Annotated in this window: 103 protein-coding genes and 3 tRNA genes (2 of these 106 only partly in view); 69 read left to right on the plus strand and 37 right to left on the minus strand. The window is 33.4% G+C overall.

Annotated elements, in window-relative coordinates; genetic code table 11:
- Nucleotides 1-294, minus strand: partial view of a heavy metal translocating P-type ATPase gene (locus J2W95_RS13690; protein WP_310007954.1) — the start only. The gene continues 2085 nt to the left of window position 1, outside the view; the window shows 294 of its 2379 coding nt (coding positions 1-294); it begins with the start codon at nucleotides 292-294; its stop codon lies off the left edge, out of view.
- Nucleotides 295-401: 107 nt separating this feature from the next.
- On the opposite strand from J2W95_RS13690, the gene J2W95_RS13695 reads away from it, so the two are divergent.
- On the plus strand, nucleotides 402-1082 hold the full coding sequence (locus J2W95_RS13695; protein ID WP_310007956.1) for a Crp/Fnr family transcriptional regulator: 681 nt from the start codon (nucleotides 402-404) through the stop codon (nucleotides 1080-1082).
- Nucleotides 1083-1163: 81 nt separating this feature from the next.
- On the opposite strand, the gene mazG is transcribed toward J2W95_RS13695, so the two are convergent.
- The 3 genes from mazG to def all read right to left on the minus strand — a co-directional run bounded on the left by mazG (nucleotide 1164) and on the right by def (nucleotide 3173).
- Complete coding sequence (gene mazG / locus J2W95_RS13700; RefSeq protein ID WP_310007958.1) at nucleotides 1164-1937, minus strand: nucleoside triphosphate pyrophosphohydrolase; 774 nt, start codon at nucleotides 1935-1937, stop codon at nucleotides 1164-1166.
- Nucleotides 1938-2022: 85 nt separating this feature from the next.
- A complete protein-coding gene (locus J2W95_RS13705; RefSeq protein ID WP_310007959.1) occupies nucleotides 2023-2517 on the minus strand; it encodes a DUF5606 family protein in 495 nt (164 codons plus the stop codon).
- 68 nt (nucleotides 2518-2585) lie between these two features.
- Nucleotides 2586-3173, minus strand: coding sequence for a peptide deformylase (gene def, locus J2W95_RS13710; protein ID WP_310007961.1), 588 nt, complete (start codon nucleotides 3171-3173; stop codon nucleotides 2586-2588).
- A gap of 193 nt (nucleotides 3174-3366) precedes the next feature.
- Here def and J2W95_RS13715 point away from each other — a divergent pair, with 193 nt between their 5' ends.
- Entirely contained in the window at nucleotides 3367-5580 is a 2214-nt protein-coding gene (locus tag J2W95_RS13715; RefSeq protein ID WP_310007963.1) for an FUSC family protein, read from the plus strand.
- Between the two features lie 74 nt (nucleotides 5581-5654).
- On the opposite strand, the gene J2W95_RS13720 is transcribed toward J2W95_RS13715, so the two are convergent.
- Together J2W95_RS13720 and ruvX are read right to left on the minus strand one after the other, a co-directional pair.
- Nucleotides 5655-7145 (minus strand): malate:quinone oxidoreductase, encoded by a 1491-nt coding sequence (locus J2W95_RS13720; RefSeq protein ID WP_310007965.1) that lies wholly within the window; start codon nucleotides 7143-7145, stop codon nucleotides 5655-5657.
- A gap of 107 nt (nucleotides 7146-7252) precedes the next feature.
- Nucleotides 7253-7663, minus strand: a complete 411-nt coding sequence (gene ruvX, locus J2W95_RS13725; protein ID WP_310007967.1) for a Holliday junction resolvase RuvX — start codon at nucleotides 7661-7663, stop codon at nucleotides 7253-7255.
- A 154-nt stretch (nucleotides 7664-7817) separates the two neighbouring features.
- On the opposite strand from ruvX, the gene J2W95_RS13730 reads away from it, so the two are divergent.
- The 3 genes from J2W95_RS13730 to J2W95_RS13740 all read left to right on the plus strand — a co-directional run bounded on the left by J2W95_RS13730 (nucleotide 7818) and on the right by J2W95_RS13740 (nucleotide 10931).
- Nucleotides 7818-8633, plus strand: coding sequence for a 2,3,4,5-tetrahydropyridine-2,6-dicarboxylate N-succinyltransferase (locus J2W95_RS13730; RefSeq protein ID WP_310007970.1), 816 nt, complete (start codon nucleotides 7818-7820; stop codon nucleotides 8631-8633).
- Nucleotides 8634-8791: 158 nt separating this feature from the next.
- Nucleotides 8792-9862 carry a glycosyltransferase family 9 protein gene (locus J2W95_RS13735; protein WP_310007972.1) on the plus strand — a complete coding sequence of 357 codons (1071 nt, stop codon included), beginning with the start codon at nucleotides 8792-8794 and terminating at the stop codon, nucleotides 9860-9862.
- 1 nt (nucleotide 9863) lies between these two features.
- Nucleotides 9864-10931 carry a UDP-N-acetylglucosamine 2-epimerase gene (locus J2W95_RS13740; protein WP_310007974.1) on the plus strand — a complete coding sequence of 356 codons (1068 nt, stop codon included), beginning with the start codon at nucleotides 9864-9866 and terminating at the stop codon, nucleotides 10929-10931.
- A gap of 62 nt (nucleotides 10932-10993) precedes the next feature.
- Here the strand turns inward: J2W95_RS13740 and J2W95_RS13745 are convergent, their stop codons facing one another.
- Nucleotides 10994-11755, minus strand: coding sequence for a Kdo domain containing protein (locus J2W95_RS13745; RefSeq protein WP_310007976.1), 762 nt, complete (start codon nucleotides 11753-11755; stop codon nucleotides 10994-10996).
- A 288-nt stretch (nucleotides 11756-12043) separates the two neighbouring features.
- On the opposite strand from J2W95_RS13745, the gene J2W95_RS13750 reads away from it, so the two are divergent.
- Entirely contained in the window at nucleotides 12044-12790 is a 747-nt protein-coding gene (locus J2W95_RS13750) for a glycosyltransferase family 2 protein (protein WP_310007978.1), read from the plus strand.
- A 341-nt stretch (nucleotides 12791-13131) separates the two neighbouring features.
- On the opposite strand, the gene J2W95_RS13755 is transcribed toward J2W95_RS13750, so the two are convergent.
- Nucleotides 13132-14238: a glycosyltransferase family 4 protein gene (locus J2W95_RS13755; RefSeq protein WP_310007980.1), complete on the minus strand. Its 1107-nt coding sequence runs from the start codon at nucleotides 14236-14238 to the stop codon at nucleotides 13132-13134.
- A gap of 249 nt (nucleotides 14239-14487) precedes the next feature.
- On the opposite strand from J2W95_RS13755, the gene J2W95_RS13760 reads away from it, so the two are divergent.
- The 8 genes from J2W95_RS13760 to J2W95_RS13795 all read left to right on the plus strand — a co-directional run bounded on the left by J2W95_RS13760 (nucleotide 14488) and on the right by J2W95_RS13795 (nucleotide 23465).
- A complete protein-coding gene (locus J2W95_RS13760; protein WP_310007982.1) occupies nucleotides 14488-15441 on the plus strand; it encodes a WaaS/CpsH family glycosyltransferase in 954 nt (317 codons plus the stop codon).
- Between the two features lie 101 nt (nucleotides 15442-15542).
- Nucleotides 15543-17132: a capsule assembly Wzi family protein gene (locus tag J2W95_RS13765; RefSeq protein WP_310007984.1), complete on the plus strand. Its 1590-nt coding sequence runs from the start codon at nucleotides 15543-15545 to the stop codon at nucleotides 17130-17132.
- A gap of 37 nt (nucleotides 17133-17169) precedes the next feature.
- Nucleotides 17170-18147 carry a glycosyltransferase family 2 protein gene (locus J2W95_RS13770; RefSeq protein WP_310007986.1) on the plus strand — a complete coding sequence of 326 codons (978 nt, stop codon included), beginning with the start codon at nucleotides 17170-17172 and terminating at the stop codon, nucleotides 18145-18147.
- A 44-nt stretch (nucleotides 18148-18191) separates the two neighbouring features.
- Nucleotides 18192-19178 (plus strand): glycosyltransferase family 92 protein, encoded by a 987-nt coding sequence (locus tag J2W95_RS13775; RefSeq protein ID WP_310007989.1) that lies wholly within the window; start codon nucleotides 18192-18194, stop codon nucleotides 19176-19178.
- 138 nt (nucleotides 19179-19316) lie between these two features.
- On the plus strand, nucleotides 19317-19883 hold the full coding sequence (locus J2W95_RS13780) for an L-threonylcarbamoyladenylate synthase (protein ID WP_310007991.1): 567 nt from the start codon (nucleotides 19317-19319) through the stop codon (nucleotides 19881-19883).
- A gap of 85 nt (nucleotides 19884-19968) precedes the next feature.
- Nucleotides 19969-21390 carry a CCA tRNA nucleotidyltransferase gene (locus J2W95_RS13785; protein WP_310007992.1) on the plus strand — a complete coding sequence of 474 codons (1422 nt, stop codon included), beginning with the start codon at nucleotides 19969-19971 and terminating at the stop codon, nucleotides 21388-21390.
- A 25-nt stretch (nucleotides 21391-21415) separates the two neighbouring features.
- Nucleotides 21416-22435, plus strand: a complete 1020-nt coding sequence (locus J2W95_RS13790) for a COX15/CtaA family protein (RefSeq protein WP_310007994.1) — start codon at nucleotides 21416-21418, stop codon at nucleotides 22433-22435.
- Between the two features lie 259 nt (nucleotides 22436-22694).
- A complete protein-coding gene (locus J2W95_RS13795; protein WP_310007996.1) occupies nucleotides 22695-23465 on the plus strand; it encodes a CDP-alcohol phosphatidyltransferase family protein in 771 nt (256 codons plus the stop codon).
- 57 nt (nucleotides 23466-23522) lie between these two features.
- Here J2W95_RS13795 and J2W95_RS13800 read toward each other — a convergent pair whose 3' ends face one another.
- From J2W95_RS13800 to J2W95_RS13845, 10 genes are all read right to left on the minus strand, one after another.
- Nucleotides 23523-24128, minus strand: a complete 606-nt coding sequence (locus tag J2W95_RS13800; protein WP_310007998.1) for a thioredoxin family protein — start codon at nucleotides 24126-24128, stop codon at nucleotides 23523-23525.
- 12 nt (nucleotides 24129-24140) lie between these two features.
- Nucleotides 24141-24617, minus strand: a complete 477-nt coding sequence (locus J2W95_RS13805; protein ID WP_310008000.1) for a TlpA family protein disulfide reductase — start codon at nucleotides 24615-24617, stop codon at nucleotides 24141-24143.
- Between the two features lie 390 nt (nucleotides 24618-25007).
- Nucleotides 25008-25778, minus strand: coding sequence for a LytR/AlgR family response regulator transcription factor (locus J2W95_RS13810; protein WP_310008002.1), 771 nt, complete (start codon nucleotides 25776-25778; stop codon nucleotides 25008-25010).
- 89 nt (nucleotides 25779-25867) lie between these two features.
- Nucleotides 25868-26215: a 2TM domain-containing protein gene (locus tag J2W95_RS13815; protein ID WP_310008003.1), complete on the minus strand. Its 348-nt coding sequence runs from the start codon at nucleotides 26213-26215 to the stop codon at nucleotides 25868-25870.
- 129 nt (nucleotides 26216-26344) lie between these two features.
- Nucleotides 26345-26650, minus strand: a complete 306-nt coding sequence (locus J2W95_RS13820; RefSeq protein ID WP_310008005.1) for a 2TM domain-containing protein — start codon at nucleotides 26648-26650, stop codon at nucleotides 26345-26347.
- A gap of 21 nt (nucleotides 26651-26671) precedes the next feature.
- A complete protein-coding gene (locus J2W95_RS13825; RefSeq protein ID WP_310008007.1) occupies nucleotides 26672-26977 on the minus strand; it encodes a 2TM domain-containing protein in 306 nt (101 codons plus the stop codon).
- A 19-nt stretch (nucleotides 26978-26996) separates the two neighbouring features.
- On the minus strand, nucleotides 26997-27302 hold the full coding sequence (locus J2W95_RS13830; RefSeq protein WP_310008010.1) for a 2TM domain-containing protein: 306 nt from the start codon (nucleotides 27300-27302) through the stop codon (nucleotides 26997-26999).
- Between the two features lie 36 nt (nucleotides 27303-27338).
- Nucleotides 27339-28694 (minus strand): histidine kinase, encoded by a 1356-nt coding sequence (locus J2W95_RS13835; RefSeq protein ID WP_310008012.1) that lies wholly within the window; start codon nucleotides 28692-28694, stop codon nucleotides 27339-27341.
- Nucleotides 28695-28718: 24 nt separating this feature from the next.
- Nucleotides 28719-29339: a tetratricopeptide repeat protein gene (locus tag J2W95_RS13840; protein WP_310008014.1), complete on the minus strand. Its 621-nt coding sequence runs from the start codon at nucleotides 29337-29339 to the stop codon at nucleotides 28719-28721.
- A gap of 333 nt (nucleotides 29340-29672) precedes the next feature.
- A complete protein-coding gene (locus J2W95_RS13845; protein WP_310008016.1) occupies nucleotides 29673-31832 on the minus strand; it encodes a TonB-dependent receptor in 2160 nt (719 codons plus the stop codon).
- 137 nt (nucleotides 31833-31969) lie between these two features.
- On the opposite strand from J2W95_RS13845, the gene J2W95_RS13850 reads away from it, so the two are divergent.
- The 15 genes from J2W95_RS13850 (at nucleotide 31970) to J2W95_RS13920 (ending at nucleotide 43189) form a co-directional block, all read left to right on the plus strand.
- Complete coding sequence (locus tag J2W95_RS13850; RefSeq protein ID WP_310008018.1) at nucleotides 31970-32437, plus strand: DinB family protein; 468 nt, start codon at nucleotides 31970-31972, stop codon at nucleotides 32435-32437.
- A gap of 12 nt (nucleotides 32438-32449) precedes the next feature.
- Nucleotides 32450-32908 carry a YciI family protein gene (locus tag J2W95_RS13855; RefSeq protein ID WP_310008020.1) on the plus strand — a complete coding sequence of 153 codons (459 nt, stop codon included), beginning with the start codon at nucleotides 32450-32452 and terminating at the stop codon, nucleotides 32906-32908.
- Nucleotides 32909-33368: 460 nt separating this feature from the next.
- Nucleotides 33369-34223, plus strand: a complete 855-nt coding sequence (locus tag J2W95_RS13860) for a helix-turn-helix domain-containing protein (RefSeq protein ID WP_310008021.1) — start codon at nucleotides 33369-33371, stop codon at nucleotides 34221-34223.
- Nucleotides 34224-34308: 85 nt separating this feature from the next.
- A complete protein-coding gene (locus J2W95_RS13865; protein WP_310008023.1) occupies nucleotides 34309-34632 on the plus strand; it encodes a putative quinol monooxygenase in 324 nt (107 codons plus the stop codon).
- Between the two features lie 209 nt (nucleotides 34633-34841).
- Nucleotides 34842-35438 carry a cyclic nucleotide-binding domain-containing protein gene (locus tag J2W95_RS13870; RefSeq protein WP_310008025.1) on the plus strand — a complete coding sequence of 199 codons (597 nt, stop codon included), beginning with the start codon at nucleotides 34842-34844 and terminating at the stop codon, nucleotides 35436-35438.
- Nucleotides 35439-35529: 91 nt separating this feature from the next.
- The gene (locus tag J2W95_RS13875; RefSeq protein ID WP_310008027.1) at nucleotides 35530-36696 is read left to right on the plus strand and encodes a serine hydrolase domain-containing protein; all 1167 of its coding nucleotides are present in this window, start codon (nucleotides 35530-35532) and stop codon (nucleotides 36694-36696) included.
- Nucleotides 36697-37008: 312 nt separating this feature from the next.
- A complete protein-coding gene (locus J2W95_RS13880; protein ID WP_310008029.1) occupies nucleotides 37009-37725 on the plus strand; it encodes a hypothetical protein in 717 nt (238 codons plus the stop codon).
- Nucleotides 37726-37784: 59 nt separating this feature from the next.
- On the plus strand, nucleotides 37785-37937 hold the full coding sequence (locus J2W95_RS13885; protein WP_310008031.1) for a hypothetical protein: 153 nt from the start codon (nucleotides 37785-37787) through the stop codon (nucleotides 37935-37937).
- A 102-nt stretch (nucleotides 37938-38039) separates the two neighbouring features.
- Complete coding sequence (gene gloA2 / locus J2W95_RS13890; protein ID WP_310008033.1) at nucleotides 38040-38429, plus strand: SMU1112c/YaeR family gloxylase I-like metalloprotein; 390 nt, start codon at nucleotides 38040-38042, stop codon at nucleotides 38427-38429.
- Between the two features lie 189 nt (nucleotides 38430-38618).
- Entirely contained in the window at nucleotides 38619-39890 is a 1272-nt protein-coding gene (locus J2W95_RS13895) for a chloride channel protein (protein ID WP_310008035.1), read from the plus strand.
- Nucleotides 39891-39900: 10 nt separating this feature from the next.
- A complete protein-coding gene (locus J2W95_RS13900) occupies nucleotides 39901-40503 on the plus strand; it encodes an HPP family protein (RefSeq protein WP_310008037.1) in 603 nt (200 codons plus the stop codon).
- Between the two features lie 116 nt (nucleotides 40504-40619).
- Nucleotides 40620-41162: an IS1096 element passenger TnpR family protein gene (locus J2W95_RS13905; RefSeq protein ID WP_310008039.1), complete on the plus strand. Its 543-nt coding sequence runs from the start codon at nucleotides 40620-40622 to the stop codon at nucleotides 41160-41162.
- A gap of 103 nt (nucleotides 41163-41265) precedes the next feature.
- A complete protein-coding gene (locus tag J2W95_RS13910) occupies nucleotides 41266-41640 on the plus strand; it encodes a four helix bundle protein (RefSeq protein ID WP_310008041.1) in 375 nt (124 codons plus the stop codon).
- 30 nt (nucleotides 41641-41670) lie between these two features.
- Nucleotides 41671-42729, plus strand: coding sequence for a nucleoid-associated protein (locus tag J2W95_RS13915; protein ID WP_310008043.1), 1059 nt, complete (start codon nucleotides 41671-41673; stop codon nucleotides 42727-42729).
- Nucleotides 42730-42946: 217 nt separating this feature from the next.
- Nucleotides 42947-43189, plus strand: a complete 243-nt coding sequence (locus tag J2W95_RS13920; protein WP_310008045.1) for a hypothetical protein — start codon at nucleotides 42947-42949, stop codon at nucleotides 43187-43189.
- 166 nt (nucleotides 43190-43355) lie between these two features.
- On the opposite strand, the gene J2W95_RS13925 is transcribed toward J2W95_RS13920, so the two are convergent.
- Complete coding sequence (locus J2W95_RS13925; protein ID WP_310008048.1) at nucleotides 43356-44420, minus strand: hypothetical protein; 1065 nt, start codon at nucleotides 44418-44420, stop codon at nucleotides 43356-43358.
- 331 nt (nucleotides 44421-44751) lie between these two features.
- Between J2W95_RS13925 and J2W95_RS13930 the strand changes: the two genes are divergently transcribed.
- The 10 genes from J2W95_RS13930 to J2W95_RS13975 all read left to right on the plus strand — a co-directional run bounded on the left by J2W95_RS13930 (nucleotide 44752) and on the right by J2W95_RS13975 (nucleotide 58940).
- Nucleotides 44752-45648 (plus strand): ABC transporter ATP-binding protein, encoded by an 897-nt coding sequence (locus tag J2W95_RS13930; RefSeq protein ID WP_310008050.1) that lies wholly within the window; start codon nucleotides 44752-44754, stop codon nucleotides 45646-45648.
- Between the two features lie 38 nt (nucleotides 45649-45686).
- Entirely contained in the window at nucleotides 45687-46523 is an 837-nt protein-coding gene (locus J2W95_RS13935; RefSeq protein WP_310008052.1) for an ABC transporter permease, read from the plus strand.
- A 13-nt stretch (nucleotides 46524-46536) separates the two neighbouring features.
- The gene (locus J2W95_RS13940; RefSeq protein ID WP_310008055.1) at nucleotides 46537-48870 is read left to right on the plus strand and encodes a choice-of-anchor L domain-containing protein; all 2334 of its coding nucleotides are present in this window, start codon (nucleotides 46537-46539) and stop codon (nucleotides 48868-48870) included.
- A 22-nt stretch (nucleotides 48871-48892) separates the two neighbouring features.
- Nucleotides 48893-53383 (plus strand): T9SS type B sorting domain-containing protein, encoded by a 4491-nt coding sequence (locus J2W95_RS13945; protein WP_310008057.1) that lies wholly within the window; start codon nucleotides 48893-48895, stop codon nucleotides 53381-53383.
- Nucleotides 53384-53811: 428 nt separating this feature from the next.
- A complete protein-coding gene (locus J2W95_RS13950; protein WP_310008058.1) occupies nucleotides 53812-54273 on the plus strand; it encodes an ASCH domain-containing protein in 462 nt (153 codons plus the stop codon).
- 17 nt (nucleotides 54274-54290) lie between these two features.
- Nucleotides 54291-55043, plus strand: a complete 753-nt coding sequence (locus tag J2W95_RS13955; RefSeq protein WP_310008060.1) for an SDR family NAD(P)-dependent oxidoreductase — start codon at nucleotides 54291-54293, stop codon at nucleotides 55041-55043.
- Between the two features lie 217 nt (nucleotides 55044-55260).
- Nucleotides 55261-55908 carry a hypothetical protein gene (locus J2W95_RS13960; RefSeq protein ID WP_310008062.1) on the plus strand — a complete coding sequence of 216 codons (648 nt, stop codon included), beginning with the start codon at nucleotides 55261-55263 and terminating at the stop codon, nucleotides 55906-55908.
- 273 nt (nucleotides 55909-56181) lie between these two features.
- Nucleotides 56182-57651 (plus strand): serine hydrolase, encoded by a 1470-nt coding sequence (locus J2W95_RS13965; protein WP_310008064.1) that lies wholly within the window; start codon nucleotides 56182-56184, stop codon nucleotides 57649-57651.
- 271 nt (nucleotides 57652-57922) lie between these two features.
- Complete coding sequence (locus J2W95_RS13970; RefSeq protein WP_310008066.1) at nucleotides 57923-58363, plus strand: DUF2975 domain-containing protein; 441 nt, start codon at nucleotides 57923-57925, stop codon at nucleotides 58361-58363.
- Nucleotides 58364-58520: 157 nt separating this feature from the next.
- Entirely contained in the window at nucleotides 58521-58940 is a 420-nt protein-coding gene (locus J2W95_RS13975) for a DUF2141 domain-containing protein (RefSeq protein ID WP_310008068.1), read from the plus strand.
- A 255-nt stretch (nucleotides 58941-59195) separates the two neighbouring features.
- Here J2W95_RS13975 and typA read toward each other — a convergent pair whose 3' ends face one another.
- Entirely contained in the window at nucleotides 59196-60992 is a 1797-nt protein-coding gene (typA, locus tag J2W95_RS13980) for a translational GTPase TypA (RefSeq protein ID WP_310008070.1), read from the minus strand.
- Nucleotides 60993-61164: 172 nt separating this feature from the next.
- On the opposite strand from typA, the gene J2W95_RS13985 reads away from it, so the two are divergent.
- Together J2W95_RS13985 and J2W95_RS13990 are read left to right on the plus strand one after the other, a co-directional pair.
- Nucleotides 61165-62880 (plus strand): PAS domain-containing sensor histidine kinase, encoded by a 1716-nt coding sequence (locus J2W95_RS13985; RefSeq protein ID WP_310008072.1) that lies wholly within the window; start codon nucleotides 61165-61167, stop codon nucleotides 62878-62880.
- A 3-nt stretch (nucleotides 62881-62883) separates the two neighbouring features.
- On the plus strand, nucleotides 62884-63282 hold the full coding sequence (locus tag J2W95_RS13990; protein ID WP_310008075.1) for a response regulator: 399 nt from the start codon (nucleotides 62884-62886) through the stop codon (nucleotides 63280-63282).
- Between the two features lie 95 nt (nucleotides 63283-63377).
- On the opposite strand, the gene rpsT is transcribed toward J2W95_RS13990, so the two are convergent.
- The 5 genes from rpsT to proS form a co-directional block, all read right to left on the minus strand.
- Nucleotides 63378-63629 carry a 30S ribosomal protein S20 gene (gene rpsT, locus J2W95_RS13995; protein WP_310008077.1) on the minus strand — a complete coding sequence of 84 codons (252 nt, stop codon included), beginning with the start codon at nucleotides 63627-63629 and terminating at the stop codon, nucleotides 63378-63380.
- A gap of 36 nt (nucleotides 63630-63665) precedes the next feature.
- Nucleotides 63666-63737 (minus strand) — tRNA-Glu (locus tag J2W95_RS14000).
- Between the two features lie 46 nt (nucleotides 63738-63783).
- Nucleotides 63784-63855: transfer RNA gene (locus tag J2W95_RS14005), tRNA-Glu, on the minus strand.
- A 42-nt stretch (nucleotides 63856-63897) separates the two neighbouring features.
- Nucleotides 63898-63969, minus strand: a tRNA-Glu gene (locus tag J2W95_RS14010).
- A 97-nt stretch (nucleotides 63970-64066) separates the two neighbouring features.
- The gene (gene proS, locus J2W95_RS14015; RefSeq protein WP_310008079.1) at nucleotides 64067-65545 is read right to left on the minus strand and encodes a proline--tRNA ligase; all 1479 of its coding nucleotides are present in this window, start codon (nucleotides 65543-65545) and stop codon (nucleotides 64067-64069) included.
- Between the two features lie 102 nt (nucleotides 65546-65647).
- Here proS and J2W95_RS14020 point away from each other — a divergent pair, with 102 nt between their 5' ends.
- The 19 genes from J2W95_RS14020 to J2W95_RS14110 all read left to right on the plus strand — a co-directional run bounded on the left by J2W95_RS14020 (nucleotide 65648) and on the right by J2W95_RS14110 (nucleotide 85895).
- Nucleotides 65648-66598, plus strand: a complete 951-nt coding sequence (locus J2W95_RS14020) for a hypothetical protein (protein WP_310008081.1) — start codon at nucleotides 65648-65650, stop codon at nucleotides 66596-66598.
- 46 nt (nucleotides 66599-66644) lie between these two features.
- Nucleotides 66645-68147 (plus strand): OmpP1/FadL family transporter, encoded by a 1503-nt coding sequence (locus tag J2W95_RS14025; RefSeq protein ID WP_310008083.1) that lies wholly within the window; start codon nucleotides 66645-66647, stop codon nucleotides 68145-68147.
- A gap of 504 nt (nucleotides 68148-68651) precedes the next feature.
- Nucleotides 68652-69965 (plus strand): 30S ribosomal protein S12 methylthiotransferase RimO, encoded by a 1314-nt coding sequence (gene rimO / locus J2W95_RS14030; RefSeq protein ID WP_310008085.1) that lies wholly within the window; start codon nucleotides 68652-68654, stop codon nucleotides 69963-69965.
- Between the two features lie 34 nt (nucleotides 69966-69999).
- Complete coding sequence (locus J2W95_RS14035) at nucleotides 70000-70488, plus strand: hypothetical protein (RefSeq protein WP_310008088.1); 489 nt, start codon at nucleotides 70000-70002, stop codon at nucleotides 70486-70488.
- A gap of 36 nt (nucleotides 70489-70524) precedes the next feature.
- Entirely contained in the window at nucleotides 70525-71430 is a 906-nt protein-coding gene (locus J2W95_RS14040) for an N-acetylmuramoyl-L-alanine amidase (protein WP_310008090.1), read from the plus strand.
- A 252-nt stretch (nucleotides 71431-71682) separates the two neighbouring features.
- On the plus strand, nucleotides 71683-73074 hold the full coding sequence (locus J2W95_RS14045) for a lipopolysaccharide biosynthesis protein (RefSeq protein WP_310008284.1): 1392 nt from the start codon (nucleotides 71683-71685) through the stop codon (nucleotides 73072-73074).
- A gap of 26 nt (nucleotides 73075-73100) precedes the next feature.
- Nucleotides 73101-74006 (plus strand): glycosyltransferase family A protein, encoded by a 906-nt coding sequence (locus J2W95_RS14050; RefSeq protein WP_310008092.1) that lies wholly within the window; start codon nucleotides 73101-73103, stop codon nucleotides 74004-74006.
- A 60-nt stretch (nucleotides 74007-74066) separates the two neighbouring features.
- Nucleotides 74067-74651 (plus strand): acyltransferase, encoded by a 585-nt coding sequence (locus J2W95_RS14055; RefSeq protein ID WP_310008094.1) that lies wholly within the window; start codon nucleotides 74067-74069, stop codon nucleotides 74649-74651.
- Between the two features lie 3 nt (nucleotides 74652-74654).
- Nucleotides 74655-75674 carry an ATP-grasp domain-containing protein gene (locus J2W95_RS14060; RefSeq protein WP_310008097.1) on the plus strand — a complete coding sequence of 340 codons (1020 nt, stop codon included), beginning with the start codon at nucleotides 74655-74657 and terminating at the stop codon, nucleotides 75672-75674.
- 450 nt (nucleotides 75675-76124) lie between these two features.
- Complete coding sequence (locus J2W95_RS14065) at nucleotides 76125-76847, plus strand: hypothetical protein (protein ID WP_310008099.1); 723 nt, start codon at nucleotides 76125-76127, stop codon at nucleotides 76845-76847.
- A complete protein-coding gene (locus J2W95_RS14070) occupies nucleotides 76848-77918 on the plus strand; it encodes a glycosyltransferase (RefSeq protein WP_310008101.1) in 1071 nt (356 codons plus the stop codon).
- A complete protein-coding gene (locus J2W95_RS14075) occupies nucleotides 77915-79069 on the plus strand; it encodes a glycosyltransferase family 4 protein (RefSeq protein WP_310008103.1) in 1155 nt (384 codons plus the stop codon). Before J2W95_RS14070 ends, J2W95_RS14075 begins: the two co-directional genes overlap by 4 nt.
- Nucleotides 79062-79658, plus strand: a complete 597-nt coding sequence (locus J2W95_RS14080) for a sugar transferase (RefSeq protein WP_310008105.1) — start codon at nucleotides 79062-79064, stop codon at nucleotides 79656-79658. The genes J2W95_RS14075 and J2W95_RS14080 overlap by 8 nt, the downstream gene beginning before the upstream one ends.
- Before the next feature lie 3 nt (nucleotides 79659-79661).
- A complete protein-coding gene (locus J2W95_RS14085; RefSeq protein WP_310008107.1) occupies nucleotides 79662-79868 on the plus strand; it encodes a hypothetical protein in 207 nt (68 codons plus the stop codon).
- A gap of 313 nt (nucleotides 79869-80181) precedes the next feature.
- Nucleotides 80182-80673, plus strand: coding sequence for an ATP-grasp domain-containing protein (locus tag J2W95_RS14090; RefSeq protein WP_310008109.1), 492 nt, complete (start codon nucleotides 80182-80184; stop codon nucleotides 80671-80673).
- 61 nt (nucleotides 80674-80734) lie between these two features.
- The gene (locus J2W95_RS14095; protein WP_310008111.1) at nucleotides 80735-81535 is read left to right on the plus strand and encodes an FkbM family methyltransferase; all 801 of its coding nucleotides are present in this window, start codon (nucleotides 80735-80737) and stop codon (nucleotides 81533-81535) included.
- Between the two features lies 1 nt (nucleotide 81536).
- Nucleotides 81537-82679, plus strand: a complete 1143-nt coding sequence (locus J2W95_RS14100) for a DegT/DnrJ/EryC1/StrS family aminotransferase (protein ID WP_310008113.1) — start codon at nucleotides 81537-81539, stop codon at nucleotides 82677-82679.
- A gap of 47 nt (nucleotides 82680-82726) precedes the next feature.
- Nucleotides 82727-83518, plus strand: a complete 792-nt coding sequence (locus tag J2W95_RS14105; protein ID WP_310008114.1) for a polysaccharide biosynthesis/export family protein — start codon at nucleotides 82727-82729, stop codon at nucleotides 83516-83518.
- A 7-nt stretch (nucleotides 83519-83525) separates the two neighbouring features.
- Complete coding sequence (locus tag J2W95_RS14110) at nucleotides 83526-85895, plus strand: GumC family protein (RefSeq protein ID WP_310008116.1); 2370 nt, start codon at nucleotides 83526-83528, stop codon at nucleotides 85893-85895.
- A 244-nt stretch (nucleotides 85896-86139) separates the two neighbouring features.
- On the opposite strand, the gene J2W95_RS14115 is transcribed toward J2W95_RS14110, so the two are convergent.
- The 3 genes from J2W95_RS14115 to J2W95_RS14125 all read right to left on the minus strand — a co-directional run bounded on the left by J2W95_RS14115 (nucleotide 86140) and on the right by J2W95_RS14125 (nucleotide 89982).
- Entirely contained in the window at nucleotides 86140-86880 is a 741-nt protein-coding gene (locus tag J2W95_RS14115; protein WP_310008118.1) for a tyrosine-protein phosphatase, read from the minus strand.
- A gap of 166 nt (nucleotides 86881-87046) precedes the next feature.
- Nucleotides 87047-88060 (minus strand): outer membrane beta-barrel protein, encoded by a 1014-nt coding sequence (locus J2W95_RS14120; RefSeq protein WP_310008120.1) that lies wholly within the window; start codon nucleotides 88058-88060, stop codon nucleotides 87047-87049.
- A 554-nt stretch (nucleotides 88061-88614) separates the two neighbouring features.
- Nucleotides 88615-89982, minus strand: coding sequence for an NAD-dependent succinate-semialdehyde dehydrogenase (locus J2W95_RS14125; protein WP_310008122.1), 1368 nt, complete (start codon nucleotides 89980-89982; stop codon nucleotides 88615-88617).
- Nucleotides 89983-90370: 388 nt separating this feature from the next.
- Here J2W95_RS14125 and J2W95_RS14130 point away from each other — a divergent pair, with 388 nt between their 5' ends.
- Nucleotides 90371-90820 (plus strand): GNAT family N-acetyltransferase, encoded by a 450-nt coding sequence (locus tag J2W95_RS14130; protein WP_310008124.1) that lies wholly within the window; start codon nucleotides 90371-90373, stop codon nucleotides 90818-90820.
- Between the two features lie 73 nt (nucleotides 90821-90893).
- On the opposite strand, the gene J2W95_RS14135 is transcribed toward J2W95_RS14130, so the two are convergent.
- The 5 genes from J2W95_RS14135 to J2W95_RS14155 all read right to left on the minus strand — a co-directional run bounded on the left by J2W95_RS14135 (nucleotide 90894) and on the right by J2W95_RS14155 (nucleotide 99443).
- Complete coding sequence (locus J2W95_RS14135; protein WP_310008126.1) at nucleotides 90894-93008, minus strand: ATP-binding protein; 2115 nt, start codon at nucleotides 93006-93008, stop codon at nucleotides 90894-90896.
- A 106-nt stretch (nucleotides 93009-93114) separates the two neighbouring features.
- Nucleotides 93115-94080 (minus strand): glycoside hydrolase family 5 protein, encoded by a 966-nt coding sequence (locus J2W95_RS14140; protein WP_310008128.1) that lies wholly within the window; start codon nucleotides 94078-94080, stop codon nucleotides 93115-93117.
- Nucleotides 94081-94090: 10 nt separating this feature from the next.
- Nucleotides 94091-95329: a glycoside hydrolase family 27 protein gene (locus J2W95_RS14145; RefSeq protein WP_310008130.1), complete on the minus strand. Its 1239-nt coding sequence runs from the start codon at nucleotides 95327-95329 to the stop codon at nucleotides 94091-94093.
- 171 nt (nucleotides 95330-95500) lie between these two features.
- Nucleotides 95501-98374 (minus strand): beta-galactosidase GalA, encoded by a 2874-nt coding sequence (galA, locus tag J2W95_RS14150; RefSeq protein ID WP_310008132.1) that lies wholly within the window; start codon nucleotides 98372-98374, stop codon nucleotides 95501-95503.
- Nucleotides 98375-98564: 190 nt separating this feature from the next.
- Nucleotides 98565-99443, minus strand: coding sequence for a helix-turn-helix domain-containing protein (locus J2W95_RS14155; RefSeq protein WP_310008134.1), 879 nt, complete (start codon nucleotides 99441-99443; stop codon nucleotides 98565-98567).
- A gap of 279 nt (nucleotides 99444-99722) precedes the next feature.
- Between J2W95_RS14155 and J2W95_RS14160 the strand changes: the two genes are divergently transcribed.
- The 8 genes from J2W95_RS14160 to J2W95_RS14195 all read left to right on the plus strand — a co-directional run bounded on the left by J2W95_RS14160 (nucleotide 99723) and on the right by J2W95_RS14195 (nucleotide 109427).
- Nucleotides 99723-100868 carry a glycoside hydrolase family 26 protein gene (locus J2W95_RS14160; RefSeq protein ID WP_310008136.1) on the plus strand — a complete coding sequence of 382 codons (1146 nt, stop codon included), beginning with the start codon at nucleotides 99723-99725 and terminating at the stop codon, nucleotides 100866-100868.
- A 3-nt stretch (nucleotides 100869-100871) separates the two neighbouring features.
- A complete protein-coding gene (locus tag J2W95_RS14165) occupies nucleotides 100872-102287 on the plus strand; it encodes an MFS transporter (RefSeq protein ID WP_310008138.1) in 1416 nt (471 codons plus the stop codon).
- Nucleotides 102288-102311: 24 nt separating this feature from the next.
- Nucleotides 102312-103505, plus strand: a complete 1194-nt coding sequence (locus tag J2W95_RS14170) for a glycoside hydrolase family 130 protein (protein WP_310008140.1) — start codon at nucleotides 102312-102314, stop codon at nucleotides 103503-103505.
- Nucleotides 103506-103507: 2 nt separating this feature from the next.
- Nucleotides 103508-104692, plus strand: a complete 1185-nt coding sequence (locus tag J2W95_RS14175) for an AGE family epimerase/isomerase (RefSeq protein WP_310008142.1) — start codon at nucleotides 103508-103510, stop codon at nucleotides 104690-104692.
- A 232-nt stretch (nucleotides 104693-104924) separates the two neighbouring features.
- Complete coding sequence (locus tag J2W95_RS14180) at nucleotides 104925-106220, plus strand: glycoside hydrolase 5 family protein (protein WP_310008144.1); 1296 nt, start codon at nucleotides 104925-104927, stop codon at nucleotides 106218-106220.
- 49 nt (nucleotides 106221-106269) lie between these two features.
- Complete coding sequence (locus tag J2W95_RS14185) at nucleotides 106270-107199, plus strand: ROK family protein (RefSeq protein ID WP_310008146.1); 930 nt, start codon at nucleotides 106270-106272, stop codon at nucleotides 107197-107199.
- A gap of 75 nt (nucleotides 107200-107274) precedes the next feature.
- Nucleotides 107275-107421, plus strand: coding sequence for a hypothetical protein (locus J2W95_RS14190; RefSeq protein ID WP_310008148.1), 147 nt, complete (start codon nucleotides 107275-107277; stop codon nucleotides 107419-107421).
- Between the two features lie 17 nt (nucleotides 107422-107438).
- Nucleotides 107439-109427, plus strand: coding sequence for a glycoside hydrolase family 97 protein (locus J2W95_RS14195; RefSeq protein WP_310008150.1), 1989 nt, complete (start codon nucleotides 107439-107441; stop codon nucleotides 109425-109427).
- 55 nt (nucleotides 109428-109482) lie between these two features.
- On the opposite strand, the gene J2W95_RS14200 is transcribed toward J2W95_RS14195, so the two are convergent.
- The 4 genes from J2W95_RS14200 to J2W95_RS14215 all read right to left on the minus strand — a co-directional run.
- Nucleotides 109483-110439 carry an aldo/keto reductase gene (locus J2W95_RS14200; protein ID WP_310008151.1) on the minus strand — a complete coding sequence of 319 codons (957 nt, stop codon included), beginning with the start codon at nucleotides 110437-110439 and terminating at the stop codon, nucleotides 109483-109485.
- Nucleotides 110440-110540: 101 nt separating this feature from the next.
- Nucleotides 110541-112829 carry a beta-glucosidase BglX gene (bglX, locus tag J2W95_RS14205; protein WP_310008153.1) on the minus strand — a complete coding sequence of 763 codons (2289 nt, stop codon included), beginning with the start codon at nucleotides 112827-112829 and terminating at the stop codon, nucleotides 110541-110543.
- Between the two features lie 176 nt (nucleotides 112830-113005).
- Nucleotides 113006-114385 carry a sialate O-acetylesterase gene (locus J2W95_RS14210; protein WP_310008155.1) on the minus strand — a complete coding sequence of 460 codons (1380 nt, stop codon included), beginning with the start codon at nucleotides 114383-114385 and terminating at the stop codon, nucleotides 113006-113008.
- Nucleotides 114375-115343, minus strand: the 3' portion of a protein-coding gene (locus J2W95_RS14215; protein WP_310008157.1) for an SGNH/GDSL hydrolase family protein. Its footprint extends 129 nt past the window's final position; only the last 969 of its 1098 coding nucleotides appear in the window; its start codon lies off the right edge, out of view; it ends in the stop codon at nucleotides 114375-114377. The genes J2W95_RS14210 and J2W95_RS14215 overlap by 11 nt, the downstream gene beginning before the upstream one ends.

Raw genomic sequence — 115343 nt, forward strand, 5'->3', positions numbered from 1 at the left:
CGAACTGCAATGAATATGTGGAATGCTCAACGAAATAATAGCTGTTGAATCTTCTTTAAATTCCAATAGTTTTGAAACAATGCTATCATTGTCCAAAAAATCATATTTACCATTAATATCTTGTGGAGTTGCCCCAGGTGATTTTTCAAAATCATAATAACAAGTCAAATCATTTAAGCTGAATATTTCGTAAACGGTTTTACATCCATTACAACAAAATTTTTTTTCGTCAAATACAATTTGCTCTTCTATTAGTATATCCAAACCACAATGAAAGCAATTATTTTTCTCCATAAATAAAGATTAATTAAATATATACAAATTTCACAAATTGAATATGCCTCAACAATGATAATTATCATATAAATATATAACTTTGCAAGTGAAAATACAATTTCGTTATGAGCAAATGTGAACAATGTATCGTGAGAGAATTTAGTTCTTTGAAAGCACTAAATAAAGACGAACTTATAAAAATTTCTGAATGCAAAACCTCCAAAACCATCAAAAAGGGTGAAACCATATTTGGTGAAGGAGAAAATGTAAACGGTATTTTTTGTGTTAAAGATGGAATATGTAAATTGACCAAATTAAGTCCAAACGGAAAAGATCAGATTGTTAAGTTAGTTGCTAAAGGAGAATTATTAGGACAACGTTCCATGATAAGTGACGAACCTGCTAATTTGAGCGCTATAGCATTAGAAGATATGCATGTTTGTTTTATACCAAAAAATGAAATATTAGGATTCTTCGATAAAAACAATCAGTTTTCGATGAGTGTAATGAAAACCATTTGTGGAGATTTGAAATTGGCTGATGACCATATGGTAAATATGGCTCAAAAATCTGTAAAGGAACGTTTAGCCGAGACTTTGATTTATCTGCATGAAACGTTTGGAACAAATACTGATAAAACATTAAAAGTACAACTTTCCAGAGACGAATTGGCAAGTATGATTGGAACCGCGACAGAAAGTTGTATCCGATTATTGTCTGATTTTAATAAATTAGATCTTATTGAATTGGTGGGTAAAAAAATAGTCTTAAAAGACATTAATAAACTGAAAAAGATAGCTGATTAAACCCTAGCCTCCTAACCCCCAAAGGAGGTACTAGTAAAACTATTTTAAGACAACTGTTTGCTAAATTCTGCTTTCTGAAAACTAAAGCTTCTTAGCTTCATTCCAAAAAACATCCATCTCCGCAAGAGTCATATCCATTAAGGGTTTACCTAATTGATCTGCTTTACTTTCAAGATATTGAAAACGCTTGATGAATTTTTTGTTGGTTCGTTCCAATGCATCTTCAGGATTGATGTTCAAAAATCGTGCATAATTGATCATCGAGAACAAAACATCACCAAACTCGGATTCCATTTTATCCTGATCTCCAACAGCAACCTCATCCTGTAATTCCTGCAATTCCTCTTGCACTTTGTCCCAAACTTGGTGTGGTTCTTCCCAATCAAATCCAACTCCTTTTACTTTATCCTGGATTCTGCTGGCTTTTACTAGAGCTGGTAAGCTTCGAGGAACTCCTTCCAAAACTGATTTTTTACCTTCTTTTAGTTTTAGTTTTTCCCAATTCTGTTTTACTTCTTCTTCATCTTTAACGACAACATCTCCGTAAATATGAGGATGCCTGTGAATGAGTTTTTCGCAAATATCATTACATACGTCAGCCATATCAAAATCATTCGTTTCACTGCCTATTTTTGCATAAAAAACAATATGCAATAACAAATCACCTAATTCATTTTTTACTTCATTTAAATCATTATCCAATATTGCATCTCCCAATTCATAGGTTTCTTCAATAGTAAGATGACGAAGCGTTTGTATCGTTTGCTTTTTATCCCAAGGACATTTTTCACGCAAATCGTCCATAATATTCAATAATCGTTCGAAAGCTTGAAGCTGATTTTGTTTAGTGCTCATCATGTTTTGGTTTTCTGTAAAAATAACAAATCCTGTCAGGAAAATATCTTGACAGGATTAAATATATTTTGAATAACTTTTAAAATTACTCTTTTTTAGCTGCTGCTTTCTTTGCAGGTGCTTTTTTAGCAGGTGCTTTCTTTTCAACAGCTGCTTCTTCAGCTACTGGAGCTGTTTCTTCAGTTGCAACTGGAGCTTCATCAACAAGCAATCCTTTTGCTTGAAGCGTATTGTACCAATTCACAATCTTTTTAACATCTGAAGCATATACTCTTTCTTCGTCATATTCTGGTAATACTTCTCTAAAGTAAGTCAACAAAGTTGCGTTATCTTCTTTGTGTGAAATCGTTTGCCCTTTGTTTTCTTTTTTTGCAATGTTTTGCATAATTTCAGCCAAAGGTTTTTCACCTTCATAAGTATAAATAGAAATTTCAGACAACAGACTTACATTGCTTTTCAAACTTACCGTAACTTTTTTTCCATCTAATAATGACTCAGCAACAAAACCTGTACGTGTTTGCACTTTTAAAACATATAAACCTGGTTTCCCTGAAATCGATAATATTTTCTCTAAACTCATTTTTATTTTTTTTATTTATTCTTTATTAAAAATCCAAATACTTAATACTGCTAACTAATTACTCAAAATTACCTTCCCTTTTTGGCAAAAAACTTCATTCTATAATCTTGAAATGTTTTTCCTTCGGTTATGTTTTTTAATTTTTTCTGAATCAAACGCTTTTTCAAAGACGATATTTTATCCGTAAATAAAATTCCTTCGATATGATCGTACTCGTGTTGAATAACTCTTGCAATCAAACCATCAAAAACTTCGGTTTTCATAACAAAGTCTTCTTCACAATATTCAATGGTAATTGTTGGTTTTCTGTACACGTCTTCACGCACATCAGGAATACTCAAACAACCTTCATTAAAAGCCCATTCTTCACCTTCTTCTTTTATAATCTTAGCATTAATAAAAGTTCTTTTGAAACCTTTCAATTTATTTTGCTCCTTATCTTCCAAATCTTCATCATCACTAAATGGAGTCGTATCAATAACAAACAAACGTAATGACAATCCCACTTGCTCTGCCGCTAAGCCAACACCACTTGCATTGTACATGGTTTCATACATGTTTGCAATAACTTCTTTTAAATTCGGATAATCCGGAGTAAGTTCCTCCCCTATTTTTCTTAAAACAGGATCACCATATCCTATAATTGGTAATATCATTTGATCTGTATTTATTATTAACTGGCTTAAACAAAGGAAAAATCCGCTTATTTAAGTTGGCAAAAGTAGTAAAAAAATAGATAATGATTAATCTCCATTTGATAATTAGCATATTTTTGTAGAATTGTTTTGATAGCTTATATAAAATCTTACGAAGCCATTTATAACTTATCTTTGTATCAAATGAAATTCCATGATTACCAAAATAGAAAGATTCACTGATAGCACTTATTTTACAAATGCATTAAAAGCAACTATATCAGCAGTTATTCCCGTTTTGATATTTACCTATTTGGGCCTTTTTGAAATTGGTTTCACTATTGCCCTTGGTGCTTTTTTGACTTATCCAAGTGATATTCCAAGTAGTTTAAAGCATAAGATAAATGGCATTATTGTTACTGCTTTTTTGATAGCTGGAGTCAATTTATTAATAAATATCACCTACCCAATTCCCTTTATTTTTTATCCTTTTTTCTCCATATTGGTATTCATTTTGGCAATGTTATCCGTGTATGGACAAAGAGCAACTTTCACATCCTTTTCTGCTTTATTATCGGTATCATTATCCTTTTCTGATTTGCATACTGGATTAGAAATGGTTCAACATTCGGCATTAATACTTGCCGGAGGTTTATTTTATTTAATCATCTCGCTACTATTTCATTACTTAAGACCATATCGTTACGCCGAATTACAAGTTGCCGAATGCATCAAATTAACATCCAAATACCTAAAATTAAGAGGCGATTTATGGAACAGCGTTGCCGATAGAAACGTAATTCTCGAAAAACAACTGCATTTACAAGTCGAACTCAATGACATACATCATAATATTCGAAGAGTACTTATCGGGAAGCAAATCAATGCTGTTTCTTCCAACCAAAATCGAAAAATGCTTATTGTATTTATTTCTTTGGTGGAAATATTAGAATTGGCACTATCTACTTCATTCGATCATAATCGATTACATCAAAAATTTGAAAAGCATCCTAAAACATTAGCTACCTATCAAAACTTGGCTTATAATTTGGCATCTACATTAAAACAATTATCCAAAAATATTGAAAAAAGAACCAATTATATCCCCAAGCATAAATTATCCAACCATTTAATGGCGCTAGAGACTGCTATAATTGAATACGAAAACGAGTTAGGAAAAACAGAAGCTTCCGAGGGGGTTTTGATGCTAAAAACCATGCTTGAATACGCGGAGAAACAAATCGAAAAAATCAAAGTAATTGAACGCGCTTTCACATCAGTATCGAACACCTATGATTTTAAGGGAAAAGATAAAGATTTAGAAAAATTTTTAACTCCCCAATATTATCCAATTAGCACATTTATAGAAAACATAAGTTTTTCATCGACAATATTCAGGCATTCCTTACGATTAACAGTTACACTTATTTTGGGAGGCATTTTAGGCAAATTACTTCCGTTTCAAAATGAATACTGGATTTTGCTTACTATTATCATCATCATGAGACCCGGTTATGGATTGACTAAACAGCGGTCGATACAACGTGCCATTGGGACTGTCATTGGCGGCATCATTGCATTCAGCATTTTATCCTTAATGCCTAGCCATTTTTTATTGAGCATTCTGGCAATACTTTGTATGTTACTTGGATTTTCTTTTACACAAACCAAATACACTGTAAGTGCAACATTTGTTACCATGTATATTGTATTCTTACATGGAATACTATCGTCTGATTTTGTAAATGTCATTCAATTTAGAATAGCAGATACTTTGACTGGAGCACTGTTGGCTTACTTTGCCAATCACTTTTTATGGCCATCATGGGAATACATTAAAGCCCCTGAATACTTAAAAAAATCTATTATAGCGAATCGAAATTATTTAAAAGAAATCTTTGTCTTTTATACGCAAAAAGGAGAAGTCACTACCGCCTATCGTTTGGCAAGAAAAAATGCATTTATTGAAATTGGAAACCTTATGGCTTCCTTTCAAAGAATGTCACAAGAACCCAAATCCAAACAAAAGAAAATGGTTCTTCTATATAAATTAACAGAACTCAATCATTCTTTACTTTCATCGACCGCTTCTTTAGGAACTTACATTCAATCCCACAAAACTACGCCTTCTTCCAAAGCATTAACTATTGTGGTTGAGAAAGTCCTAAAAAACCTAGAACAGGCGATTGCCTATTTAAAAGGAGAATCAATTAATGATTCAAATGAAATCACAAAAGAAGAATTGGCTAATCGTTTTATTGAATTAAAAAACATTCGACAAAATGAGCTAAAAGAGGGAAATCCAATTGATGAAGAAGCTTTTGCTTTAAAAATGCAGGAAGCACAATTGGTTATAGAGCAATTAATTTGGTTAACCAATTTATCCGAGGGGATTTCAAAAAACTCTAAAAAACTAATGGAAGATTAAAAAATATCAGTCACAGTTTTCAGATAATATCTAAAAACTGTGACTGATATTGAATACTGAGAATAAAACTATACTTATAGTTTTAAAACTGATGAAGTGTTTTTTCTTATTTCGGCTAAGAATTCCGGTCTGTCATTTAAACTCTGACCAAAAGAAGGAATCATAGCTTTCACTTTTTCCTGCCATTCTGGAGAATTAAATTGCTCTGGGAAACATTTGCTCACCAACTCAACCATAATGGAAACCGCAGTTGAGGCTCCAGGAGAAGCTCCTAATAAAACCGCCAAAGTTCCATCGTTTGTATTGATAATTTCTGTACCAAATTCCAATTTTCCAATTAGCTCTTCGTCTCTTTTAATAACTTGAACTCTTTGTCCTGCTCTTTCCAATTTCCAATCTTTGGTTCTGGCATTAGGAACATATTCGCGTAAAGCATTCATTCTGTCTTTTGGAGATTGACGCACTTGCTCAATTAAATATTTAGTAAGCGGGATGTTTTTGTATCCAGCAACAATCATAGGAATTACGTTGTCTGCTTTTATAGACAACGGTAAATCTGAATAAGAGCCATTTTTTAGGAATCGAGTAGAAAATCCTGCAAACGGCCCAAAAAGTAATGCTCTCTCTCCATCAATCATTCGGGTATCAACGTGAGGAACAGACATTGGTGGTGCACCTACACTCGCTTTTCCATATACTTTAGCTTGGTGTTTTGCTATTACTTCGGGATTTGTACATTTTAACCATTGACCGCTAACAGGAAAACCTCCATATCCTTTTCCTTCAGGTACATTTGCTTTTTCCAATAATGGCAATGAACCTCCACCGGCACCTATGAAAACAAATTTGGTATATACTTTTTTCTTTTGACCGGAAGCTAAATCAGTGATTTTTATCCTCCAAGATTTATCTTCTTTTTGTTTTAATTTTTTAACTTCATGGCTGTAATGTATAGTAACATTATCCAGTTTTGTCAAATAACCCAACATGTTTCTAGTTAATGTTCCAAAATTCACATCAGTACCAATTTCCATTGAAGTTGCGGCTACTTTTTCATCTGGATTTCTCCCTTCCATTACTAGAGGCATCCATTTTTGTAATTCGGCAACATCAGTACTAAAAGTCATTTCAGCAAAAAGAGGATTTGATTGCAAAGCTTCAAACCTATTTTTTAGAAAGTCAACATTTTTATCTCCCCAAACAAAACTTATGTGAGGAATGCTTTTTATAAAATCTTCTGGAGATGTAAGCTTTCCATCTTTGACCAAATAAGACCAAAACTGTCTGGAAACCTCAAATTGTTCAGCAATACTAATAGCTTTTTTAGGATCTATTGTACCATCTGCTTTTTCAGGAGTATAGTTGAGTTCACAAAAAGCCGAATGTCCAGTTCCTGCATTATTCCATGCATCTGAACTTTCCGCCGCAGCTATATCTAATCTTTCGTAAATTTCTATTTTAATATCGGGTTGTAATTCTTTAAGAATCATCCCCAAAGTGGCACTCATGATTCCAGCACCTATAAGTACGACTTCAGTATTTGAACGAATTGTTGAATCGGGCATTTTCTGTATGATTTAAAAAGTTGCAAAAATAACTCTAAAAATCACAATAAAAAATAAATTTTTAGTTACAAAATATTAAAACGATTCAATACTTTGTTAAAAAAATATTATTTACGATTTAAATAATCTTGAAGCATGATAGTGGCCGAAATTTCATCAATAAGCGCTTTATTTTGACGCTGTTTTTTATTGAGTCCGCTATCAATCATAGTTTGAAAAGCCATTTTTGAAGTAAAACGTTCATCAACGCGAATTACCTTCATCTCAGGAAAATGATTAGTAAAATGAGTTACAAATCCTTTAATTATGGATGCACTCTCAGAAGGTTCCCCATTCATTTGTTTAGGTTCGCCAATAAGTACTGCTTCTACTTTTTCTTTAGCAAAATAATCTTTCAAAAAAGCAATTGCAGTTGCTGAAGGTATTGTTGTCAAACCCGAAGCTATAATTTGCAATTCATCGGTAACAGCTATTCCTGTTCGTTTTTGTCCGTAATCTATGGAGAGTATTCTGGGCATTTAAAATGAGTTTCGCTTTTATGTCTGGTTGAAATTCGAATCGAATCGTTTCCATTAAATTTTTATTTAATACACAAATATATAACATTTTCGCCAAAAATTCTCTTTTTTGCTATTAGCTAAAAATGGTATCTTTGCGGAAAATTTATCAAAAATGAACGATTTACAATCTATAATAGAACAAGCTTGGGAAAACCGCGCTTTACTACAAGAAACAAAAACTACTGATGCCATCAGAGAAGTTATCGAATTATTAGACTCAGGAAAATTACGTGTTGCCGAACCAAAAGGTGACGGATGGCAAGTAAACGAATGGGTAAAGAAAGCCGTTGTGATGTACTTCCCTATTCAAAAAATGGAAACATTGGAGGCCGGAATCTTCGAATACAATGACAAAATGTTACTGAAAAAAGATTATGCTGCAAAAGGAGTTCGTGTAGTTCCTGGAGCATCGGCCCGTTATGGAGCTTATATTTCAAGTGGTGTTATCATGATGCCAAGTTATGTAAACATTGGTGCTTATGTTGATGCAGGTACAATGGTAGACACTTGGGCAACAGTAGGAAGCTGTGCACAAATTGGAAAAGACGTACATTTAAGTGGTGGTGTTGGAATTGGTGGTGTATTAGAACCATTGCAAGCTGCTCCAGTAATTATTGAAGATGGCGTATTTGTAGGTTCTCGTTGTATCGTAGTTGAAGGTGTTCATGTAGGTAAAGAAGCTGTTCTTGGTGCCAATGTATGTTTGACTGCTTCTACTAAAATCATCGATGTTACTGGGGAAACTCCTGTAGAAATGAAAGGTTTTGTTCCGGCTCGTTCGGTAGTAATCCCAGGAAGTTATACTAAGAAATTTGCTGCTGGTGAATTCCAAGTGCCTTGCGCTTTGATTATCGGAACTCGTAAACCATCTACTGATTTAAAAACGTCATTGAATAATGTTTTACGCGAATACGACGTAGCGGTTTAAAAATTCTAAACTTCAAATAAAAATTCCAAATTCCAATTGACTTTTCGATTGGGATTTGGAATTTATTTTTTTTAGGAAATCGCTTTTTAGCTTTTATCCATTGCGAATTGATTTTTTTTGCTTCAATTTGTAATCAATTAAAAGATATCATTTCTCATATGAAAATATTAGTTGTTCAGCAAAAAATGATTGGCGATGTGCTAATTAGCTCCATTATATGCAATAACTTAAAAGTTGCCTACCCAAATGCTCAAATCGATTATTTAGTCTATCAATCAACTACACCAGTTTTAGAAGGAAACACAAATATTGACAACATTATATTATTTCAAGAAAAACATCGCAATAGCAAAAATGAATTTTTAAAACTTGCACTTCAAGTTCGAGCTAATAAGTACGATATAATTATTGATGCTTATTCAAAAATAGAAAGCTGGCTTATAGTATTACTAAGTGGTGCAAAAAGAAAAATTTCATACAAAAAGAAAGGAAGAACCTTTCTATATACTGATAATGTCTCCCCAGAGCTTTTTCCAAAAACGAATTTTGGCTTAGCGATAGAAAGTCGGCTTTCCTTATTAAAACCTCTTGACTTAAAAATAGAAATTGATCCACTACCAAAACTTTTTGTAACCGAAAAAGAAAATCAAGAAGCTAAATCTCTTTTTGAAGAACATCAACTGAAAAAAGAAAGAAAAACAGTAATGATTAGCCTTTTAGGAAGTGAAAAAGCAAAGACTTACCCACTAGAATATATGGCCAAAGTGGTTGATACAATTGCTGATTCTTTTGATGTAAACATTCTATTTAATTATATGCCAAAACAAACCAGTGATGCCAAATTTGTTTTTGACTCCTGCAAAACTACTACTCAAGAAAAAATATATTTTGACTTGCTAGGAAATGATTTAAGGTCTTTTATTGCCATTATGAATCAATGTGATATGATTGTGGGCAATGACGGTGGTGCTATCAATATGGCAAAAGCATTAAATAAGCCTTCATTCGTCATTTTTTCCCCTTGGATACAAAAAGAAAGTTGGAGCATCTTTGAAGATGATTATATTAATAAAGCAGTTCATCTAAAAGACTTTTCCCCTGAACTGTTTACAACCGAAAATTCAAGAAAAAAACTGAAGAAAAACTATTTAAAATATTATAAACTTCTTAAACCCGATTTATTCAAAGAAAAATTAGCTCATTTTTTAACATCTCATATACCACTTTAAAATGTACAAATTTTTAATATATATTTCGCACCCATATAGCATTCCAATTGGCATGCCTTTACAAAAAGAAATAGAAAGTAGAGGTTATCAGGTTTTTTGGTTCTCTGACTTGGAATATACTAAAAAATATTTCGAATCCACGAACTTATTATTAAATACTGTAAAAGAGGTTATTGACTATCAACCCCATATTATTCTGACTGCCACTGATGTTGTTCCCGATTTTTTTCCTGGCGTCAAAGTAGAGATATTTCATGGATTTTTATCCAATAAAAGAGAGGAAATGCAAAGTCATTTCAAAATAAGAGGCTTTTTCGATTTATATACTACCCAAGGTCCATCAACAACTACTGTTTTTCAGTCTTTAGCCGATAAATATAAATATTTTGAAGTGGTTGAAACTGGATGGTCAAAAGTTGATCCATTATTCCCAATAGAACAAAAAGTCATTGGTGAACGACCTGTAATCTTAATTTCTTCGACATTTACGACGCGATTGAGCTTAGCAAAAAACGAGGCTGTTTTTACAGAAATAAAGCGTTTGATAGCTACTGGGAAATATGATTTTATGTGTGTATTACACCCAAAATTAGAAGACGAGGTTAAAGAAAAATTCAAAACATTGACAAGTGAACACTTCACCTATTTTGACACGACTGATCTAGTTCCTTTGTTTAAAAAAGCCGATATTATGTTTTCAGACACTACCTCGGCGATAATTGAATTTTTATTACAAAATAAACCCGTAGTCACTTTCAGACATAACAAACCAGAAGAACATCATATTAATATTACCGAAGTTGCTGAAATTGAAAAAGCAATCGAATTGGCTCTAACTAAGCCACAAAAAACTATGGATGCTATTGAAAAATACATACAAATCACCCATCCTTATTTTGACGGAAAATCGAGTGCCCGAACTATAGATGCATCAATTGATTTTCTTAACAAAGACAAATCACATCTGAAATCAAAACCCTTAAATTTGATTCGAAAATGGAAAATACGAAAATTGCTTAATCATTACACATTAAAATCCTATTCCAAACCTTTGACAATCAAATTTTAAACATAAACATCATTTTTTTAATTAAAAAAGGCATTTGTAAATTAATCTACAAATGCCTTTTTTTATTTCCAAAATTTAAACCTCTGTTTCAGTCTTTTTTTTCTGGAAAACTTATACTGAAAATCGGAAGTGAATTTCCAAAGCATATCAAAAACAACTTTTTCTGGTTTTCCATACAATTTTGCATATTCATTACTCATCACTCGTATCATTTCTTCACTAGGAGTTAATCTGCAAAGATTCTTCATTCGTAATTCAAAAGACATTGTTTTATGAAAATTCATTCTGTTTAAATCAACCAAATAGAAATCATATTTCCCATCTTCCTTTTTTTTAATCAACGTATTTCCTGGAGAATGATCTAGAAATTCAACACCATTTTCATGTAAATCAAAAGAGAATTGAACAAACTCTCGCAAAATAGCAATACGATCTGGATAATTTGGAGTATCAACCAATTCTCTAAAAATTAAATCACATTGAAGATGTTCGCTGACATAATAACTATCTGCTAATCCAATCCAATTGTAGTTTTCAAAAAAAGCTATTGGTTGTGGTGTACCAATCCCTTTTTTTAACAAAATAGATGCATACTCAAATGAACGTCTCGCTTTAGATTTCCTAAAATACTTATATATGATTTTATTGATTAAAGAAGGTGTTTTAAACGATTTAATATTCACAATCATTTCATCAAGCTCAAACAGTTTAATAACGTTTCGCTTACCTGCTCCAAGAATTTCACCAGAAGTATTGAAATTGGTAACAAAGTTTGTTACTGTTTTTTTTTGTGAATTATATTCGCTATTGATTTCTATTAACATAGTTTAATGAAAGTTTTGAGCAACAAAAATAATTAAATGAAATGGTAGGCAAGCATAAATCAATCAATTTTATCAAAATAGTTAAAAGTCTAATTTTAGGTAAAATTAAATTTTCCTGTTTCACATTATGTTATCATTTTTAATTAAGTCCTATTCTTTTTAAACAAACCTATAGTCAATGACTATTTCAGGTAGAAAAGAAGGTAATCATATCATTTCAGTTGTATAAGCTTAAAATCTAATTTTATAATTAATACATTTGTAACCAAAACAAGGAATACTACTAATTTGACACCAAAAATAACTGCCTTAGCCATTACTTTAAACGAAGAGGAAAATGTAAAACGTTATGTTCAAAGTCTGTCTTTTGCTGATGAAATTATTTTTATAGACTCCAATAGTACTGATGAAACAGTAGCCATTGCAAAAAAAATGGGTGTTCAAGTTATTTCAAGAGATTTTGATGATTTCTCAACACAACGAAATTTCGCAATCAATCAGTCCAAAAATGATTGGATTGTTTTTTTTGACTTAGATGAATATCTTACTCCAAAACTTCAAGAGGAAATACTTACAGCTGTCTCATCACCTAATGACTGCGTTGCGTTTTATATCAAAAGGAATTTCTTCTTTCTTGGTAAACAAATCAAATTTGGGGGTTGGCAATCCGATAAAGCTGTTAGACTTTTCAACAAAAAGCATTGTTCTTTCAATGGAAATTTAGTGCATGAAAGCATCATTACCAGCGGGAAAAAACGATTAATGAAAGAGTCTGTAAATCATTACAGCTACAAAACATACAAAAGCAAGCTTAAGTTATATAGCAAACTTCAAGCTGAAAGTCTTTTTATAAAAAAGAAACGACCTAATATCTATCATTTCATCATTCGCCCAAGCTACCGTTTTTTATGGCAATATATATTTAGACTGGGTTTTTTAGATGGAAAAGAAGGGATTGTTTTAGCATACTTACATGCTTATTCTGTTTACAACAGATATTTACAACTTTGGAAAATGTACAGAAGGATTGAATAATTACAAATATTGATCTATTCTATTGACCTCATGCTATCCTCTTCTGCATTTTTTTTGTCTGAATTTTATCACTTTCACCCTCTTTACTTCTTCAATTGACCTATGAAGCATATATATAAAATTCCCAAGCCTTATTTATTTAACTAAATCATTATCGGAAACTAAATCTTCCCCACCTTCAAAATCATTATAGCCATTAATCTCAATCAAATCTTTCGAAAAAAACATAGTAGACAATAATTAAAAATAGTACTTCTTTGCTGGAACTGCTCTATACCTGCTTTGTTACTTCTAATCAAGTGCTTTTAAAAAATTATATGTAGATATTAATGATTCTGTTTTCAGCCTTTAATTATTTTTTGATATGCAAGATAGGTTTCGTTTGCAATAACTGTTGAATTAAACTCATTCGCGATTTTTAATTTATTTATCTCAATAAATTTATTTTGCAATGACTGTTTCGAAATTAACAGTGTCAGCTTTACAGCTAAATCTTTATAATCCTTAACTGATGACATGAAGCCATTTTCTCCGTCCACAATTATTTCAGGCAAAACACCAACATTAGTAGTAACTACAGGCACTCCTATTAACATCGCTTCGAGTATAGAGGTTGGACCTCCTTCTCTTTCTGAAGTCATCAAAAAAACATCAAATTGATTGTTTAATACATTAGCATTTTTAATTTTGTCTGTAAAAAAAAGATATTCCTCTAGCTTTTTTTCTTTAACTTTTAACATTAATTCAACGGTTAAATCCGAAAACTGTCCTATTTGTATAAATCGTATATTCTTTTGTTTTAAACTATTTATAATATAATCAACAGTATTTATAAATGTTTCTAAATCTTTAGCTTTTGTATGGTTCGCAATATTTCCAACAATCACATCATTTTCATCTATCGAAAATTTTTCTCTTAAATTCAAATTACTCTTTGAATTTAAAATTTCTAAAGAAACACAGTCATGAATAACTATTATTTTAGATTTGTTTTTAAGGGTTAAAATTTTAGAAAACTCATTTTCAACATTTTTTGAAACGCAAATAATGGAATTCAAACCAGAATAATTATATTTAAATTTACTAAAAAAACTACTTTTGCTTCCCATACCTTTTTTAGAAAAGACAGATTTAGTATTTAATTTAAACAACATATTAGAAATTATAAATACAGTAAGCGAATTACTTGTATGTAAATGGATTAAATCCGGTTTTATTTCTTGGACTAGAGTTTTCAAGTATCTATAATTGGCAAATATGTTCAGTCGATCCTTTTTTGCTCTAACAAAATTAATCCTATTGTTTTTGCATTCCTCTTCAAGGAAAGAATTTTCAACACCGAAAACAATGTTTTCAGCACCAAGTCTAGATAACTGAGGAATCAAATCAATCATTTGTTGCTCATTTCCCCCCCAAGCTCTCGCTCCAGATATATGTAATACTTTCATATTTTAATCATTCTTATGATTTTCTGATCTATAAAATCGGATACAAATCTAATCATTTATAATAAGTATTTTTTAATAAATAATGATGCCTATTTTAATAAAAATAAATAACAAAAAATGCTTTCAAACATTAATTCAAGATATAATTTACAAAAACAAGTTTTATAGCAAAATTAAATCGAAAAATTTTTGGATTATAAACTACATTTGCAATTAATTTAAGTTTTTAATAAATTAATATACTTTTTGATGAAAATAACGATAATAAGCTATGATAATTGGGGACTAAATGAGCATCTTAAAAATGCTTTGGAACAAAAAGGTCATACGGTGCGTCATATCAATTTTTTTGATTTTAAATACAAGTATCCCAATTTTAAAACTAAAATTTACAATTTCATTTTAAAAACAGTATCTAATAAAAACATTAAAAACATTTATTACGGCAACGAAATAATAAAAAAACTAGAAGAAAATAACCAAATACAAGATGCAATACTTACAATAAAAGGTGATTTCATTGATTCAAAAGCTATTTTAAATTTCAAGAAATACACCAAAAAATCAATTGCTTTTTTTAATGACAGTATTTCTAGATGTCCAAATACAAAAAAAGTAATCTCTTGTTTTGACGAAGTCTATTCTTTTGAAAAAGAAGATTGTAAAAAACACAATCTAAAATTTATATCCAACTGGATTTATCCAATAGAAAGAAAAACAAATCAGCCTACTCGTTACAAGATATTCAACATCAGCTCCGAAGATAGACGAACTCCAATTTTATCTAAAATAGCTTCAGTTCTAAAAGAAAAAAATATAATCTATAAAATCATTATTTTTGAAGAAAAAATAAAAAAAAATAAAAAAAGAGATTCCAATTTAGAATATATTACAAAGCAAATGCCATTAGCAGAAGTCAATGATTATTTGCATAATACCAGCGTTTTATTAGATATCAATCGAATAGGGCAAAATGGACTTACTTTTAGAGTGTTTGAAAGTATTGGTTTAGAAAAAAAACTAATCACTACTAATTCCGACATCAGAAATTATGACTTCTACAATCCAAATAATATCTTGATCATAGATGAAAAAGATCCAAACATCCCATTGGATTTTTTCAATAGTGAATATGAAAAAATTCCTGAAGAAATATTAAAAAAATACACCATTCAAGAATGGTTTAATCAAATTTTAAATTAACACATTCTAATAAACACTTTAAAAAGCTACATTTAATAAAGTATATTTGCTTTTTTAATTTAAAAAACAAATATTTTTTTAAGCCATTTCACAAAAAAATCATGAAAATACATTTAAAATTAATAATCTGCCTTTTTGTTATAAGTATATCCTTAAATGCCCAAAACATCTCAGTAGGATCAATTGATATGTTAGAACAAAGAAGCAGAAATGAACAATTATTAGGCAATTCAAATCCGCTTATATCATATACTTTACGTCCTTTGGCTTCAAATCAAATTGACAGCACACTAACAAAATCTCATGAAGGTGTTAGCATAAAAATACTACCAATAACCTTAACTCAACAATACAATACGTTCGCTCCATATGGTTGGAATGATGGCTCAATGATTCCTGCCAAAGGTTATCAATCACTATTAAGTGCTGGTTTATTTGCCGAATATGGAATATTGAGCGTACAGCTGAAACCCGAAAATGTTTATGCAGCCAATCCTAATTTTGACATTTTTCCTTTAACTGAAACCAATCCTGTAAGACTAATAAACGCCTATTATTTAAATTATTCTGATTTACCCGCACCTTATGGAGACAAACCCTACAGTAAATTAAACTGGGGACAAAGCAATATTAAGTTAAATATTAATAAATTTTCTGTAGGTGTATCTACAGAAAATTTATGGTGGGGTCCCGGAACCAGGAATTCATTAGTTATGAGCAATAACGCAACAGGATTTTTACATTTCACCTTAAACACTAGACAACCTGTAGAAACTTTTTTAGGAAGTTTTGAAGGACAAATCATTAGCGGAAAACTCGAAGGTTCTAGTTTGACAAGTCCAAAATCGCAATTTATAATTGATGGTGTAGATTATGAGATTCCTAAAAGCAACGATTGGCGCTATATCAACGGACTTTCCATAAACTATCACCCAAAGTGGATTCCTGGTTTATTTTTAGGATTGAACCGTACAATACAAGTTTATCATAATGATATGGGAAACAGTTTTTCCGACTATATGCCAATTTTTGCACCTTTTCAGAAAAAAAAATTAAATGGAGAAGATGCTAAAAACAGAGACCAATTGGCTTCTATATTTTTTAGATGGGCTATGAAGGAATCTAAATTTGAATTTTATGGAGAAAGTGGCTGGAATGATCATTCACAAGATGTAACAGATTTATTCCATTCCCCTGAACATTCCAGAGCATATCTATTTGGTTTTAATAAACTTTTTATGTTAAACAAAACCAAAAATAAATATCTAAAAGTAAGTTTTGAAACTACTCATCTGGAACAAAGTGCCGACCGCATTGTAAGACCTGCAGGTGCTTGGTATCAACATGGTCTTATTTTACATGGATACACCAATAAAGGAGAAGTTCTTGGAGCAGGTATTGGCCCAGGAAGTAACTTACAAACTTTAGATTTTAGTCTATGGCAAAAAGATAAAGTATGGGGATTCCAAGTAGAACGATATGCCCGCAATATGGACTTCTTTTATGATGCCTATAAAAGCTATAATAACAAATGGGTTGATTTAATATTTAATACATACGCATATCAAAAATTTGGCAAGCTAGACATTAAAGCCAAGTTAAATACAGCAGTAAGCAATAACTATCAATACCAATATGAGAATCGAGAAATAAATATGCAATTTCAGCTTAGTTTGCAATATCAATTATAAAAATTAAGCTAAATACCATTCATTAACACTAGATAATATGAAAACATCTGCTGCAATGTGTACCTACAATGGTGAAAAGTTCATTAAAACACAGATTGAAAGCATCTTAAATCAATCATTGCCAATTGATGAAATTGTTATATGCGATGATGGATCAAATGATAAAACAATTGAAATTATAATGCAATTTCAACTAGAATATCCAAATAAAATCTCTTTACATAAAAACCCAATTAATTTAAGAAGTAATAAAAATTTTGAAAAAGCCATTTCTCTCTGTAATGGTGATTATATATTTTTGAGTGATCAAGATGATCTTTGGAAAAAGAATAAAGTTGAAAAAACAATTGAGTATTTTACAAAAAACGAATCTGCAGAAGCTGTTTTTTCAAATGCAGAATTAATTAATGACAATAATAAAAAAATCACAAAAAATAGTCTCTGGGATTCTATAGGTTTTATGGAAAACCAATTAAGCAAACCGATAGATTTATACCATCATATTAAATTTAAATCTAACGTTTTAACAGGAGCAACTCTTTGTATAAAACGAGAAATAAAAAGTTTAATTTTACCAATTCCAGATATTCCAAAATTTTATCATGATGAATGGATAGCTATCATTATTGCCTCAAGAAAAAAATTAGAATATATAACTGATGAATTAATATCCTATAGATTACATACAGGACAACAGATTGGCGCTAGAGGAAATTTAACTAAAAACAGATTAAAGAATCATCTAACAATGGGTAATCACATTTTAGGGCATACTACCCCAAAAAAGTATGGAGATTATGCACGATTAGCTAGAATATATTATCGTAATTATTTGAAATTTAAAAAGGTTGCCGATAAGATAAAAGATGACTCTTCGGTAAATTTTAAAGAAATAGCAGAAACAAATTTAGACTTATTCAAAAAATATAATAAATCTCTAAAAAAAACAAATCCGGTTTTCTATTTTTTCAGAACTTTAACCGACAAAATAAGAGGTAAAAGACAATTAAATTAAGATGTTCCCTAACCAATAAATCCTTTACAGTCAAACAAATAATTATGCAGGATAATCAAAGTTATTATATAAAAGGGGATTTTATAAAACGAGGACACTCTAAACAAACGTTATTAAACAACGATATAATTAATCACATTTCTTATTTTTTTATATCACTTATCATTCCTCTTATAATTTTTGTAAATAGATTATTCAACAAAAACACTAAAAGTTATAAATATAAAGTATGCCTATGTGGCATATTTAAAAATGAGGCAAAGTTTCTTGACGAATGGATTCAGTTTCATTTGGTAATTGGTATTGATCATTTTTATTTATACAATAACAATTCGAATGATAACTATTTGGAAATTATGAAGCCTTACATAGAAAAAGGGATTGTTGATTTGATCGACTGGCCTTTCAATCATTCGCAAATGGATGCATATGAAGATTGCTATAAAAAACACAGGGATGATACAAATTGGCTAACATTTATTGATGTTGACGAATTTATTTGTCCTATATCCACAAATAACATTAAATCATGGTTAGCATCTTATAAAAATTATCCTGGTGTAGCTGTTTATTGGAAACAATTTGGATCAAACGGAAAGCTACACCATAACAATAATGAATTAGTAATTGAGCAATATACTCAATGTTGGCCAAAACCTAGTGTGTACACAAAAATGTTTTGCAATATGGATTTTCCAATTGCAAAATTTAAGAATATGCACATTCTTAACTCAAAAATATGTGGAATAAAGATACCTCCTATTAACCAGTTTAAAAAAATCATAGCTTTAGGAATACATCGCAGTTCTAGGTTTCGTAGTTCATCTATCCAAATAAATCATTATTGGGGAAAAGCATACGACTGTTTTGTTGAAAATAAGATAAACAGAACTGATGCTTATCATAAAAACAGTATTGAAATGGGACAACTACGCAAAAGTCTATTAAAATCACATGAAGCAATGTGTACTGATCGAGACTATACAATTCAACGTTTTCTATTATTCACAAAATTAAGAAACAAACCGTAATTGATATCCATTTGCTAAAAATCAGGAATTAATGTTTAAATAATTCGACCAAATTAAAATCCTAAAATCCCTATTTTTACCAGAAAACCCCCGTTTTAATAACATCAAATAAATATCTTTGCAACTTATTAAAATAAAATGGATATCAATCAAGAAATACTCAACGCATTCGAAGTCATAAAAGAAGGAGGAATCATACTCTACCCTACTGACACCGTTTGGGGAATAGGATGCGACGCAACCAATCCTGAAGCCGTTGCCAAAATATACAAACTTAAACAACGAGCTGAGACCCAAAGCATGATTTGCCTGATGAATGGCGAAAAAATGATCTATAATGTTTTTAAAGAAATCCCCGAAGTAGCTTGGCAAATTATGGATTTTTCCGAAAACCCAACTACTTTAGTTTTAGACAAACCTCATAATGTGGCTCCAAATTTAATTGCACCCGACAATACATTGGGCATTCGTCTTGTCAAAGAACCTTTTTGTTTCAAACTGATGGAGCGCATGAAAAAACCGTTAGTATCTACTTCGGCTAATATTTCTGGTCAGCCCACTCCAAAAAGTTTCAAAGAAATTAGTCCCGAAATTATAAAAGGCGTTGACTATGTTGTAAATTTGCACCACGATAAAATTGCAGGAAAACCTTCTACAATCATTAAATTAACTAATGATTCGCAAGTAAAAGTGATTCGCAAATAATTTTCTGTTTCAATTTTAAAATTTCAAATTTAAAGAATCCTTCTAATAACTTGAAACCTTAAACTTGGAACTTTAAACTTTTAAAATGAACTACAAAGAAGCCTTAAATAATAAAATATTCGAAGTCATTTCGGAAGCATCCCAAGAACTTAATATAGAAAGTTATGTGATTGGCGGTTTTGTACGTGACTTACTTTTAAACAGAAACTCAAAAAAAGATATTGATGTTGTAGCCGTAGGAAGCGGAATCGAATTGGCCCTAAAAGTTTCTGATTTACTTCCCAAAAAACCAAAAGTTCAAGTTTTCAAGACATACGGAACTGCCATGTTGCGTTTTGAAGATACCGAAATCGAATTTGTGGGGGCTCGAAAAGAATCCTATAATCTTGACAGCAGAAATCCAATTGTAGAAGACGGAACATTGGAAGATGACCAAAACAGACGAGACTTTACGATAAATGCCTTGGCATTATCATTAAACTCCAACAATTTTGGTAATCTTTCAGATCCATTCAACGGTATTTCCGACTTGGAAAACAAAATTATAAAAACCCCACTCGACCCGGACATCACTTTTTCAGATGATCCGTTGCGTATGCTTAGGGGAATTCGATTTGCCACTCAACTGGGATTTGAAATAGATCAAACTTCTTTGGATTCCATTACCAAAAACGCCGAACGCATCAAAATCATATCCGGAGAACGCATTGTGGAAGAATTGAATAAAATCCTTTCTACAGACAAACCTTCCATTGGATTTTTATTGTTGTTCAAAACAGGACTTTTGGACATTATTCTTCCAGAACTTACCGCTTTAAACCAAGTGGAAGAAATAGAAGGACATACACATAAAAACAACTTTTACCACACTCTTGAAGTCGTGGATAATATTTGTCCAAATACCGACGATGTTTGGCTACGTTGGTCGGCTTTGCTTCACGATATAGGGAAAGCACCAACGAAACGCTTCAACAAAAAACAAGGTTGGACTTTTCACGGACACGAATTTCTTGGCGGAAAAATGGCCAAAAAGATATTTGAACGCCTTCACATGCCATTGAACCACAAAATGAAATTTGTTCAAAAAATGGTTATTATGAGTTCTCGACCAATCGTTTTGGCACAAGATATCGTCACCGACTCGGCAGTGAGACGTTTGGTTTTTGATGCCGGTGAAGATGTAGAAAATTTAATGACGCTCTGTGAAGCCGATATCACGACCAAAAACCCTAATAAATTCAGGAAATACCATAGTAATTTTGAAATTGTTCGCAAAAAAATTGTGGAAGTTGAAGAACGTGATCATGTGCGCAATTTCCAACCGCCCATTTCCGGTGAGGAAATCATGGAAATTTTCGACCTAAAGCCTTCCCGCGAAATCGGAATGTTAAAAGAAGCCATTAAAGAAGCCATCCTTGAAGGGGAAATTGCCAACGATTATGATGCCGCTTATGGATTTATGATGAAAAGGGCTGAAAAATTGGGGTTGAAAAAAGCGGAAAAATAATTGGAAAAGATTAACATAATTTAAAATGAAAAATAATAAATCCGTAATCATTTGGCTCCTATCGGGTTGCTTTTTAGTATTTGTAATGGTTGTTGTGGGTGGTATCACCCGATTGACAAATTCCGGTTTATCAATGACCGATTGGCATTTGGTTACCGACACTCTTCCTCCTCTTACCGAAGCCAAATGGCAAGAAGCTTTCGACCGATACAAACAATTTCCAGAATACCAAAAAATCAATATCCATAACGATTTCAACTTATCCGATTATAAGTTTATCTATTTCTGGGAATGGTTTCACCGTTTCATCGGAAGAATAATTGGATTGGTTTTCATCGTTCCTTTCATCTATTTCTTAATCAAGAAAAAAATTGACAGAGCCACTTTAAACAAATGCTTCGTTTTGCTGGGAATGGGAGCTTTACAAGGATTTTTTGGTTGGTTTATGGTAAAAAGCGGTTTGGTTGACAATCCGGACGTAAGTCATTTTCGCCTTTCCTTACACCTAACCTTTGCCTTTATCACTTTTGCCTACACTCTTTGGGTGGCGTTGGACCTAATTTATCCCGACAAAAAAGCAGCAATTGTTCCTTTGAAAAAAATAGCAAGAATCACTTTGATTCTTTTGCTTTTGCAAATCATATACGGTGGCTTTGTAGCTGGATTAAATGCTGGATTAATTCACAACCATTGGCCAATGATGAGCGATGGACAATTCATTCACGACAGTGTATTCATTGAGCAAAAAACACTATTCCTAAACCTTGTCGAAGGAAAAAGCGGCGTGCAATTCGTTCACAGAACATTAGCGTACTTTGTGGTGGGATTCATTTTATTCCTTTATTTCAAAGGCAAAAAATACAACCTCAACACTCAACAACAAAAAGGATTAAATGCTTTGGTAATAATTGTGTTTCTTCAATTTATTCTAGGTGTTTACACATTATTGTGCAACGTACCACTTTGGTTGGGTCTATCCCACCAAGTCAATGCATTCTTTTTGTTGACCGCAATGACCTATACCCTGCATCGACTAAGCAAGTAAATCAATTAAAAATTCAGGAGCGAAATAATAGGCTTTATCAGTAAATATGGGTTCCTGCTGTCCGCTATATTTCATCCCTTAGAAAAAAAGGGATGAGATACCGCTTCCATCAGGGCTAAAGAGCTGGCAATAGTCCATTTTTGGAGATATAACCTAACTGCTCATTATCTAATGTTTTTTCTGGTTTTGACGAACTCCGTTAAAATAAGGTTATTTTTGTATTAAGCTTTATTATCCAACCTTCCTGTTTTTCGTCAAAATGTCTAAACTTGCTCCTCAATATCAATTTCTCGATTTATCCGATTATGGAAGACCTTTGGCGCGAATATTCGCAAATCAATTAAGAAACACTCGCTTTACTCCCATTCATATCACTTTACTTTTTGGTATTTCTGGATTGGTTGCCATCTACTGCATTTTACGAAATCATTATTTTGCTGCCTCTTTTTTCATCATCCTAAAATCAATTATTGATGCCGTTGACGGTGAACTCGCACGCGTCAAAAAAACACCCTCTTACACCGGAAGATACTTAGACAGCATATTTGACATTATCCTGAATTTTTTGTTTTTGTTGACCATTTGCTATGTCTCAGAAACTAGTTTTTGGTTAACGGTTTTGGCATTCATCGGAATACAGTTGCAAGGAACTTTATACAATTACTATTATGTCATTTTGAGAAATAAATCGGTGGGCGGAGATGCAACTAGTCAAATTTTCGAAAACGAATCTCCCCGCGCTTTACCCGGTGAAAATCAAAAGTCTGTCGATATTTTGTTTAAAATTTACACTCTCGTTTACGGTGCTTTTGACAAGATTATTCACACTTTGGATAAAGAGGCCTGCAAGGTAAAATCATTTCCAAATTGGTTTATGACACTTGTCTCTTTATATGGATTGGGCTTTCAGTTGTTATTGATTGCCGTGCTTTTGCCTTTGGGTTGGATAGAAATGATTGTTCCTTTTTTCATTATCTACTCAGTATTGATTTTTGTTTTGATAGGAATCCGGAAGATTTACATCAAATAAAAAAGAGTAAAAACAAATTTGCCTTTACTCTTTTTCTACACTTTTTTATGCATTAAATTATTTCTTTGCCTTAATCGAACATCCTATCGCTCTTGTAGTTTCTGGCGAAGGAGTTTTTCCACTTTCTAAGGCCGCAATGGCATTTTCAAGATATTTTTCTTTCACATCTTTAGTACTGTCCACGTTATCATCGATAGCTCCAATATATCTCACGACAAGGTTTTTATCTAATAAAAAAGTGTGTGGCGTTTTGGTGGCACCATATTGAGGATATATTTTTTGCCCTTCATCAAATAAATATGGAAAGGCAAATCCTTTTTCTTTGGCTCTGACTTTCATTAATTCAAAACTATCATCTGGCTGAACAGCTGGATCGTTTGGATTAATAGCCAATAAAATATACCCTTGTGGTTTGTATTTTTTAGCCAAAGCATTAATCCTGTCTTCGTATTTTACGGCAAAAGGACAATGATTGCACGTAAAAACGACAATGAAGCCTTTTGCCTCTTTAAAATCAGACATACTATACATTTTCCCATCAACCGATTTTAATTTGAAATCAATGGCTATATCGCCAATTTTATATGGAGTTGGCGTATCTGGAGTAAATCCCGCAATAAAAAAAACGGAAACAAACAATAAAAGACCTGACAAAATTTTCATAATCTAAATGGTTTAATTAATACTCGTGTTTACATATTCTTTGAGTTCTTCGTAACTCGAAAAGATTCTTTCAGCAAAAACTTTCTTTCCATTTTTAATAATCAGTGTCGCCGGAATTGATCCAGACCACTCTTTATCGACAGTCGGAAGCCAAGTATTATAGTCTTTATCTGTGAGCAAAACTACCTCAGAAATGATCCTTCTATTTCTCAAAAACGGAAGCAATTTCGTCTCATATTGATTCTTGAAATCCAAACTAACAAGCACCACTTTTATGCTTTTATTTTCCGAATTTAATTTTTCAAAATGGGGTAATTCCTTCACACAAGGTGCACACCAAGTGGCCCAAAAATTGACCACATAAATGGTGTTTTTATCACTCAAAACTTCCTTTTCTAAAGAGGCATAATTATCATAAACGGCTACTTTTTGAGCAACAATTACATTCGAAAACAAAAGAGGAAAAACTAAATAAAGTAGATATTTCATCTGGAAAAACTATTCATGATTGACTAAACGAAATTACAATCTTTAAATAATTCTACAGGAGTGGTTAACAAAAAATTATCAATGGAAATATAAAAACCGAAATCCTAAAAACCTTCTCAAAGAAAAAAAATACCACATCAATTTTTGGAATAGAGGAGATAAGAATTCTTTAAATTTTTGAACAACAGTTTGGCACATTCATTTGTTTACAGCAAAAGAAAAGCAAGAATTCAATTCTTGCTTCTTCATTTTTAAATCAAAAAAATTTAGACCTTTTTAGTCTTTATTTTGACCAAAAAATAGTCATAAACAAAATCTATACAATATAACTAAATATCACAAATTCAGTATATTAAAACAAATTATGTAAATTATAATTTGAAGTTAATTTTAACTGATCCAATTTTTAAAATCTGACACCTTTTCACGGCTTACAATCACCTCGTCTTCTTTGTAAGTAGGTAAAATAATCTTTAATCTGGAGTTGCTGTATACTACAATTTCCTTTATTGCCTTGAGCGAAATAATAAATTTTCTACTTATTCTATAAAAATTTGCAGTGTCTAATTCTTGCTCTAAAACTTCCAAAGTAGAATCCATTAAATAATTTCTGTTGTCGAAAGTATGAATATAAGTCCCTTTATTTTCGCTAAAAAAACATTCAATTTCATCAGTGGAAATCACCTTGAGGTGCTGTCCTATTTTTACGGTAAATCTTTTTTTGAATGTTTTTTCAAATGGGTTGGAAAGCATTTTTCTGATCTGTTCAAAATCCAATTGCATCGATTCATTTCCACTTGTTTTTGAAAACTGAAAACGGTCTTTAAATTTCGTTACAGCTACTTCCAAATCATCTTCATCGATGGGTTTCAAAAGGTAATCAATGCTGTTCAATTTGAATGCGCGCAATGCATATTCATCGTAAGCAGTTGTAAAAATAACAGCACTTTTTATGTCTATTTTTTCGAAGATTTCAAATGACAAACCATCAGATAATTGGATGTCCAAAAAAATCAAATCGGGATGTTCATTTTCAGAAAACCAACTCAAAGCTTCTTCAACAGAATGAAGCATCACCTCTACCTGAATATTTATTTTTTCGAGTTTGCGTTGCAACAATCTAGCCGCTGGTTTTTCGTCTTCTATTATTATTGTGGTCATTTTTAAATTTTAGATTGTAGAATTTAGATTTTAAATTGAAGGTTACAGATTACAGATTTTCAAATTACACTGAATACTCAACCTCAATCCTACTTTTGATTTCTGTCTTTATCCATCAACTCTTTTATTTTTCTTTCTTCCCAATTGGAACTAAAAAAAAGATCTCTACCAAAAACAGACAATCCGTGTGCAATCAATCCAACACCCCAAAAAATAGGTGTTGAAAAAAATTCCCATCTGGAAAGGTCTTCGGGTACAAAATTTCCTTTGTAAATTGAAGACGCAATTATGTATATATTCACAAGCACATAAACCAAAACATGGACATAAAATCCCTTAATCCTTTTTACTCGCTTATAAGCCAATTCATATCTCGTCTCCGCATTAAAATTTTCGTCCTGAAAATTTTCATATAAATGTTTTCTAAGTCTTCTCATTGATTGTGTTTTTTTTTGTTTCTAAGTTGCAAAGACGCTAAGTTTCTAATATTTCACCTCGAAATCGAGTAGTTTTTTTTAAAACTTAGAATCCTAGTCCCTAACTATCGTGATTGTAACACTAAATAATTATTCCCAAGTTTTTTTAATTCCCTCTTCATTTTCCATAAATTCTTTAACCTTTCGTTCTTCCCATTCTTTATTAAAAAACGGTGGATAATTAAAAGCTTTCAATCCATGCAAAACTATTACCATCCCCCAACCCAACAAGCAAAATATAAAATACAAAAAACCTGGGGAAGTCATAAGATTTACAACCATGACAATTGGATTACAAAGAGCATAAACAGTCAAATGCGCATAAAACATTCTAATTTCTTTTACTCGTTTTTGAGCTTGATAGTAACGCTCTTCTTCAGCATAATTTGTTTCCATTACTTTTGTTTTATACAATTCTTATTCCCAAATTTTTTTAGTTTGCTCTTCTTTTTCCATGAACTCTTTAATTTTTCTTTCTTCCCAGTCTTTTCCGAAAAAAGGCATATAGTTAAACACTTTTAATCCATGGAAAACCACTCCTGCTCCCCACCACAATAACGGCCAATAAAACCACAAATGATTTGGAGATGTAATTAAATTTATTGCTATTAAAAGGAAATTTACCATAATATAAGATCTCAAGTTCTCATAAAAGCCTTTAATTTCCACCATTCTTTTTCTCGCCCTATCGTAACGTTCTTCTTCAATATGATTTGATTCCATTTTCAACGATTTATAAAGATTACTCCCAGGTCTTTTTTGTTTGTTCTTCTTTTTCCATGAACTCTTTTATTTTTCGCTCTTCCCATTCTCTATTAAAAAATGGCGAATAGTTAAAAACTTTCATCCCATGAAAAAACACTCCTAATCCCCATCCAAATAAAGGCCAAAAGAACCATAGATACTGTGGTGATGTTACTAAATTCAATGCAATTAAAAAACAATTTACCACTATAAACGAAATCAAGTTTCCATAAAAACCTTTAATTTCCTCTACTCTTTTTTTTGCTTTATAATAACGCTCCTCTTCTGTATATTGATTTTCCATGACTTTAAAATTTTAGATTTTAACCCTAATTAAACACTACTTCCAACTCTGTTTCTCACTTTCTTTTCTCAAAATCTCCTGAATTTTCCTTTCTTCCCAATTAGCACCATAACCAAAGGTTTGAAACCCATGCATCAGTAAACCAAATCCCCAACCTGCAGCTGAAAACCAAAACCAATGGAATGCAGGCGTAAACGTAAGGTTAATAAAAATCAAGAGCGGGATTATTACACTATAGCATATTAAATTCGCGTAAAATCCTCTGAGCTGTTCCACTCTCTTTTTTGCTCTGAAGTAAGCACTATTTTCACTATATTTTGATGTTGTTTCCATAACACTGATTTGTTTGGTTAAAATTGGAATCTTAACTGTGAATGTTTTTTCATTTTCTTCTATCAATACATTTCTGTTGGTAATAATTCCGTAGCGATCCACAATGTTTTGCAATCCTACTCCTTGGCGACTCTGTATTACTTCCTTCTTTTGAAAATCATTTTGAATAGCCAAATAATCACCCTCAATAAATATCCTGATGTGCAACGGCCTTTGTTCGCTAACCACATTGTGTTTTACTGTATTTTCCAACAACAACTGCAACGAAAGCGGTACCACTTTGGCTTCTGGATTTATAACTGTTTCTGGCAATTCATAAAACAAACTGTTCTCGAAACGCATTTTCAACAGATTCATATACGTTTTGGCAAAAGACAACTCTTCGGCAACCGAAACTAGTTCTTTGTCTTTTTGTTCCAAAACATAGCGGTAAATTTTGGACAAAGAAGTAGTAAACCGTTGTGCATTTTCTGGATTTTCTTCAATCAATGAACTTAAAACATTCAAACTATTAAAAAGAAAATGCGGATCGATTTGGTTTTTTAAAGTTTCAAACTTGGCGTTGGCGGTTCCGGCAATGATTCGTTGTTGTGTCACTTCGGTTTTGGAAGCTTGTTTCCATTTTACCATAAAACTTCTAGCTTGCATAAAAACAGAAACTCCTAATGATAAAATGATATAAAAAAGATGGATCCAAATCATCCTTTCATTAAAAAACTGATCCAATGGCAATTTTTGCAAAATCACAAAAATGACATAATTGATACTCAAAACAACCGGAACTGTGTACAAAACAGTAACCAAAATCCCGTAATAAACCCTCAAATTAGTTTGCTCTAGCCAATCCCATTTTCTGTCAAGCAAATGATTTAAAAAACCATTCCCAAAACCCAAACCAAAAGAATACAAAGAACTCAAAGAGAACGTTATTAAGACATTTTTTATACTAAAATCACTTCCTAATAAAGCTGAAAAAACAACAGTAAAAACCATAGAAATCTTGAAACAAACGATTGTTCCACTTTTTAAATCAGAAAATGTATCTCTATTGTCCTTCATTATATTCAGCTTAATTTAATTTAACTACTTACAGCTTTTTTGGGTCTCTAAAGCCCTATCCAATCCCCATTTTGGAGAGAAAGGTGTTTCTGGTTTAAAAGTAGCAAAAAGTTCTATAGATTTATCTATTTCCTTACACAAAGGCTTTGTATCAACACCTGTCCATTTGGCTCCTTGAAATTGAAAATCGGCTTTACCAAACACGGCTCTTGGATTGGTTGGAGACAATGCCACGGCTTTATCGTACATCTCCATCGCTTTACCAGAATAAACCATTCCGTTTGTCATAGGATCTGCAACAACCCAAGCAGTATAAATCATAGCTTGCATCACATACAACTCAGCATTGTTTTGATTTTTTATCAATTCAACATCCAAGGCGTTCTGTGCTTTGTTAAGCAAAGCATTGACGATGTTTTTGTCCTGTGTCCCAAAAGAAGTAGTGGTGTTCACCAATGCTACATAATAATTGGGTAGCCAACTGGTTTTCTCTGCAGCCGCTATACGTTCAAATAAATCGGAGGCTTCGGTAGTTTTCCCTTCTCCCCAAAGCTGAAACGCTTTTCCCATTCCTTGTTCAAATTGCCCTTGAGCCGAACTTATTACAACTACTAACAATGCGATTGTGGTGATAATCTTTTTCATTTTGATTAGTTTTAAATTGAATTCTATTATTAATTTGAAGCAGAAAGATTTATATTTTATCCAAAAATTAGACTACTAATATAAAAAGCGATTGTGGTGATGATGATTAACATGGCGTTTGATTTTTAGTTGTGATTGATTTATGATTGAAACTCCTATTGCTATTACTTTAATTCATGAACAAATTTATATTGACAATACCTTTTTTGAAATTTAATGATACCGAACTGTCATTTTTGATGGATGAAGTGTTTTTTTTGAAGTTTCTAAGTTTTTGAGACGCTAAGATTCTAAGTTTTTTTCTTAGTAACTCAGAAACTTAGCATCTCTTTTTTACAAATTCTTCAACTGATTGTCGTTTTTATTTTTGCTGATGGTCCAAAAGAAACCTATAAAGAAAAATCGATCCGCAGCTGGTTTGATGGCGCTTCGTCTGTATTCACCGTTGGCATCAGGCTTAATAGCGTAATTATACCCATACACATTGTTTGCCCCTAAAATATTGGAAACCGAGAAATACAAAATCTTTTGGGTAGTCAGTAAATAGGCCCAGCTAAAACTCAAATCGTTGTATGATTTTGTTTTTCCATTCATAAATTGTGTTTCGTTCGGATTATTATAAGGTCTTCCCGTACTAAAAGAATTCGTAAAACCCATTTGGGATTTCCAGTCCGTAATCCAATATTTGGTCACTATCGACAAATTATGATTTGGGACAAAATTAGGAGTCACCTGAGTTGGATAATTTTTATACAAACGTTCAGTATCGATATACGAATACGAAACCCAATACTCAAGATCCTTGATGGTTTTCCCATCTCTCCAAAACAAATCCAAACCTTTGGCATATCCCTTTCCATCATTAGTAAATATCGAATTATATACAACTTCGGGACTGTCAAATCGAATCAAATTACTGTAATCTTTGTAGTAAGCTTCGGCTCTGAGCGTGCGTCCTTCTTTGCTGTATTGGTAATTCAAGATATAATGCGAAGCTTTTTCACTCTCAAACTGACTGAATTTGGAAAACTTGATATAATCGACACTTGGAGTTTGAGAAAAATCGCCATAAGCAAATGACAACTGGCTGAATTTTGCCATTTTGTAGGCAAACGAAATTCTTGGAGAGATCGAATTATCGTTTGTTAACTCATTTGCGGAAGCGCGAACTCCAACCTTTGCTGCCAACTTTTTCGAAAAATAGATATCAGCTTCTGTGTAGAAAGCTCCAATGGTGTTATCATAGCCATAATCAAACTTATTCCCTGCATTTCGGGTAAAGTCTTCATCATATTTGGTGATAAAATAATCGGCTCCAAAAGACAGTTTAAAACGATTGGAAATATTCTTTTTCAGTTTCAATTTCATATTCATGGCGTTTTCTACATTGCCAAAATCATCCAAATCAATATCTGATTTCAATTGATTATAGCCATAACTCAAACCGGCTGTAATATTCCAATTGGTTCCAAAAAAACCGCTGTACGTAGAATTAAGATAGAAATTATCATTCTTTGAATCGACTGTGATTTTGTCAATCGAATTGATATTCTCTTGCTTAATGACATATTGTGAAGAATCAAAAGCAGCGTACATCTTAAAAATTCCTCTTTCTAAATTATATCTGTACACCATCTCTCCAGATAACGCCTGCGGTGCGCTTTTCCATTCTACATCCTGAGGAATAAGTGCCTGATAAGGAGTTAAATTCATATAGGACGTATTGATACTAAAAGAACTCTTCTTCCATTTTTGAGTATTTCCGAGACTAACGCCAACACTCATCACTCCAATTTCCGTTTTGCTTTGATCTGGTTCATCAATTGTATTTAAAAGCAACACACTCGACAAAGCATCGCCATACTCCGCAGAATATCCTCCTGTAGAAAAGGAAATTCCGCTGAAAAGAAAAGGAGAAAAACGGCTGCGGGTTGGCAAATTATTAGGCGTTGCCCCATAAGGCTGTGGCACTCTCATTCCGTCAACATAAGTTTGGGATTCATTAGCTTCGCCTCCGCGAACGAATAATCTTCCATCCTCGCCTACCGTTTGCGTCCCAGGCAAAGACTGCAGAGCAGCCACAATATTCCCAAGAGAACCCGCCGTAGTCACGACATCCAAAGGTTTCAACACAGACATTCGAGCTTTACTTCCAGATTCCAAAGATCCAGCCGTTATTATAACAGCATCCAGAGTGTTGACATTCTCTCTAAGTTTGATGGTTTGGTTTTGAAAATGGGCCACATCGATCACTATATTCGAAGTTTCGTAAACCAATGAGCTTGCAACCAAATTTTGATTTCCAGTTGCAGTAGTGGCAAATGCAAAATCACCATTTTCTGAAGTAGAAGCACCGTCATAACTGCCTTCGATAAAAACATTGGCACCTGCGATTGGATCTCCTTTTTCATTAACAATTTTACCTGAAATAGTGGTTTGCGAAAAAAGTGTGAAACTAAATAATGATGCGAATAGTATGACTAGAGTTTTCATGACATTGATTTTGATGAGACAAATGTCATTCAGAAAAAAAGGGAATTGAAATTCTTATGACCCAATTGCGGAAAATTAGGGATGAGTTGTAAATTACTTATTTGTATCTTAGCTATGAATTGCAAAAAATCATTGATATGTCAGAAAGTAAAAGAATTTCAAATCTGTATCAGTCCATTTATAATGGCAATCCGTGGCTTGAGGTCACTTTGGCAAACACCTTAAAAGATGTAACTGCAGAACAGGCTTACAAGAAAATCAATCCTGATTTAAATACAATCTGGGAAATTGTCAATCATCTCATTCAATGGAGAAGGAATATTTTGAGGCGTGTGCAAGGAGAAACAATCACAACTCCTGACCATAATTATTTTGTGCCCGTTATAGACCCATCAGAAGTGGCTTGGGAGCAATCACTCCAAAATCTGGCAAAATCTCAGGAATCGTGGAATGCTTTTTTTGAGAATTTCGACGAGAAGGATTTAGAAAAAATATACCCTAATAACAATCATACCTATTACGAACATCTTCACGGGATAATCCAGCATGATGTTTATCATTTAGGACAAATCGTTATTCTCAAAAAGTTAGTTAAACATTCCTAAAAAGACATTTAGATGAAAAATAGCATTCTTTCAATCGCATTTTTGTGCCTTTCAACAATTGGTTTTGCACAAGAAGCTAATCCCACTTATGACGAAAAACTCGCCAAATCCCTGAATGCAGATGAATATGGAATGAAAAAATATGTCTTTTGTCTCTTAAAGTCTGGCAGCAACACCACCGCCACAAAGGAAGAGAGCAAAAAACTATTTGAGGGTCACATGGCAAACATCAATAAACTAGCAAAAGAAGGAAAACTAACTGTTGCCGGGCCTTTTATGAAAAATGACAGGAATTATAGAGGCATTTATATTTTTAACGTAGAAACTGTTGAAGAAGCAAAAGCACTTGTTGCCACAGACCCTGCTATACAAGCAAACTTACTTGAAACCGAATTAACACCTTGGTACGGAACTGCGGCATTGCAGGAAACAGTGAAGATTCACGAAAAAATTGCAAAAACCAAATTCTAGCTTTTTTTCTCAAAATATAGAACAAACCTTCCAAATACCATAAAAACCCTTCCGAAGAGTGTAATTGGGAGTCCGAAGATCGTTTGATGCAGTCCGAAGACCGTTTGAAGCAGTCCGAAGACCGTTTGACGTTGTCCGAAGATCATTTGAAGTAGTCCGAAGCTCGTTTGAAGATATATTTTATTCTTCGAAAGCCTTATTTTACTGGGCGGAGGATAAAAACGAATGAAATAGATAAAATTTACGCTTTGAGAGTTTGTAATTTTTATATTTGAAAAAAGCAAAATGTGATTATTATCATACAAAGCGACCCTGATTTGGGTGGATATGTGTGATTTTGTCACACATATAAACAAGTTGGTGGCAACTTAACTAATCAATTGCAATTCTATCTATTTGTCAAATTTAGTTATCAAACGATAAACTATAATTAAGTTTGTATAGAACTTAAATTACTAATGTGAAAAAGAAAAAAACCATTCCCGTAAACAGTTTCAATGATAAGTATAGAGAAGGAATTATCATTGCGAGAGCCTCGTTGAATGGTTTACCTAATTCAAAGGAAATAGAACAATCTCATAGAGATGAGGGACATTTATTTATCTTACAGGAAAAAGGGACTACCTATATTGAAATTGACTTTCAAAAACATAAAATTAAAGCACCCGCTCTTATCTATATACATCCTAATCAAGTACATCGTCTGATAAATTTTGAAAATGCAACGGTCGGAACCTGGATGATCACTAGCGAAAATCTTCACCAAGAATACATAACACTATTAGAAGATCTTACACCTGTAAAATTTCTGTCTTTAAAAAAAGAGCCACTATCCATTATTTCAGAAATGCTCTCTCTCTGCATAACCCTTTCTGAGAGAAAAGACGAAAAACTCTATTATTCCATCCTTAAAGAAAGCTGTAACACACTCGTGACTTTAGTTATATCACAATATTTATCATTATCCAAATCAACCGATCAAATATCGCGTTTTACAGTTATCACTAAAGCCTTCAAATTATCACTGGAACAAAATTATATAGAAATTAAAAGTCCTGCTGAATATGCGAAAAATTTAAACATATCAACTGCTTATCTAAACGAATGTGTCAAAACCACTACTGGCCATCCTGTTTCATATCATATACAACAGCGCGTTATATTAGAATCACAACGCCTACTCTATCATTCCGATAAATCTATAAAAGAAATTGCTAGTGAACTAGGTTATGATGACTATTCCTATTTTACACGACTATTTACCAAAGTTACAGGAATGACTCCATTGGCATTTAGGAACAAAAACCTTGATTAGTCCTATACTCACCCTGTATTGACCTTGTAAAGCCTTAGCGTACCGTGTACTTTTGCAGTATCAAAAATTATAAAAGTATAAAATTATGGAAACATCAAAAGTAAATCAGCCTGGATACGTATTGCGTTTTAAGGCGAAACCCGGTAAGGGAGACGAATTATTCCAGTTATGTAATGACTTACACTTCACTGGCGATCCGGATGGGCCAGTGAATTGGGTGCTAGCTCGTTCAGTTGAAGACCCTGACCTTTTATGGGCATTTGAGTTCTACCGCGACGATGCTTCATTTGATCGTCACTATTCAAACCCGGATCTTGATGAGGGGCATAAACGGGTTATGGATTTGCTTGCTGAAGACACCGAGGAATTGGCTATTCGCGAACACATTCGTATTGCCTATTCTAGCTAAATTAAAGGATTAATTCTACATTATAACTAAAGAAAAGCTGCCACCAACAGCAACTACAACGGATTTGGGCAATTGGCTTAATTGAAAAGTTGGTTTTGTATTTGAAAGTTTTGGCAAATCCGAAGAATGGTCTTAATTTAGTCCCAAACCCACTGTAGTACCAGAACGTTAGCGGTAATGGTCAACACACTATAAACAAACTTATAATAATGCTAAATGAAGAGCAATTTTATCGACTAAAAAAACACCTTCCGAATGACCTCAGTGAAATGATGAAAGAGGTTTATATGAACAATGCTTATTTCATATCTCTCAACAAAGGGGATATTCTTTTGGACGAGCTAGAAAATAATTCCAAATCGCACATTATTTTAAAGGGAAGTTGTGTAAGGTATATTATAAATCCACAAGGAGAAGAACGTGCAGTTACATTTCACACAGAGGATTTTATGCCAATACTTGGCAACACCTACATAAAAAGCGACCATTCTCTTGTGAATTATAAGATTAAAGTGAATGAAGAAACTGACCTTATCGGAATTGATATTTCTGTAATTACACAAAATGCTTTGTTAGACAAATCCTATTTTTTATTTGCTACACAAAATATGTTTAAATTAATTGCTATTCAAAATCAAATTCAAAACCATCAAATTGGGCTTTCAAAAAGAGAATTTTTAAAATGGCTCATGCTGAATTATCCAGATATTTTTCACAGATTCAAATCGCAAGACATCGCAAGTTTCATAGGTTCAACACCCGTTTGGTATAGTAACTTAAAAGCTACGTTTTTAAGGGATAAATAAACGGTGTTACAATTTCTGTTTCTTAAATTAATTTAAGAAGAATTATTTTCTATGTTTCTATCTTTCTACAAGTAAATTAAAAATATAAAAAATGGATTTAGAAATCAAAAACCCAACAGAGATTGGATTGAATGAACAAGCTCTAAAGAATTTAGACAATGCTATTCAGAAACGCATTGATAACGGCCAAATTTTCGGAGCTACAGTTATTGTTGCTCGTGGTGGCAAAATTGGACACAGAAAAGCTTTTGGTACGGCCAGTGGCTTGCGTGAAAGCAGTTTTGAAGATCTTTACTTGACGATGTCTTGTGCCAAATCTTTTACATCAGCATTGGCACTACACTTTGTAGATAGAGGTCTATTGTCATTAAATACTTTTGTTGGCGATATAATTCCAAATTTCAGCATATTTGGTAAAGACAAAATTACGCTTCGCCACTTGCTAAACCACACAGCGGGAGTGCATGCATCTATTGCTCCTCCTTTCCCTTACTCTATTGCTGATTTGATTGATTTTGACAAAATGGTTACTGCTTATTCTACACAACCGCTAGTTTATGAAACAGGTTCTCGCGCAGCCTATACTCAAGTTGCAAGTCACGCTTTGGTTGGGAAAATGATAGAATTAACCGATCCTAAACAGCGTAAATTTAAAGACATTGCTCGAGAAGATCTCTTTGAACCATTAGAAATGTATGATACTTCATTCGGTCTGTCAGACCCAAACAACTCTCGCCGTGTTCCAGTTGCCTATACTGAAAAAATGACTACACCTTCATCTGCTGTCACAGCAACAATGCTTGATTCCTTTGCAAATGGCATTGTGCCTGGTGGTGGAGGCTTTACAACCATTGACGATTTATTTAAATTTGCTGATGCTATGCGTCAACAAGGAAATACCGGGAAATACCGCTTGATATCTAAATCATTGTTTGAGTATGCTAGTCAAAACAGCACTGGAGATATGGTTAACCACGCTTGGGATTTTGCCGAAAATGAAAAAAGAGGTGTGCCTTTTCCTGCTAATTTTCATCTGATTGGGGGTTATGCTCGTGGCAAAGGACATTTCCTAACGCCTTGTGGTAGTACTGCGTCAGAAAAAGCAATAGCTGGGATGGGCGGAGGTTCAACAGCTTGGATGGTTGACCCAGAACGAGATCTAACAGTTGCATTTCTAAGTTCAGGATTTATAGAGGGACTTGATCATTTGCACCGTGTAGCTGAAATTAACGATTTGGCTTTGAGTGCTTGTGAGTAGTATTAGCTTAATAACTGTCAAATTCTAGTGTGAAATTATTTTACCTATTGATAGACGATAAAATATGAAATATGTAAAACTTGCACAATGAAAAGGCATGTGATCAAAAATAAATACTTCTGCAAATTGCTAAAAAATCATTCCTAAAACCACTACTGCTAACACACGCTACAAGCAATTTGGGTTTTAGGCTTGATTTGAAGTTGGTTTTGTATTTGGATGATTTGGCAAATCCGAAGAATTGGCTTAATTTAATCCCAAACCACTTGTGGCAAAGAAACGTTAAATCATTCTTAAACAAAATCTGTAAAAATGAAAATTATTAAACGACAAAAGCCATCATTCTTTTTCTGTATGGCACTTGTAAGTTTGTTTGTAACCTTAATAGGGTTTGCAAAAACGTTTATTATACCTGTAACCAATGGCGAATTTAAAGCTCCACTCATAATTCATATTCATGGTGCTTTTGCATTCGCATGGATAATTTTGTTTTTAACCCAAACCTCATTAATTTATTTTAAAAATTATAAGACACATCAGTTATTGGGATTTATAGGATTCTTTATATCTGCTGGTGTTATGATAACTATGATTCCGACCGGATTGCATGTGGTAAAAAGGGATTTAAGTCAAGGAATTGGTGAAGGTTCATATTCTTCATTACTTGGTGTAATTACATCAGGAATTTTATTTTTTTCTCTTGTCCTAATTGGAATATTAAATAGAAAGCATTCAGAAACTCACAAAAGATTTATGCTATTATCAATCATTGTTGTCTTATGGCCTGCATGGTTTAGATTTCGTCATTATTTTCCATCAGTCCCAAGGCCAGATATATGGTTTGCACTTATTCTTGCTGACAGTCTTATTGTAGTAGCATGGATATGGGATAAACTCAAAAATGGAAATATCCATCCAGTTCTTAAATATGGTGGACTCTTTATAATTATAGAACAAAGCTTTGAAGTATGGTTTTTCGACTGTCCGATATGGCGTAGCATCGCAAAGTGGTTATATGGGATTTTATAATGCCTTTCAGAAAAGAACGAAAACACAACAATAATCTAGAGTAACCCTAAACTAAAAAAATGCAACACCTTCTAGCAACACTCAGAAATGTTCCTTTTGAAACCATTAAAGAAGTTTTGGAAAATGACAGAGCCTTTCAAGCTTCCGAAGAAATGTATTTGGACATATTTGGCAAAATGTCGATGATGAAAATGAAGTGCTATTCCTTTTAGAATAAATTCTATAGCCAACACAAAAAAAATAATTGATAAATTGCAGACCAAAGCATTGGAACAAAATCCAGATGCCCATTTACCTAACATCACTTATCAACAATGATTACATTAAACAAAGTACACCATATCGCCATAATTGCCTCGGATTACATACAATCAAAACACTTTTACATTGATGTTTTAGGATTGACCGTCATTCAAGAAATCTATCGAGAAAACAGGGATTCCTATAAATTGGACTTGGCTCTCAACGGTACTTTTATCATTGAGTTGTTTTCATTCCCAAATCCTCCAAAACGAGTTTCCTGTCCAGAAGCAGCTGGATTGCGACACTTAGCTTTTGAAGTAAATGATGTTCAAGAAACCAGAAAATACATTGTAGAACAAGGATTCACAGCCGAAGAAATACGAATTGATGAATTTACCGATAAAAAGTTTTTCTTCATGGCTGACCCAGATAATACACCAATTGAGTTTTACGAGAAATAAAAATTTTTACGCTGAATACTTAAAAAAGCCACAAACATTGCTGTTAAAATTACCCTAATAACAGAATTCCAATTTTCTTTCTTTAATTTTGTAATCCAAAAAAACAAAACGGACCTTTTTATCTAATTTAAAGATTAAAGGTTCGTTTCTATCAAAATTAATTCAGCCAGTTCGGTTAAAAAAAAGAAAATGATCCAAAGAATACGAAATTTTCAATTCCTAAAACTTCAAAAATTAGTTATAGTTTCTATCTTGATTGGTTTTCTTTCGGCATTCCTTGGAATTGCTTTAAAAAACCTAACCGAATATTACGAAGAAATATTTGCCCATCAAGCCACGGTAAATCCTTTCTATTATATCCTTTTTCCAATCTTTGGATTATCTGTTATTTATTTTCTTCGAGAGTATCTTTTTAAGAAAAAAGAAAATAAAGGTATCAAGGAAATTTTTGAAAGCACCAATTCCAAATCACAGAACTTACCCAATTACAAAATTTCGTCCCATTTCATCAACGGATTACTGACGGTTATCTTTGGAGGTTCCACAGGAATAGAAGTTTCAACAGTTGTAGCATCAGCCACTATTGGTTCTGTAGCGCAAAGAAAACAAAACGTCTTCAAGGAATACAAAACGGAATTAATTTGTGCCGGAGTTGCTGCAGGAATTACGGCTTTGTTCAGCAGTCCAATTGCTGGAATATTGTTTGCATTAGAAGTTATTTCTAGAAAAGTTACCCGTGCATTCCTTATCACTAATTTGATTGCAGTTTTGACTGCGTTTGGACTTATCTTTATATTAAATGAAAAACCATTGTTCACAGTAGTCATTACAACTTGGCACTTAAAAGCAATTCCTTATTTTATCCTTTTAGGAATTTTGGCGGGCTTCACCTCTGTTTATTTAACTCGATGTGTATTGTTTTTCAAAGTTCAGTTTGCGAAAATAAAAACACACTATTATAAAATTATTATAGGTTCGAGTATTTTGAGCATCTCATTACTTTTATTTCCGCAACTTTATGGCGAAGGTTATCATGCCATAAAAGAACTGATCGCAAATCCAAACGAAACACAATTAACACTTTCGATAGTATTGACATTCATTGGAATCTTAATCCTAAAACCTATTGTTACTTCAGCAACGCTTGTTTCAGGTGGCGATGGAGGCGTCTTTGCTCCGAGTCTTTTTATTGGTGCCTTTTTAGGATTATTGGTTGCATTGGTTTTAAACACTTATTTTTCGGCCAATGTTATTCCTTTAAATTTCATCATCATCGGAATGGCTGCAGTTCTAAGTGCCAGTATTCATGCGCCTTTCACGTCTATCTTTCTGGTTTGCGGATTAACGAATGATTACACCTTATTCTTCCCGATTTTGGTAGTTTGCCTGATTTCGAAATACACAGCCAAAACGATTTATCCTTTTACCGTTTATACCTACTCACCTACTATAGCAAAATAATTCCCCCCGTATGCCTATCCAAAAAATAAAACGAACGTACCACAAAACGAAATACATACTTTACAAAGAAACTCTAGTTGATTTTAAAGAACATTTTTGGTCATTTCTAGGCTCGTTTGTTGGCATCGGAATCTTGGCTTACATACAATCTATCCATTTCAAAGGAAACGACGCTGTTTACTTAATTGGCTCATTTGGTGCTTCGAGCGTATTGGTTTATGGTATTATCCAAAGTCCATTTTCACAGCCTAGAAACCTAGTAGGAGGACACGTAATTTCAGCCTTAATTGGCGTTACCGTTCATAAATTTGCGCCCGATATTATTTGGATAGCCGCTCCCCTAGCCGTTTCGTTTTCCATAATTCTGATGCAAATCACTAAAACCTTGCATCCACCCGGAGGAGCAACTGCGCTAATCGCTATCATTGGTTCTGACAAAATAAAAGCCTTAGGATATATGTATGTACTTTCACCTGTTTTAATCGGCACATTGGTCTTACTCATTACTGCTTTGATTTTTAACAATATGACATCGAGCCGCACTTATCCAAGCCATTCGACTTATCACAAACACTATCATAAAATCAGAAAACGCTTGATTGGAAAGAAGTAATCTTGATTTTTTACTCAACTTAAATTGAAAACAAAATCTTTTCAACAAAACCCAATTCAGAAATCTGAAATCTAAAATTAAACTTTACATTTGCTCTTTCAATAAAAACAAAGATTATGGTTTATAAATTCAGAGTCATTCTAGATGCCGAAGAAGACATTTTTAGAGACATAGCAATACTTGCAGAAGACACTTTAGAGGATTTACACAACGCTATTTTCAATTCATTTGGATTCGACGGAATGGAAGTAGCCTCTTTTTATACTTGTGACGAAACTTGGAATCAAGAAGATGAAATTTCGATGTTTGACACAGGAGATGTTCCAGGTGAGCAAAAAATCATGAGCGACTATCAACTATCTGACATATTAGACGAGGAAAACACCAAAATCATATATGTTTACGACTTCATCAATATGTGGACTTTCCTAGTGGAATTAGCCGCCATTGAAGAGCAAGTTGTAGGTAACACGTACCCAGAAACTATATTTTCTCACGGAGAAATGCCAGACGAAGCTTTAGAAAAAAACTTTGAAGCTGATGATATGCATAACGACATCTACGGTGAATTTGAAGACGATTTGGACCAAGACGATCTAGATATGTTCGAAGGAGACGATAGTTTTGAAGACTACGGCTTTGAGGAGAATTGGAATTAGTTTTTTTTGAGAGGCTAAGATTCTGAGTTACTAAGATTCTAAGATTTATGTCGTAATTATTTAAAGATTTTTCTTATTTTTAAAAAATATTAAAACCTTTAAATTGAGCAACTTTAGAAAATTATTAGTTTGGCAGAAAGCCATGTCATTGACTACCAAAATTTACGATAACACAAAACCATTCCCAAAGGAAGAGATTTTCGGTTTAACATCACAATTAAGACGATGTGCTATTTCAATTCCAAGTAATATTGCCGAAGGATTTGGAAGAGACAGTAAAAATGAATTCCTAAGATTCCTTAATATTTCTGTAGGTTCTTTGTTTGAGTTGCAGACTCAATTAGAAATTGCAAAAAACATACATTTTTTAAAAGAAGAAGAATTTAATAACCTATATGAGGATAGTAGAGAGGTAGAGAGAATGTTGGTTGCTTTCATAAAAAGAATAAAAGAGAGCAACAAAATCTCAGAAACTTAGCAACTTAGTCCCTCAGAAACTCAAAAATAAATGATTAACCTGTACAACACGCACATTGAAACGTTATCCATACACCGTGTGGGAAACATGAGTCGTAACGAACCTCTTTTTTTATCGGAAGAACCATTTAAATTAAATGATGAAATCGTGCCTTTGATGAAAGAATTTTTCTTTAAACCGTTTAAAGAAAAAGAAGAAAACTATTTTCAGTTTGCTCATGAAGTGGATTTGGATTACAATGACATGTTTAAATATGCCACTGAAATTTTCAACAATCCGAATAGTTTGCATGATGTTTCTAAAAAGATGACTCAACATCTTTTTGAGCAGTCCAACCACCCGCACATCAAAAATGGTGAAGTCTATGTAACTTATTTGACCAATTTAAGTATTGACAATAATATAGTCGATGCTATCGGTATTTTCAAAAGTGAAATCCAATCCGACTTTTTACAGTTTGAGGAAAAAGGAACACAATTGGAAATGATCCTGCAGCATGGTGTAAGCTTAAACAAACTAGACAAAGGTTGTTTGATTTTTAATTACAAAAAAGAAGAAGGATACAAAATACTATCAGTTGACAGCAATCGTTATGATGCAAGATACTGGTTAGAATATTTCCTATCTGTAGATGCGTTTGAGGATGAAAATTTTATCACCAAAAAGTACTTAAAATTCTGTCAAGGTTTTGCAAAAGATGTTGTTTTCCCAGCCGAAGACAAAAAAGAAGAAGTAATGTTCATGAACCGATCTGTGAATTATTTTGCAAAGAACGATCAATTTGAAGAAACTAATTTCTTGAATGAAGTATTGGACAACCCTGATTTGATTCCAGAATTCAAGAATTACAAAGTTGATAAAGGAGAAAAATACAGCATTGAAGATGTAACCTCTTTCCCAATTGCAAATGCTGCCGTTAGCGACGCCAGAAAATCTATTAAAAACGTAATCAATCTAGACACACATATCCAAATCAAAATGGATTTTATCAATCCAGAAAGTGCTGAAAAATTTGTGGAAAAAGGATGGGACGAAGAAAAGCAAATGTATTACTATTTGGTTTATTTCAATAAAGAAGAGAAATCTTAATAAGTATCTTTTAATTAATATTTCAATAAAATCACAATCCTCAACTATTTAGGTAGTTGGGGATTTTTTTTCAATTAAGAATTACAAAAACATTCATAATAAATACATTATTGTAAGATTTAAACTTCTTTAAAATAAAAAACACGCATTTCATCGGATTTATTTGAATAATATACACTTTTATTATACGTTTGCTCCAAATTATAACCCCCACACTATGAGCTTCTTAGATTTTATGTCAAAATTTGTAGATAAAAAAACTGCATGTTCAATTTTTGGTCACAAAATTGTGACAGTCAGAAACGTAACTGGTCATTTTAAAGAATATAAATGTACTGTTTGCAAAGTAGAATTAACTAATGATTTACAGGATAGAAAAACATTCCTAACTCCCGAGTTAAAAGAAATAAACGAAACTTTATTGAATCACTACAAAAGAAAACAACTTTCTTCGATATAATCAGCACTTAGTAATTAGTAAAGAGTAATTAGCCTTCGAGTTGACTATTAGAAACAAAATCTATGTAACAAACTTATTTGTTTTTTTATATAAAGGAAGTATATATTTATGTTCCAATCCAGTATTTTAGCTAATTACCTAAAACTATTCTCTAATTATCTTTTTATTAAAACCCTGGTCTGAATAAATTGGAGTTATTGAAATTTCTGGTAACAAATTCAAATGCGGCACTCAATACATTCCCCATTGATTTTGCGTTTTTAAAATTGATATCGTTTGTATAACGATACAATTCCAATTTCAGCTGACTAAGATTTTCTTCGTTGGAAATAAAATCATTACCCATAATTTTCATCAGAATCTTAATTCTGTTTTCGGCAGTATTGATTCTTTTGGCCAGAGCAGAACGCTCTTCATTTTTATATTGCTCTATAGATCTGTCTTGGAGTTTTTCCTTTACATTTTTAATCATAGGATAATTTTCCTTGAAAAACTGCGGTCGATATACTTTAAAATTACCTTCGTAACATTGCTGATCAAAATCAATTGGACGAATTTTAAAAACAATCTGATCAAAATCATGAATCGGAATAACAACATAATTATACGATCTCATATCCCCCAATAAACGAATCATACAGCGTTCGTTAAACTTTACAAACTCTTTAGCTATTTGAGCCTTTTCGGTTTCAGTACATCTTGGCAAGAACGTCTGCATAAAAACGTCCCCTGGAATTCCTGTAATATGCTCTTCTATCAAAGTATCTTTGAAAACCAGAAAATTAATTTTGTAAGGCGATAGCAAATGCTCCAATTCCAATCCATATACTCGGGAAGCATCTGCTTTTTTGATATAAAAATAAGTATAATTATCATTCAGTATATTTCGCACTTTGATTCGGAAAGGCTTAGAATTTCCAAAAGTGCAATAGTCAATCGCATCAACATTTAAGTATTGCAGTATATCGGTATTTCCATCTGAATAGAGCAATGAATATACTTTCTTTAAGTTTAGATCAATTTCATCCCGTTCAAATTCGTTGTAATACACCCTAATCCATAAAGTGTCTTGGTCTTTTTTATCAAAAACATTGACTGCTCCTGAAAACCGCAAAAGATCTTCATAAATTATGGGTTCTTTTGACACAAGATCAAACCGTTCCAAGTAATTTAAAAGTGAATTATTGATAGGATAACAGGGTTTTTTAAAAAACATTAAAGGCTCGCTCATTTTCGATACATTTATTACAAATTTACATTAAAACCCTTATTTATTCAAGGTGCTGACTTTATTAAAAATCACAAAACTTTGAATGCAAAAAGCATGCCTTTAAAACAAATGCATTATCTTAATTTATCTCTAGTTTTTTTTTGCGTGAGGGATGGCAGTGGAGCTCTTTTTTTTATCCCTTTTTTCAAGGGATAAAAAAAAGCGGGAACGTACAGCCCGACCCGTAGTTTTTACGGAGGGTCACGCCCATATAAACTTAAATAACAAAATATCAAAGGCATGAGTAACAAAAACCTAACTAACTCGTCCTATACAAAAAACACTTACTAATTTGGAAACAATTCTTTCAATACATAACCTCAACAAGCGTTATGGCAGTCTTCAGGCCTTAAAAAATGTTTCATTAGAAATAAAAAAAGGCAATGTCTATGGTATTTTAGGTCCTAATGGAAGTGGAAAATCAACTACTTTGGGTATTGTTCTAAATGTAGTTAACAAAACTTCTGGCGAATACAGTTGGTTTGAAGGAAATCTTCAAACACATGAAGCTTTGAAAAAAGTGGGAGCCATTATTGAAAGACCTAATTTTTACCCTTATATGACCGCTCAGGAAAACCTTAAATTGGTTTGTAAAATAAAAAATATCAATTACTCCAAAATTCAGGAGAAACTAGAATTAGTTGGCCTCAACGATAGAAAAGACAGCAAATTCAGCACTTTTTCTTTAGGAATGAAACAGCGCTTAGCCATCGCTTCTGCACTATTAAACGACCCTGAAATTTTGATATTGGACGAACCAACAAATGGTTTAGATCCTCAAGGGATTCATCAAATAAGGGATATTATCAAACAAATTGCTTCAAAAGGAACTACCATTTTATTGGCATCCCATTTATTGGACGAAGTCGAGAAAGTATGTTCCCATGTTATGGTTTTAAGAAAAGGAGAAATACTTTATACAGGACCTGTTGATGGCATCTCTGCCAATGAAGGGTTCTTCGAATTGCAGGCGGATGATACCGATAATTTAATTCAAGTATTAAAAACCCATCCTGCAATTGAAAAAGTTACCACAGCAGAAGGCAAAATTTTGGTTTACTTAAAGGCAAAATTAGAATCAAAAGATTTGAATCAGTTTCTATTTTCAAATAACATTTGTTTAAGCCATCTAGTAAAACGCAAAAACAGCTTGGAAGAGCAATTTTTAGAATTAACTAAGAATAAATAACAAAACACAACTCCAACGTTAAATCTAAAATTAAAAACATGAAACGATTACTCTCTATAGAATTACAAAAAATATGGCTAAACAAAGCCAGTCGTGTGCTAACTTTGACCTACTTTATATTGCTTTCTTTTATTGCTTTGATTGCCTCTATTAAGTTTAACATTGGCAACATTCATCTTCAGGTTGCCGAAATGGGTATTTTTAATTTTCCATATATCTGGCATTTTAACACTTATATCGCGGCTACTTTAAAACTCTTTTTAGCAATCGTAATTGTTTCCATGATGGCGAATGAATACAGTTATGGCACTTTAAAACAGAACCTAATTGATGGATTGAGCAAGAAAGAATTTATACTTTCTAAATTCGTAACCATAGTATTGTTTTCATTATGCTCTACTGCTTTTGTTTTTGTAATGAGCTTAATTTTGGGCTATAGTTTTTCATCGTATACTGAAATTGGCATTGTCTTTTCTGATTTAGAATATGTTTTAGCCTTTTTTGTAAAGTTGGTTGGATTTTTCTCTTTCTGTTTATTCTTGGGAATATTGGTAAAACGATCCGCTTTTGCATTGGGTTTTTTATTGGTTTGGAATATTATCGAAACTATTGCAAAAGGTATATTGAATTTTCGTCTTTTTCCAGAAGGCAAAACAGCAAGCTACATAACTCAATTTTTTCCATTGGAAGCAATGTCCAATTTAATATTGGAACCTTTTTCAAGATTATCACTTATTAAATCAATTGGTGACCAAATGGGAGTTGAAAACCTCAAAGATTACAGTGTTCCTTTTTCGGCAATTGTAATCGTTTTGTGTTGGACCATTATCTTCCTATTCCTATCCTATAGAATACTAAAAAACAGAGATTTGTAGTATATTTGTTTCTATGAACAGTATAAAAAATCTTTTATTTTTAGTACTCTACTCTTTCACTACTGCTGCAAGTGCTCAGTATATTATTGTTGATGATACCAAAACTGCGCAAGAACTGGTAGAAAATGTTTTGGTAAAAAGTGACTGTGCCAGAGTTTCTAGTCCCTATGCAACGGGAGACAACTTTACTACAGGTCAAAAAAGTTATGGTTATTTCAATGCCGGCACCAGTAATTTCCCAATTAGAGAAGGTGTTATATTATCTACCTCTACCAGTAAAGAAGCAATAGGTCCTTATACAAACGGTGGAGGTACTGGGAATAGCTCATGGCTTGGAGATTCAGATCTTGATCAAACATTAGGAATCACCAGCATTAACGCCACAGTGCTGGAATTTGATTTTATTCCTTTAACCACTTCCATCAGTTTCAACTATATTTTTGCATCCAATGAATACCAACTGCATTTTCCCTGTGAATTCTCAGATGCATTTGCTTTTCTAATTAAGGAAAAAGGAAGCGCAGATAACTATAAAAATATTGCCGTACTACCTGGAACCACAACTCCTGTATCTTCCAAGAATGTCCATCCAACTATAAATGATGTAGTAGATCCACTAGGAACACCTCATTCAGGTTGTCCTGCTGTAAATGAATCCTATTTTGGCGGTTATAATGATGCTACAAGTCCAATTAACTATAGTAGCCAAATTGTAAAAATGAATGCTCATACTGATGTAATTATCGGTAAAACATATCATATCAAATTAGTAATTGCAGATGATAAATACAAATACTATGATTCAGCCATATTCCTAGAAGCTGGAAGTTTTTCTGCAGATATAGACTTAGGCCCTGACCGTACATCGGCAACTAACAATCCTTTATGTTATGGTGAAAGCTTTACTATTGACACCAAACTCCCTGTATCTTATGCTTACGAATGGTATAAAGACGGTTCTACAACACCAATTCAAAACGAATTAAACCCAACTATTACTATTACTGACCCTGGAACTTATAAAGTTAAAGTCATTTTATCTCCAACCGCCTGTACTGCTGAAGCTGAAATAAAAATAGAATATACTCCGCAAATCATTTTAAGCAATACAACCCTTTACCAATGTGATGATAATAGTGATGGTATTTCAGTATTTGATTTAACTAAAGTAGATAATATCATTAAAAACAACGACCCCAAACTGACAAAATTGGTATATTATAAATCGTTGACTGATGCCCAAAATGAAACGAATCCGATACAAAATCCATCAGCCTATACTAATTCGGTACCAAATGAAACGCTTACAGCCCGAGTGAGCAATGACTTTGGCTGTGCCAATTATGCCCAACTTACATTAATTATTCCTAACAACAATATTCCACCACAAAGTCCAATACAAAAAGTTTGTTTAGATAGGCTTGCCGGACCTAATTATGAAAATCTAAATTCTCAAGTAACCCCACAAATCTTAAACGGATTACCCCCTGGATTGATTGTTGAATATTATGGAAATATGAATGATGCTATTTCTCAAAAAAATCTCTTACAAAATAACTATGGTTACTTTGAAGACAATCTAAATCCTACTCTATTTGCTCGAATAGTAAATGGTACAGACTGCTATGGAATTATAAAAGTACCTTTTAATATTGTTTCGTTTGACCCACCCAATTTTCAGGACGAAACAATTGGACTATGCGATGGAGCCAATAAAGATTTAACTATTGACAGCGGATTTTCCAGTTATTTATGGAGTAACGGCGACACAACTAATACCACAAACGTTACAGCTCCAGGTGAATACTCCGTAATTGTGACAAACTCGGAAGGTTGCCAAAAAACAAAAAAATTCATTGTTAAATCTTCTGGAATTGCAACAATTACCAGTGTGACCGTTTCTGATTTTTCCGGAACAGAAAATTCTGTTACAATTTCGTATTCAGGAAATGGCGATTACGAATTTTCATTAGACGGCAATTATTACCAAGACAGTCCGGTTTTTAATCGGCTAACCGCAGGAATTTATTGGGCGACAGCGAGAGACAAAAACGGTTGTGGCACTTCAGTTCCTTACAAAGTCTATATCCTTGATTACCCTCGTTTTTTTACACCAAATAATGATGGATATAATGATACTTGGATAATTAAAAATCTGGACGCGCTACCAAAATCAACTATAGCTATTTTTAACCGCTATGGAAAATTATTAAAACAGCTTAACGCTACAAACAGTGGTTGGAATGGTACTTATACCGGAAAAAGTCTTCCTTCAGATGATTATTGGTTTACCTTAACCTTTGAAGATGGAAAAATAATAAAAGGGCATTTTTCTTTAAAAAGATAGCTTTTTTCAATATTTTTAACAAATGAAAAATACCTTATTCCTCCTCATAGTCTTTTTCAACTTAAGTTGTTTTGCTCAGTTCAGCAAAACACATTATATCCCTCCATTAATTTCAGCAAATGGATTTGTTGAAGATCACTATTTATACATCTCAACACCCAGTCTTACCAATGTGAATTTTAAAATAATTCCCAACGGTGGAAGTGTTATATATGGAACCGTAAACAGTAATAATCCTTATCGTTATGACATTGGAACAGGAGACAACACACAACTATTCACTCCAACAACCATTACCGGAGTCGTAACCAACAAAGGATACGTAATAGAAGCTGAAGACTTAATCTATGTAAGCGTCAGAGTCAATGCCGGAATCGACACTAACGGGGGGTATAATCACGCTGGAGGATTAGTTTCGAAAGGAAATAGTGCACTCGGAACCATTTTTAGATTAGGAGCAATGCTGAATCCTCTTTTTGATATAACACTATTGAATTTTGCTTCTATACTTGCTACTGAAAACGGAACTAAAATCACCATTTCAAGTCTTCAATACGGAACTATGCTTTTAAATCAACCTAATTTTTCAGGACCAATTAGCGTTACTTTGAACAAAAATGAAAGTTACGTACTTGCATTACAAAACTATGATGGGGGCAATAAAATTTCAAATAGCTCAAAAATAATTGGTGCATTAGTAACCTCAAATAAACCCGTTGTAGTAAATTCGGGTTCGTTTGGAGGAAGCAACAGTACAGAAACCCGATTAAATCAAAATGACGGTGAATTCGTTCCTACAGGAAGAGATGTAGGTTTTGACCAAATTGTTTCATTGGAAAAAACTGGAAAAGAATATGTATTTGTAAAAGGAATTGGAACAGACGAATTGGAACGTGTATTACTTGTTGCTCATTCCGATAATACACAAATTTTCCTCAATGGAAATGTGTCACCATTCAAAACACTTAGCAAAGGAGAATACCTGGTACTTGATGGGAGTCAATTTATCAATGGGAATTTATACGTTACCGCAACCGAAAATCTGTTTGCTTATCAAAGTATTGGAGGATCGGACTCTCCTGCCAATCAAAACTTATTTTTTGTTCCTCCCATAAATTGTTCAACTCCCAATACGGTTGATAATATTCCGAAAATCCAATCTATAGGCGGTACATCATTTAGTGGTGTCTTAAATATTGTAACCGAATCTGGAGCCACTGTTTTATTAAACAATAATCCGATTGCTACTTCTCCGATTGCTATTACAGGAAATTCAAAATTTGTACGTTACACCGTATATGGCTTATCTGGAAATATAGCAGTGAAGTCCACTAAACAAGTTTATGTTTCTTATTTTGGAACAAATGGCGCGGCAACTTATGGAGGCTATTATTCCGGTTTTGACTTGAAACCAGAAATTGTAACTGGAAAAATATCGTTAGCCAATTCCTCTTGCATACCAAACGTATCGTTAAAAATCAACACATTATCCTCCTACGATTCTTTTCAGTGGTATAAAAACGATATTACGATTCCATTCGCTACAGATAATAACTACACTCCAACCGAGCCTGGTTTTTATCAGGTAAAAGGTAGTATCTCAGGCTGTATCAGCGATGTATTCTCGGATAAAATTCCGGTGAGTGAATGTCCAACAAACTACGACAATGATTTAGCCAATGATAATATCGATATTGATTACGAAAATGACGGAATATTAAATTGTACTGAATCCTTTGGTAGTCAAAACATAAATAGTTCCAATCCAAATTCGGGAGTTGTGACTGCAGGGACCTATTTCAATTCTTTTTCTGGTTCGGTTATCAGTAGTACACCTGCTGCTGCAACGCCTTTTACAGGTAAAACTGATGGCAGTTTTGTCACCGAAGTCATGGCAGGAAAAGGTTTTTCGGTAACTTATAACTTGAGTTTTGCCAAACCCATAAATCTTAGTTTAGAGTACGTCTCGACTGCAAATACTATCGATTTATTAAATACAGATTCCGAATATATAATCAATTCAGACATTGATAAAACCGTTACCGTTTTGAACCCAACCAATCAGTTATTGATTGACACTAATTATGACGGCATTTATGAAAGTGGAGTTACCCAGTTTTCATCATTTGAAATTCGTTTTAGGCTAAATGGCACTGTTCCTCTCTCAGCTGGAAGTGGCACCTTCAAATTCCAATCCTATCAGACCAAATCATTTAAAATCACCCATAAAAATCTATTGGATTCTACAGGAAACAAATCGACGTTCAAACTTATTGCTACTTGCATCCCTAAAGACACCGAAGGTGATGGAATTCAGGACCAATTGGATTTAGATTCAGACAACGACGGTATACCAGATGCTATTGAAGCCGTAAAAATCCCTAAAGCATTATCCAATACAGACACGAATCTTGATGGACTTGATGATGTCTTTGAACCCATAACAACCTCAATCGACACCGACAATGACAATGTTCCAGATTATCTAGATTTGGACAGTGACAACGACGGTATATACGATTTAGTTGAATCAGGGAGTAATACACAAGACAGTGACAAGAACGGAATTATAGATACCTCTACTTTTGGAACCAATGGATTATCCAACTCGCTAGAAACAAGTCCAGACACTGGTATTTTAAATTACACCGTTTCTGACACAGATGGAGATGGCATAAAAAATCACAGCGAAACAGACAGCGACAATGATGGATGCAATGATGTAATAGAAGCTGGATTTACCGATCCCAATTTTGACGGTCTATTAGGAAATATACCTGTTACAGTAAACGCCAACGGAATCGTAACCAGCAAAACTGATGGTTACACCATACCAAATGGTAATTATATTATTGCAGTACCAATTATAATAACCAAACAGCCAGAAACTCAAAGCATCTGCGAATTGCAAAATGCCACTTTTACTATTGAATCCAATGCTGATAGTTTCCAATGGCAACTTTCAACGAATGGAGGCAATACTTGGAATTCATTAGTAAACAATGCCATTTACTCTGGAGTTAATACTACAACATTGCTTACTAAAAATGTTAGTGCAATGATGAATAACTACCAATACAGAGTTCTTTTAAACAGAAACAATAATGCTTGCGGATTAACTTCTGCAGATGCCATAAAATTGGTGATTTTTGCTTTACCAGTAGTAAACTCACCTATCACAATCGTACAATGCGATGATGATACCGATGGAATTTCCAACTTTAATTTAACCGAGAAAAACAACTTTGTTTCTGCCAATTCTACCAACGAGACATTTACCTATTACACCTCTTCTACAGGGGCAAACACAAAAGACATCGCAACGCTTATTTCAAATGCATTGGCCTACACAAGTTCCAATAAAAGTGTTTGGACAAGAGTCGAAAATTCGAATGGATGTTTTAGTGTTGCACAATTGGATTTAATTGTTTCAACAACCCAAATCAATCCCAACTTCAAAAGAATCCTTGAAACTTGTGATGATTTTATAGATCTAACAAATGATGACAAAGATGGTTTTTCATCCTTTGATTTTAGTAGTGTAATAACAGATATTCAAGCCCTGCTCCCATCGTCCAGTTCAAACTATACCATAAATTTCTACTCCAATGAAGCAGATGCCTTGGCAGAAACCAATGCGATTTCAAATCCTTCCAATTACAGAAACACAACGCCAAATCAGCAAGAAATTTGGGTACGAGTAGACAGTAATCTGGACAATTCCTGCTTTGGATTGGGAGCTTATGTCTCACTTCAAGTAAATCCAAAACCCAATATTGACACCAACGAAAATCAAAATGCTGATCAATTAATTTGTTCCAATTTACCAAGTTTTTTTGTCAAATTAGATGCTGGAATTATTGACAACACACCAAGCAGCGATTACAAATATGTTTGGTCAAAAGATGGCAGTATCATTCCTAACGAAAATAATTACGAACTAGATGTCAATGAAGAAGGAACTTATACAGTATTGGTATCTACTCCAAAAGACTGCAGCAAGACACGAACCATAAGAGTAACTGCTTCGGATATTGCACATCTAGACTCAGTATCCATCTCCGACTTATCTAGTTACAACACCGTAACCGCAAACATTTCCGGACAAGGAAATTATGAATACAGCATTAATTTGCCAAATGGTCCTTTTCAAGAATCCAATTTATTAGAAAATGTTTCTCCAGGCATACATGATCTTTATGTCAATGACAAAAATGGTTGTGGAACAGTACGAAAAACTATTGCAGTACTTGGAATTCCAAAATTTTTCACTCCAAACAATGATGGTTATAATGATTATTGGAACATCAAAGGAGCCAATGAAACACTCAACAGCGGAGCAAAAATTTTTATATTTGACCGCTATGGAAAACTCATCAAACAAGTCATAGCTTCAGCCAACGGCTGGGACGGAACTTACATTGGCAACCAAATGCCAGCCGATGATTATTGGTATTCCATAAAACTAGAAGATGGTCGAGAAGCCAAAGGACACTTTTCGCTAAAAAGGTAAAATAATCATTGGGGCGTGCTATCTGAACTACTTCGGTAGCTAGCTTCAAATGAAATTCATTAAAATTTAAGAATTTTGAGACAGAAGTAAGAAAGTCATTATTAGAAGTAGTAATATCATTATTAAAAACAGTAAAGTCAATAACATTGACATAACGTACGCTGACTTTCTCTCTTCTGACAACCAATTACACTCTTTCAACTTAAAATTTGGATCTCCTAACGATCTGATATGATCTGCGAACAGTGAAAAGTACTCATCTGAACAAAAATTACGCTTTGCAAGATTGTAATTAGAATTGGCTATATTTGGAAAAGGTTATATCTGACGATTGTCAGACAAAGCTACCCAAATTAGGGTGGATACCTCTGAATTTATCAAACCTATTAATAAGTTAGCTGTAACCATAATTGTGACGCTGGTAAAAGATGATCAAAAATGCCGAATATTGGAAAGATTTTCAGGAGCATAATCCTGATTATTTGACATTAAGCGAACCTCAATCATTTTATTTTTGTGATAACAAAAAAGATGCTGACGAATGTGCTGAATTAGTTATTCAAAAAATTAAGCAAGCGACGTCACCATCACTTTGGTCTTTTAGCAAAAAAAATGAATCTCTTCCAAGTATTGGTGATTTAGCGATTGTGACCGATTGGGATAATAATCCGAAAGCTATTATTAAGACAACTAAGATTGAAATTGTACAGTTTAAAAATATAACTGACAATTACGCATTAATAGAAGGTGAAGGCGACAAAAGTTTGGAGTATTGGAAAAAAACTCACTGGGATTATTACACGAATGAAATGAAAGAATTTGAAGAATATCCAAATGAAGAAATGGATATCGTTTGCGAATATTTTGAAACAATTTGGACAACGCGATAATTAGAAAATAAAACATAATGAAAAAGTTTGAAAATAAAATAGCCTTAATAACTGGTTCAAGTAGAGGCATCGGTAAATCAATTGCACTTGAATTAGCTAAAGAAGGTGCATTTGTGATAATTCATTATACAAATAATAAACTTTCAGCCGAACAAACATTGAATGAAGTGAATGCTATTGGAGGCAAAGGTGAACTAGTTAGAGCTGACTTCATGGATACGAATTCAATAGATGATTTATTCTCAGAGGTGGACAAAATTTTATCTAATAAAAAAATAGATTTTTTAATTAACAATGCAGGTTTACTTGAGAAAAGCAGTATTGAAAACGTTTCCGAAGAGCAGTTCGATAATATGTTCAATGTGAATGTTAAGTCTGTTTTTTTTATCACTAAGCATTTTATTTCAATCATGAATAATGGAGGAAGAATTATTAATATTTCTTCAAATCTTTCAAAACGACCACGCCAAGAGCTGATTGCATATGCAATGACAAAAGCAGCCATAGATAATTTTACAACAACTTTGGCTTCAACATTAGGTTCGAGACAAATCACTGTTAATTCAGTTGCGCCTGGGGCTACTGATACTGATATGAACAAAGAGCGATTTAAAGACCCAATAGTTAAGGAGAGTATTGGAAATATGAACGCATTAAAAAGGGTCGGCACTCCAAATGATATAGCAAAGGTGGTAACTTTTTTATGCAGTGAAGACGGGGGTTGGATAACTGGTCAATACATTGAAGCAAGTGGTGGAGCAGGATTATAAAAGATGTTAATAAAAAAACATTCCCAAAAACTGAATTAATTACAACAACAAAACGGACCACTTCAAAAAATATAGCAGAACTAAATGAACTCGGGCTTGAATTCAGAATTGATTTTTTGGCGACAAGTTTTCCCAAAACCAAATGAGCCAACACTTAATAGATAGCTAAAAACAACGAACTGCTAATAGCTACTACAACGCATCACTTAATCGACAAATGAAAAGTTTAACAATTAAGCAATTGGTTAAGAAATATTCGGTTTTGATATGTTTGGTCATTTCCGTGATTTTGATAGTAATAGCAACCTTAGTTTATCCAGGCGGCTCATTGCTTGACAAAAATTCTATTGGGTTTGACTGGTCAAAAAATTTCCTAAGCAATTTATTTGCAGCAAAAGCGATAAATGGTTCAGAAAACCCTGGTAGAATTTGGGCAATTATTGGAATGGCATTTCACTCGGTTGCTTATGGAATATTTTTTATCAATATGTCAAAAAAAATATCCTCAAAACATTGGACTAATATTTTAAAATTTATCGGCTCTACCAACATATTATTTATTTTCTTAATTGCAACGCCCCTGCATGACCTGGGAACAATATCGATCATTTTAACATTGTTTGGTTTATTTACTATTACTGTTTTTATCCTAAAGTCAAAACTTCATTTACTTAAATTCTGCTGTTTTATTTGCTTATTGACTTTTTACTGTTTCTTTTTCCTATTTGGGTTTGGTTATTTGGGTTTGGCAGTCATAATGCAGAAAGTATATAATGTAAGCTCGATACTATTGGTTTTAGGACTAGAGTATTTTACCAAATATGAAGACTTTATACAAATTAAATCGGGAGAACAAAAAACATAAGCAATGAACCACTAACGGATTTGGGTAATAGACTTAATAGAAAGTTGTTTTGTATTTGGGAATTTTGTGTTTAACCAAAAAATATCGCATCTTTATTCCACAAAACCACTAAGCAACAGGACGTTATATGCGATTTAATATGAAATCACAAATTTAATAATAACATTTAAAGTAATATTTGTTTACAATCAGACTGAAGTTTTATCGCTGACTAACGTTGCACATTATTTTAGAAAGCAAACCAAAAATTTAATAACTTAATCAACAATTACCATGAAAAAAAAACCGAATCATCCTTTTTTAAAAGTAATAGCCGTTATTTTTATCCAACTGATAACAATGAACGCTTCTGTTGGACAAGATAAAGCCGAGCAGATTGATAAATTAATGAGTCAATATTCGGAGTATAGCCAATTTAATGGTAGTGTACTTGTAGCAGATCAAGGAAAAATTATTTATAAAAAAGGATTTGGAATGGCAAACATGGAATGGTCTATTCCTAACCAGCCTGATACCAAACATAGATTAGGTTCAATTACAAAACAATTTACGGCTTTGCTTATTCTTCAGTTAGTCGAGAAAGGAAAGTTAAAACTAGATGTGCCGATCTCAACCTATCTTCCTGATTATCCTAAAGCAACAGGAGATAAAATCACCATTCATCAACTACTCACCCACACATCAGGTATTCCAAATTATACTTCGTTTCCTAATTTCTTTAAAACAGTAAGTCTTAATCCTTATACACCAGAAGCATTTGTAAAAGTATTTTGCGATCTTCCTCTTGAATTCACTCCAGGGCAAAAATTTGCTTATAGTAATTCGGGGTATTTTTTGCTGGGTTATATTATCGAAAAGACCACAGGAAAAACCTATGAGCAGTGTTTACAGGAGAATATTTTTACTCCACTCTTAATGAATAATTCAGGATATGATCACTATGCAGCAATTATTAAAAATAGAGCATCAGGATATGAAAAAAATGGAAAAAGCTATGTAAATGCAAATTACCTCGATATGTCTATACCTTATGCTGCCGGTTCATTGTATTCTACAGTTGAAGATTTATACCTCTGGGATCAGGCACTTTATACAGACCGCTTGCTTTCTGCAAAATCTAAGGATTTATTGTTTGGTTCATACATATCTGCAAGAGGTGGATTTTATGGTTACGGTTGGAGTATTAATGAAGTTACAGTTGGTGATTCAAAAGATAAGTTAAAGGTTATTAGTCATGGTGGTGGGATAAATGGGTTTAATACACTGATTTCTAGAATTCCATCAGACAAAAAGCTGGTTTTGCTGTTAAGTAATGGAGGGAGTGCTAAGTTAGATGAGATGAATACAGCTATAAGAGCTATTCTTTATAATAAACCATTCAATATGCCAAAGATGTCATTAGCGGATGCTTTATATGAGACTATTATGAATGAAGGTTTGAAAGCGGGATTAGAAAAACAAAAGGAACTTAAAAAATTGGATACCTATGCGCTCGTTGAAGACGAAATGAATAGCGTTGGTTACCAACTATTACAGTCTGGAAAAAATGAGGAAGCAGTTGAAGTTTTTAAGATAAATGTTGAAGCTTTTCCTAAATCTGGTAATGTCTACGATAGTTTAGGAGAGGCTTATTTAAAAATCGGCAATAAAAAACTTGCAATAATAAATTATAAAAAATCTGTTGAACTTGATCCTGCTAATGAAAACGGAAAAAAAGTATTGGAAGAAATTTCAAAATCATAACTTGTAACTACAACTAACACTTGAAACTAGTGATTTAGATAATTGGCTTAATCAAACGTTAGGTTAGTATTTGGAATGATTGCTTCACCTGTTCACTATCGATCGGGTGGGGCAAATCCGCATAATGAGCTTAATTTAATCCCAAACATCGCCAAGCCGCAGGATGTTAGCAACCACATGGTGACAGTAATAGAATCAAATAACAATTAACTCATTCATGAAACAAATTTCAACAATATTTCTTCAAGGAGTCATTGTGCTTATTGGTATTATGGCACTAGCTATCATGATTCGGATCCCCTTGACTGAAGGGAGAGCCACGAATTTAGATCTGTTCAGCATTTACTCTGATCCTTTCATTTTGTATGGCTATGCTTCGTCTATCCCATTTTTTATTGCGCTGTATAAAACGATCAAATTACTCGGATATATTGGAAAAAACAAAGCATTCTCACTAAACTCGGTGAAGACTTTAAGGGATATAAAATATTGCGTAATCGTACTGAGCGTCTTAATTGTGATGGCAGGACTATACATAATGAAATTTCATAATAAAGATGACGACCCTGCGGGTTTTCTTGCCATATGTATTGTAACCACTTTTGTTTGTCTCGTAGTTGCCACTGCCTCGACAGTATTTGAAAAAATATTGCAAAGTGGTTTGGACATAAAATCAGAGAACGAACAACTTTATGAGCAGTCAAAGAAATAATTTGACTTAATAACATGGACTTCTGTCCCTCACACAATCACTGCAAATCAAGAACATTTTTCTTTTCAACAGATGTTATGCAGTAGCCATAGATGGCACGAATTTTGCTTCAATTATCCTAATTTCGTACATTAACGACTTATTAAAAACATCACTTATGTTAAAACATTTCATCCCAATTCTAGTATTCATTTCCAGCATAGGATTTGCACAAAATACAGACCTTACTGTTTCGGTTTCGGATTTAAAAAGCAACACTGGATCACTAACCGCTGAATTATACAATACCAAAGAAAAATTTCTTAAAACATCCTATAAGACTGTTTCCTCTCCAATTAAATCAAATATGGCTACGGTAACTTTTACAGGAATCCCAAAAGGAGAATATACAGTTCTAGTCTATCACGACGAAAACAAAAATGGAAAACTAGACAAATACATCATCGGAATGCCAAAAGAATCTGTTGCTTGTTCCAATAATGCAAAAGGTTTTATGGGACCTCCCAAATACGAAGATGCAAAATTCATGGTTACCACCGATACAAAAATCAATATCAAAATGACTAAAGCGCATTAGTAAGCTGTTTTTGAATATTGTTTTTTTTTAGATGATGACAAAAAGGCAAAATACTAACTCTTAGCCCTGATGGAAGTGGAAATCCTTATAAGCCGGGGTTTGGCTTATAAGATTGTAACGGACAGCAGGAACGATGCCTGCTGATAAAACCAAATCTCTCCGCTCCATAATAATCAAACTCAGATTAACTATAAAACAAAAATCCCAAACTCCTTAACGGAATTTGGGATTTTTAATATTGAAAATTTAAATCTTTTAGATTTTAAATCTTTTTCTGTCTGTTTCTGTCAAATAGATTTTTCTCAAACGAATAGATTTTGGAGTTACCTCAACATATTCATCTTTCTGAATGTACTCTAAAGCTTCTTCAAGAGAGAAAATGATTGGAGGAATAATTCTCGCTTTTTCATCATTTCCAGAAGAACGAACGTTAGATTGTTTTTTCTCTTTAGTTACGTTTACACACATATCATCACCACGAGAGTTCTCTCCAATTACCTGACCTTCGTAAATTTCGGCATTTGGTTCAACAAAAAACTTACCACGATCTTGTAATTTATCGATAGAATAAGGAATAGCTTTTCCTTTTTCCATAGAAATCAATGAACCTTTGTTACGTCCAGCAATTTCTCCTTTGTAAGGTTCGTATCCTATGAAACGGTGTGCCATAATAGCCTCACCAGCAGTAGCAGTAAGCAATTGATTACGCAATCCAATAATTCCACGTGATGGAATATTAAATTTCACAATCATACGTTCACCTTTAGTTTCCATACTCAACATTTCACCTTTACGAAGAGTAACGAACTCAACCGCTCTACCTGAAAGAGTTTCTGGTAAATCAATTGTCAATTCCTCAATTGGCTCACATTTTTTACCATCAATTTCTTTGATGATAACTTGTGGTTGACCGATTTGCAACTCATACCCTTCTCTTCTCATTGTTTCAATAAGAACAGATAAGTGAAGTACTCCACGACCAAAAACCATAAACTTATCAGCTGAATCAGTTTCACCCAATTTCATTGCTAAGTTTTTCTCTAACTCTTTTGTCAAACGCTCTCTAATATGACGAGAAGTTACAAATTTACCCTCTTTACCAAAGAAAGGAGAGTCATTAATTGTAAACAACATACTCATAGTAGGCTCGTCAATATCAATTGTTTTCAAACCTTCTGGGTTTTCAAAATCAGCGATAGTATCTCCAATTTCAAATCCTTCAACTCCAATTATGGCACAAATATCACCAGCAATTACTTGTTGTACTTTTTTACGACCAAGTCCTTCAAAAGTATGAAGTTCTTTAATACGAGATTTTAATATAGTTCCGTCTCTTTTTACTAATGAGATTGGCATACCTTCATTCAAAACACCTCTTTCAAGACGACCAATAGCAATACGACCTGTAAATGCAGAGAAATCTAAAGAAGTAATCAACATTTGTGGAGTTCCTTCAGAAACTTTAGGAGCTGGTACATTTTCGATAACCATATCCAACAATGCTTCAACATTATCAGTTACGTTTTCCCAATGGTCAGACATCCAGTTATTTTTAGCAGAACCATAAACCGTTGGAAAATCCAACTGCCATTCTTGAGCTCCTAATTCAAACATTAAGTCAAAAACTTTTTCGTGAACTTCTTCAGGAGTACAGTTTTCTTTATCTACTTTGTTGATTACAACGCATGGTTTTAATCCTAAATCAATAGCTTTTTGCAATACAAAACGAGTTTGTGGCATTGGCCCTTCAAAAGCATCCACCAAAAGGCAAACACCATCAGCCATGTTCAATACACGCTCTACCTCACCACCAAAATCGGCGTGACCAGGAGTATCGATAATATTGATTTTTGTTCCTTTGTATACTACAGAAACATTTTTAGAAGTAATAGTAATACCTCTTTCACGCTCTAAGTCGTTGTTATCAAGGATTAGGTCACCTGTATTCTCGTTGTCACGAAATAACTGACAGTGATACATAATTTTATCAACCAAAGTTGTTTTACCGTGATCGACGTGGGCAATAATTGCAATGTTTCTAATAGCTTCCATCTGTGATTTTTAATGGGTGCAAAGGTACACTTTATTTTCATATAAAAAACCTTTATACAATACTTTGCTGTTTTAATAACACTTAACCCCCTATTACTAACCATAAATTAATGTATTCGAATTAATTCCAATCGAAGTTTTAAATTTTAACATTTTTAATTATATTTGATTAATGAAAAACAAAGCCAACCAAATAACCTTAATCTACACCCTTTTCGCATTATTTTTGGCTATCATTAGCTTTAAATTATCCAAACATTATTCCCACTATTTGGATTGTTATAATTTCAGCTTCATCAAAGACATCTTTTTCATCAGTATCACAGGAATACTCTTCAGATACATCTTGTTCAAAAACGACAAAAGAAACACTGAAATAAATAAAAACCTAAGGCAAACCAATGAAAAACTAAAAGAATCCAACGACAAATACGACATTGTTGCTAAAGCCACTAGTGATACTATCTGGGACTGGAAAATTACCGAAGATAATATTACTTGGAACAAGGGAATCAAAGGAATATTCGGCTACCGCCAAGATCAAGTAGGAAATAATTCTAAATGGTGGTTTGACAATATCCACCCAGAAGACAGCGTAAAAATGTCTATTAAACTCTATTCTTTTTTAGAACAAAAAACAGAAAAATGGCAGGATCAATATCGATTTAAATGTGGAGACGGAACTTATAAATATGTATTAGACAGAGGTTTTATATTAAAAGACGAAAATGGAAAAGCTATTCGCATGATTGGCGCCATACAAGACATAACTAAACAAAAGGAAGAAGAAAATCGCTTAAAACTACTCGAAACCGTTTTTACCGAAACCAAAGATTCCATCATTATTACACAAGCAGCCTCAGAAGACAATCAAATTCCAAAAATAGTTTTTGCCAACCCAGCTTTCAGCAAAATGTCGGGTTACGAGCATTCAGAAATCATAGGTAAATCTCCCAATTTTTTTATGGGCAAAAATTCCGATTTACTAGAAATTGAAAAATTAACCGACTCAATAAAAAACAAAAAAGAATGTTTTCTAGAAATCATTCTTTACAAAAAAGACCAATCCGAATACTGGGTCAGACTATCATTTATTCCAGTTTATAATTTTGAACACGATCTTTCCCACTGGATTTCTATTCAAAGAGACATCACGGAAGAAAAAAAATTAGAAAAAGAAAAAGAAATACTCATCCGAGAATTAACCCAAAACAACAAAGACCTAAAACAGTTCTCCTATATTACATCTCACAATTTAAGAGCTCCCCTATCTAACTTAACCGGGCTATTAAATCTAATTGACGACTTTGCAATTGAAGATGAAGAATTAAAAGAAATCCTGACAGGCTTTAAAATATCAACACATTTACTCAACGAAACCATTAATGATCTAGCCAAAGTAATCACTATAAAAGACAGCCCATCTATACAAAATGAAGAATTAAAAATACAAGATATTTTCAAAAACATCCTTAGCCAAATCCACATTCAACTCGAAAACATAAAGCCACAATTAAATATCTCTTACGGGAATATTTCCAAAATACACACTAACAAAGCCTATTTTGAAAGCATCTTTATCAATTTACTCACCAATTCTTTAAAATACAGATCAAAAGACAGAGACTTAATAATTGACATTACAATAACCAAAGAAGAAAATAACACTATAATAATCCGCTACAAAGACAATGGCATAGGTATCGATTTAGAACGAAATAAAAATAAAATTTTCGGTCTTTACCAACGATTTCACGATTATCCAGACAGCAAAGGACTTGGATTATTCTTGGTAAAATCACAGATAGAAACCATGGGAGGCACAATTAGCATACAAAGCGAAATTGAAAAAGGAACTGAATTCACACTAACTTTTAAATCCTTATAAAAAATGTTAGAACTTATCATGTATATTGATGACGACCCTATTACATTGATGCTATTCAAAAAAGTAGTCAAAAAATCCTCTTTCGCAAAAGAAATAATAAACGCTATTAATGGTCAAGAAGCAATTACTTTAATTAACACAATTAACGACAACTCAAATCAAGAAAAAAAACCTCAATTAATCTTTTTAGATTTAAATATGCCCATAATGGACGGATGGGAGTTTCTTGATTTATTTAATGCTTCTAACTATTTCGATCTAAACAATACAAAAATTATCATCCTAACATCCACCATTGATCCTGAAGATATCAAAAAATCGAAATCATACTCCAATGTTATCGAGTTCCTAGCCAAACCCATCACCGTCGAAATGCTGAGTTATCTAAATACAAAACTATAATATCAAATCCCAAAACCTTGGATTATAATCCCTAAAAAATTAACCATAAAAAAAGCCCCTTAAAAAGGAGCTTTAATTTATATAAATTATATTACTTACAATTTAGCAACATGCTTAGTTAACTTAGACTTCAAGTTTGAAGCTTTGTTATCATGAATGATGTTTTTCTTTGCTAACTTATCAATCATAGAGATTACACTTGACAATTTAGAAGTTGCATCAGATTTATCAGTTGCGATTCTTAATGCTTTAATAGCATTACGAGTCGTTTTGTGTTGGTATCTATTTAATACTCTTCTCTTTTCGTTACTTCTAATTCTTTTTAGAGCTGACTTATGATTTGCCATTTTGTTATTTTTTTATCTTAATTATTTCATTTTTTGTAGTCCGTAAGGGAATCGAACCCCTGTTACCAGAATGAAATTCTGGCGTCCTAACCCCTAGACGAACGGACCAATATCCCTCTAAGTTCTGGAAAACATTCTAGATCAAAAAAAATTGTAGCCCGTAGCGGAATCGAACCGCTCTTACATGGATGAAAACCATGCGTCCTAACCGATAGACGAACGGGCCATTGTTTTTTATTCTCAGAATTTCAATCTAAAACATTTCTTGTAGTCCGTGGGGGAATCGAACCCCCCTTACCAGGATGAAAACCTGGCGTCCTAACCGATAGACGAACGGACCGTTGTTGTTTGCAACAGCACTACTTCTGTAATGCGGATGCAAAAATACAACTATTTTTGAGAAGCGCAATAGTAGAGGCAAAAAAAATTATTTTTTTTTAATATGCCTTAGCAAACAACACCCTCCCAACAGAACTTTCCCCAGTAAACACACAGCTTCCCGCCTGTTCTATCCTATCCAAAGGAATGCATCTTATCGTTGCTTTTGTCAATTCTTTAATTTTCTCTTCAGTGGCTGAAGTACCATCCCAATGTGCTGAAACAAAGCCTCCTTCGCTATCTAAAACCGCTTTAAATTCATCAAAACTATTTACTTCGGTAATATGAGAATTTCTATAATTTAATGCTTTTTCGAACAAATCTTTTTGAATTTGCTCTAATAAATCGCTAATATAAGTTGTGATTCCATCTTTCGAAACCGTTTCTTTTGTCAAAATATCTCTTCTCGCCACTTCAAAAGTTCCATTTTCCAAATCTTTTGGCCCAACAGCAATTCGAACTGGCACTCCTTTTAATTCCCATTCAGCAAATTTGAATCCTGGTTTCTGAGTTGTTCTATTGTCAAATTTTACAGAGATATTTAGTTTTCTCAATGCTTTCACCAAAACATCCACTTCACTAGAAATAGCTTCCAATTGTTCATCACTCTTATATATAGGAACAATAACAACTTGTATAGGCGCCAAATTAGGAGGCAATACCAACCCTTGATCATCAGAATGCGTCATTACTAACGCTCCCATCAATCTAGTTGAAACTCCCCATGAGGTTCCCCAAACATGCTCTTGCTTACCCTCAGCATTAGCAAACTTAACATCAAAAGCTTTTGCGAAATTTTGTCCCAAAAAGTGTGAAGTTCCTGCTTGCAAGGCTTTCCCATCCTGCATTAAGGCTTCAATACAATACGTTTCTTCGGCACCTGCAAAACGCTCTGTTTCGGTTTTTAATCCTTTTATAACTGGAATAGCCATAAAATTCTCAACGAAATCAGCATATACATTCATCATTCTCTCTGATTCTTCCACAGCCTCCACTTTTGTTGCATGTGCTGTATGCCCTTCCTGCCATAAAAACTCAGCAGTTCTCAAGAATAATCTGGTTCTCATTTCCCAACGCACCACATTGGCCCATTGATTAATTAATAATGGTAAATCTCTATAAGATTGCACCCATCCTTTGTATGTTGACCAAATAATAGCTTCACTTGTAGGGCGAACAATTAATTCCTCCTCCAATTTTGCATTGGGATCAACCATTAATTTTCCAGGCTTATCTGGGTCATTTTTCAATCTATAATGAGTTACAATAGCACATTCTTTAGCAAATCCTTCAGCATTTTTCTCTTCGGCTTCAAACATACTTTTAGGAACAAATAAAGGAAAATAAGCATTTTGATGCCCTGTTTCTTTAAACATCCTATCCAATTCTGCTTGCATTTTTTCCCATATAGCATACCCATATGGTTTAATCACCATACAGCCTCTAACTCCTGAATTTTCAGCTAAATCGGCCTTAACAACCAACTCATTGTACCACTTTGAATAATCTTCTTCTCTTGTTGTAAGGTTCTTGCTCATTTTGAATAATTTGGCATAATATTTGTTTATATATAATTTAACTAAATAATTACGCAAAACTAACTAAATTTGTATTGTCCAACAATAAAATAATCTACCGAAATGAAAACAACTGAATTAATTACTCGAAAAACACCCCTTTATTTCTTAATAGGACTTTTGAGTTTAGCGGTAACCTCTTGTGGTTCTTACCAAAATAGTTCCTACAATGACAATGACGGTATTTATAGCACAAATGAGGGGAAAGTTGTGAAAAAGGACAACCAACAAAACTCGGCTTCAATTCAATACAAACAATACTTTAGCTCATTACAAAGCACTGGAGGTTCTGGTGAAATATTTACCGATGTAAATAGTTATGGTAGTGACTATAATACCGAAAACGATTCTATACAAACACCATCTACAGGTTATGCATCCTGGGGTAGTTCCCCACAGGAAACAACTGTCGTTATTTATCCTGACACCTATTGGTCTGTCGGATTTGGCTGGGGTTATCCTTATTATGGTTACGGTTATGGCTACCCATATTATGGATGGGGATATCCTTATTACGGATGGGGATACCCAGGTTATGGTTGGGGATATCCAGGATATGGTTATCCAGGTTATGGCTATGGATACCCTCATGCAACGCCTTATGCTTATAACTATAGTAGAAGGGGTTCATCTTATGGAGGAAACTACAACGGTATATACAATAACAATAGAATCAATCACTATTCTAGAAATGGTTCTACTAGCAGAAACACTGCCTACAACAGAAGTAACGTCTACAACAGAAACAGTAGCAACAGTATCGTAAACCGTACAGCTCCTACTTTCACGAACCGAAATAGTGCTACTACATCTAGAAACTACACTCAAAATCAATCTAGAAGTTCTTACTCACAAAATCGAACTAGCACTAATAGCTCAAGCAATTACCAACGATCAAGCTACACACCAAGCAACAACAGCACATATAGAAGCAGCGGAAGCAGTATGTCATCAGGCGGAGGAGCTAGAATGTCCAGCGGAGGCGGAAGAATGGGCGGAGGCGGAAGAAGATAAAAAACTACTGAAATCCTAGAAATCAACCAACCCTAAGACCAACCAAATGAAAAAGAACCTATTATATTTAGTAGCAGGGCTTACTTTCTCTACAATACATTCACAGGAAATTAAGGATGCCATGCGTTATACGCAAAGTGAGTTGCATGGAACAGCTCGTTTTACAGCCATGAGCGGTGCTTTTGGAGCGCTGGGAGGAGATTTATCATCCATTAATGTAAATCCTGCGGGTTCGGCTGTGTTCAACAACAATCAATTCGCCACTACTATGGGGAATTATGATACTAAAAATGAATCTAATTATTTCGGAACAACCACATCGGCTAGCGAAAGCACTTTTGACCTCAATCAAGCAGGTGGAGTTTTCGTTTTTAAAACCAGAAATCCTAATAATGATTGGAGGAAATTCTCTATGTCTATCAATTATGAGGGCACCAATAATTACGACAATTCAATGTTTTCGGCTGGAGTAAGCCCAGTTAATTCTGTAGCCAATTATTTTTTAAGCCATGCTAATGGTGTTCCTTTAGATTTACTCCAAAATGGTAGTTATGCGAGTTTAGACAATGGAGCTCAGCAAGCTTTTCTAGGCTACCAAGGCTACATTATCAACCCGATAACCGAAAGTCCTAATAATACACTATACACTTCTAATGTTCGTTCTGGTGGAAATTATTATCAAGAAAACGGCACTTATTCGAACGGATATAATGGTAAACTGATTTTCAACAGTGGCTTGCAATACAAAGATTTTCTGTATTTTGGTTTCAACTTGAACTCACACTTTACAGATTATGTACAAAACACTAACTTCTATGAATTCAATAATAACCCTTTGGATTTAAATTACGAAGTTAAGAGCCTGAATTTTTCAAATAGCTTACATACTTATGGAGCAGGTTTTTCATTCCAAGTGGGAGCCATCGCAAAATTAACTGATCAAATTCGAATGGGCTTTGCCTATGAATCACCAACATGGTATAATTTGCAAGAAGAACTCTCGCAAAGAGTAACTACTATAAGAAGCAACGTTGCAGAAACACTTCCTCCAGATGTGGTTGATCCATTTGTCATTAATTATTATGCTCCTTATGATTTACGCACCCCAGGAAGCATAACCGGAAGTTTTGCTTATGTTTTCGGAAAAGCGGGTTTAATAAGTGTGGATTATAAATACAAAGACTATAGCTGTACTGAATTTAGTCCAGAAAACGATCCTTATTACAGAGGTTTAAACAGCGCTATGAGTAATGCTCTTGGAAGCAGCAACGAAGTAAGAGTCGGTGCCGAATACAAAATCAACAATTTCAGACTAAGAGGCGGATATCGTTTTGAAGGAAGTCCTTATAATGATTCGGCTACAATAGGGGATTTAAACAGTTTTTCTGGCGGTTTAGGATATAGTTTTGGCTCCATAAAACTTGACTTTTCGTATGTAAACGTTCACTCCACATCATATAATCAGTTCTTTGCACAAGGATTCACCGAAAGAGCCAGAATAGACACTCACAAAAACAATTTTACTATGACTTTCATATTTGAAATGTAAAAATAAATACTCCATACAACAAAAACCACTTTTGAGAATATACAAAAGTGGTTTTGTTTTTTATATAAAGAAAAGATTTGGGCAAGACCCAATTTATAATTACACAAAGCATAAATACAATTTTATGGGTCAATAGTTTTGACAGACTTGCCTATCTATTTAGCAGTTTCCATGATTTTAATGCATCAACTTTTGATAAGCCATTTCTAAAACTCATACATGTTGTTATAAAAAACAAATAACTGGCCTAGCCCCGATAGAAGTAAAAATCCTTATGTGCCGGTGTTCGGCACATGAGATTACTTCACTATACATTAATTTTCATTGGAGTTCAGTGAACTTCGTTTGCAACGAATAGCGGGACAAATGGTTTTAAACACATCAAATGTTCTGCTCCAAATCATTTTATACAAACAAAACAGGGCATTTTAAAAGGAAACAGGCAGGGTTTACGCAAAAAATTGTAATTTTGCAAAATTCCTAAAATATCAAGGATATAATACTATGAGAACGAAGTCTTTAAAAAAGAACAAAATAAATGTGATCACGTTAGGGTGTTCCAAGAATGTGTATGACAGTGAAGTGCTAATGGGACAACTCCGTGCGAGCGGAAAGGATGTTACCCACGAGGCCAAAGCAGAGGATGAAGGGAATATTATCGTGATTAACACTTGCGGTTTTATTGATAATGCAAAGGCAGAATCAGTAAACATGATTTTGGAATATGCCGATAAGAAAGACAAAGGACTTGTTGATAAAGTTTTTGTGACGGGTTGTTTGTCTGAAAGATACAGACCAGATTTAGAAAAAGAGATTCCAAATGTGGATCAATATTTTGGAACTACAGAATTACCCGCTTTATTGAAGGCTTTGGGAGCCGATTACAAACATGAATTGCTGGGAGAACGCTTGACTACAACTCCAAAAAACTACGCTTACCTAAAAATTTCCGAAGGTTGTGACAGACCCTGCAGTTTTTGTGCTATTCCATTAATGAGAGGAAAAAATGTTTCGCAAACTATCGAAAAGCTAGTTAAAGAGGCTGAAGGATTAGCAAGAGACGGTGTCAAAGAATTGATCTTGATTGCTCAAGACTTAACTTATTATGGTCTTGATTTGTATAAAAAAAGAGCATTGGGCGAATTGCTTGAAGCATTGGTAAAAGTTGAAGGTATCGAATGGATTCGTTTGCATTACGCCTTCCCTACCGGTTTCCCGATGGATGTTCTTGAAATCATGAAACGCGAACCTAAGATTTGTAATTATATAGATATTCCATTACAACACATATCGGATTCCATTTTGAAATCGATGCGTCGCGGAACTACTCAAGAAAAAACCACACAATTATTAAAAGACTTTAGAGCAGCAGTTCCCGGAATGGCTATTCGTACGACTTTAATCGTTGGTTACCCTGGAGAAACACAGGAAGATTTCAATATCCTTAAAGATTTTGTCCAAGAAATGAAATTTGACAGAATGGGTTGTTTTGCTTATTCACATGAAGAGAACACCCACGCTTATTTACTTGAAGACGATGTTCCAGACAATGTAAAACAAGATCGTGCCAATGAAATAATGGAATTACAGTCACAGATTTCATGGGATATGAATCAGGAAAAAGTAGGCAAAACTTTTAGATGTATTATTGACAGAAAAGAAGGCGGTCATTTTGTTGGAAGAACAGAATTTGACAGTCCGGATGTTGATAATGAAGTTTTAATTGATGCTACAAAACACTATGTAAAAACAGGTGAATTTGCAATGATTAAAATTATTGAAGCAACAGAATTTGATTTGTACGGAGAACCAGTTTAGATTTTTGAATTTTTAATTTTTCAAATTTACATTTATGAAGATATTTAAAACAGTACTTTTTGTAGTTTTTTTATTCTTATCAGCAAACACCGTTTCTGCACAATATGGAAATGGTTATGGTGGAAATGGATACGGCGGTGGAGGGTATAGCGGCGGATACGGTGGAAATGGTTATGGGAGATCTAGCCAAATGGGGCAAATGTCCCAAAGCAATCAACAAAGTGCTCCTAAACCGATTCCTGCTGAAGTAACAGCAGCCAAAATTGTTGAATATTACAAAAAAGAACTTAGTTTAGATGCTCTTCAGGAAGTAGTACTCACTAATATTTTTACCAAATCACTTAAAAAACAAGAGGCTTTAATCAAAAAAGAGAGTAGTGACGAGGATAAAGAAAAAGAATTTAAGGTTCTTGGCGAAATGACTGATTTGGAAGTAATGCAAATATTAAACAAAGACCAAAAAACAAAATATCAAATCTTGAGTGAAGATCGAAAAAACAAAATAGAATCTAGAAAGCACTAAGAATTTGCTATAAAACCATTTTGAAATGCCTACCACATGAAAAAGCAATTTTACAATATTATTCTTCTCCTTTTTATTGCTTCTTGTGCAACAAAAAACCCTCATAAAGCGACTGAAAAGGAATACAATGAGCAAATAAAAAACTTAAAAGAAACTATTTCCGCAAAAGAAGCAGTTCCTTTAAAAAGTGAACCTTATGTAGTAATTGATAGTGTTGCCTATCGATACAAAAACCAATTACTTAACTATAAAGATACGCTCTCCAAAACAGACAACAATATTTTACTTAATGGTATTGCATCTGAATGGGTTGGTACAGTCAATTTTAATTTAAGAAAACCCAATTTCATTATTATTCATCACACAGCTCAGGATTCGGTACAACAAACTATAAAAACTTTCACTTTAAAAGAAACTAAAGTGAGCGCTCATTATGTGATTGCCAGAGATGGAAAAGTAATTCATATGCTCAATGATTACCTGAGAGCCTGGCATGCAGGAAATGGGTCTTGGGGAAAAAACACCGATATCAACTCTACTTCTATAGGAATTGAATTGGACAATAATGGCACAGAACCATTTTCGGACACACAAATTAATACTTTATTGGCACTATTGACCAAATTGAAAAAGGACTACAATATACCTACACAAAACATAATAGGACATGCCGATATTGCTCCATCAAGAAAAGTTGACCCAAGTGCTTTATTTCCTTGGAAGCTTTTAGCCCTAAATGGTTTTGGAGTTTGGCCAGACGATCCGCTTCCATGTCCTCCCGTTGATTTTAATGCCGAGCAAGGTTTACAAGTCATCGGATATAATACCAAAAATCTTTCGGCAGCCATCAAGGCTTTCAAACTTCATTACATCCAAACTGAAACCAATGATATTTTGGACGAAAAAACGATTAGCACTATCTACTCGATTTATAAAAAATAAAATTTTCATTTTATCTATAAAAAACGCTTTTTGGTCGATTCAAAAGGCGTTTTTTTATTTTTACACATCAACTTCCAACATTTTTTTATACATTTAATCAATAAGTATCAGATATTTAGCCCAAATCCTACCTTTTCAGCTTCACTATTTTTAATCTAAAATGGGAGTTGGAAACGCGGAGCTGTGAAATGAAACACGTAAAAGTTAATCTAGCAAACAAATCAGTTGAAGACGAATAAGATTTTTAATGGATTGTTTTGGAGTTTTACTGATAATTTTTCACAACAAATAGTCAATTTTATTGTTGGGATTGCATTGGCAAGAATATTGCTCCCTGACGAATTTGGTATATTAGGAATAATTTCAGTTTTTATTGCTGTATCAAATACTTTTATCAACAGCGGATTGAGCGATGCATTAATAAACAAAAAAGACACATCAGATAAGGATTACAGCACTGTTTTTTGGGCTAATGTATTATTAGGAATCTTTATTTATCTACTATTATTTGTTTCTGCGCCCTATATCTCTATATTTTTTAAGCAAGATACTTTAACCCTTTTAATTAGAATTACAGCAATTTCTATAATAATTGTATCTTTTTCATCCATTCAAAGAACACTACTAACAAAAGAGATCAATTTCAAAACCATTACAGTTGTATCTACTATATCTGTTATCATAAGTGGAATTGTTGCTTTATACATGGCTTTTAAGGGTTATGGGATTTTGAGTCTTGTGGTAAGAATGGTTTTGGGTCAATTCATTACTCTGCTCTTATTTTGGATACTTAATAACTGGAGACCTAAATTCATATTTGATTTTAAATCGTTTAAAGAGTTATATAAATATGGTGCTAATTTATTTATGTCTAGACTTATGAATTCCTTATATGACAATCTTTATTATTTTGTCATAGGAAAATATTTTAGTCCAGCTAATTTAGGCTATTATTCAAGAGCTGATACCTTCAAAAATTTAGCATCAAGTAATATAATTAATACCGTACAAAGGGTTAGTTTTTCGACACTTTCGGCAAAAACTGATGATATAGAACAAATGAAATTGTTTAAAAAATTCCTTTCTGGAACATTTTTTATCACCTCTTTTTTCATGACACTTTTATTTGTTTGTTCCAATGAAATAATATTAATTTTAATTGGTGTTAAATGGGCAGATTCAATCCCTTATTTGAAAATCTTATCTATATCAGGTCTATTTATTCCATTGTATGCAGTAAACATCAACTTTTTAGCAGTCAAAAATAGGACCAAATTATATTTCAAAATTGAACTTATTACAAAATTATTTGCAATACCAATTATTTTTATTGGGATTAGTTTCGGCATTAATACAATGCTTATTGGAATAATCATTGTTTCATTTTTATCCTATTTAACAAGCGTTTATTTTGTGCAAAAATTATTTAATTATAGCTACAAAAGCCAATTTTCTCTTATTTTAAAGGGATCTATATTAATCCTGTTTTCTCTAATACTTACCTATTGTTCTACTTTTTTTGAAATAAAGATTTTATATAGTTTATTTATCATGAATACAACTCTTATCCTCATTGTCTATCTAATTGGTTTGTTGCTCCTATTTCCAGACTTAGTTATCGAACTTAAAAAGCTGAAAAAGTAATTCATAACTTATATTTTTTTTTGCAAATGGAGAAACTGCTTTTCACAATTTCGATACCAACATATAATAGAAAAGAGCTTTTAGAAAGAAATCTCAACCATTTAGAAAAAATAAATTTCGACATTAATAAATTTGAAGTTATAGTAGTAGATGATGGTTCTAATGACGGAACAGACAATTTCATATCTGATTTTATAAAAAAGAGTTTATTGAATATAAAATATATCAAAAAGGAAAATGGAGGCAAATTTACAGCACTGAATATAGCCATAAATGAAGCTAAAGGATATTTTTTCATTAATTGTGATTCGGACGATTACTTAGACAACGATTGTTTAACTAACATTTGTGAAATTTGGGAAACAATTGATCTTAAAAACATAGCTGGAATTATTGGCCAAAACTTAAACTTAAACTCAAAGACTAACGAAATAATTGGAGATTTATTCCCTTCAGATATTCAATACTCAGATCCGATAGAAATGAGATTTATTCATAAAATAAAAGGAGATAAATTCCCTTGTATTCTGTCTACTGTTTTAAAGGAATTTAAATTCCCTGACAACGATAACACTCATTTTATACCAGAGAGTTATATTTTTTACGGAATTAGCACTAAATATCAATTCAAATATTCGAATACGATCTTCAAGCATTCTGAATATCTAGCAGATGGAATAACTAATTCAATTCAAAAATACAGATTGGAAAATGCTTATGGCTGTTATTTGGTTTATGAAAAATATATCATGCATTATTCCCCTAGAAAAACATTAATGGGTTATACCAGAAACTATATAAACTATGTACGATTTTCATTCCACTCAGGTCAAAAAAAACACCAAATGCAAAGAGCCTTTGATTATTTTTTATTTCCAGCTGGTTATCTTGCTTTTTTAATAGATAATTTTAAAATTAAAATCAATAAATAATTGCGTACTCGATTTTTAGTAATAATCAAATAATTTCAAAGCTAATTTTTTATTTAAACAATGTCAAGATTTAAACATTTAATTTATTTAATAAAAAACAAAATCATAACAAGGTACATTATTACTTTTTATTCGATTTCAACAGATAAAGGCGTATTATTCAAAGGGATTCCTCATTTAATCAAAAACAAAAAAGCACATATAAGAATAGGCAAAAACACTATCATTAATTCTTCCAATTTTGGTTATCATATCAATATGCATTCGAGTTGCAAACTCTATGCAGACTTACCATTATCAACAATTACCATTGGCTCAAATTGTAGAATTCATGGAACCTGTATTCATGCTTCAAACCAAATACATATAGGAAACAATTGTTTAATAGCTGCAAACACACAGATTTTTGATTCCAATGGACATCTTTTGAGTTTTGATAATCCTACTTATCGAATTCACACAAAGGATCAAGGAAATACAATTCATATTGAAGATAATGTGTGGATTGGTGCAAACTGCATTATACTCGGCGGAACTAGAATAGGAAACGGGGCAATTATTACTGCAGGAAGTGTTGTAAAAGGAAACATTCCTAGTAAATCAATTTATGGAGGCAATCCAGCACAATTGATAAAACAATATTAGCAAATGATTAAAATTGCAATACATCATAGACAAGGCAGCTTTTCGGATCGATGGATCATATACTGTAAAGAAAACAATATATTTTATGTTTTGGTAAATTGTTTAGATACTGACATAATATCACAACTAGAAAGTAATAAAATAACTCATTTACTTTGGCATGTTAATCATTCAAGTGTAAACGAATTAATGATTTTCTCTTCAATTTTGAATGCTGCAGACAATATGAATATAAAAACATTCCCAAATTTTAATACTCGTTGGCATTTTGATGATAAAATTGCTCAAAAATATTTATTAGAAAGTATTGGAGCTCCTTTTGTAGAAAGTGTTGTCTTTTATGATATCAAAACAGCTAAAAATCATATTAAAAAGATAAACTTTCCGATTGTTGCAAAACTTAAAAGAGGTGCTGGGGCTTCAAATGTTGAGTTACTAAAAGATAGAAAAGAAGCAAGAAAATATATTATTCAGATGTTTAATACTGGAAAAAAATCAATTCCAAACACATTTGAAAATTATGAGCAAAAATTAAGAGTTGCAAAAAAAATAAAAAATCCATTACAATTATTTAAAAAAACAATCAATTACATATTTAAAAACAAAAGAGAACAACTTATTTCAAATCAAGAAAAAGGTTATGTTTATTTTCAAAAATTCCTGACTGAAAACGCATTTGACACCAGGATAATCGTAATTGGAGAAATTGCTTTTGGTATAATTCGTCATAATAGGAAAAATGATTTTAGAGCTTCAGGTAGTGGAATAATTGATTATTATAGCTCAAACATCGACATTAAATTGATAGAAATTGCATTTGAAACTAGTCAAAAATTAAAAACACAAACAATAGCATTCGATTTTATATATGACAACAAAACACCTAAAATAATAGAGATTTCATTTGGATATACTGTAACTATCTATGATGCATGCGAGGGATATTGGAAAAAAGATCTTTCATTTATAAAAGGTTCTTTCAATCCACAGAATTTTATGATTGAAAATCTGCTAAATAATTAGATCATGGATTCTAAATCAATTGTCTTGTTTTTTTGTGTTTTATTTTCAACATTTCAAGCTATTTATTTTAGACAAATAAATCTTGCTCCTTTTCCTCTCTTAGCTTTTTTATTGATTTTTACAATCATAGAAAAATCAAAACTAACCCAACTAGAGGCAAACTTTATTTTTCTATTTCTATTTCTAATAACCATTTCTATAATAATAAGTTTTATAAATGAAGAATACTTGCCTCCTCATTTATATTATTTTCCAAGAACCTTAGGGTGGCTTATATTTCCATTTAGTGTCATTTATTTCCGAAAAGCGTTTCTTCAATTTGACAAAGAAAGCCTCGATGAAATATTAAAAATTATATTAATAATACATCTTGCTTTCTTCTTCATCCAATATTTTTCGTTTTCACTATTTACTACTAAAATTGATTTTTTATATAATATTACTGGTGAAATGCAACGAACAGGTGCTACAAAATTGAAAGATTACAGTAACTCAATAAGAGCTTCTGGACTTTTTTCAGAACCTGGTTCCTATTCGGTCTATATATACATATTGATTTCCATGAAACTATTACTTACTAAGGAAATTGATTGGTCAATGCTATTAGGAATTATATCAATGCTCTTATCATTTTCAATGACTGGAATTCTAATGGTAGGTTACTTTGTAGCCTTCTATTTTTTCATAACATCTTATGATTTAAAGAAAATAAAAAATCTATTTTTTCTGTTTTTCGGATTATTGGTGCTACTATACTTTAAATCCGCAGTTTTTTTAGGACCTATACAAGACCGCTTATTTAATTTAAAAGATGATTCCTCTGCAGAAGCTCGATTTGAAGGCGGCTACTATTATTTTATTCAAAATGATTTTTTTTATACTGGTTTGGGTATAGGAACAATTTCTGAAAAAATCACAGCATCAAGTGTAATATTGGGAGGTCTTTTTGAATTAGGCATTGTAATACTCGTAATATTTCTCGCATTGCAATTTATTTTTGCATTCAAATGGAGTACCAATCTTATGTGCTTTTTGATTATAATACCTGTTTTAATGTCCAATATTTCTTTTAACCAAATTATCTATAGCATCTTTTATTCCTTTATAACATTAAATTTTTACCAATTAAAAAACACACAAGAAGAAAACAATCCTTCATTTAATATCCTATAAATGAAAAAAATATTACTCGTTTTACCCAATGACACTCTAGGTGGTGCTGAACAAATCTTAAAAATGATTGCGCAGCATTATTCGGATGCATTAGTAGAAGTACAGTTTTTAAAACATAAAACAAATGAGGAATGGATAACTAACAATAAATTTATCCGAATAAAATATCAAAATACAGGATCAGAATATTTTGGAACTTTGCTATATGCTTTAAATCTTTTAGTTAAAAAAAAAAAATACGATTACATATTTAGCTCCCACGTTTTTACTACAGGTGCCCTTGGTATTTTTATTCGTTTGGGACTCCTTCAAAAAAAATATTTTATAGGGAGAGAATCTACTCGGATATTTGAACGATTCAAAGGATTTAAACTTTTTTTATATAGAAAAATGTATCGATGGGGTTACCCCAGTCTTGACCTATTGATTTGTCAAACACAACAAATGAGACAAGATTTGGTCTCACATTTACCTTGGATTGATCAAAACTTAAATATAAAAATTATTGCCAACCCGATTGATTTAGCTCCATTAAAAACTGTCGAAATTTTAAAAACAAATTTCCCTTTTATAATAAGTGCAGGAAGATTAATCTACGAAAAAGGCTTTGATATTTTAATTAACGCTTTTAAAGAAATACTCCTAACCCATCCAACACATCAATTGATTATTTTGGGAGAAGGTTACGAAAGAAAAAAATTAGAATTTCAAATAAAAAAACTCCATTTAGAAGGAAAGGTGATTTTAAAAGGGCGTGTCCAAAATGTATACCCCTATTTTAAAACCGCCAAAGTTTGTGTGGTTTCATCTCGAATAGAAGGTTTTCCTAATGTTTTACTGCAAATGATGTCACAAAACAACCATGTTGTTTCTACAAAATGTGCTGCAGAAATAGAACAGATTCCTGGAGTCCTACTTGTAAAAACAACAAACTCTAAAAACTTAAGTAATGCAATATTAAAATCATTGAATGACAATTTTTCTAAAAATCAAATTCTCTTTCAATCCTTTCTACAAGAAAGATCCATAGAAAATTTTATAGAAACTATAGAAGCTGAACTCCAACAATGAAAAAGCTCACCCGCATCACTACAGTTCCTATCTCTCTTGAAAAACTACTAGACAAACAGTTGCTTTTCATGAAGGATTATTATGAAGTTACAGCAGTTTCATCGGATAAAGAAAACTTAGAAAGGGTGGGAAAATCACAAAACATTCCCGTTTATGCAGTAGAAATGACCCGAAAAATAACGCCTTGGCAAGACTTAAAAGCGTTGTGGCAATTGTATCGCTATCTCAAAAAAGAGCAACCATTAATAGTACATACACATACTCCAAAAGCAGGAACCATTGGAATGATTGCTTCAAAAATGGCAGGTATTCCACACCGTTTACATACCGTTGCAGGCTTGCCTCTCTTGGAAATCAATGGACCCAAACGAAAACTATTGAATCTTGTAGAGAAAATTACATACTCTTGTGCTACCAAAATTTACCCTAATTCCAAAGGCTTAAAAAACATAATTCTCCAAGAAGGCTTTTGCAAACTAAAAAAAATAAAAATCATCGCAAACGGCAGTACCAATGGAATTGACACCGAGTTTTTTAATTCAAAAAAAATATCGAATGAAGCTGTACTTCATTTAAAAAAATCATTAGGAATACACAATGACGATTTTGTTTTTGTATATGTTGGCCGATTGACAGGCGATAAAGGAATAAATGAGTTGCTAGTAGCTTTCCATAAAATTGCAATAGAATTTAATCACATCAAACTTTTATTAGTTGGTTTTTTCGAATCAGAATTAGACCCACTCCATAAGGATACATTATCTGAAATGGAAAATAATAAGCAAGTAATTTTTGTTCCATTTCAAAAAGATGTTCGGCCCTATTATGCAGTTTCAAATGTTTTGGTTTTTCCGAGTTATCGTGAAGGTTTTCCAAATGCCATTTTGGAAGCGGGAGCCATGGGATTACCCAGCATTGTGACAAATATTAATGGCTGCAATGAAATAATTGAAGATTCCAAAAATGGAATTTTAATTCCTCCTAAAGATTCTGCTGCTCTTTTTACAGCAATGAAAAAAATAATCTCAGACACTCCTCTTAGAAACCATTTACAACAAAATGCAAGATCAATGGTTGTTTCTCGATTTGAACAAATTGTACTTTGGCAAGCACTTTTAGAAGAATATCAAAAACTGGAAAATCATGTATAATCCATTTTTAAAAAGAGTAATTGATGTAATTCTAGCAAGCATAAGCCTAGTGTTACTTGCACCTCTATTTGTAATTATTACAATTGTACTATTTATTGCCAATGAAGGCGAACCCTTTTTTATCCAAAAAAGACCTGGGAAAAATGGCAAAATATTTCATATCATTAAATTCAAAACTATGACTAATAGAACAGATGCTAATGGTAGTTTACTCCCAGATTCCAAAAGAATGACAAAATTAGGCAATTTTGCCAGAAGAATATCAGTGGACGAAATCCCTCAACTCATCAACGTAATCCGTGGTGACATGAGTCTTGTAGGGCCAAGGCCCCTATTATCAGAATATTTACCTTTATATAATGAAACCCAAAAACGACGTCACGAAGTGAAACCTGGCATCACTGGATGGGCACAAGTCAATAAAGAAAATATCACTTCTTGGCAATCAAAATTTGAATATGATTTATGGTATATTGAACATAAAAGCTTTTTTTTGGATTTAAAAATTGTATTTTTAACTCTAAAAAAAGTTTTTAAACCACTGAAAGCCAACCAAACAAGTACAGAATCGTTTAACGGTAAAAATTAACCTATGAGTAACATCTTAATCACTTGTGCAGGAAAAAGAGTCTCCCTTGTTCGCTCGTTTAAAACAGAACTAAAACTTATTTTTTCGGATTCAAAAGTATACACCACAGATTTCTCACCTGAAAAATCTGCTGCTTGTAGGGTTTCTGATGGTTACTTCAAAGTTCCTCCTGTTACCCATTATAATTATATTCAGAATTGCTCCAAATAACAATTGAGAATAACATAAAACTTATCATACCTACAATTGATACCGAATTACTGATTTTATCCCAAAATATCGACTTATTTAAAAAACACAATATTGAAATCCTTATCTCTGATTATGACAACATTAAAACATTAATAAACAAAAGACTTACTAATATATTTTTTAAAAAACTTGAAATTAATTATGCCAAAGAATATGATAAAAATAATTTCACTTTACCGATTTATATAAAACCAATTGATGGTAGTCGGAGTATTGATAATTATATAGTAAAAAAAGAATCAGAATTGACTGCTTATCATTTTTCGAATATTTGGAGCATTCCAATTTTACAGAGTATACCATCAATATGTATTTTGACAAAACAAATAATCTAAAATGTCTCATTCCAAGAGAGAGATTGGAAGTACGTGACGGTGAAGTCAATAAGGCCATAACGAGAAGAACATGGTTTATAGATATAATTGCCTCAAAGTTTAAGCACATTTCAGGATTAAGAGGATGCATATCTTTACAATTGTTTGTCAATAATCAATCAGAACTAATTTTTGGCATTGAAGTCAACCCTAGATTTAGTGGTGGTTTCCCATTAAGTTATCTTGCTGGAGGTAACTTTCCTAAATGGATTATACAGGAATATATACTTGGAAAAACCGAAATACTGTATCATGAAGATTGGGAAGAAAACCTAGTGATGCTTCGCTATGACGATGAAATTTTGATTCGTGATTTCAAACCTGATAACCAAATAAAATTTAACGGTAATAAATCTGAAAAAATAACAATTGACAAGAAATTACTTTAACATCAATAGATACAATATTGTTTGTTTTAGAATTTAAACTAATACCTCTATTAACAAAAAAATGAACCAAATTAGGATACTATTTCTAAAAATACTCAAAGCAACGGCTATAAATACAACTATTACCCATCACTTTACAAATAAAGAATTTCTAATAAACACATACCATCATAAAGGTTATTGGTACTTTGGAAAAAAGAGAGAAGAAAATACAATCCGAATTTTTCAAAAATGGATTGAAAAGGGGGACTACGTTTTGGAAATTGGTGGACATATTGGTTATTTTACAACTTTATATTCCATTTTAGTTGGAGAAACAGGAAAAATTGATGTTTTTGAGCCTAGTGAACTTAATTTATTTTATTTAAAAAAAAACATTGGTTACTTACCCCAAAAAACCGGACAAATCATAACTGTTGAAAATGCTGGAGCTGGAGATATTAATGGAACTTTTGATTTCTATATCGATCCTATATCTGGCCAAAATAATTCGTTCATTAAAAACTTTGATGGCTTTTTATCCAGTCGAAAATTATCTGCCGAAACTTCTTCGGAGATGATTGTAACTCAAGCAAAAGTAATTACTTTAGACAGTTATTATGAAAAAGCTTCTCGTTTACCAGATTTTGTAAAAATTGATGTTGAAGGATATGAATGGAACGTATTACAGGGATTTAAAAATACTATTGCCAAACATCGACCAAAATTAATGGTAGAAATACAAAATGAAGCTGAAAATATTTTAACTTTTTTCAAAAACTATGAATATACTATCTTCAACGACAAATTAGAAGAAATTATTGACTATAATGATTATCTAAATAAAAAAACCCCGAATATATTCTTCCAATATTACAATTAAAATGAACAACCAAAAAATATGGCTATCCTCCCCACATATGGGTGGCACTGAGCTGAATTACATACACGAAGCCTTTGATACCAACTGGATTGCACCATTGGGAGCAAACATAACCGAATTTGAGCATGATTTAGAAAAATATCTTTCACATGGTTTATTTGTGACGGCTTTAAGCTCTGCAACTGCAGCTATTCATTTGGGTTTAATTCTCTTGGGGGTAAAAACTGGTGACGTTGTTATTTGTCAATCAATGACCTTTTCAGCATCAGCAAATCCTATTCTTTATCAAGGAGCAACACCGGTATTTATTGATAGCGAACTCGAAACTTGGAATCTTTGTCCCATTGCTTTAGAAAGTGCCATTATAGACTGTATATACAAAGGACAAATACCAAAAGTAATCATCACAGTTCATTTATACGGTGTACCATATAAAATTGATGAAGTAAGAGCTGTTGCCAACAAATACAACATCCCCATTCTTGAAGATAGTGCCGAGACTTTGGGCAGCAGCTACAAGGGGGAAAAATGCGGTACTTTTGGAGATATCAGCGTTTTTTCATTCAATGGCAACAAAATAATTACCACTTCTGGTGGAGGAGCAATTGTTACATCAAATCATCAATTAAAGGAAAAAGCACAGTTTTTGGCCTCACAATCAAAGGATGAAGCTCCTCATTATCAACACAGTGAAATAGGTTACAATTATCAAATGAGCAATATTTGCGCAGGTATTGGTCGTGGACAGATGAAAGTATTGGATGAACATATTGCCTTGAGAAGATCCATGCATGATTTTTATGTATCCCTTTTCGAAAATATTCCTGGAATCACTGTTTATTCTACAACAAACCCAGACTACTTTGCTAATTATTGGTTGACTTCTATACTTATTAATCCAGAAAAAACCAAAAATGGTATCAATCGTGAAACCATTCGATTGACATTAATGGATTCCAATATAGAATGCAGACCTTTATGGAAACCCATGCATTTGCAACCACTCTATGAAAACTATCCTTTCTATGGAAATAATATTGCAGAAGCACTGTTTAAAAACGGACTGAGTTTGCCTTCAGGTTCAAATTTAACTGATTTGGATAGAGATCGAATAAGTGCTGTTTTACTCAAATTATTGAGTTAATTGGATTTGAATTATTAAATATTGACTTCTAAAAAATAGACCAACATATGGATTCAGCTTTATCATTTAAAAGAATATCTTTATTATTACTAACCCTATTCTTTTTTTCATGTGCTTCCCGAAAAGATATAGTTTATTACCAAGATATCGATAAAGCTCCTTTACAAGAAAAAACCAATTCATATGAAATAAAAATACAACCTGATGATTTGTTAATGATTATTGTTTCTGCAGAAGATTCTGAAATTGCAGCTCCTTTTAATTTAAAGACTTACACAACTGTAAACCCAAACAAACAGGATGTTGCTGGTGCACAAACCACCCAATTGTATTTAGTCGATTCCAATGGATTTATTGATTTCCCAATTTTAGGGCGTTTAAAAGTTGGTGGAATGGCTAGATCTCAAGTCATACAACTTTTGCAAGATAAAATTTCGGTTTATATCAAGAATCCTATTATAAACCTTCGGATTATGAATTTTAAAATTTCGATACAGGGCGAAGTAACGCTACCCGGTTCATATACTATTACATCGGAACGTGTAACCCTAATCGAAGCATTATCAATGGCAAAAGATCTGACCATTTATGGCAAGCGAGATAACATATTAATTATACGAGAAATAGATGGTATCAAAACCTACAACAGAGTAGATATTACAAAAGCCGATTTTATGAATTCTCCCTTTTATTATTTATCACAAAACGACGTTGTTTATGTAGAACCCAATAAAAATAAGATTAACGGATCGGCAGTGGGACCAAACACAGGAGTCATTATCTCAATAACGTCATTGTTGATTACATTAATAACTTTAATCGTAACGACGTCTAAATAATTCTTCTATGGAAAGAAATCCTTCAAATGAAAATCAGAATAGAGAATTTCAATTACGAAACTTTATAGATCACTATTTAGTTCATTGGAGATGGTTTTTAGTAGGAACCCTTATAAGTTTTATCATTGCCTTTATTTACTTGCGCTATACAACACCTCAATTCAAAGCTACTGCCGTAATTTTAGTAAAAGATGAAAAAAAGGGAGGGATGTTGTCTGAGCTTTCGGCATTTTCAGATATGGGAATTGAAAGTGGTTTAAAAAACAATCTCGATAACGAAATTGAAATTTTAAAATCAAGAACTTTAATCGAAAACACAGTAAAAAAACTCACTTTAAATATTTCGATATTCATTAAAGGGAAAATTATTTATTCTGAAATGTTTAAAGAAAAACCCATAAACATTCATTTTATCCCAAAGTCACTAGAATTTTATGAGACCAATACAACACTTCGTTTTATTGAAATTTCGCCAACAACTTTTCAACTTGAAGACCAACCTGAAAGTGAAACATCCAAAAATAGTTCCTTAACCAAAGATGAATTTCAATATGGAGAACTTATAACAACCAAAAATTGGAATCTGATTATAACTAAAAATTCACACAAATTATTTAAAGTAACTAATCGGGAAATTACAATACAAGTAAATTCTATGGATGAAGTTGTGGATGGTTTTAGAAATCAACTCAATATAAATCCGCTCAGTAAAACAAGTAGTGTCGTTGAATTATCATTGGTTGATCCTGTCTATCAAAAAGCCGAAATTTTCTTGGATAATTTAATTCAAATTTACAACCAAGATGCCATTACTGATAAAAACCAAATCTCTGAAAACACTTCGAAATTCATAGCTGAAAGACTATCCTTAATCACAAGAGAATTGGACGGTGTCGAACAGGATGTTGAAAGTTTTAAAAAAACTAACAACTTAACCGATATCGATTCAGAAGCACAACTTTTTATTGAAGGATCAAACACTTATGACAAAAAATCAGTAGAAACAGAAATCCAACTTAATGTAGTTAACTCCATGCTTGACTACATCAAAAAAAGTAACAATACCGATTTACTTCCCACCAATCTTATCGTTGGAGAAGAAGATGCAGCTAGCATAATCAACATGTATAACGAATTGGTTTTAGATCGCAATAGAATCTTAAAATCGGCAACAGCCACCAATCCAACTGTTTTGAAAATGGATCAGCAAATTGCATCTTTGAAACAAAATCTTGTTTCGAGTCTAGATCGTTTAAAATCAAGTTTAATCATCCAAAAAAGAGATTTAGACAGCCATAAAGGAATTATGGATGCCAAAATTGAAAAAATTCCAGTTCAAGAACGTCAATTTAAAATCATTGCCCGTCAACAAAAAATAAAAGAAGAACTCTATTTATATTTACTTCAAAAAAGAGAAGAAACTGCAATTTCGTTATCCGCTACTGAGCCAAATGCAAGAGTAATAGATGCAGCAAAAGCTTCGCATATCCCAGTTGCTCCAAAGAAAAAAATCATCTATTTGGTCGCTTTTTTAATTGGGATTTTAGTTCCTTTTGGAATTATATATCTCAAAGATCTATTGGATACCAAAATAAAAAGCCGTCTCGATTTAGAAGGGAAAACTACAATCCCATACCTTGGAGATATTCCAACATCTGATGCTAATACCCAAATAATTAAATCAGAAAGTAGAACCAGCTCAGCCGAAGCCTTACGAATCATCAGAACCAATTTGGAATTCATGCTAAGCAAAGTTCCCGAAAATCAAGCCAAAACCTTATTCCTTACCTCTACTTTTTCGAAGGAAGGCAAAACATTTGTATCGGTAAATCTAGCAGCAACTTTTGCTTTATCTGGTAAAAAAGTATTGCTTATAGGAATGGATATTAGAAATCCAAAACTAGACGATTACATTCCGTTGCCAGACCAAGGACTCACCAATTATCTTTCAAATAAAGACATCCCTTTAGAGGATTTAATCATCAAACAAAAAGGTTACGAAGATTTTTACATTTTACCTGCGGGCTTAATTCCGCCCAATCCAGCCGAATTATTATTGAGCCAAAAAGTCGACACACTTTTCAAAACCATCAAAGCCCAATACGACTACATCATCGTTGACACTGCTCCTATAAGCCTCGTAACCGATACACTTTTAATCGCCAAACATGCCGATTGCTTCCTTTTTGTCATTCGAGCCAATTTCCTTGAAAAAAGAATGTTGCACATTGCTAATGACTTATATATTGAGAAAAAATTGCCAAATATGTGCTTACTACTCAACGATACTGATTCAACAAAAGGCTATGGCTACGGCTACGGTTACGGCATAAAATCAAAAAAAAGACCATGGTACAAAAAATTATGGCCTAAATAAACAAGAATCAAAAATCCAATAAAAATCATTTACTCCTTCAACACTCCTAAGTTCTTTTGGGTGTGCCACCAATAAAAAAAAGAGGCCAACTCTCCATACGTGTTAGTTGCCTCTTTTTTTTATTGCTGTCGGGCTATCCGTGCTACTTTGGTAGCTTACTTTTATCCCTCACTCGCAAATCAACATCTTCATGTTTAAAAAGATATTTTGCTTTTTAAATTAATAATATCAAAAAATCTAAACCCTACTCTATTCTAAAAAACTGGTTATTCAACATCACTTCTTTAAGTGCCGATACTTCCTTCAGTTTTACTTTTTCCTCAAAAGAAGCAATATGCTTGCTATGATGAACATCCGAACCCACAAAATCATACATTCCTTTTCGCAGTAATTGTTCGGCTATCTTCGCGATTGATTCCCCATAATATCCAACAACTGCCAACAAATTCAGCTGAAACAAACAACCTACTCGTTTCAATTTTGCATATTCATCAAAATTATTATGATAAAAAATGTATCGTTCTGGATGAGCTAAAACAGGAATATAACCCGCAACCTGCAAGTCAAAAAGTATATTATACAATTGCATCGGTGGGTTCATATAAGACATCTCAACCAATACATAATTATCCTTCAAAGTCAACAGCTCTCCTGTTTGGAAAAGCTTTACAAATTGATTATCCATCAAATACTCAGAGGCCGCACGAAAAGGAATTTTTATACCATTTTTTTCCAGCTCCAATATTGTTTGATCTTTAAGTACTTGAATACTTTCTTTAGTATTGTCCCAAACTTGATGCATAATATGAGGAGTAGTAACAAACTGTGAAATTCCAAAACCTTGAAGCGCTTGAATTAACTCAAATGTTTGCTCAAAAGTACGAGCTCCATCATCAATACCAGGTAATAAATGAGAATGAATATCCACATGATTCGATGGAATCAAATCTTTTAGTACTGGTCTATTTTTAAAAAATAAAAACAATTGGCTTATTTAAAATGAACGACAAAGGAAGTGAAAATTAAACAAACCATAACTAGTCTGCCCTAAACAAAAAAAGCTGCCAAAACCACTAAGGATTTTGACAGCAAAAAAAAAATATGTTTTTATATTTAAATAAATCTAAACTCAAATGATAATTTACTTCCGACTAGAATCCGTAAACTACAGCTAAAAGTACTTGAGAAGCTGAATTTGTTGGAGCTAAATCTGAATTAACAAACATAACATCATCTGAATTAGTATCAATTCTAAACTCTGGAATAATAGTCAACCCGCTTATTTTATAATTACCGGATAAAGTAAAAGCTGTTACACTTGTATCTCCAGATCCTTCTTTGTAATTAAAATATTCCGCACGTGCTCCCAAAGCAAAAGCATCATTAAATGCATAAGATGGATATATTGCAACTCCTGAGTAACCTACATCACCTTCGTTTGAAAAATCAGCTCCATTCAAACCTAATTTGAATTTTTCTGTAAGTTGGAATGTCGCTGTTAAATCGAAAATTGTACCGCTTACTGAACCGTCCATAAAATTAAGGTAAGCACTAGTTCCTCCTGACACAAAAGACAATTGACCTCCAACAGCATTCAATCCTTTTGCTGGATCAGCTTTGTATTTATTCCAAGAGTCATTAAACAGACCAAACATTGCTCCAAATTTATCCGTTATTTTATAATTGGCTTTAACTCCCGCATTTTGGAATGGCCCATTGGTAAACAAATATGAAGTTGAATAAGAGAAATTACCAACTGGAGAAATTACTTCATATCCAATATAAGTTCCCATATAACCGGCAGTAAAGCTTAATTTATCCGTAACTGCGTAAGACGCATATAAATTTTGAATATGGAATGAATTTTCATCAAGTCCATCACCATTTGGGATTGATTGATATTGCCCTCTTGGACCAAAAGATATTTCACCAACAAAAGACACTTTTTTAATTGTTTTCTTCAAAGCAATATCCAGCATCCCTAAAGAAACCGAATTCTGGTCTGTTCCAAAACTTGTTTTAATGTTTTCTGTTTTGGCAAAATCATACTTATAATACAAGTCTCCCGAACCTGAAATTTGTAATGGAGTAGTTTCTGGTGCATCTTGGGCAAATGCAATACTTGTTGTCAAGGCTAACACTAAAATAGTAATTACTTTTTTCATATTTAATCTGTTTTTTAGTTAATAATTCAATTAAGGTAATTGAATCGAATTTGGTTATTTTTTCTTTTTCTTGGAGCCAAATTATTAACTTTTCGTTAACAGAAAAATTTTTTCAAAACTTTCTAAAAAGAATTATCAATATCCGAAAATCAACTAAAAATAATATGTATTTCTTATTTTTTTTAAAATATAATAAAAATTCAATAATCGACTTTTTTATAAAATACTACCAAATTTTAGCTTAGTTTCAAATTATAAAGTTAAAAAAACATAGTTTCAAACTAATTTACACAGCTTTAAAAAAAATACCCCCATAAAAAATAGGGGGCTAAAAAATATTTATTTAAACTAAAAATAAAAATTTATTACAAAATTAGATATCGATTTAAATTCTATAAAATAAAAAAACCTTAAACTCGCACACTATAATTAGTTCGAGTTTAAGGTTTTGAAAATCGAAAAATAAAAGCATTTTCAAAAGTTTCATTTCAATACAGATATCCCTTTTATAAATACAAAATGGTTTACGAATCCATCTAATATTTTATAAAAAATCATTCAATAACAACCGACTTCATATTCATAAATTCTTTGATTCCTATCTCAGATAATTCTCTTCCATACCCCGATTTTTTAATTCCTCCAAAAGGAATCCTAGAATCGGAGCGAACCAAAGAATTTACAAAAACATTGCCTGCTTCAATTCTTCTAGCCAAAGCATATCCTCGTTCTCTATCTTCAGTCCAAATGCCCGAAGCCAATCCATATCTATGATTATTAGCTATTGCAATGGCGTCATTTTCATCCTTAGCCCTAATAATAGTAGCCAACGGACCGAAAGTTTCATCTTGAAAAGCAATATTGTTTACATCAACAAAATCAATCAGTGTGGGCTGAAAATTACACTGATCATACTCTCCTCCAACTACCATCCTAGCTCCTTGCTTTAAAGAATTCTCCAACTGATAACTTAACTTCTCTGCCAAATCAATTCTCGCCAAAGGCCCCATATCAATTCCGAATTGCAATGGGTTCCCTTGCTGCAAAGCAACTATCTTATTAGCAAAAAGTGAAACAAACTCATCAGCTACTTTTTCGGTAATGATAAACCGCTTTGCACAAATACAAGCCTGACCTGCATTTAGCATTCTGGATTTCGTAGCCACAGTAGTCGCTTTTTCCAAATCGGCATCATTCAAAACAATAAAAGCATCAGAGCCACCTAACTCCAGTACTGACTTTTTGATATATTTTCCAGCCAAAGCAGCAACCGAAGAACCCGCCATTTCACTTCCTGTTAAAGTAATCCCAGAAACAATATCAGAAGCAATCACATTTTCTACTTGTAGAATATCAATATTGATTTGCTGAAAAACACCTTCTGGAAAACCAGCTTCCAAAAACATATTTTCTATAGCTTTGGCACAACCAACAACATTTGGAGCATGTTTTAAAAGACTAACATTCCCCGCCATAATTGCCGGTGCTGCATAACGCAACACTTGCCAAAAAGGATAATTCCATGGCATAATGGCAAAAACAGAGCCCATTGGATCGTAAACAGACATGCTCTTGAAAGTTGTCTCGTAATATTGATCTTTAAGCATCTTCTCTGCATTTTCAGCATAGTAATCACAGTTCCCAGCCGATTTTTCAACCTCAGCAATTGCTTCAGGAAGAATTTTCCCCATTTCATTGGTAATAAGCAATCCTAATTCTTCTTTGTTAACTCTCAAGATATCTGCCAATCTCTTCATTTTATCAGCTCTTTCCTGAAAAGTGGTTCTACGCCAGTTCCTAAAAGCCAATTCTGATAATTGAAGTTTTTGATCCAATTGGCCATTAGTCAAAACTTCATGCTCCGCAATAACAGATTGTGTAAAAGGATTTATAGATTTAAATATTTTATTTGTATTATTCATTTTGGATACTTTATAATTCTGCCAACTCTAAATTAAACAGCTCGATTTTGTAAATTTTCAAATACCTTTTGGTTTAGCATCAAAAATACCTCCCAAAACCTATATTTTACTCTAATTAGTACGTCCAAATTTAGCTAATCATTTACACCAAAAATAATTATTCTGCTTCATCTCCAATAATTCAGTTCATTTCTTCTGCTTCAGATCTCAGCCAATCAAAATATCTTTTTTTATCTCTGAGAAATTATCAATTCAAATGGCTTTTATTTAAAATAAGCGATCTAAAAAGAAAATTCACAAAGAGAGATTGGAAACTAAACCTCAATATCTTAAAAGTAAAGTTTTTTTTTGTAAATTTAATTTTCCAACCACTAAAAGCCAACACATTATGATACGAAAAGCTACTACTCAAGACTTAGATCAATTGACAAATCTCTTTGATCAATATGCTGTTTTCTATAAAAATCCATCTAATTACGAAAAACATTATGCATATTTAAAGGAACGATTAGAAAACAATGAGGCTACCATTTTTGTCGCTTCCGATGAAACGAATAAAGATAAACTCATAGGTTTTGTGCTAATTTATGTGACTTTTTCTTCATTAGCACTCAATAGAATTTTAATTCTAAATGATATATTTGTAGACTCATCTGCCCGAAAAAAAGGAATTGGCGAAAAATTAATTCAACAAACTGTTGAATTCGCAAAAGAATTAGGAGCTCAGGACATCCGATTAAGAACTGCAAAAAATAACACTGTAGCTCAAGGATTGTATCATAAAATGGGCTTTGTAAGGGAAGATTTCCTTTATAGTTATGACCTTGCAGTCAAGTAATCACAAATTAGCATAAAACAAAAAGAGAATTTCAATACGAAATCCTCTTTATTTATTTTTGAATAAAATCAAATTAAGTAATGGAGTTATTTTGAAATACTTGATTAATTAATTCGAATATTTTTTCTTTATCAAGAGGCTTAGTTATATAACCTGAAAAGCCGGCCTTCATGATACTTTCTTTCACTTCGGAAGAAGAATGTGCCGTTTGCGCAATTACAATTCGATCTGGATTGTCTTTTTTAATTATTTCAAAAGCTTCATAACCGTCCAGAACTGGCATTTTTATATCCATGAAAATCAAATCAATATTAGACTCGGATGCGCTGATATCAACAACTTCCTGACCATTTTTAGCCCTCAAAACAATATGATTTTTCTTTTCCAAAATGGTTTTTAACAACAGAAAATTAATATTATCATCTTCAGCCACTAAAATGGTTTTCCCTTCAGATTCATTATAAGCTATTTCCGGTAAGGTATCATTTTCCTCATGAGCCGTTTCATCATAGCGTAATGGAATAGTAAATTTAAAAACGGATCCACCTCCAAAAACCGATTCCACAGTAATTTCTCCACCGAGCATTTCTACATAGGCTTTGGAAATTGACAATCCCAATCCTAAACCACTTAGAGAAATAGAATAATCATCTTCGACTCTTCTAAAGCGGTCAAATATAACTTTTAAGTCTTTTTCACTAATTCCAATACCAGTATCTTCAACTCTAAATTCTAAAAAATCATTATTTGGACAAATGTTATACCCAAATGCAACATGACCACTATCAGTAAATTTTATGGCATTGGTCAATAAATTAACGATGATTTGTTTCAATTTAATTTCGTCAGTCAAAACGTCATTTGGCAGTTTAGCGCTATTTTCCAACTGATAAAACTTTATATTTTTATCATCTGGTATTGTGACTTTTAAGGTATTGTATAATTCGTTTAAACATTTTTCTATATTCAATCCTTTAAATTTGGGCGCAATTTGTTTGGCGTCAATTTTGGACATCTCAATCAAATCTTCAATAATAGACACCAAGCTTTTTCCGCTGGTGTTTATGATTTTAAGATATTTTTTTTTGAATTCCTCATCTAATTTATCATCCATCAATAAGTCCGAAAAACCAATAATGGCATTCATTGGCGTTCTGATTTCATGTGATAAATTGGCTAAGAAAGTTGATTTGAGTTTATCACTTTCTTCGGCCTTTTCTTTTGACTTTTCCAGTTGAAACCTGTTCCTTCTATGGTCTTCAAACAAATTCCCTATATAACCAAACTCACCTGGTTCTCTTTTTAACAGACTAATGGAAATTTCACGGTCACTTTCCAAGATAGTAGTAATCAAACGCAACGGTCTATAAACCCATTTTCTTGAATAATAAATAGCAGCGATAAGACTGATTAAAGTTGCAATTACAATGATTAATAGTAGCTCTTTCGTTTTTTCAAAATTGAGATGTGAAGGTCTTTGAAAAAGCAATTTGGCTACAACCCTATTATCAGCATCCCGCAACTTTATTACAGAAGATACTTTTTTGTTTCCAATGGTATCCTTACCTACTTTATCCAAAAATTGAATTTTGGAACTACAAATTTCTTCTAAATTTTTAAAATATTGTTTATCTAACAAACGAGCCGTAAAAAAATAGCCTGAAGGATTCGTTTTAACCTTTTTCGGATCATTTGTAGCATGAATAGTTCCTCCAAAAACCTCAATAACCCCTTCTGGAACTCGCAAATAAAACCTAGAAAACTTGCTTTTGTACAAGTGCATCATTGCCCGAATTGGAATAAAGTTATTTGATTTAAAATAAGCATTAGATGATTTTGCGATGTTTACCTTTTCAAGATTATAAACACCTATGTAGTCGACTTCGTAGGTTGGAAATTCGTTTGCTATATGGCTATCATACCAAGCCATATCTCTTGACTTTGCAAAATTGACCAAAGCATCCCAATATGTAAGGTCGTTTATGGTAACAATTTGCATTTTTGAATTAAAGTCAAACAACCGACTTATTTCACTTTTATACTGATTAGAATTTGTTTTAAAAACATCATCCTCCTGTTGGACAGTATATAAATAAAGAGAAAGGAAAAGCATTAAAAAAAGCGAGCAAATACCTATGATTAACAATACCAATTTAGAATAGGTTGTCAATTTTAATGTTAACTTCATTTTGCTACAAGGAATTATATAAAAAAATAGTTATGCAATATACTGTTTTATTTTACAACACAAAAAAAATCCAACACGTCAAAGTGTTGGATCCTAAATTTAAGAATTAATTCTTACCATTGTATTTCCTTAAATATTCTCGAGTTTTCAAACCCGATTCATTAAGATCTTCTTCCTTCCAATTCCCCTCTGAATTTGCTGTTTTCAACAACATCGAACAAGTCTCTTTTTTATCTGAAACTGACCAAGTAATCCAACTTATTTTTTTCGTTTCCATCCAATCTATATATTCCTGCCAAGCCACATAGTCCATTGGCCCGTCTCCTGTAGCTTCCATCCCAGCCGATTCTGAGACAAAAATTGGCAAGCCTTTTTTGATTGCTTCATCAGTCCTGTCCCTAAGCGCTTTTTGATGAGTTGCAGCATAAAAATGCATGGTATACATTAAATTCTCAAAGCCTTTTATAGGATCTGCCGCAGGCAAATGAACATCCTGATCCCATCTGGGACTTCCCACCAAAATAATATTGTCTGGGTCATTTGCCCGAATCACCTTGATTATTTCTTCGGAATAGGCTTTTACTTCTGGCCAAGTTTCATGATCTGGCTCATTAAAAACCTCGTAGATTACATTTGGATATTTCCCATATTTCTTGGAAATTTCATCGAAATATTCCTTGGCTTCTTTCAAATTGATATTATGGCTATGCCAATCGATGATTACATAAATATCGGATTGGATAGCACCATTCACCACCGCTTCTATCCTTTCTTTAGAGAATTGAGGTTCCTTCATATAAGAATGCTCTCCTGCTTCGATACCCATTGCCGCTCGAACAACATTACATTTAAAATCTTTGGCTAACCAACTAACTGCTTTTTCATTATAAAACCTGGGCCACATACTATGCCAGCCAAAGCTTACCCCTCTTAAAACAATTGGATTTTGTTTTTTGTCTACCAATTGAGTTCCTTTTACACTAAGCTGTCCATGCTTTTTAACGAATTGTGCGTTTACCAAGCCACAGCTCAACGCAAGCAGAAATAAGATAATCTTTAATTTGAAATTCATCTCTTTTGAATTAAGGAATCAATCTTAATGTAATTACATCATGGGAAGCGATATCAGCAGTGAAATTCTTTTTGGTCGTGCCTGCTTCTTTATTTTTCCAAAGATCTTTGATTTTGAAGTTTGTTTTATTAAAATCGGCTTCAAAGCCAAAATCAGCATCTTTGATTGGATTTTTTTTCCAATCGAAATTGATTTTTTTAGGAGCGTCAGATCTGTTCAAAAAGGTGATTGCCCAATTTCCATCGGATAGGGGTTTTACCCAAACTTCCAGTCCGTCTTCGGCAGAAAGCTTGAATCCTTGGATTCCCAATTTATCCTGATTTACGGTAATTAATTCTTTATTAGTTAGAATCGCCAATGTTTCTTTAGACATTTTTCTAAAATCATTTCCAGCTATTAATGGTGATGCCAACATACACCACATTGCGAAATGGGTTCTATCTTCGGCTATGGTCATTCCGTTACCTACTTCCATCATATCAAAATCATTCCAATGGTCAGGACCAGAAAACTTACGAATGTCTTTGCGCATTTCTGCAATTTTCATTACTCCCCATGACGACCAATTTCCTTCTTTGTGATAAAACTCGCAATCAAAACAAGGGTAAATATCTCCCGAGATTCTCCAAAGATTCCCAATAGGTTTTCCCCAATTCCACACTTGAGTGTCACCCCATTCGCAAAGACTAAAAACGATAGGTTTTCCTGCTGTTTTTAGTGCGTTGCTCATCGTGGCATAGGCTTCTGGCGCGTTGATTCCTGCAGTGTTACACCAATCGTATTTCAAGAAATCGATGCCTAATTTAGCATAGAAACGTGCATCTTGATACTCGTATCCTCTCGTTCCAGGATAACCAGCACAGGTTTTAGTTCCTGCACAATTGTACAAACCAAATTTTAATCCTTTGGAGTGTACATAGTCTATTAAGGATTTCATTCCGCTAGGGAATTTAACAGGATCTGGAACTAAATCGCCATTGGCATCGCGTTCTTTTGTCATCCAGCCATCGTCGAGTACAATATAGTTATAGCCTGCAGCTGCCATTCCGGTTGAGACCATAAGATCGGCGGTTTCTTTTACTAGCTTTTCGTCAATGTTGGTTTCGAAAGTATTCCAAGAATTCCAACCCATTGGGGGCGTCATCGCAAGACCTTCGAATTTTCCTGAGCCTTGTTTATAAACATTTCCTTGCGAGAAACCTTGAATTGCTATACTGGCTAAAAGCACAGTGAGAAGTATTTTTTTCATTTTTTTATTTTTTTTGCGAATTGGTTGCTTTAGATATTTTTTTTTTAAAAGTTAAAGATCTTGTTCTGCACTTTTTGCGTGAGGGATGGTAGTGGAGCTCTTCCGATTTTTCATCGGGAAGCGGGAACGTACAGCCCGACCCAGAATTTTTTATGGAGGGTCACGCCATCATTATTTTACTGCATTTATTTTTATTTCGGCTTTTTTAAGTCCGTTGCTGGTTGCAGTCAAAGTAATTTCGCCCGCTTCGCCGGTAGTTTGAACGATAACCTGAGCCAAGCCATTAAATAATTTTCGTTTATAATTTTCGGCTTTGGTAATAATTTGAATCGTTCCCGGGTTTTGATTTACCACATCCCATTTTTGCTTTTTCAATAGTGGTTGGGCGATAATTGCGATGGTGTTTTTTCCTGAATGCAGTATTTTTTTATCCAATACAAAGGTGTCTCCTTTTTTGTTTTCGGGAATTTCATTGCTGATTTTGTGCCCGTTGATAAAAATGGATTGGTTTTTCCCAAGACTATTGTAGAACAAGCTGATTGTTGTTTCGTTATAATTCGCAGGCAATTCGAACTCGGTTCTATAAACAATGGCTTTTACTTTTTTGCCAAAAATAGTATCACGATCGTCTGTGAAAGCTTTTTGCCAAGATTCGGTTGCAACATTTTCTTGAGTTTCTTTAGAAACATTGAAATCGGCTACTATTTTTTCTTTTAGATTTTCAATATTCAAAACGGTGTTTGTTTCCAAATATTTATCGGCTTCAAGTGAAGTTGGATTTCCGTTTCCAACACCGATAATTTTTCCTGGGCCTGTGATTGAAAAGGTTACTTCATTATCTGCAATTGGCACAGAAAGTCCCGATTTATCCTTGGCGCTGACAGTAATCATTGCGATATCATTTTTGGAAGCCTCTATACTATTTTTATCAGATGCCAAATTTAAAACGGTGGCCACTCCTGTCGTTTTCACAACATCGGTTATGATTTTTTTTCCGTTTTTGTACCCGATTGCCTCAAGCGTTCCGGGAGTATAATTGACATTCCATTCCAGATGTCCGTCTTTCTCCATTGTTTTTTTGCCTAAACTTTTCTTGTTTAAAAAAAGCTCTACTTCATCACAATTACTGTACGCCCAAACTTCGATACTTTGATTTTCCTTTCCTTCCCAGTTCCAGTGAGGCAAAAGATGCAAAGAAGGTTCGTTTTGCCACCATGCTTTCAAGTACCAAGCGGTGTCTTTATAAAATCCGCATTGATCCACCATTCCAAAATAAGAACCTGTAGAAGGATATTCGAAAGGAGTTGGCTCACCGCGATAATCAAATCCTGTCCAAATGAACATTCCTGACAGATACGGGCGGGAATTATAATGTTTCCAGCCTTTTTCTATGCTAATAAAACTGGAGCTCGGCGCTTTGTCATAGGCCGGCATAATGTGTTTTTGATTGTCGCGATAATACTCGCCACGAGTAGCATTTGTACTTCCTTCTTCGGTTCCCCAAATGGATTGATTCGGGAATAATTCATGCTGTTTATCGGTGCTTTTATTCACGATATAATTGATTCCCAACAGATCCATAACTGTAGTGATTCCGTTACTGCCAATCCCACCGCTAAAAGCGGCAGTTGCAGGTCTTGAAGCATCGATAGATTTCACATAAGACTGCATGGAACTGGCAATTCTAGCACCTACAATATTATTTTCAATTCCCCACTCTTCGTTACCGATGCTCCAACTTATGATTGAAGGATGGTTTCTATCTCGTTCGATCATTTTCTTAACATCGTCTAATTGTACTTGCGTGCTTCCCATCATGCGATGCTCGTCAATTACAAGCATTCCTAAACGGTCACAAGCTTCCAGTAACTCGGGAGTCGGCACATTATGAGAGCAACGATAGGCATTACTTCCAAAAGATTTTAAGGTTTTAATTCTGAAATCCTGTAATGCATCTGGCATGGCAGATCCTACTCCAGCGTGATCCTGATGATTATTTGTTCCTTTTATTTTGACATTTTTTCCGTTAAGAAAAAAGCCTTCATTAGCATCAAAACGGATTGTTCGGATCCCGAAAGAAGTATGGAAAATATCTACCAATTTATCTCCTTCATAAACCGAAGTAATCATTTTATACAAATAGGGGTTTTCAAGCGACCAAAGTGTCGCATTCTGCACTGGTAAATCTGCTGAAAAATCTTTGGTTTCTCTTGGATTTAAACTGCAGGAATTTATTGTTTTTTCGGAAACAGTTTTTCCGGTGGCATCCAAAATAGCTTGGTTTATTTTGAATGATTTTTGAGCTTTTCCTTCGTTTGTAAGTGTGACTAGCGCACTAATTTCGTTGGTAGTGTCTTTAGTTTTTGTTTTAACAAAAGTGCCGTTATCCGGTATATGAAGCTCATTGGTTTTATTAAGCCAAACATGACGATAAATCCCTGCGCCTTCATAGAACCAGCCTTCTTCCATTGTTGCATCTGCACGAACAGCGATTGTGTTTTCGCCTCCATAATTGATATAATCAGTGATATCATATTCAAAGCCCAAATAACCGCTGTCTTGATTTCCTAAATAATGTCCGTTTACCCAAACAATAGAATTACGAAAAACACCATCGAATGCGATATGAATTCGGCGTCCTAAATCACTTTCTGGAATGGTTATTTTTTTGCGGTACCAACCGATGCTTTTATCTGGAAAATTTCGTCCAATTGCTTTGAATCCGTGGCTAAAACTAGCTTCCTTGCTGAAACCTTGTTCTACCGCCCAATCATGAGGAACATCTAGCTTTCGCCAAGAACGGTCATCAAATGAAGCATTGGCAGCGCCGTCACCAAAACCAGCTTTTGCTAAATAAGAGAAATAGGCTGTTCCTGTATTAAAATCCTTTTTAGTATCTGACGGATGGCCAAAAGCAAATTTCCAATCTTTGTCTAACGAAATATGTTCTCTTGGAGAATTATTCGAAGTCGATTGCGAAAAAACAGAAAGACAAAAACTAAAGAATAAAAGTAACAGATATGGTATTGTATTGGTATTTTTCATTTAACAACATTTAAATAGTAATCAACAGTTCAACTTACAAGGATAAGCAATGGAAGCTAAAGATAGTGATACTTTTTTTTCAAAATCTGCTTAAAAAACAACAAAAGAAAAAAATTAAAAACTCTACTGAAAAGTAAAGGCTAACTGAAAATACTGTTAAGAAATCTCTTTATCAAACGAATAAACTCTTCTATAAAATCCTTTTCAATCCTGAAAAATCATTACGATATTGACTAGGCGTACATTTTTTAAAAGCCTTGAAGCTTCTATTAAAATTCGCTATATTATTAAATCCTGACTTGAAAGCAACCTCCGATATACTTAAATCTTTCTCCACTAACCATCTAGCTGCATACCCAATTCGAATGTCATTAATATAGCTGACAAATGTCTTCCCAGTACGTTTTTTTATGAAACGGTTAAAAGATATAATGGTCATATTTGCTACGCCCGCAACTTCTTCCAATGATAATTTTTCGGCAAAATTCTTCTGAATATAATCATAGACTAACTTCATTTTATCATACTCTTCAAAAGTATCATTTTCAACGGTAAATGTTGATAAAAGCCTTTGATTACGAGAGTTTGCAAGGTCATATAATATGGAGATTATTTCTAAAAAATAGTCCATGCCATCCAACTTTGATATCTTTATCAACCTAGGAGTGAGCATTTCAGCCACCTGTTTTGAAAATAAAATACCATGCACCGAACGATTAAACATCTCTTTTATAGGTGTCATAATTCGCCTTGATAACAAAAATTCATGAAAAAGATCATGATGAAACTGAATCGTTATTTCGTGAATATCTTTGTTTTTGCACTTATGCTGTTCCCAACCATGATACAAATTAGGACCAACCAACACCAACTCTATATCTTCAATCTCTTCTATATTATCCCCTACCACACGTTTAATCCCTTTACCATTCAATATAAAATTGATTTCAAATTCTGGATGATAATGAACAGGGTAATCAAATTCATCTTTAACACGATCAAAAACCAAAAAACTATCCTGTGAAGCAAGAGGAACAATTTCTCTGTGAAAATTTTTAAAAGCGTTCATAGTTATTTTTTTTTATTTGCAATAATAAGATATAAAATTGATAAAATAATATTAATTCAAAAGACGGTATTACTATATCTTTGAAAAATGGATTTGTGTATTTTGAAGTAAAAATAGCTTCAAAAAAGACAAATCATTTTAAAGCGGCTATTTTTTTACTATTTTGACAAAATTTTAATAAAACTCCAAAACTGTAATTTTAAAAAATTCAACAATCTGATATTTAACACGAATCCTTTTTGATTTTAATTTAAACCAAGAAAAAATACGACTCTTGACATGACAAAAACAAACTATATACTTTCCTTTTTTTTAGCTTTTAGCACATTTTATTCCTCCTATTCACAGAGTAGTAATACTAAATTATCATTATCTGATAAAAAAGCTACAAAAAACACTGTACTCTTATACCAAAATCTATCCAAAACAGCCCAAAAGGGCATTCTATTTGGCCATCAAGATGATTTGGCATATGGTGTAAACTGGAAATACGAAGAAGGAAGAAGTGATGTAAAAGATGTCGTTGGAGATTATCCAGCAGTTTACGGATGGGATTTAGGCGGTCTTGAAAATAAGTCAGATAAAAACTTAGACGGTGTTCCTTTTGATAAAATGAGACAATATATTATTGATGGACACGACAGAGGAGGCATTATCACTATCAGTTGGCATTGCAACAATCCCTTAACTGGAAAAGATGCATGGGATACCACTCCGAAATCACTTGCTTCAGCTTTACCTGGAGGTTTAAGCCATGAGAAATACAAATCTTGGCTGGATGAAGCTGCAAAATACATTTTAACTTTAAAAGACAAAAAAGGAAATTTAATCCCATTATTATATCGTCCGTATCATGAACTTACTGGAACTTGGTTTTGGTGGTGTAAAAACAATGGAAGTCCCGAAGAGTTTAAAAAACTTTGGAAATTTACTATCGAATATTTCCAGAAAAAAGGAGTTCACAATTTAATCTATGTGTATAACACTGCCGATTTCAAATCGAGAGAAGATTTCTTAGAATACTACCCAGGTTCGGAATATGCTGATGTTTTAAGTTTTGACAAATACATTTACAATGATCCCTTGAAAGACAATTCGTTTGTGGAAAATTGCCAAAGACAATTCGGAATAATAGATCAAATTACCAAAGAACAAAACAAAATTATTGCTTTTGCAGAAACAGGTTACGAAGCTATTCCCTATGACAAATGGTGGACAGACACTTTACTGAAAGCCATGGGACCCTACAAAATATCCTATGTGTTGGTTTGGAGAAACCACGGTTGGCAAGAGAAAGAGCAAAAAATGCACTATTATGCTCCGTTCAAAGGACAAGTGAGTGAAAAAGATTTTGTCAAATTTTACAATCTAGATAACATTCTTTTTGAAAAAGATGCTGCAAAAATAAACCTTTATAAAAATTAAAAAATGACAACAAACCCCAAGAAAGTAATGGATTCTAAAATCAGTTTAAAAGAAAAAGTCGGTTACGGATTAGGAGATGCTGCATCCTCCATGTTTTGGAAAATTTTCAGCATGTATTTGATGTTCTTTTACACCGATGTTTTTGGGATTGCACCCGCAGTGGTTGGAACTATGTTCTTGATTACCCGTATTTGGGATTCGTGCTTTGATCCATTGGTTGGAATTATTGCGGATCGTACCAAAAGCCGTTGGGGAAAATTTAGGCCTTATTTATTATGGACAGCGATTCCTTTTGCAATAATTGGAGTACTAACTTTTTACACTCCCGATTTTGACGAAAAAGGAAAAATAATATATGCATACGTTACTTATTCATTAATGATGATGATTTATTCTATCATTAATGTGCCTTATGCTTCCTTACTTGGAGTAATGTCTGGTGATAGAAAAGAGCGTACTACCCTTTCCTCCTACCGTATGGTTTTTGCGTTTGGCGGAAGCTTATTAGCCCTTTGGTTAATTGAACCATTGGTGAATCATTTTGGAGGAAGTTTAAATTCCAAAGAAGGTTGGCTATATACCATAATCGTTTTTGGAATCATTACTACGATATTCTTTTGGTCATGCTTTTTTCTAACCAAAGAAAGAGTTCAGCCTATAAATGACGAAAAACCAAATTTAAAAGAAGATTTAAACGATCTTCTTAAAAACAAACCTTGGTGGATTTTATTAGGTGCCGGAGTTGGTGCATTAATTTTCAACTCTATCCGTGACGGAGCTGCTGTATATTATTTCAAATATTATGTAAGTAGTACCGTGAGTTATAGTTTCAATATTTTGGGCGAAAATTTTGCTATGACTCCAACCACGCTTTACCTAGTATTGGGACAAGCCGCAAACATTATCGGTGTGATTGCAGCTACACCAATTGCTAACAAAATTGGTAAAAAGAAAACCTTTTTTGGAGCCATGGCACTTGCAGCAATTTTAAGCGTTCTTTTCTATTATATCGGAAAAGAAAACATTGTGCTGATTATGGTTTTCCAAGTATTAATTAGTATTTGTGCAGGTTGTATCTTCCCTTTAATCTGGTCCATGTATGCCGATAGTGCCGATTACTCTGAGTGGAAACAAGGCAGAAGAGCCACTGGTCTTATATTTTCGGCTTCCTCGATGTCTCAAAAATTTGGATGGACAATCGGTGGAGCTGCAACTGGGTGGCTTTTGGGATATTTTGGTTTCCAGGCCAATGTCGTACAAACAGTCACTGCACAAAATGGAATATTACTAATGCTGAGCATCCTTCCTGCAATTGCTGCAGCACTATCTGTACTTTTCATCCTATTCTATCCATTATCTGAAGAAAAGTTACAGATCATTGAGGACGAACTTAACACCAAAAGAAATTTAAACAAATAACACTTGATTTTAGAAAATTCAGTTATGAACACTACAAAAATAAATACCGATTTAAAACAAATAAAAATCGATCTCAAAAAGCAATTCAATGATTTAATTGAAACAAAAAACGAACCTCAAGACGGTATTGGAAACGGAATATACATTCGTTATAAAAACCCTATTTTAACCGCTGCACATGCACCTCTAGAATGGAGATTTGATTTTAATCCGGATACAAATCCATTGCTTTTAGAGAGAATTCAAATAAACGCAACATTCAATGCTGGCGCAATGAAATGGAACGATAAATACATTCTTGTTGCTCGTGTGGAAGGTGCCGATAGAAAATCATTCTTTGCTATTGCGGAAAGTCCAAATGGTACTGATAATTTCAAATTTTGGGATAAACCATGCGTGATTCCCCAAACAGAAGAACCAGACACCAATGTCTATGACATGCGTTTAATAAACCATGAAGACGGATGGATTTACGGTATTTTTTGCACCGAAAGAAAAGATCCTTCTGCTCCAAAAGGTGATACTAGTACTGCTATTGCAAATGCTGGAATTGTACGTACCAAAGATTTAATCAATTGGGAAAGACTACCAGATTTGATTTCGAATACAGGACAACAGCGTAATGTGGTTTTGCATCCCGAGTTTGTAAACGGAAAATATGCGCTATACACTCGTCCGCAAGATGGTTTTATCGATGTTGGAAACGGTGGTGGAATTGGACTTGGATTTGTGGAAGATATGACCAATCCAATTGTAAAGGAAGAAAAAATCATTTACGGAAAACAATATCACACCGTATATGAACTGAAAAATGGTCTTGGCCCAGCTCCTATCAAAACTGAAAAAGGATGGTTACATTTAGCTCATGGAGTTCGTAATACGGCTGCCGGTTTGCGCTATACACTCTACATGTTCATGACCGATTTGAATGATATTGCAAAAGTAACACATGCTCCAGCTGGACATTTTATGGCACCTGAAGGCATTGAAAGAGTTGGAGATGTTTCCAATGTTTTGTTTTCTAATGGATGGATTGAAGATAAAGACGGTACTGTTTTCATCTATTATGCTTCTTCTGATACCAGAATGCATGTAGCAATTTCGACTGTAGAAAAATTAGTAGATTACGTTATGAACACTCCAGAAGACACCTTGACTTCAGCAGGTTCTGTGAATACTATTATTAAACAAGTGAATAAAAACAAAGAAATTTCATAATTGTGCAAACCGATTTAAACAATCTAAAAATAGAACTAAAACTGGAGCTTCAAAGTATCCTTTCCTATTGGATGGAAAATACTATTGACACAAAAAACGGAGGTTTTGTCGGCCAAATAGATTACAATAATAACAGAAATAATGAAGCTGAGAAAGGGTCTGTACTAAATGCAAGATTACTATGGGCTTTTTCAGCTGCTTATAAAATTTCAAAAAACAAAGAACATTTAGAAACCGCAAAACGTGCATTTGAATATATTTCAGAACATTTTTACGACACTAAATTTGGTGGTATTTTTTGGAGTATTAATGCTGATGGAACTCCAAAAGAAACCAAAAATCAAATTTATGCTTTAAGCTTTGTTATTTATGGATTGAGCGAATATTATTCGGTTACCAATGATGAAAAAGCACTGGAAATGGCTATTACCTTGTATCAAAAAATTCAAAAATATAGTTATGATGCCTCAAAAGGTGGCTATCTGGAAGCTTTTACACGTGACTGGCAACCCATTGAAGATTTACGTTTGAGCGAAAAAGACGCCAACGAAAAGAAAACAATGAATACCCATTTGCATATCGTGGAAGGATTTGCAAATTTATATACTGTTTGGAAAGACGAATCGTTACGAAAAGTCATCGTCGAATTATTGGAAACCATAGAAAAATACTTCATCAATACCGAAACAGGTCATTTAAGATTGTTTTTTGACGAAAATTGGGTTGAAAAAAAAGACGTTATCTCCTATGGACACGATATTGAAGCAGCTTGGCTTTTATTGCAATGTGCCGAAATTTCGGGAGATCCCACATTAATAACCAACTATAAAAAACATGCTATTCAAATTGCTGATGTGACCAAAGAAGGAATTGATTCTGATGGTGGATTATGGTACGAATATGATCCGGAAACTAAAGAATTAATGGCTGAAAAACATTGGTGGCCACAAGCCGAATTGATGATTGGCTATTTTACAGCTTGGCAACTTTCTGAAAAACAGGAGTACTTGGATATTGTTTTCAAAAACTGGGATTTCACTCAAAAGTATATTATAGACAAAGAAAAAGGAGAATGGTTTTGGGGTATTAATGCTGATTATTCGACTATAAAAAAAGACAAAGCTGGTTTTTGGAAATGTCCATACCACAATAGCAGAGCCTGTATCGAATTAATTAACAGGATTTAATGTGTCGCATTGTGACAATAGTTTTTTTTAACATATAAGTAAATACAAGTTTAGAGCAAATGATTCTATAATTTATGTAAATAAAGTCATTAACGGAATGCCCTAGCCCTGATTACTTCGCCAGTTCGCTTCGCTCGTGTGAAGTGGAAATCCTTTTTTGAGGTTTTTTCAACCGAAAAAAAGATTGCAACGGATAGCAGGATTAAGCTCCAGAAAATAAATCAAATTAATTATGAAGAAATCAGCATTAAAAATAGTTTTAGCCCTTATTTGTTTGGTCAGCATCTCTTGTGATGCTCAAAAACAACAGGATAGAATTACAGTAAAAGGAACACAATTCTTCAAAGGTGACAAACCTTACTCCTACATTGGGACCAATTATTGGTATGGAAGTTTGTTAGCTTCTAAAAAAGTGGGTGACAGAAAAAGATTGCTTCGAGAACTGGATTTGATGCAAAAGAACGGCATCGACAACTTGCGAATTTTGGTAGGTGGAGATGGTGGAAAATACGATTATACCGTTCGTCCAGCTTTGCAATACGAACAGGGAAAATACGACCAAGATTTACTTGACGGTTTAGATTTCCTTATCACCGAAATGGGAAAACGCAATATGTATGCGGTTTTGTTCCTGACAAATAACTGGGAATGGTCTGGCGGAATGTCACAATACTTAGAATGGAATGGAAAAGGTGCGATTCCGGTACCGGCTATTCCACCAAATACATGGCCTCAGTTTATGGATTATACGCAACAATTTTATAGTTGCGAACCTTGTATGAAAGGGTTAGAAAACCATGTAAAATTTATCATGACTCGCACAAATCCTTATTCGAAAAAGAAATATAGCGAAGACAACACTATTATGGCTTGGCAGGTTGGTAATGAACCTAGACTTTTTACAGTTGAAAACGAAGAGAAATTCACCATTTGGTTGAACAACATTGTCAATTTAATGGATAGTTTGGATAAAAACCACCTGATTTCTACAGGTTCTGAAGGTTTAAACAGTTCGAATGACAAAATAGAAATTTTTGAAAGAACGCACAAAAATCCGAATATTGATTATTTGACCATGCATATCTGGCCTAAAAACTGGAATTGGTTTAAGGCGGATAATGCACAAGCCACAATACCTACAACTATTGAAAACGCAGGAAAATATATTGATGCTCACGTTAAAGTAGCAACTAATTTACAGCGTCCTATTATTATCGAAGAATTTGGACTGCCAAGAGAAAACGAAAATTTAAATGCAGGAGCTTCCTCTATTTACCGTGATCAATTTTATAGTTATATTTTTGGAAGAGTTGCAGAAAGTGTAGCCAATAAAGGTGTTTTGCAAGCGGCCAATTTTTGGGGATTTGGTGGCGAGGGAAAAGCAGTAACTGCTGATGGAAAATGGAATCCTGGAGATCCTTTGACTACAGATCCTCCTCAAGAACCGCAGGGTTTAAACAGTGTCTTTTCTACAGATAAATCAACTTTAGAAATAGTAAAGAAGTATAATATGGAGTTAAAAAAATAATCACCTGAAATAGGCTAGAAATACAACATAAATAAACTAATTGTAAAAAATGAAAAAGGAATATGCTGTAGGATTGGATATTGGAGGAACTCATATTACCGCTGGAGTCATCGATATTACCAATATGAAAGTCCTCGAATCTTCTATGCACAAAGAGTCTTTTGATTCTAATTTGCCAGTAGATCAGGTTTTGGGTATTTGGAAAAAAACGATTCGTGCTTCATGGGATGCTTCAGGCGTGGAAACCATGGCGGGAATAGCGGTATGTATGCCTGGACCGTTTGATTATGAAACTGGTATTTGCTGGATAAAAGGACAATCCAAATATGAACATTTCTACGGATTAAATATTGGAGATTTACTTCGAGATAGACTTACACTACCTAATGATTTTAAGGTCTTTTTCGAAAATGATGCAGTTTGTTTTGGTAAAGGAGAAGTTTATAAAGACAATGCTAATCTTTCGAAAAAAGTAATGGCTATTACAATCGGAACTGGATTGGGCTCTTGTTTTATAGACAAAGGAATCTCAATTAATTCTGGAAATCGAGTTCCTACTGACGGTGAAATATGGAATATTCCGTTTAAAAATGGAATGGCCGAAGATTATGTCTCTTTAAGAGGACTTATCTCAAAGTATTTTGATTTAAAAGGAACAAAAGTAGAAAGTGGATTGGAACTTTATAATCTCGCTGTTGCTGGAGATGAAATGGCGGTTAAAGCATTTGAAAATATGGGAGAAGATTTAGCCGAAATTGTGATTCCTTGGTTTAAGAACTTTTCGGTTGAACATTTTGTTATTGGCGGAAAGATTGCCGATTCAAGTACTTTATTTTTACCTGCTTTTAACAAAAAAATTAAAGAAAAAGGTCTCGAGATTACCGTACAAATCTCTGATGACAATGAAAATGCGGCTTTATTGGGAGCTGCAAGTCTACTGTGTGACAGCAGTATTTTGAATACTGAATTGATTGGATAAAATCGATTTATTAAAAAGATCCGATTTTATAGGCCTTCAAATTATAAGTTTCTCGACACATTATCGGTACATTTAATGTCTGGTTATATTGTAATTGAAGACAAAACCAAAATATTATCTTTACAATCATTGGCAAAAACTGATGTACTACAAATTATGAACTTCAAAAATACTGGAAAAGGCAATTTCAAAGTAATTGTTGTCCCTAATCCAGTCAACTAACATTACTTTTTAAGATTATGAACAAAACAATAACCTTACTACTGACACTGTTACTTTTTAGTCCTGTTTTTTCCCAAAAGAAACAAAACTTTCAACTGGTTTCACCCAATGGCAAAATTGAAATTAATATTTCCCTTTCCGATAAAATAAATTGGGCGATTACGCACGAAAAAGAAACTATTTTGAGTGCTTCGCCAATGTCAATTACCATAAATGAAGGCGAAATATTGGGTAAAAATCCAATCCTTTTAAATTCTAAGAAAGAAAGTGTCAAAAACTCATTTGAAACATCACTTTACAAAAAGAAAACAGTCCAAGATAATTACAACCAATTACTGTTAAATTTCAAAGGCGATTTTAGTATTGAATACCGCGCTTTTGATGATGGAGTTGCCTATCGATTTATAACTAAAAAGAAGGGGGATATTACAGTAAAATCGGAAGAAGTGGTTTTGAATTTCGACAAAGATTACGCTACTTTAATGCCGTATGTTCGTGATTTAAGAAACCCGAAAGATCCTTATATTTCTTCTTTCGAATCCCATTATGAAAACAAAAAAATAAGCGAATTTGCTAAAGATACTTTAGCATTTATGCCTTTCTTGGTTGATTTTAAAAACGATAAAAAAGCTGTTTTTCTTGAAGCCAATGTTCAAGATTACCCTGGAATGTTTGTAACCAATAATAAAGAAAAATCAGGATTTGAAGCCCGTTTCCCAAAATATCCCGTGAAAGAATTCAATGGCGGATTCAACCACCTCAACAAATTAATCATCCAAAGAGCCGATTATTTAGTTACCACAAAAGGTACAAGAACTTTCCCTTGGCGAATTGTAGTTATCTCAGAAAACGATGCGGCCTTAGCTAATAATGATATAGTTCAGCGATTATCCGAACCGTCTAAAATAAAAGATGTAAGCTGGATAAAACCTGGTAAAGTGGCATGGGATTGGTGGAATGACTGGAATATCTACAACGTCAATTTTCAGGCGGGAATCAACACCGAAACCTATAAATATTATATTGATTTTGCTTCCAAAAACAAAGTTGAATACGTTGTTTTGGACGAAGGTTGGAGTGTAGAGACCAACATCATGGAGCATAATCCAAAAGTCGATCTGAAAGCCTTAATCGCTTACGGCAAAGAGAAAAATGTGGGCATCATACTTTGGGCATCATGGATGGCATTGCACGAAAATATTGATGCCATATTCAAAAACTACGCAGATCTAGGAGTCAAAGGTTTTAAAGTTGACTTCATTGATCGTGACGATGCCAAAATGGTAAATTCAGTTTACGAAATTGCTCAAAAAGCAGCAGATCATAAATTATTACTAGACTTCCACGGTATGTACAAACCAACGGGAATCCAGCGCACTTATCCTAACATTTTAAATTTTGAAGGAGTAAAAGGGCTTGAAAACAATAAATGGACTCCAAACGATGATGTCCCGACTTATGATTGCTCGATTCCCTTTATCCGAATGATGGCAGGACCAATGGATTACACGCCTGGAGCGATGCGAAATGCAACAAAAAGCGAATTCAAACCTAGCCATTCGAATCCTGTAAGTCAAGGCACGAGATGTCATCAGTTGGCTTTATACACGATTTTTGAAGCGCCATTGCAAATGATGGCAGACAGTCCAACAGCTTACATAAAGGAACAGGAATCAACCGATTTTATAGCAAAAATCCCAACCACTTTTGATGAAACGGTGGCATTAGATGGAAGTGTTGGTAATTATATTTCTATGGCCAGAAAGAAAGGAAACAATTGGTATTTGGGAGCAATTACTAACTGGAACGGCAGAGACATTACGATTGATTTTTCATTTTTAGAAAAAGGAAAAACTTTCGAAGCCGATTTATTTACTGACGGCCTTAATGCTGAAAAAGCAGCTGTCGATTACAAAAGAGAAAAAATCACCGTTGATTCCAATACTAAAATGACTTTTCATTTGGCAAGTGGCGGTGGTTTATCGGCAATTATTACGCCTAAATAAAAGAATGATTTTAAAAGAAAAAAGGGAGCAAATTTAAAATTAGCTCCCTTTTTTATTATCTTAAAATATTTTCGATTGCATTCAATTCATCAGTCGAAAATTCCAGATTCTGCAAACTGTCAATATTATTATTTAATTGCCCCACAGAACTGGCTCCAATCAAAACCGAAGTAACCCTATTGTCTTTTAGCAACCAAGCCAACGCCATTTGTGCCAAAGACTGATTTCTTTGTTTAGCCAAATCATTCAATTTGATGATTTTTTGAATTCTTTCCTCCGAAACCTCCTCTTCTTTTAAGTGTCCATTTGGATTGTGAGCACGAGAATTTTCAGGAATTCCTTTTAAATATTTATCGGTTAAAAGTCCTTGTGCCAAAGGTGAAAAAGCAATACAGCCTACTCCTTTTTCCTCAAGAACATCAAGCAATCCTTCTTCGGGAGTTCGAACAAACATTGAATATTTCACTTGGTGAATCAAACAAGGTGTTCCCAATCGTTTAAGAATTTCTGTAGCTTCCCTTGTTTGTTCCGGATTGTAATTTGAAATTCCAGCATATAAGGCTTTTCCGCTTCGAACGGCATAATCCAACGCCATCATCGTTTCTTCCAAAGGAGTTTCAGGATCAAAACGGTGTGAATAAAAGATATCTACATATTCCAAATTCATTCGTTTCAAACTTTGATCTAAACTTGACAACAAATACTTACGGGAACCCCAATCGCCATAAGGTCCATCCCACATCGTGTAGCCCGCTTTGGTCGTTATTACAATTTCGTCTCGTAGGTTTCCTTTAAAATTATTTTTAAGAATGGTTCCAAAATTAGTCTCCGCCGAACCAGGAACCGGGCCGTAATTGTTGGCCAAATCAAAATGGGTAATTCCTTTATCAAAAGCAGCTTTGGCAATACTTTCCGCATTTTCAAAACTATCGACCGAACCAAAATTGTGCCATAATCCTAAAGAAATCTGCGGTAATAATAACCCGCTTTTTCCACATCTGTTGTATTTCATATCTTTTATTTAAAAAATTGAAAATTAAAGAATTTAAAGATAAAAAAAACACATAAAATTTTAAAATTCTATGTGTTTCAAATTTGTTAAAAAAATGGAACTTATTTCAATTCAAAGCCACTTTCCAAACCTTTATCAGAACTTCCTCCAACCATAATTTTAAAAGTTCCCGGCTCTACTAAATAGTTTCCATCATTATCATAAAAACCAAGTTCTTTATCTGTTAAGGTAAAGGATACAGTTTTAGTTTCTCCTTTTTTCAAATTAACTAATTCAAAACCTTTTAACTCTTTTATCGGACGAATAATGCTCGCATAATCGTCATGGATATACAATTGCACCACCTCTTTCCCATCATAATTTCCTGAATTAGTCACTTCGACACTAATTTGTACAGGTTCTCCTTTTGCGAAAGCAGTTTTATTTAACTTTAGATTTTTATAATCGAATGTTGTATAACTTAAACCAAAACCAAATGGAAATTGAGGCGTTTTTTCAACATCTGTATAATGAGACCAAAATACATTTTTATCAGTATTCGTAGGTCTTCCCGTGCTGTATTTATTGTAATAAATTGGAACCTGCCCTACATTTCTCGGGAAAGACATTGGCAGTTTTCCGCTTGGATTATAATCGCCGTATAAAACCTGTGCTACCGCATTTCCAGTTTGCGTTCCTAAATGCCAAGCCTCAACAATAGCAGGAATATGTTCTGCTGCCCACGGAATACTCAATGGACGGCCATTATTTAATACCAAAACAATATTTGGATTCACTTTATAAACTTCTTCTAGCAATTCCTGTTGTAAACCAGGTAAATTAAGATCTGTTCTGCTGCGTCCTTCCCCACTCTGAAAACCGTGTTCTCCTAAAACCATTACAACAACATCCGCTGCTGCAGCTGCTTTTTTTGCAGCTTCAAAACCGCTTCTGTCGGTAGTATTGAAAACAACTTCGTCTAAAAATGAAATTTTTCCAACCGTCAAATCACCGCCTTTTTCAAAAGTAAGTTTGTTGTCTTTATATTGTTGCATCCCTTCCAGGACAGAAACTGCCGTATTATCATCAGATGCAATTCTCCAGCTTCCCAACGGACTGTTTTTATCATTCGCCAAAGCGCCAATCAAAGCTATTTTCTGCCCTAATTTTTTTAGTGGCAATAAATTTTTATCATTCTTTAAAAGGACAATTGATTTTTTGGCCATATCCAAAACACCGTCATTATTGGCTTTGTTACCTATCGTTGCTTTTTCTCTATTCTCGTCACAATATCTGTACGGATCATCAAATAATCCCAATTCAAATTTAACACGCAAAATTCTGCGGACTGCATCATCTACCAAAGCTTCTTTAACTTTTCCTTCCTTAACCAAACCAACCAGTTTTGCCACATACAAATACGATTCCATATCCATATCAGATCCTGCAACGACCCCTTTCAAAGCAGCATCTTCCTCGTCTTTGGCATAACCGTGCGCAATCATCTCGCGAATCGAAGCGTAATCAGAAATCACAAAACCATCAAACTTCCATTTTCCTTTCAGAATATCTCTTTGCAAAAACACATTTCCAGTTGCTGGAACTCCATTCAAGGTATTAAAAGAATTCATAAACGTACGAACACCTGCATCAACAGTCGCTTTAAACGGTGGCAAAACCGAATTATACAATTTAGAATTGCTTATATCCACAATATTATATTCCAATCCAGCCTCTACATAACCATAAGCAGCAAAGTGTTTCGCGCAGGCAGCAATCGTGTTAACTTTTGCCAAATCTGCTATCGTTTCACCCTGAAAGCCTTTCACTCTAGCAGTCGCAATTTTGCTTCCCAAATAAGGATCTTCTCCTGCACCTTCCATCACACGCCCCCAACGAGCATCATTGGCAACATCTACATTTGGTCCAAAAGTCCAGTTAATTCCAGATGCCGATGCTTCATCTGCCGCAATAGCAGCCGATTTTTTAATCGCTTCCAAGTCCCAGCTTGCCGATTCTGCCAGTGGAATCGGACTCAAGGTTTTGTACCCGTGTATCACGTCAAACCCAATAATCAGCGGAATCCCCAATCTAGTTTCTTCAACTGCAATTTTCTGTACAGCTCGTACATTTTTCACGCCGCGAACCGTCAGCATAGAACCGACTAATCCTTTACGTAAATGTTCATATTTCAACTCGGCAGTTCCTCCTTTTGGAGCTGGCCCAGTTACTTCCCAAAATCCATTATATTGATTCATTTGCCCGACTTTTTCTTCTAAAGTCATTTGTTTCATCAACAAATCAATGCGTTCTTCAATCGGTTTTGTTTTGTCTAAATGTGGCATTTTCTGTGCATTCATAGTTCCAACTGTAATCAGGGTAAAAATCCCTGTTGTAATTATTTTTTTCATAATTTGTATTTTATTTTTGGCGTGCCACTTGCCCTGAAAAAAATCAGGACAAGAGTCGGGCTATACGGCTTTATCTCTCCGCTGCGCTACGAGGATACCGCCTACTATCCCTCACGCAATTCGGAGTTACGACAACATTTTATCTTTTAAACGAAAATCAAATCATCCAAATATTATCATTCCGAAATAAAACTCGAAGCAGGCAAATTGGCCTTATTCAAAAGAGTTGATTGATCGGTATTCTTCCAAGCGTAACGAACTTTCTCAGGTGCTTTTACCTTATCTGACAGCAACACTACACTATTATTTTTAATAATCGCATTTGCTTTATAAAACACATTATCCGCTCCAGCAACTTCAAATAAATCTGATTTCTTATCCTTAAAATACAATCCGTCCGAATAATCAAAAGTGACTGTCACTTTATTTTTTTCAATGGTAATTCCTTTATAAATCGGGCCGTTTACCAATGCTGTATTCGTTTTATAAGTATTGGCCAAAGCCAAATTAGCCAAACGAATCCCCACCGATTTCTTATCTTTTGGATGAATATCATCAACCGGCGAAATATCACTTGTCATCACCATTCCGGTATTAGGAACTTCCAGCGATACTTTGCGCTGCGCATCTCGGATGATAGCTCCACAAAAATGATCTTCCCCATATTTATAAGGAGCAATTTGAACATAATAAAATGGAAAATCATACTTCCATAATTTCCTCCACGAAGTAATTAGAGCCGAAAGTGTTTTATCATAAACTGTAGATCCCACATTACTTTCACCTTGATACCATAACGCTCCAGCTATTTTGAATTTAATCAAAGGATAGACCATCGCATTAAAAGCACGAGCTGGTTGATTTGGACCGTAACTTTCCTCTTTACGAGTTTTAGCTGCTTCCAATAAAACGGGATCATTTTGAATCACTTCTTCGGGCATCCAAATCTCTGCTGGCGTTCCTCCCCAATTGGACGAAATCAAACCTATTGGCACATTTTTCAATTCTTCCTGCAAACGCTTTCCAAAAAAATACCCCACCGCACTGAAATACTTCATTGTTTCAGACGTGCATTCTGTCCAATTTCCTGAAAGGTTATTTTGTGGAGTAGCCGCCGTTAATTTTGGTACTAAAAAAAATCGGATGTTTGGGTTTGTAGCATTTTTTACAACTTCATCACCATTTTCAATTCCCCAACTAGCATTCATTTCCATATTCGATTGCCCAGAACAAATCCAAACTTCGCCAATCAGAATATTTTTTAAAACGATTTCATTATATCCTTTTATGGTAATCGTATAAGGTCCTCCTTCTTTTGGAGTCGGAATAATAATTTCCCATTTTGCCTGATTACTGGCTTTAACTTTATAAGATTCATTATTCCAACTTGGCGTAATCACCACTTCTTCCTGAGGATTGGCAAATCCCCAAATGGTAACTTCACTATTACGCTGCAAAACCATATTATCGGAAAAGATATTCGGTAACGTAACATTTGCGGAAGCGGTATTTGAAAACATCAGGAAAAGAACAAAGGCAATTAGCTTATTTTTCATTTAATATTTTTTTGAAATAAGGAATTAACTGATCAGCCATCACTTTATCATCAGCAATATTGGGATGATAGCCACAGCCTTTTGGAGACATCGGCTGGAATTCAAACAAAGCAATTGGTTTGTGTGTTTTATCATTTTCAAAAGCCTGAATCACTCTTTTAAGGCATTTTATCAAAGTTACATTTCGTTCTCCCGAAACCATCGGACTGTTTAATAAAACAATTCTAGTCTTAGGTGCGTGTTTGTAAACTGTTTTGATAAAATCAATATAATTTGAAACGTATTTTTCTTCATTAAATGGTAATCTCGCTTTTTTACCATCACCATCCGAAAGGTCATTGGTTCCCAAACAAATACTAACCAAATCGGGTTGAAAAGCAAAATCATAGGGCTTAGAACTGTCCTTATTCAGATATAAATTTTCATACACATCTGGGATATTTGGTTCATTCTCATGCTCATCATTCCAGTTACGATACATTCCATAACCCGAAACAGAACTCAATACAAAATCGATATTCAATGCTCTGGAAAGAACTGGACCATAGGCCCAATAAGCATTATGCTGGTCGTACCAGTCTCCGCTCCCACAAGGAATTGTTGAAGCGTCGTTTCCAAAACCAGAAGTTATGGAATCACCTATAAGTTCTATCTTTTTTTTATTTTTAGCCACAGGGCTTTTTACCAACTTAGCTGTAGTTCCCGCAAACAAAACGCCGTCATTTGTTGCTTCGGTCGCTTTGTAAATGGAAAGATGATGTGTTTTTCTATCTTTGGGAACAGCAATCGGAAAGGATTGTGCTGCTCCTTTTTCTATTCGAATTCTACCAATATATTTTCCGTCAAGTTCTAGGGAAACATAATTTTGATGATTTTCTACGCTTTGCAAAGTAATTGAACAAGAATCACCAGTAAAATCAAATGATACTGAAGATGCAGGTCCTATGAGTATCGCTTT

The organism is Flavobacterium granuli, from assembly GCF_031456055.1.
Taxonomy (GTDB): Bacteria; Bacteroidota; Bacteroidia; order Flavobacteriales; family Flavobacteriaceae; genus Flavobacterium; species Flavobacterium granuli_A.

Excerpts from the sequence above, each read along its gene's own strand:
- J2W95_RS13695 (WP_310007956.1), top strand. The coding sequence starts at position 402 with ATGAGCAAATGTGAACAATGTATCGTGAGAGAATTTAGTTCTTTGAAA.
- mazG (WP_310007958.1), bottom strand. The coding sequence starts at position 1,937 with ATGAGCACTAAACAAAATCAGCTTCAAGCTTTCGAACGATTATTGAAT.
- J2W95_RS13705 (WP_310007959.1), bottom strand. The coding sequence starts at position 2,517 with ATGAGTTTAGAGAAAATATTATCGATTTCAGGGAAACCAGGTTTATAT.
- def (WP_310007961.1), bottom strand. The coding sequence starts at position 3,173 with ATGATATTACCAATTATAGGATATGGTGATCCTGTTTTAAGAAAAATA.
- J2W95_RS13715 (WP_310007963.1), top strand. The coding sequence starts at position 3,367 with ATGATTACCAAAATAGAAAGATTCACTGATAGCACTTATTTTACAAAT.
- J2W95_RS13720 (WP_310007965.1), bottom strand. The coding sequence starts at position 7,145 with ATGCCCGATTCAACAATTCGTTCAAATACTGAAGTCGTACTTATAGGT.
- ruvX (WP_310007967.1), bottom strand. The coding sequence starts at position 7,663 with ATGCCCAGAATACTCTCCATAGATTACGGACAAAAACGAACAGGAATA.
- J2W95_RS13730 (WP_310007970.1), top strand. The coding sequence starts at position 7,818 with ATGAACGATTTACAATCTATAATAGAACAAGCTTGGGAAAACCGCGCT.
- J2W95_RS13735 (WP_310007972.1), top strand. The coding sequence starts at position 8,792 with ATGAAAATATTAGTTGTTCAGCAAAAAATGATTGGCGATGTGCTAATT.
- J2W95_RS13740 (WP_310007974.1), top strand. The coding sequence starts at position 9,864 with ATGTACAAATTTTTAATATATATTTCGCACCCATATAGCATTCCAATT.
- J2W95_RS13745 (WP_310007976.1), bottom strand. The coding sequence starts at position 11,755 with ATGTTAATAGAAATCAATAGCGAATATAATTCACAAAAAAAAACAGTA.
- J2W95_RS13755 (WP_310007980.1), bottom strand. The coding sequence starts at position 14,238 with ATGAAAGTATTACATATATCTGGAGCGAGAGCTTGGGGGGGAAATGAG.
- J2W95_RS13760 (WP_310007982.1), top strand. The coding sequence starts at position 14,488 with ATGAAAATAACGATAATAAGCTATGATAATTGGGGACTAAATGAGCAT.
- J2W95_RS13765 (WP_310007984.1), top strand. The coding sequence starts at position 15,543 with ATGAAAATACATTTAAAATTAATAATCTGCCTTTTTGTTATAAGTATA.
- J2W95_RS13770 (WP_310007986.1), top strand. The coding sequence starts at position 17,170 with ATGAAAACATCTGCTGCAATGTGTACCTACAATGGTGAAAAGTTCATT.
- J2W95_RS13775 (WP_310007989.1), top strand. The coding sequence starts at position 18,192 with ATGCAGGATAATCAAAGTTATTATATAAAAGGGGATTTTATAAAACGA.
- J2W95_RS13780 (WP_310007991.1), top strand. The coding sequence starts at position 19,317 with ATGGATATCAATCAAGAAATACTCAACGCATTCGAAGTCATAAAAGAA.
- J2W95_RS13785 (WP_310007992.1), top strand. The coding sequence starts at position 19,969 with ATGAACTACAAAGAAGCCTTAAATAATAAAATATTCGAAGTCATTTCG.
- J2W95_RS13790 (WP_310007994.1), top strand. The coding sequence starts at position 21,416 with ATGAAAAATAATAAATCCGTAATCATTTGGCTCCTATCGGGTTGCTTT.
- J2W95_RS13795 (WP_310007996.1), top strand. The coding sequence starts at position 22,695 with ATGTCTAAACTTGCTCCTCAATATCAATTTCTCGATTTATCCGATTAT.
- J2W95_RS13800 (WP_310007998.1), bottom strand. The coding sequence starts at position 24,128 with ATGAAAATTTTGTCAGGTCTTTTATTGTTTGTTTCCGTTTTTTTTATT.
- J2W95_RS13805 (WP_310008000.1), bottom strand. The coding sequence starts at position 24,617 with ATGAAATATCTACTTTATTTAGTTTTTCCTCTTTTGTTTTCGAATGTA.
- J2W95_RS13810 (WP_310008002.1), bottom strand. The coding sequence starts at position 25,778 with ATGACCACAATAATAATAGAAGACGAAAAACCAGCGGCTAGATTGTTG.
- J2W95_RS13815 (WP_310008003.1), bottom strand. The coding sequence starts at position 26,215 with ATGAGAAGACTTAGAAAACATTTATATGAAAATTTTCAGGACGAAAAT.
- J2W95_RS13820 (WP_310008005.1), bottom strand. The coding sequence starts at position 26,650 with ATGGAAACAAATTATGCTGAAGAAGAGCGTTACTATCAAGCTCAAAAA.
- J2W95_RS13825 (WP_310008007.1), bottom strand. The coding sequence starts at position 26,977 with ATGGAATCAAATCATATTGAAGAAGAACGTTACGATAGGGCGAGAAAA.
- J2W95_RS13830 (WP_310008010.1), bottom strand. The coding sequence starts at position 27,302 with ATGGAAAATCAATATACAGAAGAGGAGCGTTATTATAAAGCAAAAAAA.
- J2W95_RS13835 (WP_310008012.1), bottom strand. The coding sequence starts at position 28,694 with ATGAAGGACAATAGAGATACATTTTCTGATTTAAAAAGTGGAACAATC.
- J2W95_RS13840 (WP_310008014.1), bottom strand. The coding sequence starts at position 29,339 with ATGAAAAAGATTATCACCACAATCGCATTGTTAGTAGTTGTAATAAGT.
- J2W95_RS13845 (WP_310008016.1), bottom strand. The coding sequence starts at position 31,832 with ATGAAAACTCTAGTCATACTATTCGCATCATTATTTAGTTTCACACTT.
- J2W95_RS13850 (WP_310008018.1), top strand. The coding sequence starts at position 31,970 with ATGTCAGAAAGTAAAAGAATTTCAAATCTGTATCAGTCCATTTATAAT.
- J2W95_RS13855 (WP_310008020.1), top strand. The coding sequence starts at position 32,450 with ATGAAAAATAGCATTCTTTCAATCGCATTTTTGTGCCTTTCAACAATT.
- J2W95_RS13865 (WP_310008023.1), top strand. The coding sequence starts at position 34,309 with ATGGAAACATCAAAAGTAAATCAGCCTGGATACGTATTGCGTTTTAAG.
- J2W95_RS13870 (WP_310008025.1), top strand. The coding sequence starts at position 34,842 with ATGCTAAATGAAGAGCAATTTTATCGACTAAAAAAACACCTTCCGAAT.
- J2W95_RS13875 (WP_310008027.1), top strand. The coding sequence starts at position 35,530 with ATGGATTTAGAAATCAAAAACCCAACAGAGATTGGATTGAATGAACAA.
- J2W95_RS13880 (WP_310008029.1), top strand. The coding sequence starts at position 37,009 with ATGAAAATTATTAAACGACAAAAGCCATCATTCTTTTTCTGTATGGCA.
- J2W95_RS13885 (WP_310008031.1), top strand. The coding sequence starts at position 37,785 with ATGCAACACCTTCTAGCAACACTCAGAAATGTTCCTTTTGAAACCATT.
- gloA2 (WP_310008033.1), top strand. The coding sequence starts at position 38,040 with ATGATTACATTAAACAAAGTACACCATATCGCCATAATTGCCTCGGAT.
- J2W95_RS13895 (WP_310008035.1), top strand. The coding sequence starts at position 38,619 with ATGATCCAAAGAATACGAAATTTTCAATTCCTAAAACTTCAAAAATTA.
- J2W95_RS13900 (WP_310008037.1), top strand. The coding sequence starts at position 39,901 with ATGCCTATCCAAAAAATAAAACGAACGTACCACAAAACGAAATACATA.
- J2W95_RS13905 (WP_310008039.1), top strand. The coding sequence starts at position 40,620 with ATGGTTTATAAATTCAGAGTCATTCTAGATGCCGAAGAAGACATTTTT.
- J2W95_RS13915 (WP_310008043.1), top strand. The coding sequence starts at position 41,671 with ATGATTAACCTGTACAACACGCACATTGAAACGTTATCCATACACCGT.
- J2W95_RS13920 (WP_310008045.1), top strand. The coding sequence starts at position 42,947 with ATGAGCTTCTTAGATTTTATGTCAAAATTTGTAGATAAAAAAACTGCA.
- J2W95_RS13925 (WP_310008048.1), bottom strand. The coding sequence starts at position 44,420 with ATGAGCGAGCCTTTAATGTTTTTTAAAAAACCCTGTTATCCTATCAAT.
- J2W95_RS13935 (WP_310008052.1), top strand. The coding sequence starts at position 45,687 with ATGAAACGATTACTCTCTATAGAATTACAAAAAATATGGCTAAACAAA.
- J2W95_RS13940 (WP_310008055.1), top strand. The coding sequence starts at position 46,537 with ATGAACAGTATAAAAAATCTTTTATTTTTAGTACTCTACTCTTTCACT.
- J2W95_RS13945 (WP_310008057.1), top strand. The coding sequence starts at position 48,893 with ATGAAAAATACCTTATTCCTCCTCATAGTCTTTTTCAACTTAAGTTGT.
- J2W95_RS13950 (WP_310008058.1), top strand. The coding sequence starts at position 53,812 with ATGATCAAAAATGCCGAATATTGGAAAGATTTTCAGGAGCATAATCCT.
- J2W95_RS13955 (WP_310008060.1), top strand. The coding sequence starts at position 54,291 with ATGAAAAAGTTTGAAAATAAAATAGCCTTAATAACTGGTTCAAGTAGA.
- J2W95_RS13960 (WP_310008062.1), top strand. The coding sequence starts at position 55,261 with ATGAAAAGTTTAACAATTAAGCAATTGGTTAAGAAATATTCGGTTTTG.
- J2W95_RS13965 (WP_310008064.1), top strand. The coding sequence starts at position 56,182 with ATGAAAAAAAAACCGAATCATCCTTTTTTAAAAGTAATAGCCGTTATT.
- J2W95_RS13970 (WP_310008066.1), top strand. The coding sequence starts at position 57,923 with ATGGCACTAGCTATCATGATTCGGATCCCCTTGACTGAAGGGAGAGCC.
- J2W95_RS13975 (WP_310008068.1), top strand. The coding sequence starts at position 58,521 with ATGTTAAAACATTTCATCCCAATTCTAGTATTCATTTCCAGCATAGGA.
- typA (WP_310008070.1), bottom strand. The coding sequence starts at position 60,992 with ATGGAAGCTATTAGAAACATTGCAATTATTGCCCACGTCGATCACGGT.
- J2W95_RS13985 (WP_310008072.1), top strand. The coding sequence starts at position 61,165 with ATGAAAAACAAAGCCAACCAAATAACCTTAATCTACACCCTTTTCGCA.
- J2W95_RS13990 (WP_310008075.1), top strand. The coding sequence starts at position 62,884 with ATGTTAGAACTTATCATGTATATTGATGACGACCCTATTACATTGATG.
- rpsT (WP_310008077.1), bottom strand. The coding sequence starts at position 63,629 with ATGGCAAATCATAAGTCAGCTCTAAAAAGAATTAGAAGTAACGAAAAG.
- proS (WP_310008079.1), bottom strand. The coding sequence starts at position 65,545 with ATGAGCAAGAACCTTACAACAAGAGAAGAAGATTATTCAAAGTGGTAC.
- J2W95_RS14020 (WP_310008081.1), top strand. The coding sequence starts at position 65,648 with ATGAAAACAACTGAATTAATTACTCGAAAAACACCCCTTTATTTCTTA.
- J2W95_RS14025 (WP_310008083.1), top strand. The coding sequence starts at position 66,645 with ATGAAAAAGAACCTATTATATTTAGTAGCAGGGCTTACTTTCTCTACA.
- rimO (WP_310008085.1), top strand. The coding sequence starts at position 68,652 with ATGAGAACGAAGTCTTTAAAAAAGAACAAAATAAATGTGATCACGTTA.
- J2W95_RS14035 (WP_310008088.1), top strand. The coding sequence starts at position 70,000 with ATGAAGATATTTAAAACAGTACTTTTTGTAGTTTTTTTATTCTTATCA.
- J2W95_RS14040 (WP_310008090.1), top strand. The coding sequence starts at position 70,525 with ATGAAAAAGCAATTTTACAATATTATTCTTCTCCTTTTTATTGCTTCT.
- J2W95_RS14050 (WP_310008092.1), top strand. The coding sequence starts at position 73,101 with ATGGAGAAACTGCTTTTCACAATTTCGATACCAACATATAATAGAAAA.
- J2W95_RS14055 (WP_310008094.1), top strand. The coding sequence starts at position 74,067 with ATGTCAAGATTTAAACATTTAATTTATTTAATAAAAAACAAAATCATA.
- J2W95_RS14060 (WP_310008097.1), top strand. The coding sequence starts at position 74,655 with ATGATTAAAATTGCAATACATCATAGACAAGGCAGCTTTTCGGATCGA.
- J2W95_RS14065 (WP_310008099.1), top strand. The coding sequence starts at position 76,125 with ATGCAACGAACAGGTGCTACAAAATTGAAAGATTACAGTAACTCAATA.
- J2W95_RS14070 (WP_310008101.1), top strand. The coding sequence starts at position 76,848 with ATGAAAAAAATATTACTCGTTTTACCCAATGACACTCTAGGTGGTGCT.
- J2W95_RS14075 (WP_310008103.1), top strand. The coding sequence starts at position 77,915 with ATGAAAAAGCTCACCCGCATCACTACAGTTCCTATCTCTCTTGAAAAA.
- J2W95_RS14080 (WP_310008105.1), top strand. The coding sequence starts at position 79,062 with ATGTATAATCCATTTTTAAAAAGAGTAATTGATGTAATTCTAGCAAGC.
- J2W95_RS14085 (WP_310008107.1), top strand. The coding sequence starts at position 79,662 with ATGAGTAACATCTTAATCACTTGTGCAGGAAAAAGAGTCTCCCTTGTT.
- J2W95_RS14095 (WP_310008111.1), top strand. The coding sequence starts at position 80,735 with ATGAACCAAATTAGGATACTATTTCTAAAAATACTCAAAGCAACGGCT.
- J2W95_RS14100 (WP_310008113.1), top strand. The coding sequence starts at position 81,537 with ATGAACAACCAAAAAATATGGCTATCCTCCCCACATATGGGTGGCACT.
- J2W95_RS14105 (WP_310008114.1), top strand. The coding sequence starts at position 82,727 with ATGGATTCAGCTTTATCATTTAAAAGAATATCTTTATTATTACTAACC.
- J2W95_RS14110 (WP_310008116.1), top strand. The coding sequence starts at position 83,526 with ATGGAAAGAAATCCTTCAAATGAAAATCAGAATAGAGAATTTCAATTA.
- J2W95_RS14120 (WP_310008120.1), bottom strand. The coding sequence starts at position 88,060 with ATGAAAAAAGTAATTACTATTTTAGTGTTAGCCTTGACAACAAGTATT.
- J2W95_RS14125 (WP_310008122.1), bottom strand. The coding sequence starts at position 89,982 with ATGAATAATACAAATAAAATATTTAAATCTATAAATCCTTTTACACAA.
- J2W95_RS14130 (WP_310008124.1), top strand. The coding sequence starts at position 90,371 with ATGATACGAAAAGCTACTACTCAAGACTTAGATCAATTGACAAATCTC.
- J2W95_RS14135 (WP_310008126.1), bottom strand. The coding sequence starts at position 93,008 with ATGAAGTTAACATTAAAATTGACAACCTATTCTAAATTGGTATTGTTA.
- J2W95_RS14140 (WP_310008128.1), bottom strand. The coding sequence starts at position 94,080 with ATGAATTTCAAATTAAAGATTATCTTATTTCTGCTTGCGTTGAGCTGT.
- J2W95_RS14145 (WP_310008130.1), bottom strand. The coding sequence starts at position 95,329 with ATGAAAAAAATACTTCTCACTGTGCTTTTAGCCAGTATAGCAATTCAA.
- galA (WP_310008132.1), bottom strand. The coding sequence starts at position 98,374 with ATGAAAAATACCAATACAATACCATATCTGTTACTTTTATTCTTTAGT.
- J2W95_RS14155 (WP_310008134.1), bottom strand. The coding sequence starts at position 99,443 with ATGAACGCTTTTAAAAATTTTCACAGAGAAATTGTTCCTCTTGCTTCA.
- J2W95_RS14160 (WP_310008136.1), top strand. The coding sequence starts at position 99,723 with ATGACAAAAACAAACTATATACTTTCCTTTTTTTTAGCTTTTAGCACA.
- J2W95_RS14165 (WP_310008138.1), top strand. The coding sequence starts at position 100,872 with ATGACAACAAACCCCAAGAAAGTAATGGATTCTAAAATCAGTTTAAAA.
- J2W95_RS14170 (WP_310008140.1), top strand. The coding sequence starts at position 102,312 with ATGAACACTACAAAAATAAATACCGATTTAAAACAAATAAAAATCGAT.
- J2W95_RS14180 (WP_310008144.1), top strand. The coding sequence starts at position 104,925 with ATGAAGAAATCAGCATTAAAAATAGTTTTAGCCCTTATTTGTTTGGTC.
- J2W95_RS14185 (WP_310008146.1), top strand. The coding sequence starts at position 106,270 with ATGAAAAAGGAATATGCTGTAGGATTGGATATTGGAGGAACTCATATT.
- J2W95_RS14190 (WP_310008148.1), top strand. The coding sequence starts at position 107,275 with ATGTCTGGTTATATTGTAATTGAAGACAAAACCAAAATATTATCTTTA.
- J2W95_RS14195 (WP_310008150.1), top strand. The coding sequence starts at position 107,439 with ATGAACAAAACAATAACCTTACTACTGACACTGTTACTTTTTAGTCCT.
- J2W95_RS14200 (WP_310008151.1), bottom strand. The coding sequence starts at position 110,439 with ATGAAATACAACAGATGTGGAAAAAGCGGGTTATTATTACCGCAGATT.
- bglX (WP_310008153.1), bottom strand. The coding sequence starts at position 112,829 with ATGAAAAAAATAATTACAACAGGGATTTTTACCCTGATTACAGTTGGA.
- J2W95_RS14210 (WP_310008155.1), bottom strand. The coding sequence starts at position 114,385 with ATGAAAAATAAGCTAATTGCCTTTGTTCTTTTCCTGATGTTTTCAAAT.